The organism is Hamadaea sp. NPDC050747 (genome assembly GCF_040654195.1).
Taxonomy (GTDB): Bacteria; Actinomycetota; Actinomycetes; order Mycobacteriales; family Micromonosporaceae; genus Hamadaea.
This window is the reverse complement of sequence record NZ_JBFAHM010000003.1, coordinates 470,798-586,140: the sequence shown is the minus strand read 5'-3', so window position 1 is coordinate 586,140 and position 115,343 is coordinate 470,798. Positions and strand designations below refer to the sequence as shown.

104 protein-coding genes (2 of these 104 running past the window's edge) are annotated in these 115,343 nt (G+C 70.3%); 50 read left to right on the top strand and 54 right to left on the bottom strand.

From position 1 onward, the window contains the following. A protein-coding gene (locus AB0H43_RS09060; RefSeq protein WP_359998540.1) for a DUF4349 domain-containing protein crosses the window boundary here: on the bottom strand, positions 1 to 25 show its 5' portion. It extends 944 nt beyond the left edge of the window; 25 of the gene's 969 nt are visible here — the first part of the coding sequence; its start codon is at positions 23 to 25; the stop codon falls past the left edge of the window. 47 nt (positions 26 to 72) lie between these two features. Between AB0H43_RS09060 and AB0H43_RS09055 the strand changes: the two genes are divergently transcribed. Further along, on the top strand, positions 73 to 705 hold the full coding sequence (locus AB0H43_RS09055; RefSeq protein ID WP_359998538.1) for an MBL fold metallo-hydrolase: 633 nt from the start codon (positions 73 to 75) through the stop codon (positions 703 to 705). An 11-nt stretch (positions 706 to 716) separates the two neighbouring features. Beyond that, on the top strand, positions 717 to 1,493 hold the full coding sequence (locus AB0H43_RS09050) for a hypothetical protein (protein ID WP_359998536.1): 777 nt from the start codon (positions 717 to 719) through the stop codon (positions 1,491 to 1,493). A 147-nt stretch (positions 1,494 to 1,640) separates the two neighbouring features. Here AB0H43_RS09050 and AB0H43_RS09045 read toward each other — a convergent pair whose 3' ends face one another. Continuing rightward, positions 1,641 to 2,096 carry a gamma-glutamylcyclotransferase family protein gene (locus AB0H43_RS09045; protein WP_359998534.1) on the bottom strand — a complete coding sequence of 152 codons (456 nt, stop codon included), beginning with the start codon at positions 2,094 to 2,096 and terminating at the stop codon, positions 1,641 to 1,643. Between the two features lie 114 nt (positions 2,097 to 2,210). On the opposite strand from AB0H43_RS09045, the gene AB0H43_RS09040 reads away from it, so the two are divergent. Continuing rightward, a complete protein-coding gene (locus tag AB0H43_RS09040) occupies positions 2,211 to 3,614 on the top strand; it encodes an NAD(P)H-quinone dehydrogenase (protein ID WP_359998532.1) in 1,404 nt (467 codons plus the stop codon). A 136-nt stretch (positions 3,615 to 3,750) separates the two neighbouring features. Here the strand turns inward: AB0H43_RS09040 and AB0H43_RS09035 are convergent, their stop codons facing one another. Next, complete coding sequence (locus AB0H43_RS09035) at positions 3,751 to 4,140, bottom strand: hypothetical protein (RefSeq protein WP_359998530.1); 390 nt, start codon at positions 4,138 to 4,140, stop codon at positions 3,751 to 3,753. A gap of 127 nt (positions 4,141 to 4,267) precedes the next feature. Here AB0H43_RS09035 and AB0H43_RS09030 point away from each other — a divergent pair, with 127 nt between their 5' ends. Beyond that, positions 4,268 to 7,351 (top strand): BTAD domain-containing putative transcriptional regulator, encoded by a 3,084-nt coding sequence (locus AB0H43_RS09030; protein ID WP_359998528.1) that lies wholly within the window; start codon positions 4,268 to 4,270, stop codon positions 7,349 to 7,351. A gap of 167 nt (positions 7,352 to 7,518) precedes the next feature. On the opposite strand, the gene AB0H43_RS09025 is transcribed toward AB0H43_RS09030, so the two are convergent. The 6 genes from AB0H43_RS09025 to AB0H43_RS09000 all read right to left on the bottom strand — a co-directional run bounded on the left by AB0H43_RS09025 (position 7,519) and on the right by AB0H43_RS09000 (position 13,672). Continuing rightward, complete coding sequence (locus AB0H43_RS09025; RefSeq protein WP_359998526.1) at positions 7,519 to 8,466, bottom strand: class I SAM-dependent methyltransferase; 948 nt, start codon at positions 8,464 to 8,466, stop codon at positions 7,519 to 7,521. Between the two features lie 9 nt (positions 8,467 to 8,475). Further along, positions 8,476 to 9,324, bottom strand: a complete 849-nt coding sequence (locus AB0H43_RS09020) for a pyridoxal-phosphate dependent enzyme (protein WP_359998524.1) — start codon at positions 9,322 to 9,324, stop codon at positions 8,476 to 8,478. An 86-nt stretch (positions 9,325 to 9,410) separates the two neighbouring features. Next, complete coding sequence (locus AB0H43_RS09015) at positions 9,411 to 10,850, bottom strand: GuaB1 family IMP dehydrogenase-related protein (protein ID WP_359998522.1); 1,440 nt, start codon at positions 10,848 to 10,850, stop codon at positions 9,411 to 9,413. Positions 10,851 to 10,859: 9 nt separating this feature from the next. Next, the gene (locus tag AB0H43_RS09010) at positions 10,860 to 11,498 is read right to left on the bottom strand and encodes a hypothetical protein (RefSeq protein WP_359998520.1); all 639 of its coding nucleotides are present in this window, start codon (positions 11,496 to 11,498) and stop codon (positions 10,860 to 10,862) included. Beyond that, on the bottom strand, positions 11,495 to 11,863 hold the full coding sequence (locus tag AB0H43_RS09005; RefSeq protein WP_359998519.1) for a hypothetical protein: 369 nt from the start codon (positions 11,861 to 11,863) through the stop codon (positions 11,495 to 11,497). The genes AB0H43_RS09010 and AB0H43_RS09005 overlap by 4 nt, the downstream gene beginning before the upstream one ends. Positions 11,864 to 11,923: 60 nt before the next feature. Continuing rightward, positions 11,924 to 13,672, bottom strand: coding sequence for an acetyl/propionyl/methylcrotonyl-CoA carboxylase subunit alpha (locus AB0H43_RS09000; RefSeq protein ID WP_359998517.1), 1,749 nt, complete (start codon positions 13,670 to 13,672; stop codon positions 11,924 to 11,926). Between the two features lie 97 nt (positions 13,673 to 13,769). Here AB0H43_RS09000 and AB0H43_RS08995 point away from each other — a divergent pair, with 97 nt between their 5' ends. The 5 genes from AB0H43_RS08995 to AB0H43_RS08975 all read left to right on the top strand — a co-directional run bounded on the left by AB0H43_RS08995 (position 13,770) and on the right by AB0H43_RS08975 (position 19,493). Further along, positions 13,770 to 14,396, top strand: a complete 627-nt coding sequence (locus AB0H43_RS08995) for a PadR family transcriptional regulator (protein WP_359998515.1) — start codon at positions 13,770 to 13,772, stop codon at positions 14,394 to 14,396. 160 nt (positions 14,397 to 14,556) lie between these two features. Further along, a complete protein-coding gene (locus AB0H43_RS08990) occupies positions 14,557 to 15,507 on the top strand; it encodes an ATP-binding cassette domain-containing protein (RefSeq protein ID WP_359998647.1) in 951 nt (316 codons plus the stop codon). A 2-nt stretch (positions 15,508 to 15,509) separates the two neighbouring features. Continuing rightward, positions 15,510 to 16,265: an ABC transporter permease gene (locus AB0H43_RS08985; RefSeq protein ID WP_359998513.1), complete on the top strand. Its 756-nt coding sequence runs from the start codon at positions 15,510 to 15,512 to the stop codon at positions 16,263 to 16,265. Between the two features lie 152 nt (positions 16,266 to 16,417). Next, entirely contained in the window at positions 16,418 to 18,226 is a 1,809-nt protein-coding gene (locus AB0H43_RS08980; protein WP_359998511.1) for a S8 family serine peptidase, read from the top strand. 73 nt (positions 18,227 to 18,299) lie between these two features. Next, positions 18,300 to 19,493, top strand: coding sequence for an MFS transporter (locus AB0H43_RS08975; protein WP_359998510.1), 1,194 nt, complete (start codon positions 18,300 to 18,302; stop codon positions 19,491 to 19,493). A gap of 95 nt (positions 19,494 to 19,588) precedes the next feature. On the opposite strand, the gene AB0H43_RS08970 is transcribed toward AB0H43_RS08975, so the two are convergent. The 6 genes from AB0H43_RS08970 to AB0H43_RS08945 form a co-directional block, all read right to left on the bottom strand. Further along, the gene (locus AB0H43_RS08970) at positions 19,589 to 20,251 is read right to left on the bottom strand and encodes an O-methyltransferase (protein WP_359998508.1); all 663 of its coding nucleotides are present in this window, start codon (positions 20,249 to 20,251) and stop codon (positions 19,589 to 19,591) included. Continuing rightward, positions 20,248 to 20,871, bottom strand: a complete 624-nt coding sequence (locus AB0H43_RS08965) for a nucleoside triphosphate pyrophosphatase (RefSeq protein WP_359998506.1) — start codon at positions 20,869 to 20,871, stop codon at positions 20,248 to 20,250. Before AB0H43_RS08965 ends, AB0H43_RS08970 begins: the two co-directional genes overlap by 4 nt. Before the next feature lie 31 nt (positions 20,872 to 20,902). Further along, positions 20,903 to 21,106, bottom strand: coding sequence for an acyl-CoA carboxylase subunit epsilon (locus AB0H43_RS08960; protein WP_359998504.1), 204 nt, complete (start codon positions 21,104 to 21,106; stop codon positions 20,903 to 20,905). Between the two features lie 105 nt (positions 21,107 to 21,211). Continuing rightward, a complete protein-coding gene (locus tag AB0H43_RS08955; RefSeq protein WP_359998503.1) occupies positions 21,212 to 21,799 on the bottom strand; it encodes a hypothetical protein in 588 nt (195 codons plus the stop codon). Between the two features lie 28 nt (positions 21,800 to 21,827). Further along, complete coding sequence (gene mycP / locus AB0H43_RS08950; RefSeq protein WP_359998501.1) at positions 21,828 to 23,018, bottom strand: type VII secretion-associated serine protease mycosin; 1,191 nt, start codon at positions 23,016 to 23,018, stop codon at positions 21,828 to 21,830. Then, a complete protein-coding gene (locus AB0H43_RS08945; protein WP_359998499.1) occupies positions 23,015 to 24,409 on the bottom strand; it encodes a hypothetical protein in 1,395 nt (464 codons plus the stop codon). Before AB0H43_RS08945 ends, mycP begins: the two co-directional genes overlap by 4 nt. A gap of 167 nt (positions 24,410 to 24,576) precedes the next feature. On the opposite strand from AB0H43_RS08945, the gene AB0H43_RS08940 reads away from it, so the two are divergent. Beyond that, positions 24,577 to 25,185 (top strand): hypothetical protein, encoded by a 609-nt coding sequence (locus AB0H43_RS08940; protein WP_359998497.1) that lies wholly within the window; start codon positions 24,577 to 24,579, stop codon positions 25,183 to 25,185. Between the two features lie 9 nt (positions 25,186 to 25,194). On the opposite strand, the gene AB0H43_RS08935 is transcribed toward AB0H43_RS08940, so the two are convergent. The 3 genes from AB0H43_RS08935 to AB0H43_RS08925 form a co-directional block, all read right to left on the bottom strand. Continuing rightward, on the bottom strand, positions 25,195 to 26,772 hold the full coding sequence (locus tag AB0H43_RS08935; protein WP_359998495.1) for an acyl-CoA carboxylase subunit beta: 1,578 nt from the start codon (positions 26,770 to 26,772) through the stop codon (positions 25,195 to 25,197). 175 nt (positions 26,773 to 26,947) lie between these two features. Continuing rightward, complete coding sequence (locus AB0H43_RS08930; protein WP_359998494.1) at positions 26,948 to 27,634, bottom strand: hypothetical protein; 687 nt, start codon at positions 27,632 to 27,634, stop codon at positions 26,948 to 26,950. Further along, entirely contained in the window at positions 27,619 to 28,833 is a 1,215-nt protein-coding gene (locus AB0H43_RS08925) for a hypothetical protein (RefSeq protein ID WP_359998492.1), read from the bottom strand. The genes AB0H43_RS08930 and AB0H43_RS08925 overlap by 16 nt, the downstream gene beginning before the upstream one ends. Before the next feature lie 147 nt (positions 28,834 to 28,980). On the opposite strand from AB0H43_RS08925, the gene AB0H43_RS08920 reads away from it, so the two are divergent. After that, the gene (locus AB0H43_RS08920) at positions 28,981 to 29,748 is read left to right on the top strand and encodes a biotin--[acetyl-CoA-carboxylase] ligase (protein WP_359998490.1); all 768 of its coding nucleotides are present in this window, start codon (positions 28,981 to 28,983) and stop codon (positions 29,746 to 29,748) included. A gap of 68 nt (positions 29,749 to 29,816) precedes the next feature. Beyond that, the gene (locus AB0H43_RS08915; RefSeq protein ID WP_359998488.1) at positions 29,817 to 30,338 is read left to right on the top strand and encodes a PH domain-containing protein; all 522 of its coding nucleotides are present in this window, start codon (positions 29,817 to 29,819) and stop codon (positions 30,336 to 30,338) included. 201 nt (positions 30,339 to 30,539) lie between these two features. Here AB0H43_RS08915 and AB0H43_RS08910 read toward each other — a convergent pair whose 3' ends face one another. The 3 genes from AB0H43_RS08910 to AB0H43_RS08900 form a co-directional block, all read right to left on the bottom strand. After that, positions 30,540 to 31,148 (bottom strand): GtrA family protein, encoded by a 609-nt coding sequence (locus tag AB0H43_RS08910; protein WP_359998486.1) that lies wholly within the window; start codon positions 31,146 to 31,148, stop codon positions 30,540 to 30,542. 190 nt (positions 31,149 to 31,338) lie between these two features. Further along, entirely contained in the window at positions 31,339 to 31,782 is a 444-nt protein-coding gene (locus tag AB0H43_RS08905; protein ID WP_359998484.1) for a GtrA family protein, read from the bottom strand. Positions 31,783 to 31,791: 9 nt separating this feature from the next. Then, positions 31,792 to 34,293 carry a sigma-70 family RNA polymerase sigma factor gene (locus AB0H43_RS08900; RefSeq protein WP_359998482.1) on the bottom strand — a complete coding sequence of 834 codons (2,502 nt, stop codon included), beginning with the start codon at positions 34,291 to 34,293 and terminating at the stop codon, positions 31,792 to 31,794. Between the two features lie 368 nt (positions 34,294 to 34,661). Here AB0H43_RS08900 and AB0H43_RS08895 point away from each other — a divergent pair, with 368 nt between their 5' ends. The 10 genes from AB0H43_RS08895 (at position 34,662) to AB0H43_RS08850 (ending at position 47,698) form a co-directional block, all read left to right on the top strand. After that, positions 34,662 to 36,500, top strand: coding sequence for a phosphoenolpyruvate carboxykinase (GTP) (locus AB0H43_RS08895; protein ID WP_359998480.1), 1,839 nt, complete (start codon positions 34,662 to 34,664; stop codon positions 36,498 to 36,500). 68 nt (positions 36,501 to 36,568) lie between these two features. After that, positions 36,569 to 37,024 carry an Rrf2 family transcriptional regulator gene (locus AB0H43_RS08890; protein WP_359998478.1) on the top strand — a complete coding sequence of 152 codons (456 nt, stop codon included), beginning with the start codon at positions 36,569 to 36,571 and terminating at the stop codon, positions 37,022 to 37,024. 53 nt (positions 37,025 to 37,077) lie between these two features. Then, positions 37,078 to 37,851, top strand: a complete 774-nt coding sequence (locus tag AB0H43_RS08885; protein ID WP_359998477.1) for an isoprenyl transferase — start codon at positions 37,078 to 37,080, stop codon at positions 37,849 to 37,851. A 151-nt stretch (positions 37,852 to 38,002) separates the two neighbouring features. Further along, positions 38,003 to 38,611: a lytic transglycosylase domain-containing protein gene (locus AB0H43_RS08880; protein ID WP_359998475.1), complete on the top strand. Its 609-nt coding sequence runs from the start codon at positions 38,003 to 38,005 to the stop codon at positions 38,609 to 38,611. Between the two features lie 53 nt (positions 38,612 to 38,664). After that, complete coding sequence (locus AB0H43_RS08875; protein WP_359998473.1) at positions 38,665 to 39,984, top strand: PhoH family protein; 1,320 nt, start codon at positions 38,665 to 38,667, stop codon at positions 39,982 to 39,984. Between the two features lie 168 nt (positions 39,985 to 40,152). Beyond that, positions 40,153 to 40,797 carry a lytic transglycosylase domain-containing protein gene (locus AB0H43_RS08870; RefSeq protein WP_359998471.1) on the top strand — a complete coding sequence of 215 codons (645 nt, stop codon included), beginning with the start codon at positions 40,153 to 40,155 and terminating at the stop codon, positions 40,795 to 40,797. 100 nt (positions 40,798 to 40,897) lie between these two features. Next, a complete protein-coding gene (locus AB0H43_RS08865; protein WP_359998469.1) occupies positions 40,898 to 44,563 on the top strand; it encodes a S8 family serine peptidase in 3,666 nt (1,221 codons plus the stop codon). 114 nt (positions 44,564 to 44,677) lie between these two features. Beyond that, a complete protein-coding gene (locus AB0H43_RS08860) occupies positions 44,678 to 45,712 on the top strand; it encodes a LuxR C-terminal-related transcriptional regulator (RefSeq protein ID WP_359998467.1) in 1,035 nt (344 codons plus the stop codon). A gap of 215 nt (positions 45,713 to 45,927) precedes the next feature. Next, positions 45,928 to 46,716: a serine protease gene (locus AB0H43_RS08855; protein WP_359998465.1), complete on the top strand. Its 789-nt coding sequence runs from the start codon at positions 45,928 to 45,930 to the stop codon at positions 46,714 to 46,716. 10 nt (positions 46,717 to 46,726) lie between these two features. Beyond that, entirely contained in the window at positions 46,727 to 47,698 is a 972-nt protein-coding gene (locus AB0H43_RS08850) for an NAD(P)/FAD-dependent oxidoreductase (protein WP_359998464.1), read from the top strand. A 122-nt stretch (positions 47,699 to 47,820) separates the two neighbouring features. Here the strand turns inward: AB0H43_RS08850 and AB0H43_RS08845 are convergent, their stop codons facing one another. Genes AB0H43_RS08845 through glpX form a run of 3 tightly spaced genes read right to left on the bottom strand, consistent with a single transcriptional unit; the run spans position 47,821 to position 50,527 of the window. Next, the gene (locus AB0H43_RS08845) at positions 47,821 to 48,510 is read right to left on the bottom strand and encodes a WHG domain-containing protein (protein ID WP_359998462.1); all 690 of its coding nucleotides are present in this window, start codon (positions 48,508 to 48,510) and stop codon (positions 47,821 to 47,823) included. Positions 48,511 to 48,537: 27 nt separating this feature from the next. Then, positions 48,538 to 49,482, bottom strand: coding sequence for a DMT family transporter (locus tag AB0H43_RS08840; RefSeq protein ID WP_359998460.1), 945 nt, complete (start codon positions 49,480 to 49,482; stop codon positions 48,538 to 48,540). A gap of 7 nt (positions 49,483 to 49,489) precedes the next feature. Then, positions 49,490 to 50,527, bottom strand: a complete 1,038-nt coding sequence (gene glpX, locus AB0H43_RS08835; protein ID WP_359998458.1) for a class II fructose-bisphosphatase — start codon at positions 50,525 to 50,527, stop codon at positions 49,490 to 49,492. Positions 50,528 to 50,663: 136 nt separating this feature from the next. Between glpX and AB0H43_RS08830 the strand changes: the two genes are divergently transcribed. Continuing rightward, the gene (locus AB0H43_RS08830; protein ID WP_359998456.1) at positions 50,664 to 51,224 is read left to right on the top strand and encodes a DUF4245 domain-containing protein; all 561 of its coding nucleotides are present in this window, start codon (positions 50,664 to 50,666) and stop codon (positions 51,222 to 51,224) included. Positions 51,225 to 51,241: 17 nt separating this feature from the next. Here AB0H43_RS08830 and AB0H43_RS08825 read toward each other — a convergent pair whose 3' ends face one another. Together AB0H43_RS08825 and xseA are read right to left on the bottom strand one after the other, a co-directional pair. After that, positions 51,242 to 51,439 carry an exodeoxyribonuclease VII small subunit gene (locus tag AB0H43_RS08825; protein WP_359998454.1) on the bottom strand — a complete coding sequence of 66 codons (198 nt, stop codon included), beginning with the start codon at positions 51,437 to 51,439 and terminating at the stop codon, positions 51,242 to 51,244. Then, a complete protein-coding gene (xseA, locus tag AB0H43_RS08820) occupies positions 51,436 to 52,635 on the bottom strand; it encodes an exodeoxyribonuclease VII large subunit (RefSeq protein WP_359998452.1) in 1,200 nt (399 codons plus the stop codon). The genes AB0H43_RS08825 and xseA overlap by 4 nt, the downstream gene beginning before the upstream one ends. A gap of 16 nt (positions 52,636 to 52,651) precedes the next feature. Here xseA and AB0H43_RS08815 point away from each other — a divergent pair, with 16 nt between their 5' ends. Then, entirely contained in the window at positions 52,652 to 53,620 is a 969-nt protein-coding gene (locus tag AB0H43_RS08815; protein ID WP_359998450.1) for a 4-hydroxy-3-methylbut-2-enyl diphosphate reductase, read from the top strand. A 193-nt stretch (positions 53,621 to 53,813) separates the two neighbouring features. Here the strand turns inward: AB0H43_RS08815 and AB0H43_RS08810 are convergent, their stop codons facing one another. From AB0H43_RS08810 to AB0H43_RS08795, 4 genes are all read right to left on the bottom strand, one after another. Next, entirely contained in the window at positions 53,814 to 54,977 is a 1,164-nt protein-coding gene (locus AB0H43_RS08810) for a DNA recombination protein RmuC (RefSeq protein ID WP_359998645.1), read from the bottom strand. 134 nt (positions 54,978 to 55,111) lie between these two features. Continuing rightward, positions 55,112 to 55,456: a winged helix-turn-helix domain-containing protein gene (locus AB0H43_RS08805; RefSeq protein WP_359998448.1), complete on the bottom strand. Its 345-nt coding sequence runs from the start codon at positions 55,454 to 55,456 to the stop codon at positions 55,112 to 55,114. Between the two features lie 50 nt (positions 55,457 to 55,506). Continuing rightward, positions 55,507 to 55,965 (bottom strand): methylated-DNA--[protein]-cysteine S-methyltransferase, encoded by a 459-nt coding sequence (locus AB0H43_RS08800; protein WP_359998644.1) that lies wholly within the window; start codon positions 55,963 to 55,965, stop codon positions 55,507 to 55,509. Positions 55,966 to 55,987: 22 nt separating this feature from the next. Beyond that, on the bottom strand, positions 55,988 to 57,352 hold the full coding sequence (locus tag AB0H43_RS08795; RefSeq protein ID WP_359998446.1) for an AlkA N-terminal domain-containing protein: 1,365 nt from the start codon (positions 57,350 to 57,352) through the stop codon (positions 55,988 to 55,990). A gap of 201 nt (positions 57,353 to 57,553) precedes the next feature. Here AB0H43_RS08795 and ychF point away from each other — a divergent pair, with 201 nt between their 5' ends. Beyond that, a complete protein-coding gene (gene ychF / locus AB0H43_RS08790) occupies positions 57,554 to 58,639 on the top strand; it encodes a redox-regulated ATPase YchF (protein ID WP_359998444.1) in 1,086 nt (361 codons plus the stop codon). 19 nt (positions 58,640 to 58,658) lie between these two features. Beyond that, entirely contained in the window at positions 58,659 to 59,018 is a 360-nt protein-coding gene (locus tag AB0H43_RS08785) for a hypothetical protein (RefSeq protein WP_359998442.1), read from the top strand. Here the strand turns inward: AB0H43_RS08785 and AB0H43_RS08780 are convergent. Next, positions 59,005 to 59,310: a 4a-hydroxytetrahydrobiopterin dehydratase gene (locus tag AB0H43_RS08780; RefSeq protein WP_359998440.1), complete on the bottom strand. Its 306-nt coding sequence runs from the start codon at positions 59,308 to 59,310 to the stop codon at positions 59,005 to 59,007. The two genes, AB0H43_RS08785 and AB0H43_RS08780, sit on opposite strands and share 14 nt — an antisense overlap. Positions 59,311 to 59,512: 202 nt before the next feature. Between AB0H43_RS08780 and AB0H43_RS08775 the strand changes: the two genes are divergently transcribed. After that, the gene (locus AB0H43_RS08775) at positions 59,513 to 59,899 is read left to right on the top strand and encodes a (deoxy)nucleoside triphosphate pyrophosphohydrolase (protein ID WP_359998438.1); all 387 of its coding nucleotides are present in this window, start codon (positions 59,513 to 59,515) and stop codon (positions 59,897 to 59,899) included. A 158-nt stretch (positions 59,900 to 60,057) separates the two neighbouring features. On the opposite strand, the gene AB0H43_RS08770 is transcribed toward AB0H43_RS08775, so the two are convergent. From AB0H43_RS08770 to AB0H43_RS08740, 7 genes are all read right to left on the bottom strand, one after another. Then, positions 60,058 to 60,987: an iron-siderophore ABC transporter substrate-binding protein gene (locus AB0H43_RS08770; protein WP_359998436.1), complete on the bottom strand. Its 930-nt coding sequence runs from the start codon at positions 60,985 to 60,987 to the stop codon at positions 60,058 to 60,060. A 12-nt stretch (positions 60,988 to 60,999) separates the two neighbouring features. After that, entirely contained in the window at positions 61,000 to 61,746 is a 747-nt protein-coding gene (locus tag AB0H43_RS08765) for an ABC transporter ATP-binding protein (RefSeq protein ID WP_359998642.1), read from the bottom strand. A gap of 156 nt (positions 61,747 to 61,902) precedes the next feature. Continuing rightward, positions 61,903 to 62,835 (bottom strand): iron ABC transporter permease, encoded by a 933-nt coding sequence (locus tag AB0H43_RS08760; RefSeq protein ID WP_359998434.1) that lies wholly within the window; start codon positions 62,833 to 62,835, stop codon positions 61,903 to 61,905. Continuing rightward, entirely contained in the window at positions 62,832 to 63,842 is a 1,011-nt protein-coding gene (locus AB0H43_RS08755) for an iron ABC transporter permease (RefSeq protein WP_359998640.1), read from the bottom strand. Before AB0H43_RS08755 ends, AB0H43_RS08760 begins: the two co-directional genes overlap by 4 nt. A 101-nt stretch (positions 63,843 to 63,943) precedes the next feature. Further along, positions 63,944 to 64,948 (bottom strand): succinate dehydrogenase/fumarate reductase iron-sulfur subunit, encoded by a 1,005-nt coding sequence (locus tag AB0H43_RS08750; RefSeq protein ID WP_359998433.1) that lies wholly within the window; start codon positions 64,946 to 64,948, stop codon positions 63,944 to 63,946. Then, entirely contained in the window at positions 64,945 to 66,831 is a 1,887-nt protein-coding gene (locus tag AB0H43_RS08745) for a fumarate reductase/succinate dehydrogenase flavoprotein subunit (RefSeq protein WP_359998638.1), read from the bottom strand. Before AB0H43_RS08745 ends, AB0H43_RS08750 begins: the two co-directional genes overlap by 4 nt. 1 nt (position 66,832) lies before the next feature. Continuing rightward, entirely contained in the window at positions 66,833 to 67,642 is an 810-nt protein-coding gene (locus AB0H43_RS08740) for a hypothetical protein (protein ID WP_359998431.1), read from the bottom strand. 199 nt (positions 67,643 to 67,841) lie between these two features. On the opposite strand from AB0H43_RS08740, the gene dacB reads away from it, so the two are divergent. Next, positions 67,842 to 69,431, top strand: coding sequence for a D-alanyl-D-alanine carboxypeptidase/D-alanyl-D-alanine-endopeptidase (dacB, locus tag AB0H43_RS08735; RefSeq protein WP_359998429.1), 1,590 nt, complete (start codon positions 67,842 to 67,844; stop codon positions 69,429 to 69,431). Positions 69,432 to 69,522: 91 nt separating this feature from the next. Here the strand turns inward: dacB and AB0H43_RS08730 are convergent, their stop codons facing one another. Next, positions 69,523 to 70,860 carry a TldD/PmbA family protein gene (locus AB0H43_RS08730; RefSeq protein ID WP_359998427.1) on the bottom strand — a complete coding sequence of 446 codons (1,338 nt, stop codon included), beginning with the start codon at positions 70,858 to 70,860 and terminating at the stop codon, positions 69,523 to 69,525. Continuing rightward, positions 70,857 to 72,293, bottom strand: coding sequence for a TldD/PmbA family protein (locus tag AB0H43_RS08725; RefSeq protein ID WP_359998425.1), 1,437 nt, complete (start codon positions 72,291 to 72,293; stop codon positions 70,857 to 70,859). The genes AB0H43_RS08730 and AB0H43_RS08725 overlap by 4 nt, the downstream gene beginning before the upstream one ends. A gap of 292 nt (positions 72,294 to 72,585) precedes the next feature. Between AB0H43_RS08725 and AB0H43_RS08720 the strand changes: the two genes are divergently transcribed. The 5 genes from AB0H43_RS08720 (at position 72,586) to AB0H43_RS08700 (ending at position 78,827) form a co-directional block, all read left to right on the top strand. After that, complete coding sequence (locus AB0H43_RS08720; protein WP_359998423.1) at positions 72,586 to 73,653, top strand: ABC transporter permease; 1,068 nt, start codon at positions 72,586 to 72,588, stop codon at positions 73,651 to 73,653. A gap of 119 nt (positions 73,654 to 73,772) precedes the next feature. Next, positions 73,773 to 75,527, top strand: a complete 1,755-nt coding sequence (locus AB0H43_RS08715; protein ID WP_359998421.1) for an ABC transporter substrate-binding protein — start codon at positions 73,773 to 73,775, stop codon at positions 75,525 to 75,527. A gap of 161 nt (positions 75,528 to 75,688) precedes the next feature. After that, positions 75,689 to 76,693: an ABC transporter permease gene (locus AB0H43_RS08710; RefSeq protein WP_359998419.1), complete on the top strand. Its 1,005-nt coding sequence runs from the start codon at positions 75,689 to 75,691 to the stop codon at positions 76,691 to 76,693. A gap of 2 nt (positions 76,694 to 76,695) precedes the next feature. Then, positions 76,696 to 77,751, top strand: coding sequence for an ABC transporter ATP-binding protein (locus AB0H43_RS08705; protein ID WP_359998417.1), 1,056 nt, complete (start codon positions 76,696 to 76,698; stop codon positions 77,749 to 77,751). Beyond that, the gene (locus AB0H43_RS08700; protein WP_359998415.1) at positions 77,748 to 78,827 is read left to right on the top strand and encodes a dipeptide ABC transporter ATP-binding protein; all 1,080 of its coding nucleotides are present in this window, start codon (positions 77,748 to 77,750) and stop codon (positions 78,825 to 78,827) included. Before AB0H43_RS08705 ends, AB0H43_RS08700 begins: the two co-directional genes overlap by 4 nt. 70 nt (positions 78,828 to 78,897) lie before the next feature. Here the strand turns inward: AB0H43_RS08700 and AB0H43_RS08695 are convergent, their stop codons facing one another. Further along, the gene (locus AB0H43_RS08695; RefSeq protein ID WP_359998414.1) at positions 78,898 to 80,784 is read right to left on the bottom strand and encodes a prolyl oligopeptidase family serine peptidase; all 1,887 of its coding nucleotides are present in this window, start codon (positions 80,782 to 80,784) and stop codon (positions 78,898 to 78,900) included. Between the two features lie 118 nt (positions 80,785 to 80,902). Between AB0H43_RS08695 and mshB the strand changes: the two genes are divergently transcribed. Further along, positions 80,903 to 81,793, top strand: a complete 891-nt coding sequence (gene mshB, locus AB0H43_RS08690) for an N-acetyl-1-D-myo-inositol-2-amino-2-deoxy-alpha-D-glucopyranoside deacetylase (protein WP_359998413.1) — start codon at positions 80,903 to 80,905, stop codon at positions 81,791 to 81,793. Further along, complete coding sequence (locus AB0H43_RS08685; protein ID WP_359998411.1) at positions 81,790 to 82,161, top strand: hypothetical protein; 372 nt, start codon at positions 81,790 to 81,792, stop codon at positions 82,159 to 82,161. The genes mshB and AB0H43_RS08685 overlap by 4 nt, the downstream gene beginning before the upstream one ends. 114 nt (positions 82,162 to 82,275) lie before the next feature. Here AB0H43_RS08685 and AB0H43_RS08680 read toward each other — a convergent pair whose 3' ends face one another. After that, positions 82,276 to 83,598, bottom strand: a complete 1,323-nt coding sequence (locus AB0H43_RS08680) for a DUF2254 domain-containing protein (protein WP_359998409.1) — start codon at positions 83,596 to 83,598, stop codon at positions 82,276 to 82,278. A gap of 101 nt (positions 83,599 to 83,699) precedes the next feature. Between AB0H43_RS08680 and AB0H43_RS08675 the strand changes: the two genes are divergently transcribed. Beyond that, positions 83,700 to 84,155 carry a hypothetical protein gene (locus AB0H43_RS08675; protein WP_359998408.1) on the top strand — a complete coding sequence of 152 codons (456 nt, stop codon included), beginning with the start codon at positions 83,700 to 83,702 and terminating at the stop codon, positions 84,153 to 84,155. Between the two features lie 86 nt (positions 84,156 to 84,241). Here AB0H43_RS08675 and AB0H43_RS08670 read toward each other — a convergent pair whose 3' ends face one another. Further along, positions 84,242 to 85,273: a GNAT family N-acetyltransferase gene (locus tag AB0H43_RS08670; RefSeq protein WP_359998406.1), complete on the bottom strand. Its 1,032-nt coding sequence runs from the start codon at positions 85,271 to 85,273 to the stop codon at positions 84,242 to 84,244. Between the two features lie 69 nt (positions 85,274 to 85,342). On the opposite strand from AB0H43_RS08670, the gene fdxA reads away from it, so the two are divergent. Together fdxA and dapC are read left to right on the top strand one after the other, a co-directional pair. Next, positions 85,343 to 85,669 (top strand): ferredoxin, encoded by a 327-nt coding sequence (gene fdxA, locus AB0H43_RS08665; RefSeq protein WP_359998405.1) that lies wholly within the window; start codon positions 85,343 to 85,345, stop codon positions 85,667 to 85,669. 2 nt (positions 85,670 to 85,671) lie between these two features. Beyond that, on the top strand, positions 85,672 to 86,775 hold the full coding sequence (gene dapC / locus AB0H43_RS08660; RefSeq protein ID WP_359998404.1) for a succinyldiaminopimelate transaminase: 1,104 nt from the start codon (positions 85,672 to 85,674) through the stop codon (positions 86,773 to 86,775). Positions 86,776 to 86,795: 20 nt separating this feature from the next. On the opposite strand, the gene AB0H43_RS08655 is transcribed toward dapC, so the two are convergent. The 5 genes from AB0H43_RS08655 to dapD all read right to left on the bottom strand — a co-directional run bounded on the left by AB0H43_RS08655 (position 86,796) and on the right by dapD (position 93,621). Continuing rightward, on the bottom strand, positions 86,796 to 87,809 hold the full coding sequence (locus AB0H43_RS08655; RefSeq protein ID WP_359998402.1) for a prephenate dehydrogenase/arogenate dehydrogenase family protein: 1,014 nt from the start codon (positions 87,807 to 87,809) through the stop codon (positions 86,796 to 86,798). A gap of 174 nt (positions 87,810 to 87,983) precedes the next feature. Then, complete coding sequence (locus tag AB0H43_RS08650; protein ID WP_359998400.1) at positions 87,984 to 88,919, bottom strand: prephenate dehydratase domain-containing protein; 936 nt, start codon at positions 88,917 to 88,919, stop codon at positions 87,984 to 87,986. Between the two features lie 82 nt (positions 88,920 to 89,001). Further along, positions 89,002 to 90,291, bottom strand: coding sequence for an AAA family ATPase (locus tag AB0H43_RS08645; protein ID WP_359998398.1), 1,290 nt, complete (start codon positions 90,289 to 90,291; stop codon positions 89,002 to 89,004). Continuing rightward, positions 90,288 to 92,558 (bottom strand): hypothetical protein, encoded by a 2,271-nt coding sequence (locus AB0H43_RS08640; RefSeq protein ID WP_359998397.1) that lies wholly within the window; start codon positions 92,556 to 92,558, stop codon positions 90,288 to 90,290. Before AB0H43_RS08640 ends, AB0H43_RS08645 begins: the two co-directional genes overlap by 4 nt. 97 nt (positions 92,559 to 92,655) lie before the next feature. After that, complete coding sequence (dapD, locus tag AB0H43_RS08635; RefSeq protein ID WP_359998395.1) at positions 92,656 to 93,621, bottom strand: 2,3,4,5-tetrahydropyridine-2,6-dicarboxylate N-succinyltransferase; 966 nt, start codon at positions 93,619 to 93,621, stop codon at positions 92,656 to 92,658. Positions 93,622 to 93,641: 20 nt separating this feature from the next. Between dapD and dapE the strand changes: the two genes are divergently transcribed. Then, the gene (dapE, locus tag AB0H43_RS08630; RefSeq protein ID WP_359998394.1) at positions 93,642 to 94,733 is read left to right on the top strand and encodes a succinyl-diaminopimelate desuccinylase; all 1,092 of its coding nucleotides are present in this window, start codon (positions 93,642 to 93,644) and stop codon (positions 94,731 to 94,733) included. 158 nt (positions 94,734 to 94,891) lie between these two features. Next, complete coding sequence (locus tag AB0H43_RS08625) at positions 94,892 to 96,274, top strand: DUF4407 domain-containing protein (protein WP_359998392.1); 1,383 nt, start codon at positions 94,892 to 94,894, stop codon at positions 96,272 to 96,274. A gap of 100 nt (positions 96,275 to 96,374) precedes the next feature. On the opposite strand, the gene AB0H43_RS08620 is transcribed toward AB0H43_RS08625, so the two are convergent. Next, entirely contained in the window at positions 96,375 to 97,109 is a 735-nt protein-coding gene (locus tag AB0H43_RS08620) for a TIGR00730 family Rossman fold protein (protein WP_359998390.1), read from the bottom strand. Between the two features lie 97 nt (positions 97,110 to 97,206). On the opposite strand from AB0H43_RS08620, the gene AB0H43_RS08615 reads away from it, so the two are divergent. From AB0H43_RS08615 to nudC, 9 genes are all read left to right on the top strand, one after another. Then, on the top strand, positions 97,207 to 97,350 hold the full coding sequence (locus tag AB0H43_RS08615) for a hypothetical protein (protein ID WP_359998389.1): 144 nt from the start codon (positions 97,207 to 97,209) through the stop codon (positions 97,348 to 97,350). Continuing rightward, positions 97,343 to 98,056: a DUF3152 domain-containing protein gene (locus AB0H43_RS08610; protein ID WP_359998387.1), complete on the top strand. Its 714-nt coding sequence runs from the start codon at positions 97,343 to 97,345 to the stop codon at positions 98,054 to 98,056. Before AB0H43_RS08615 ends, AB0H43_RS08610 begins: the two co-directional genes overlap by 8 nt. 346 nt (positions 98,057 to 98,402) lie before the next feature. Next, complete coding sequence (locus tag AB0H43_RS08605) at positions 98,403 to 101,804, top strand: ATP-dependent DNA helicase (protein ID WP_359998386.1); 3,402 nt, start codon at positions 98,403 to 98,405, stop codon at positions 101,802 to 101,804. Then, positions 101,801 to 105,046: an ATP-dependent DNA helicase gene (locus AB0H43_RS08600; protein ID WP_359998384.1), complete on the top strand. Its 3,246-nt coding sequence runs from the start codon at positions 101,801 to 101,803 to the stop codon at positions 105,044 to 105,046. Before AB0H43_RS08605 ends, AB0H43_RS08600 begins: the two co-directional genes overlap by 4 nt. Before the next feature lie 57 nt (positions 105,047 to 105,103). After that, positions 105,104 to 105,250 (top strand): hypothetical protein, encoded by a 147-nt coding sequence (locus tag AB0H43_RS08595; protein ID WP_359998383.1) that lies wholly within the window; start codon positions 105,104 to 105,106, stop codon positions 105,248 to 105,250. Positions 105,251 to 105,326: 76 nt separating this feature from the next. Further along, positions 105,327 to 106,412 (top strand): S8 family serine peptidase, encoded by a 1,086-nt coding sequence (locus tag AB0H43_RS08590; protein ID WP_359998382.1) that lies wholly within the window; start codon positions 105,327 to 105,329, stop codon positions 106,410 to 106,412. Between the two features lie 29 nt (positions 106,413 to 106,441). Next, complete coding sequence (locus AB0H43_RS08585) at positions 106,442 to 107,782, top strand: pitrilysin family protein (RefSeq protein ID WP_359998380.1); 1,341 nt, start codon at positions 106,442 to 106,444, stop codon at positions 107,780 to 107,782. Next, the gene (locus AB0H43_RS08580) at positions 107,779 to 109,104 is read left to right on the top strand and encodes a pitrilysin family protein (RefSeq protein ID WP_359998378.1); all 1,326 of its coding nucleotides are present in this window, start codon (positions 107,779 to 107,781) and stop codon (positions 109,102 to 109,104) included. The genes AB0H43_RS08585 and AB0H43_RS08580 overlap by 4 nt, the downstream gene beginning before the upstream one ends. Before the next feature lie 5 nt (positions 109,105 to 109,109). Further along, positions 109,110 to 110,024 (top strand): NAD(+) diphosphatase, encoded by a 915-nt coding sequence (nudC, locus tag AB0H43_RS08575; protein ID WP_359998377.1) that lies wholly within the window; start codon positions 109,110 to 109,112, stop codon positions 110,022 to 110,024. Between the two features lie 42 nt (positions 110,025 to 110,066). Here the strand turns inward: nudC and AB0H43_RS08570 are convergent, their stop codons facing one another. The 5 genes from AB0H43_RS08570 to AB0H43_RS08550 all read right to left on the bottom strand — a co-directional run bounded on the left by AB0H43_RS08570 (position 110,067) and on the right by AB0H43_RS08550 (position 113,775). Beyond that, positions 110,067 to 111,332: an MFS transporter gene (locus tag AB0H43_RS08570; protein WP_359998375.1), complete on the bottom strand. Its 1,266-nt coding sequence runs from the start codon at positions 111,330 to 111,332 to the stop codon at positions 110,067 to 110,069. A 16-nt stretch (positions 111,333 to 111,348) separates the two neighbouring features. Beyond that, entirely contained in the window at positions 111,349 to 111,918 is a 570-nt protein-coding gene (locus tag AB0H43_RS08565) for a helix-turn-helix domain-containing protein (protein WP_359998373.1), read from the bottom strand. Positions 111,919 to 112,017: 99 nt separating this feature from the next. Further along, the gene (locus AB0H43_RS08560; protein ID WP_359998371.1) at positions 112,018 to 112,263 is read right to left on the bottom strand and encodes a hypothetical protein; all 246 of its coding nucleotides are present in this window, start codon (positions 112,261 to 112,263) and stop codon (positions 112,018 to 112,020) included. Positions 112,264 to 112,446: 183 nt separating this feature from the next. Further along, positions 112,447 to 113,340, bottom strand: coding sequence for a DUF5753 domain-containing protein (locus AB0H43_RS08555; RefSeq protein ID WP_359998369.1), 894 nt, complete (start codon positions 113,338 to 113,340; stop codon positions 112,447 to 112,449). Positions 113,341 to 113,541: 201 nt separating this feature from the next. Next, entirely contained in the window at positions 113,542 to 113,775 is a 234-nt protein-coding gene (locus tag AB0H43_RS08550; RefSeq protein ID WP_359998367.1) for a mycoredoxin, read from the bottom strand. A gap of 81 nt (positions 113,776 to 113,856) precedes the next feature. Between AB0H43_RS08550 and AB0H43_RS08545 the strand changes: the two genes are divergently transcribed. Beyond that, a protein-coding gene (locus AB0H43_RS08545) for an ATP-dependent DNA helicase UvrD2 (protein ID WP_359998366.1) crosses the window boundary here: on the top strand, positions 113,857 to 115,343 show its 5' portion. Its footprint extends 616 nt past the window's final position; only the first 1,487 of its 2,103 coding nucleotides appear in the window; the start codon lies at positions 113,857 to 113,859; the stop codon falls past the right edge of the window.

The window sequence follows — 115,343 nt, the reverse complement described above, 5'->3', positions numbered from 1 at the left end:
CTACGGTCTTTCGGCGTACCAACATGGGCCTATGACGCGCGCCCGGACCTCCGGGTTCCTAAGCTGATCCTCATGAGAGTGACCAAGTTCGAGCATTCCTGTGTCCGTGTGGAACGCGACGGCGCGGTCCTGGTCATCGACCCCGGGCCGTGGGCGGACCCGGCGGCGCTGGACGGCGTGGACGCGGTCCTGATCACCCACGAGCACTTCGATCACCTGGACGTGGACAAGCTGGCCGACACGCTGGCGAAGCGACCCTCGGTCACTGTGCACGCCCACGAGGCGGTCGTCGCCAAGCTCGCCGCACTGGACGGGGCGACCCGGACGGTGGCCTCGGGCGACGCCTTCGAGGCGGCCGGCTTCGGCGTCAAGGCCTACGGCGGCCTGCACGCGTTGCTGCATCCGGAGGTGACGCCGGTGCCGAATCTCGGCTTCCTCGTCGAGGACTCCGTGTACCACCCGGGCGATTCGTTCGACGTCCCCGAGGGCGCGACCGTCGAGACGTTGTTCGTGCCGGTGAGCGGGCCCTGGCTGAAGGCGTCGGAGTCGGTCGACTTCATCCGGGCCATTTCGCCGCGCCGGGTGTACGCCCTCCACGACGGACTGCTCAACGAGTTCGGCCACATGGTCGTCGACGGCAGCCTGGCCAAGCTCGCGCGATGCGAGTACGCCCGCCTCGAGCCGGGCACAACGGTTACCGCGTAATCTTCTCTGGCGTGACGCCGGAGCAGACCGCGGCCGCCAGCCGTCCAAGCATCGAGGCGTTGGGGAGCGCGTGGACGCGGTGCCCGCGTACGCTGCGGCATGCCCGCGAACTGGGGCTGTCCGCCTGGGTCTTCACCGTCGCCGGCCGGGCGGGCGCCCTCGGCGACGTCGACGCGCACGTCGCGGCCTCCGCCCTGGGACAGATCCACCCCGACGCCGTACGCGAGGCGTACGAGTCGGCCGCGGCGATCATGCCGGTCCCGATGATCGCCGCCGAACGGATGGCGCAGTGCTGCCGCTGGGGGCGCGACGAGTTGACCGGGCTCCCCGGCCTGCCCCGGTTCGTCGTGCTGACCCGCCGGATCCTGCGATCCGCCGACGCGACGGCGATGCCCCTGTACGCGGCCTGGCGGCGGATGCCCGTCCCGGACGACGCCCCGGCCGAACTCGCCGGCGTCTGCCTCTACCTGCTCACCGAGCTGCGGGCCGGGGCTGCCCTGGTGGCGCAGACGGCGGCCGGGCTCTCCCCGGTGCAGGCGCTGCTCTCCGGACCCGAAGGTGAGGCCGGCGCCGTGGCGTACGGGTGGCAGCCGCCCTATCCGGCCGTCGGCCACCTGGCCCGGCGGCGCGTCTGGGCGGACGCGGTGGCCGACCGGATCGTGGCCGGGGCGCTGGCCGCCCTGACCAGCCTGGAGCGCGACGAATGGCTGGAACTGGTCACCGGACTAGCCGAAGTCATCCATCCGGCCCCTGTCTCCCTCTCCGCGGCCCCTTCCCGCCGCCCCTGACCCGCCCTTTCCCGGCGCCCGCCCCGCCCAGCGCCCTCGCCCTTCCCGCCGATCATGAACCTATGGTCATGATCGACCGGCGTGTCGTGTCCACGGCAGCCTGATCGTTCCCCTGAGCAGGTGATCGACTGGCGTCCGGAGGGCCGGTCAGAGCGAGTTGTTGCGGGTGGGCCGGGAACGCAGGTCCGCGACGTAGTCGTCGGGCGCGCCCGCCTTCGCGGCCGCGTTCGCGATCTCGTTCAGGTACCAGACCGTCGGCAGCCCGCCCTCGTACCCGTTGAAGACGTAGACCCAGGCCGTCACGTCCCCGTCGAGCGTATGCACCCGGACGTGCAGTTTCCGGTAGGTGCCCGCGACGACGCCCTCGACTTCGTCGAGCTGCGACTCGTCCCAGGGATGCACGTCGTAGAGCGAAACGAAGACACGGTCGCCCGGCGACTCGACGATCGTCGTGACGGCGCCTTCCCACCCGATGACCTCTTCGCCGGCGAACGTGATCCGCCAGCCTTCCAGCCAGCCCACGCCGACCATCGGCGAGTGCGGGCAGTAGGCTCGCATTCGGGCAGGGTCGAGGTTGGAGCCGTACGCAGCGTAATGACGCACGGCGATGACGATAGTCCGCCTGGGGCGTACGAGAGAATATGGCGTGGCGTGTCGCATGTCGCGCGGGCTCGGAAGACGCTCAGACGACCGGGTGAACATATAGGGGAAATCGCCGTGAACCGGATTGTGATCATCGGTGGGGGACCGGCCGGCTATGAGGCGGCACTCGTCGCCGCACAACTCGACGCGGACGTCACCGTGGTCGAGGCCGACGGCGCCGGCGGCGCGTGCGTCCTGCACGACTGCGTGCCTTCGAAGACCTTCATCGCCAGCTCAGACGTGGTCACCGGGTATCGCGACACCGAGGGGTTCGGCATCCACTCGGACGGCTTGGAAGCCATCACGGTCGATGCGCCCGCCGTTCACGAACGGGTGAAGCGGCTCGCCGCCGCGCAGTCGACGGACATTCATACCAAGTTGATAAAGGCGGGCGTAACCGTCGTTCACGGACGGGCCCGGCTCGGTGAGGACTCCCTCGGGCATCAGCACAAGGTCAAGATCCAGCCCTCCGGCGGTCACCCTGAGTATTCGGTCGACGCCGGGACGGTCCTGATCGCGACCGGCGCGACGCCGCGCATCCTCGCCGACGCCGAACCCGACGGCGAGCGCATCCTGACCTGGCGTCAGGTCTACGACCTGCCGGACCTGCCCGAGCACCTGATCGTGGTGGGCTCCGGCGTCACCGGCGCCGAGTTCGCGTCGGCGTACCTGGCGATGGGAGTGCAGGTCACCCTGGTCTCCAGCCGCGACCGGGTGATGCCGCACGAGGACGCCGACGCCGCCATGGCGATCGAGCGCGTCTTCCGGGCCCGGGGCATGCAGATCATGAACAACTCCCGGGCGTCGGCCGTACGCCGAAACGGCGACACGGTCGAGGTGACGCTGGCCGACGGCCGCAGCGTGACCGGGTCGCACTGCCTCATGGCGGTCGGCTCGGTGCCCAACACGGCCGACCTGGGTCTCGTCGAGTACGGCGTCGCCGTCGCGCCGGGCGGCTACGTCACGGTCGACCGGGTGTCGCGGACGAACGTGCCGGGCATCTACGCGGCGGGCGACTGCACCGGCGTACTGCCGCTGGCCAGCGTCGCGGCGATGCAGGGCCGGATCGCGATGTGGCACGCGCTCGGCGAGGCAGTGGCTCCGCTGCGCCTCAAGACCGTCGCGGCCAACGTCTTCACCGACCCCGAGCTGGCCACCGTCGGGGTGAGCCAGGAAGCCGTGATCAGCGGCAAGGTGCCGGCCCGTGAGGTGATGCTGCCCCTGAGCGGCAACGCCCGCGCGAAGATGGCGGGCATCGAGGACGGCTTCATCAAGCTCTTCTGCCGGCCCGCCTCCGGGCAGGTCGTCGGCGGCGTCGTGGTGTCGCCCAAGGCCAGCGAGCTGATCATGCCGATCGCGTTGGCGGTGGAGAACCAGCTCACCGTCGACCAGGTCGCGCACACGATCACGATCTACCCGTCGCTGTCGGGCTCGATCGCCGAGGCCGCGCGGCAGCTGATGCAGCACCAGACCGACTGATCCGCCACCCGAGCCGATCCGCCGCGCGAACTGATCCGCCACGCGAGCCGATCCGCCACGCGAACTGATCCGCCGCGCGAGCTGCGAACGGCCGGGGAATCTCGCCCCGGCCGCCCGTTCCCCCCGGTTCGCCGGGTCAGGTGCGTTCGACGATCTTCCAGCTAGTGGAGATCCACTCGTCACCCTCCATCGTGATCGCGCGCAGCACGGCCCGGTCCCCGGCCGGGATGATCGAGCTGTAGTCGCACTCCACCATCGTGTTGTTGCCCTTGTAGTTCTGGCAGTAGGGCGTCTCCCAGTCGGCGTTGTAGTCCATCAGCTTGCCGGTGGCGTGATGACCGTCCGCCTTGATGTCCCACACCTTGAGGTGCTGCGAATTCGGGTAGTAGCAGACCTGGGTCCCCGTCGTGGTGACGCACGTCGACGGCTCGCTCGGCAGGTCGGCCGCGGCGGCGGTCGCGAAACTCGTCACCATTACGCCGACCGCCGCTGACAACGCGAACAGCCGCCTCGCGTGTTCTTTCACTGAGTCCTCCCCCTGATCGGTTGGTGGTACCAGGACAAGGTATGAATCGCGGCCATACGTCGGCTATACGGCGTCTTGCACGGGATCGCTACCGTATGGGGAGCGCGATCGTCAGGGGAGGCACGGCGTGCGATTCGGACTGCTGGGACCGCTGTCGCTGCGTACGCCGGAGGGGCGCGCGATTCGGCCGGCCCGTCGCAAGGAACGACAGCTACTGGCGATCCTGCTGATGCGGGCGAACCGGTTCGTCGGCGTCGACGACCTGCTCGGCCTGCTGTGGGACGCCGAGTGCGTACCGGTGTCGGCGCAGGCGAATCTCCAGACCTATGTGGCCCATTGCCGGCGTGCGATGGGGGACGACGGCGCCCGCATCGAGACCGGCGAGCGGTCCTATCGGCTGCGCGCAGACCCCGGCGACATCGATCACCTCGTCTTCGAGGATCTGGTGAGCCGAGGATTTCAGGCTTCAGCGGCGGGCGATCCCGCCCAGGCGGCTCGGCTGCTCGACGAGGCGCTCGGCCTTTGGCGGGGGGACACGGTGGCCGAGGGCCTCGTGCTGCCCGTCGATCTGCAGCCGGAGCTGAATCGGTTGACCGAGCTGCGGCTCTCCGCCCAGGCGGAGTCCTTGGCCGCCCGGCTCGACCTCGGCCAGGCCCGGGAGGTGGCGGCCGAGTTGGTGCCGTTGATCGGCCGAGAACCCTTGCGGGAACGGCTCTGGGAGGTGCTGATGCTGGCTCGCTACCGCGACGGACGTCAGGCTGACGCACTGGCCGCGTACGAGGAGGCGCGGGCCCGGCTGGACCAGGAGTTGGGCGTACTGCCGGGGGCCGGGCTGCGGGACCTGCATCAGCGCATCCTCCGGGCCGACCCGGCCCTCGCGGACTCGTCAGGTCCGATGAGGAACGCCAGTACTCCCGTGCCCCGTCAACTGCCCCGGGAGGCGACCGCCTTCACCGGCCGCCGGACCGAGGCCGACCAGGTGCTCGCCGCCTTGAGCCGACCGGGTTCGCCGGTCGTCGTGATCGACGGATTGGGCGGCGTGGGCAAGACCTCGCTCGCGGTGCACGCCGCGCATCGGATCGCCGACCGGTTCCCCCACGGGCAGCTCTACCTCGACCTGCACGGATACTCGGACGCCACGCCGATGCCGCCGATCGAGGCGCTGACCCGGCTGCTGCGGTCGCTCGGGGCCACCGGCGACCAGGTCCCGGACGACGCGGCCGAGGCGACCGGGCAGCTGCGTACGCGGTTGAGCGGCCAACGCGTCCTGTTGGTGCTGGACAACGCCGGATCAGCGGATCAGGTCGTCCCGCTGTTGCCGGTCAGCCCCGGCAGCGCCGCCGTGGTGACCAGCCGGGACCGGCTCGGGTCGGTGCTCGCCCGGCACGGGGGCGTACGCCTCCCGCTCGCCGAACTGAGTCCGGCGGCGGCGCAGACGCTGCTGACCGAGATCGCCGGAGCGGATCGCGTGGCCGCCGACCCCGCCGGTGCGGCCGAACTCGCCCGCTTGTGCGGGCACCTGCCGTTGGCATTGCGGGTGGCAGCGGCGAACCTGGCGCTGCATCCGACCTGGAGCGTCGAGCACTACCTCGGCCTGCTGCGCGAGGGCAGCCTGGCCGCGCTGGCAGTCGACGGTGACGCCGCCGTGCGGGCGACGCTCCACCTTTCCTACACCCGCCTCGACCCCGCCGCCGGGCGGCTGTTCCGGCTGCTGGGCGTGGTCATCGGGCCGGACGTCAGCGCCGACGCGGCGGCGGTGCTCGCCGAGTCCGGCACCCCGGGCGTACGCACCTTGCTCGATCGGCTGTGCGCCGCCAATCTGCTGCAGGAATCCTCGCCACACCGGTACTCGATGCACGACCTGGTCCGGGAGTACGCCCGCGAACTGGCGACCGAGGACCCCGAATCGGCGTACGCCCGGGACCGTCTGGCCGGGTGGTACGTGACCGTCTCGGCGGCGGCGGTGCGGACGGCGTACCCGATCACACAACGCCTGCCCGACGCGGGCGAGTGGGCGGACCGCTCACCGCTCGCCTTCGCGGACCTGCCGGCGGCCCAGACCTGGCTGGACGCGGAGCTGCCGAACCTCGTGGCGCTGGTCCACGACGCGGCCGAGCGTGGCCCGCGGCCGCTCGCCTGGCGCCTCGGCGACCTGCTGCGCTGCCATTTCCTGCCGCGCGCGCCGATGATCGAGTGGCGCGCCGTCGCCGTCGCCTCGCTCGCCGCCGCCGAGCAGGAGGCCGACCGCTGGGGTGAGGCGTCGGCCTGCCTCAGCCTGGCCGGGGTCGCCCGCCGCCAAGCCCGGTACGCCGAAGCCGTCGAGATTCTTCACCGCACGATCTCGGTCGCCGACGAGATCGGGTGGCTGCACTGCCAAGCGGCGGCCTACAACAACCTGGGCGTGGTGCATCTGGAGCTGACCCGGCCGCAAGAGGCCTCGGCGGCCCTCCGGACGGCGGCGGAGCTGTTCCGGCAACTCGGGGACGAGCCGGGGGAGGCGCTGGCCCTCGGCAACCTCGGCGGGCCCTACCAGGACCTCGGTCTCCTGCGCGAGTCCATCGAGTTGGCCCGGCGCGAACTGAGCTCGACCCCGAAAACCCCACATGTGGGCAACTCCCGCTCCAACATGGCGAGCAGCCACCGGATGCTGGGCGAGTACGAGGTCGCACTCGCCCAGGCCCAAGATGCGCTCGACCAGGCGTACGCGGGGGGCAACAACTGGTCCGTCCCGACGGTCCTGGAGGTGCTGGCCAGCATCCATCGGGACCGGGGCGACCTCGTGACCGCGCAGGAGCAGGCCCAGCAGGCGGTCACCCTCGCGACCGATCGCGGCTACGGGCGTACCGCGGCGGAGTCGCGCGTGACGCTGGGCACGATTCTGGCGATGCGCGGGGACTACGCCGCCGCGGCCGAAGAGCACGAGCGCGCGCTGACCCTCCTCAGCGGAGCGCACTCGGCCCGCGTACGCCTGCTCGCCCTGGTCGGGCTGGCGGAGGCATACCGAGGTCTCGGGCGGTACGCCGAGGCGCGGTCGCGGGCCGAAGAGGCGCTCGCCGACGCTCAACGGCACCAGTTACGCCTCGTGGAGGCGGATGCGGCCAGGGTCCTCGCGCGAATTCACGCCGATCTGGGGGAACCGGCGGCGGGCGAGTATCGGCGGTTGCAGGAGAAGATCTGCGCCGAGACCGGCTACCGCCTGCTGACCCGCTGAGCTGATCGTCGCCCGCCGTCCCACTGCGCTGGATGGGGCCGCGCTGGATCAGGGATCTAGGTCGAATCTTGGCGCAAGATTCGACCGGGAACCCTGATCCAGCGCCCGAAAGCGCCAGCGCCCGAAAGCGCCAGCGCCCGAAAGCGCGCACCAAAAAGCCAAGGGGGTTAGACGAAGTCCCAGAACGGGCCGGTCTTCGGGAAGCTCCGCGAACAGCCGGAGCAGCCCGCGGAATCGTCGCTGAAGATCAGGGCCGATCGGCATTCCGGGCAGGCCATGCGGTCGGTGAACGCCGCGGTCTCGTCGGTGAACGGGGACAGTGGCGCGGCCGTGCGAGTGGCGAGGACGAACTGGGACGGCCCGAGCCAGCCCTTGCCGAGGCCCTGGGTCGCCGCCTCCATGCCTTGGACGAGCGGGCGGGCGTATCGGGCGACCTGCTCGGGCACCCGGCTCTCCCAGCGGCGGAAGTTGTTGGCGCTGGCGCCCAGCCGGGTCTGGAACCCGAGCCCGGTCAGCCGTTCCCGGACGGCGTCGAGCTGGAAGTTGAAGTACTTCTCGTCGGTCGCGCCGGTGATCAGCGGCTCGGCCGACCAGATCTGCCGCAGGCGGCCGGTCGCGGCGCCCCGGACGAGGCCGAGCAGATGGTGTTTGATCGGCACGTCGACCAGCCAGGCGGCGCGGACGATCCGGCTCATCTCGCCGAGCGCGTGGTCGACGTCGGGCAGGTGGTGCAGGACGCGTACCACCATGGCGCTGTCGAAGGCCAGATCAGCGAAGGGGATGGCGTTGAGGTCGCAGCGGACCAGTCCGAGCCGGCCGGACGCGACCGCTTCGGGGTGCCGCCGGGCGGCGTTGGTCAGGTTCGTCGCGGAGTAGTCGAGGATCACCGCGCGCTCGGCCTGCGGGAGGTAGTAGCCCGCGTTGCGGCCGTACGCGCCGCCGAGGTCGACGAACCACCGGTACGCCCCGAGCCGGGGCACGAGTCGCCGCAGCGCGCGGTCCTCGGCCCACAGTTCGTATCCCCGGCCTTCCCAGTACTGCTGGTAGTCGTAGCCGTTGGCGTCGTAGTCGATGGTGGGGAAGCCGGTGGCGGAGGACGAGTCGGCCTGGGTCATGGCGCCATCCTATGCGGACAATGCGGACAATGGTGGTGAAACTGGAGCAGGAATCGTCGCCGGGGCGGTGTCGGCACTGCTCAGCACCACCGCGACCCGTTCGCCGGCGGCCGGGCGACCGGTGTCCAGGAGGTACGCGTACGCGCAAGCGGCCACGTCGTCCACGGCGATCCGGCGCTCGTGCCACAGATCGTGGCGGGCGACCGCGCAGAGTTCGGCCGGACTGACCGCCTCGACGACGCGTACATGGCCGGCCAGCGCGGCGCTGATCCCGGCGGCCAGCGCGGTGGCCCGTTCCGGAACGATGACGGTGTCGAGCTGCCCGAGCGTCTGCGTCCACAGTTCGAGGCCGATCGTGCCCGCCCCGGCCACCATCTGTGCCCAGCACTCCGGACCGAGGCCCGGGCAATGAAGAGCTCCGGTCGCCAGGGCGTGCCGCTCCGCCTCGAGCTGGGCGTCGGCGAGCGTACCGTCCACTGTGAACGTTGTCGACGCGTTCGCCGCCGGGCCGGGAGTGCCGTCAGACGAGGCTGGAGCGAACACCGTCACGGGCAGGTCGAGCCGCCGCGCGACGTGGACGACGGCCGCCGCCACCGCTGGGGTGTACGCCGCCACCAGCCCGGCGTCCGGATCGAACGCCCGCCGCTCCAGGCCGGCGATGACCTGATTGAAGACGCCCCGGACGGGATAGCCGCCGGCGTGCTGCAGCTGCTCCAGCTTCAGCATCACGGTGGCCGGGAAGATCCCCGGCTCCACCAGCGTCAGCGGCGTGTGCCGGACGACGTGGCGGGTACGCGCGGCCGCCGCCTCGACGTCGTTACGGGTGACCATGCCGGTTGCGATCACGGTGGCTACCATGCCCTTGCCTTCATGCCCTGCAGGACGCCGCCCACTCGACGGGAAGTTGTCGATGTCGTGCGGAGGCGGCACTGGCTACAACGCGACTACCAACTCGTCGGCAACGGCATTCCCTCGGCGTACCCGGCGGCCGACTGCACGCCGACGATCGCCCGCGCGTGCAGTTCGCCGAGCGTCCGGGCGCCGGCGTAGGTGCAGGCACTGCGTACGCCCGCGACGATCTCGTCCAGCAGGTCCTCGACACCCGGCCGCTGGGGATCGAGATACATCTTCGCGGTGGAGATGCCTTCCTCGAAGACCGCCTTGCGGGCCCGGTCGAACGCGGAGTCCTCGGCCGTCCGCGCGCTGACCGCCCGGGCCGACGCCATCCCGAAGCTCTCCTTGTACCGCCGTCCCTCGACGTCGGTGTAAAGATCGCCGGGCGACTCGTAGGTCCCGGCGAACCAGGAGCCGATCATCACGTTGGCCGCCCCGGCCGCCAGCGCGAGGGCCACGTCACGCGGATGGCGTACGCCGCCGTCGGCCCAGACCGTCTTGCCCAGGTCGCGGGCGGCGGCCGCGCAGTCGAGGACGGCCGAGAACTGCGGTCGCCCCACTCCAGTCATCATTCGGGTGGTGCACATCGCGCCCGGTCCCACCCCGACCTTGAGGATGTCCGCGCCGGCTTCGACCAGGTCGCGTACCCCTTCGGCGGTCACGACATTGCCCGCCACGACCGGAACGGCCGGATCGAGCGCGCGAACCGCGCGCAATGCGTTGATCATGCGTTCCTGATGCCCGTGTGCGGTGTCCACGACCAGGGTGTCCACGCCCGCGTCGAGCAACGCGCGGGCTTTGCCCGCGACGTCGCCGTTGATGCCGATCGCCGCCGCGATCCGCAGCCGCCCCTTCTCGTCCAGCGCGGGCCGGTACAGCGTCGCGCGCAACGCGCCCTGCCGGGTCACGATCCCGACCAGGCGTCCGTCGTGGTCGACTACCGGGGCCACCTTCCGGCGCGCGGCCGACAACGTGTCGAAGGCGGTACGCGGATCGGCGCGGACGTCGACGGTCAAGGGGTCGACGGACATGACATGGCGCAGTTGGGCGAACCGGTCGACGCCCACGGTGTCGGTCTCCGTGACGATACCGACCGGACGTCGATCGCCGTCGACCACGACGACCGCGCCGTGGGCGCGCTTCGGAAGCAGGTGGATGGCGTCGCCGACGGTGTCGGTCGGGCCGAGCGTGATCGCCGTGTCGTGCACGAGATGACGGTCTTTGACCCAGCCGATCACCTCGGTCACGACGTCGATCGGGATGTCCTGCGGGATGACGACCAGCCCGCCTCGTCGCGACACCGTCTCGGCCATCCGCCGCCCGGCCACCGCGGTCATGTTCGCCACCACGATCGGGATCGTGCAGCCGGTGCCGTCGCTGGTGGACAGGTCGACCTCCAGCCGCGAGCCCACATCGGACCGGCTCGGGGCCATGAAGACGTCGTTGTAGGTCAGGTCGTTGGCGGGCGTCGCACCGCTGAGGAACCGCATGCCCTCATGCTAGGGAGAGGCGCTCACCGCGTCCGGGTTTCCGACCTCGCGGGCGATCTTCTCCAGCGTGGCCTTGGCCGACGCGCAGACCTCGTCGAACCGCCGGTACGCCTGGAAGACGAGCGCCGCCCCGTTGACCGCGGCCGTCCGGGCCTGCTCGAAGAGCTGCTCGAACTGCACCCAGTCGCCGTATTGCCCGGCGGCCGAGGCGACCGCGGGGATCAGCTTGCCGGCGTCGACGAGGTGCTGGTTGCCCCGCCGGATGACCCCGTCGACCTCGGCGACCTGGCTGTCCAGCTTCTCCAACGCGGCGGTCGTCGCCACCGAGGCGGCCCGGATCCGGGCCAACCGGGCGCGCGCGGAGGTCAGGTCGACGCCCGCGCTGCCGCTCGCCGGACCGGCCCAGTGCCCGGTCAGCTCCCGTTGGGTGGCGGTGACGATCTGGTCCGCCTCGTCCATGGTTTCCGGGCTCTCCAGCAGGGCGGCGTACGCCTCGTCGAGTTCGGTCACCGAAACTCGGCTGGTGAGCGCGGCGGCCGCCGTGACCAGACGATGGAGGTGATCGATGGAATCGGGTTCGACCGGCAGCCGGTGCAGGTCCGAGCCCACGCCGTAGAGGCGTTTCATCGTCTCGCGCGGAATGATCACAGCTTCCACCTCGACGGGTCGGTGTTCGGAACCGGCGCCTCTGCGCGATCGTCCGCGATGTCGCGGGTCAGCCGTTTGGTCTCCCGATCGGTCTGCTCATAGTCCTGGGCCGAGCGCACGAGGGCGTCGCCGATCTCCTGCAACTCGACCGCCGACCGGCGCAGTTCCTCGGTGACTGCGGTGAGGCAGGCGGACATGCCGGCCGCCACATCGGAACCCTCGGCTCCCGCGGCGTTCGGATCGGCCGGGATGTCCAGCCGGCTCAAGGTGTCCCAGACCGGCAGGAGGACGGCCCGGGACTGGTCGCTCAGCTCGCGGCCGACCAGCCGCAGCCGCCCCGTATCGACAGTGATGGGTTCCGTCACACCGGCAGGCTAACCGGTGCCGAACCCCTGCCGACACCCCCTGTGGATAACCCCGGGCGGTCAGGAGATGGTGCAGATGACGGCGCCGGCCTGGACCACTTCGCCGACGGCCGCCGTCAGGCCGGAGATCGTGCCCGCCTTGTGCGCGGTCAACGGCTGCTCCATCTTCATGGCTTCGAGCACGACGACGGGATCACCCTCGGCGACCTCGTCGCCGTCGGCCACGACGATCTTCACGATGGTGCCCTGCATCGGCGCCGTCAGCGAGTCGCCACCGGCGGCCGCCGAATGCCCCTTCTTCGCGCCACCGCGCTTGGGTGCCTTGGCCCCACCCGCGGCGGGGGCGACCGAGCCCAGTCCGGCCGGCAGGCGTACCTCCAGGCGCTTGCCGTCCACCTCGACCACCACGGTCGTGCGCTCCTCCGCGGAGGCCTGGACGCCCGCCGCGGCGGTGAACGGTTCGACGGTGTTGGACCACTCCGTCTCGATCCATCGCGTGTGGACGGAGAACGGCTCGCCGGTGAAGGCCGGGTCGCGGACGATGAGCCGGTGGAACGGCAGCACGGTGGCCATGCCGTCGACCACCATCTCGTCGAGTACGCGACGCGACCGCTCCAGCGCCTCGGCCCGGCTGGCGCCGGTCACGATCACCTTGGCGAGCAGCGAGTCGAAGTTGCCGCCGATGACGCTGCCGGACTCGATCCCTGTGTCCACCCGTACGCCCGGCCCGGCGGGCAGGTGCAACGCGGTGACCGTGCCGGGGGCGGGGAGGAAGCCGCGACCCGGGTCCTCGCCGTTGATCCGGAACTCGATGCTGTGTCCCCGCGGCTGGGGGTCCTCGGTGAACCGCAGCGGCTCGCCGTCGGCGATCCGGAACTGCTCCCGGACCAGGTCGAGACCGGTGGTCTCCTCGCTGACCGGGTGCTCCACCTGCAGCCGGGTGTTGACCTCGAGGAACGAGATGGTGCCGTCCTGGCCGACGAGATACTCGACGGTGCCCGCGCCGTGGTAGTCCGCCTCGCGGCAGATCGCCTTGGCCGACTCGTGGATCGCCCGGCGCTGGTCGTCGGTGAGGAACGGGGCCGGCGCCTCCTCGACCAGCTTCTGGTGGCGGCGCTGGAGCGAGCAGTCCCGGGTGCCGACGACGATGACGTTGCCGTGCTGGTCGGCGAGCACCTGGGCCTCGACGTGGCGCGGCCGGTCGAGGTAGCGCTCGACGAAGCACTCGCCCCGGCCGAAGGCCGCGACCGCCTCGCGGGTGGCCGACTCGAACAGATGCGGAATCTCCTCCAGCGTTCGGGCCACCTTCAGGCCGCGACCGCCACCGCCGAAGGCCGCCTTGATCGCGACGGGCAGGCCGTACTGCTCGGCGAAGGTGATGATCTCGGCCGCGTCCTTGACGGGTTCGGGCGTACCGGGGACGAGGGGCGCGCCGGCGCGCTGAGCGATGTGCCGGGCGGTCACCTTGTCGCCGAGGTCGCGGATCGACTGCGGGGTCGGCCCGATCCAGGTCAGCCCGGCGTCGAGGACGGCCTGGGCGAAGTCGGCGTTCTCGGACAGGAACCCGTAGCCGGGATGGACGGCGTCGGCGCCCGCCTTCGCGGCGACCTCGATCAGCTTGTCGATCCGCAGATACGTGTCGGCCGCCGTCTCACCGCCCAGCGCGTACGCCTCGTCGGCGAGCTTGGCGTGCAGCGCGTCCCGGTCGGAGTCCGCGTAGACCGCCACGCTGCGCAGGCCCGCGTCCCGGCAGGCGCGGATGACGCGTACGGCGATCTCGCCCCGGTTGGCGATCAGCACTGTCCTCATGGGCCGCAGTCTAAACGGCCGTTCACTTCCGCGGTCTGTGCAATCGCTCACCGAAGCTACCGGCTGGTTGGACAACTTTGAGTATTACGCTTGCATCATGTCGACGACGCGGCTCATGATTCTCGGACTCGTCAACTGGATGGAACCGGTCCACGGCTACGACGTACGCCGTGAGCTGCTCAGTTGGAACGCGGACAAGTGGGCGAAGATCCAGCCGGGATCGATCTACCACGCCCTGAAGAAGATGACCGAGGAAGGCCTGCTCGAAGAGGTCAGCACCGAACAGGTCGGGGCGCGGCCGGAACGCACGACCTACAAGATCACCGTACGCGGCAAGGACGCCTTCGAGAACATGCTCCGGGAGCAGTGGTGGGAGATCCAGACCGGCAACGACCCGTTCACCGCCGCGTTCGCCTTCCTGCCCGCGTTGCCGCGCAAAGAGGCCGTCGCCGCGTTACGCCACCGCGGCCGCATGCTCTCGGTCACCACGCAGGGGCTGCGCGACATGATCGCGACCGGGCGGACGGACATCGCCAAACCGGTGCACGTCCAGTGGATGTTCGAGCTGTGGATCGCCCGCGCCGAAGGCGAGGTCGCCTGGTGCGAACGGGTCGCCGACCTCATCGAATCCGGCGTCTCCTACATGCCCGGCACCAGCCCCGAGGTCGACGAGGAGGCGGGGTGGAAGGCGTACCGGGACAAGATCGCGGAAGCCGAGGGGTGAGCGGCCCTCGCTTGATCATTGCGTCAGCCATGCTGCTTCGGGCAGCGAAATGTCCGTTGAAACCGCATGCCTGACGCAATGATCACGAGGCGAGTGTCGCGTTGTAGGCATTATTCAAACTTGACCGCTCGCGTCATAACGCGATACTGTTCGCGCCATGATGATCGAGACCCATGGGCTGAAGAAGTCCTTCCGGTCGCGCCAGGGTCGGGAGACGAAGACGGTCGAAGCCGTCCGGGGAGTCGACCTCGCGGTCGCGCCGGGCGAGATCTTCGGCTTCCTCGGTCCCAACGGCGCGGGCAAGACCACCACCCTGCGCATGCTCGCCACCCTGATCACGCCGGACGGCGGCTCGGCGGTCGTCGCCGGCGCCGACCTGCGGCGGGATCCCGGCGAGGTGCGCCGCCGCATCGGCTACGTGGCCCAGGGCGGCAGCACGTGGGACGAGTCGACCGGGCGCGAGGAGCTGATCCTGCACGCCCGGATGTACGGCGTCGGCAAGGCCGAGGCGAAACGCCGGGCCGCCGCCGTCCTCGACGCCTTCCAACTCTCCGAATACGCCGACCGCAAGTGCAAGACGTACTCGGGCGGCCAGCGCCGACGCGTCGACATCGCGCTCGGCATCATCCACCAGCCGAAGATCGTCTTCCTCGATGAGCCGACCACCGGCCTCGACCCCCAGAGCCGGGCGCACATGTGGGACGAGGTGCGCCGCCTCCGCGACGAGGGCATGACGGTCTTCCTGACGACGCACTACCTCGAGGAGGCCGACGCCCTCTGTGACCGCATCGCAATCATGGACAACGGCCAGGTCGTCGCGGAGGGCACGCCCGACGCGCTCAAGCAGGAGATCTCCGGCGACGTGGTGAACATCGGGTTGACCGACGTGACCCGGGGCGCGGAGCTGCTGGGCAGCGCCGAGTTCGTCCGCAAGCTCGAGACCACCGAGGACGCCCTGCGCCTCTATGTCGACGAGGCCGGCAGCGCCATCCCGCTGATCCTGCGGTCGCTCGACGGCGGCGGAGTTCCGATCGGGACGATCGAGCTGCACCGTCCGAGCCTCGACGACGTGTTCCTCACCAAGACCGGCCGTACTCTTCGGGAGAGCTGACGATGAAGATCCTCCGCGACACGTGGCTGGTCTTCAGCCGCCAGATCCAGCTCCTCCTGCGCAACCCGGTCTGGGTGATCGTCGGCGTCGTGCAGCCGCTGCTCTACCTGCTGCTGTTCGCGCCACTGCTCAAGCCCGCTCTGGGCGTACGCACCAACGCCGAGGCGTACCAGGTGTTCGTGCCTGGCCTGCTGGTCATGCTGGCCATCTTCGGGGCCCTCTTCTCCGGGTTCGGCCTCATCGCCGAGATGCGCGCCGGAGTCATCGAGCGCAGCCGCGTCACTCCGGTCAGCCGGCTGGCGCTGATGCTGGGCCGGTCGCTGCGAGACGTCGTCACGCTGCTCGTCCAGGGCGTCATGATCACCGTGATCGCGCTGCCCTTCGGGCTCTCCGTCGAGCTGCAGAACGTGCTGGTGGCGTACCTGATGCTGGGGCTCATCGCGATGTTGTGCTCGGCCGTCTCGGCGGCGGTCGCCCTCAAGGTACGCAGTGAGGACGCCCTCGCCCCCCTGCTCCAGACGGTCAGCCAGCCGATCCTGCTGACCGCCGGCATCCTGCTGCCGCTGGCGTTCGCGCCGCAGTGGCTGAAGAACGTCGCCAAGTGGAATCCGTTCTCGTGGGCGGTCGACGGCGTACGCGATCTGTTCAACGGTCATCCCGGCACCGATCACGTCTGGCAGGGTCTGACCATCGTCGTTCTCCTCACCGTGCTCGCCGTCGTCTGGGCGGCCCGGGAGTTCGCCAAGTCGGTCCGCTGATCCAGCGCCCGGCGGTGACCCCGCCGACCTCGGGGTTACCGCCGGGTTGGGTCGCGTACGGCACCGCATTTTGCGCCGCGGGGTAATGTGCCCTGCGGCGCTTCTGCGTCCACCGACACGGGCTCGACAGGGCCGCTCTGGGGAGGGTCAAGATGCGGTGGCATGCCAAAACTGTGCTGGTCACGGCGATCGTGGCGGCCTTGGTGCTGCCTGCCGCGCCGGCCGGGGCGGCGGACGCGACGCGGTCCGCGCAGTGGTGGCTGAGCACCTTGAAGGTGGCCACCGCGCACAAGATCACCCAGGGTCGCGGGGTCACCGTCGCCATCATCGACACCGGTGTCTTCGTCCATGAGGACTTGAAGGACCGCGTGCTGACGGGCATGGACTACACGTCCGCCGCGGGGGGCAACGGTCAGGTCGACACCGACGGCCACGGCACCTTCATCGCCGGGCTCATCTCCGGCCGGGGCCACGGCACCGGGCTGGGTCTGCTGGGCGTCTCACCGAGCGCGCGCATCCTGCCGCTGCGGGTCGCCGTCGACCGGTCGCACTGGCCGACCGACGACACGGTGGCCAAAGCCATCGCGTACGCCCGGAAGAAGGGCGCGAAGATCATCCACCTCCCGGCGTACCAGGGTGATCAGGCGACGATGGACGCGGTGGCGAAGGCGGTCGCGGCCGGGGTGATGGTGGTCGCCGCGACCGGGAACACCACGTACGACAAGCAGATCATCCCGCCCGCGTCCTGGCCGGGCGTCGTGGCGGTCACCGGGGTCGACAAATCCGGCAAGTTCGACCCGCTCTACGTCGCGGGCGCCAAAGTGGACTTCGCCGCTCCGGGCTCCGGGATGATCAGTGTGGACAAGGTCGCGGGCAAGTACGTCACCCCGGTGTCCACCGGGACCGCCAGCGCGATCACCGCCGCCGTGGCGGCGCTCGTCTGGGCGAAGTACCCCAAGATGAAGCTCGCCGAGGTGTTGCAGGCGATGCAGAAGGGCGCGACCGACAAGGGCGCGAAGGGCAAGGACAACCAGTACGGCTATGGCGTCGTGAACGCCGCGAACTCGCTGACGGCCGCCCAGGTGATCGCGTCGCCCTCGCCGTCGGCCAGCCCGTCGCCGAGTCTCAGCCCCAGTCCGTCCGAGGAGGCCGTCCCGACCGAGACGGCAGCCGCGGAACCGGTCGCCGACACCAAGGACACCGGCGGCTCGATGATGCCGGCCTTGGGCATCGGCGGCGGCCTCGTCTTCCTGCTCCTCCTCGCGGCCGGCGTGGTCCTGCTGCTCAAGCGCGGTCAGGGCGGCGGCCCACCCGCACTCGCGGGAGCGGGCGCACCGGCTCCGCCTCCCTCGCCGTGGGCACCGCAGCAGGTCCAGCTACCCGCGCCGGTGGCCGTCCAGCCGCCCACGCAGAGCTACCAGTCACCGGTCCAGTCGGGCTATCAGCAACCGGTCCCGGCGACCTTCCCGTCGGCTCAGCCGACTTATCAACAGGCCGGCCAACTGAGCTATCAGCCGGCTGAACCGGGCTATCACCAGCCGACCCAGCCGGTCTCGTCGCAGTACCCGCCGACGCAGAGTCCGCAAGCCGCCACCCCGCCGGTCTCGTCGCAATACTCGCCGACGCAGAGTCCGCAAGCCGCGACCCAGCCGGTCCCGCCGCAATACTCGCCGACGCCGAGTGCGCAAGCCGCGACCCAGCCGGTCCCACAGCAGCGAGCCGCCGACCAGACGCAGCAGCTTCCCGTGCAGCGCCCGCAGCAACCCGCTCCGCAGCAGGTTCCGGCCGACCCGCCGATGACGAACCGGTCGCCGGTGGACGCGGAGGCGCTGAATCAGCCGACGGTCACGATGCCGCGCCCGCGCTTCGCGTTCCCGGGCGACACGGCCGACGGCAGCCAGCCGAGCATCTACGACACCGCGTACTTCCCGGCGGTGGAGAAGCGGGACGAGCCGCACTGAGGTGGTCAAGGTCATAAGCGGCCTGGCCGTTCGACCCACTGAGGTTTGGATTTCCGCTGCGTAGCGTGGATTCGTGCCCCACCTGCTCCGCGATCGTGTCACCTGGCTCACCTACGCCCAACTCGGGGCATGGGGCTATTTCCTCTACGGATTCGGGCCGATCGTGCCGCTGCTGCGGGACGAGAACCACGTCTCCAGTGCGGTCGCCGGGTTGCACAGCACCGCGATGGCCGCCGGGTCCATGATCGGTGGCGCCGTCGCGCCATTCCTGTTGCGCCGGTTCGGCCGTGGGAACGCCATCTGGGCCTCGCTCGGCGGAGTCGTCGCCTGCGTCGTGGCCTTCGCCGCGCTGCACGGGCTCGCGTACACCCTGCCGTTGGCGGGCGTCATCACGATCTTCGGCATCGTGCTGGTCACGGGCGTGGTCGCCGCGCTCAACGAGCGGCACGGCGCCGCCGCCCCGGCCGCGATCACCGAGGCCAACGCGGCCGCCACCGGCGCGGGGCTCGTCGCCCCGTTCGTCATCGGGCTCACCGTCAGTGCGGGTGCGGGGTGGCGGCCCGGCCTGCTGTCCCTGGTCGCGGTGATCGGGGCGCTCGCGCTGGCCGCCTTCGCTTTCCGCGTACGCCTCCCGGCCGGTGAAGTCGTCGCCGGACCGGGCCGGGGACGGCGGCGGCCGCTCGGGCGGGCGTACCAGTTGGCCTGGATCATGATGGCGGTGACCGGATCGGTCGAGGCCGGCCTCTCGCTGTGGGCCGCCGACCTGCTGCGCGACCGGGACGGCATGAGCGCAGGCGCGGCCGCCCAGGCGATCTCGGCCATCGTCGCCGGGATGTTCCTCGGCCGGTTCATCGGCGCGCGGCTGTCTCTGCGGATCGCGCCGCTCCGGCTCTACTTCACCGCCCTGATCACCAGCGCGGCCGGCTTCGCCGTGTTCTGGACGACGACGACCCCGGCCGTCGCCGTGGCCGGGTTGCTGCTGCTCGGGCTGGGCAACGCCATGCACTATCCGATCGCCATCGCGTTGGCCCTCAAGATCGTCCCCGACCAGCCCGACCGGGCGGCGGCGGTCGCCTCCTACTCGATGGGGATCAGCTTCGGGGCCGGCCCGCTCGTGCTCGGCGCCGCGGCCGACCTCGTCGGCGTACGCCTCGCCTTCCTGATCGTGCCGCTCCTGCTGATCGCTGCCGGGGCCTTGGCGTGGCGGCTGGGCCACGTCATGCTGCGGCCCGCCGCCCCGGCCGTGCTCGAACCCCAACCGGCGTAGTTCGCCTCGGGCGCTGGATCAGGGTTCCGGGTCGAATCTTGGCCCAAGATTCGACCGAGAACCCTGATCCAGCGCGGAGAGCGGCCGCGGGGCGGTCAGCGCTTGCGGGCGAGCGTGAGGCCATCCCCGACGGGCAGCATCACCGGCTCGACGCGCTTGTCGGCGGCGACCATGTCGTTGAAGGCGACGATGGCGGCGGTCGCCGAGTTCTGCTCGGCGGGCGGGTCGATGACGGTGCCGCCGCGCAGCACGTTGTCCACCACGATGAGGCCACCGGGTCGCATGCGGGGGACGAGCGCCTCCCAGTAACCCGGGTAGCCCTCCTTGTCGGCGTCGATGAACGCCCAGTCCAGGTGCGGCTCGGTGGGCAGCTGGTTCAGCCCTTCCTGCGCCGGACCCAGCCGCAGCTCGATCCGGTCGTCCACGCCCGCCCGCTCCCAGTAGCGCTGGGCGATCGCGGTGTACTCGGCGGAGATGTCGAAGCAGATCAGGCTGGAGCCCGGCGGCATACCCCGGGCCACGGCGAGGCTGGACAGGCCGGTGAAGGTGCCGACCTCCACCGCCGTACGCACGTCGAGCAGCCGGGCGAGCAGCGTGAAGAACGACGCCTGCTCCGGCGAGATCTGCATTCCGGACAGCGAGCCGAGCGCGGCCTGCGTCTCCTCGATCAGCTCGGCGACCAGGTCGTCGGGCGGGGTTCCGTGTGCCACCAGATAGTCGTGCAGCTCGGCATCGAGCGTGATGGAACGCTTGCTCATGAACGCCTCCACAAGGACATGACTGTCAGGTCCAGCCGGCCCAGCAGATGCCGCAGCACCGGCAGGGACAGTCCGATGATCGTGCTGGGGTCGCCCTCGATCCGCTCCACGAAGGGGCCGCCGAGACCGTCCATCTTGAACGCTCCGGCCACCCCGAGCGGCTCGCCGCTGTCCACGTACGCGTCCAGCTCGGCGTCGCTGATGTCGGCGAAGTGCACCACGGTGGAGGCGACCTCCTCGACCGCGCGGCCCCCCGCCAGGTCGATCAAGCAGTGCCCGGTGTGCAGTACGCCGTTCCGCCCGCGCATCGCCTGCCAGCGCTTACGTGCCTCCTCGGGTCCGTCCGGCTTACCCAGGATCTCGTCGTCGAAGGCGAGGAGCGAGTCGCAGCCGAGAACCAACGTCTGGCCGGCGGGCAGCCCGTCGCCGAGTTCACCGGAGCGGATGCGGGCGGCGACCGCGTTGGCCTTGAGCCGGGCGAGCGTGGCGCACAGCGTCTCCGCGCTGGTCGCCTCCACGGCCTCCTCGTCGACCCCGCTGACCACGACGTACGGGTCCATTCCGGCGGCGGTCAGCAAAGTCAGGCGGGCCGGGCTGGCCGAGGCGAGGACGAGGTTCATGCGCTCAGGCTAACCGCCGGGCGGCCGCCGTTCAGCGGGGCAGGCCGGACTCGCGCCAGCCACGCGGACGGCCGGGCAGGCCGCTGGCCCACCAGGCGCTGCGGGGCGACCCGGCCGCCGGAGTGGCCGGCGAAGCCGTGCTCAGCAGAGCGCCGACGAGCGCCGCGACCTGCTCGGCCGTCGGATTTCCGCGAACCACGGTGATCACCGGGGATTCGGCGTACGCGCTCGTCATGTCCCTCATTCTGCCCGGACGCGCCCGGTCTGGTGACTGCGATCCCGATCACAGGCGAAGGGCGCGCTCCCCATGGGGAACGCGCCCTTCGAACGGCGTACGCGGTCAGCCGGAGACTTCGGTGCCGTCGTCCTCGGAGCCACCCGGCGTGGTCGTCGTGGTGGTGTCCTGCGGAACGGTGACCGTGGTGTCCGTGCCGGGCACGTAGACCTGCGGGTCCGTCCGGACCTGCGTGTTGGTGTCGATCGGCGTTTCCTGCGTGGTGGCCGGTGCCTGCGTCATCACGTTGTCGACGCTCTTCGCCGTCGCCGCCGAGTACGCGTCCGCCGAGCCGTAATTGGCGCTGATGATCGTGGCCGCCTCGGACAGCGTGCCGGTGCCGGTGCCGTGGTCGAACAACCGGTTGAGCGTCACCTGGCGGATCTCGGCGTGCCGCTGCAGCGCCTCGATGAACTCGGTGAAGCCCTGGTTGGTGTAGACGTCGCCGACGGCCAGTTCGGCGGCCACCTTGTCGCGGTGGGGCAGGTAGTTCTGCTCCAGTTCAGCCTGCAGCGACTTGGCGAACGAGTCCAGATCCTTGACGTTGATCTGGATGTCCTTGTAGTCGCTGATGAACTGCGACGGGCGGTCCTCCGGGGGCAGGTTGTGGTAGAGCCTCGGGTCGTACAGCAGCTTGTCGTTCGGATCCGTCATGGTCACACCTCCGTCGCTCGGATAGCAGTCATGGTCGTGGGCCGTTCGGCCCCGTGGGGGGCGGCGGACCGGCCGGCGGGCCGGTCGACCGCCGTGGGCGCAAGGCCAGGAACAGCACCAGCGCGATGATCGCCAGCAGGACGACGCCGCCGACGCCCAAGCCGACCAGCAAACCGACGTTGCCGGTCGAGGGCGGCTCGACCGCGGCCTCGGACGGCCGCGGGCTGAACGTGGGCAGCGGGCTCGCCTTGCTCGGGCTCGCCGACGGGGCCACCTCGGCGGTCAGCGCCTTGATCGGGTCGATCGCGCCGAAGCCGTACTCCGGGTCGCGGCCGGGCGCCCCTTTGTCGGTCGCGGTGGCCTCCAGCCGGTGCAGCACCTCGGCCGCGGTCAGCTGCGGAAACTTCGACCAGACCAGGGCGGCCACCCCGGACACGATCGCGGTCGCGTCACTCGTCCCGGTGCCGTAGCGCCAGATGCCGCCGCGGCTGTCGCTGTAGATGGTCTTCGCCGGCGCGGACAACTCCACCTCGTCGCCGGTGACCGACGTCGAAAGATGGTTGCCCTGCTGGTCCAGTCCGCCGACGGCGACCGCCCAGGGGTACCGGCCCGGCACCTGTACGCCGTTGTCGTGCGCGTCGGTGTTGCCGGCCGCGGCGAAGATCAGCACCCCTGCGGCCTGCGCCTCGTTGACCGCACGCAGGGTCTCGATGTCGCCCACCGACTGCGAAATGTTGATGATCTTCGCGCCGTGCTGGACGGCCCAGCGGATGCCTTCGGCGACCGGCACGTCACCACCCTCGACAGCGGCCGAGCCCTTGCCGACGCTCATCCGGATCGGCAGGATCTTCGCCTTGGGGGCGATCCCGAGCGCGCCGTCGCGGTTGTTGGTGCCGTGGCCGTGCGCGGCGATGATCCCGGCCATGCCGGTGCCGTGCCCGTCGTCGTCGGCGCGGCCGTTGCCGGTGCCGCCCTTGATGACGTCGACTCCATTGAGGACGTTACCGGTCAGGTCGGGATGATCGGCCACACCGGTGTCGATCACGGCCACGGTGATGCCCTGGCCCTGGGCGATCTGGTGGGCCTGGGCGATCTTCAGGAAGCCGAGGTGCCACTGCTTGGCGCGGATGGCTTCGCCGTGCGCCGCGGCCGGCGTGGCGGACGCGAGGACGGCCGAAGCCGCCAGCGCCGCCAGCGCCGACCGGTGCAGCAACCTCACCAGCGGCCGCCGATCGCGGGACCGGGGTCGATGGGACCGCTGTCGCCGGGGGCGTCGACGATCGGGTTCACACCCTCGGCGACCTCCCACGGGTTGTCCGGGTCCCACTCGTTGGCGTGCTCGTCGTCGCCGCGCTTGCCGCGGCCGCCGGCGCCCGCGCCGACCATGCCCGCGCCCCGGCTACCGGCGACACCGGCGCCGCCACGGCCTCCGGCGGCGCCAGGACCGCCGACGCCCGCTGCGCCACCTCGGCCGCCGCCGATCACACCACCGGCAGGGTTCACACCTCGGCCGGCCATGCCACCCGTCGTGGGACGAGCGCCGGGCTGGCCACCGATGATGCCCTGGGGGCCGACGAGCGGACGTCCGCCGGGCGGACCGGCCAACGGGTTCTTACCGCCCAAGACGTTGGGGCCGAGGGGGCCGGGACGAACCGTCGGCCCCGTCGGGCCGGGCGGCAGATTGGGCTTGATGATGCCCTGCGGGCCGACCGGAGGCACCACCGGCGGAGTGCCGATCGGGCCGGGCGGAGCACCCGGCAGAGTCGGCGCGGTCGGCATCGGCGTCGGCGCCGTGGGCGTCGGAACGTAGGTGGTGCCCGTCAGCGACGGCTGCGACGGCGGAACGTAGGCGGGCATCGGCACCATCGGGGGAACCGAACTCGAGCTGCCGCTGAAGGAGTTCGAGGATCCGGTGGACCCCGTCGAGCCGGTGCTGCCGCTGTCGCCGCCGCTGTCGTCTCGCGGCGTGCCCGCGAGCTTCGGCGGCGTGTAGGGCTGCGGCTCGACCATGTTGCCCTTGCTGACCACCAGATCGGTGCTCAGGTTCGACATCGCGGTCCGCGCCTGGTTGTCCAGCGCCTCCTGCTTGGAGGCCACGTTGGGATCCGGGTTCGACCGCTGCCACGCCGAGAGCGCGCTCTTGTAGCTGCTGGACCCCTCGGTGTACATGTCGGCGTACTGCGACTTCTTCGCCGCCAGGTTCTGGTCGTAGGTCGACTGCGTGCCGAGGTTCTCGAGCCACTGGTCGTACAACGGCTTGACCTTGTACTTCGCCTCGCCGATGGCAGAGGCGAGATTGGTCGCGCTGGTCTTGTTGGTGACCGCGCCGTCGTAGACGTCCTGCACGCTCTTGATGAGCTCGTCGAGCTTCGTGACATATGCCTGGGAGGCCTCGCTCTTCTCCGGCGGCCACGCCGTGACGAGCTGCTCCCGGAAGTCCTTCAATCGGTAAAGGTTGGTGGAGGCCAGGTCGATGGCCTTCTGCCAGCCACTGGCCTGCTTCCACATCGGCTCGGTGTCGATTTCGCTGATGTACGCCCACATCGTGGGCGTGTCCTTGTCCCACCAGCTGGTGCCGCCACCGCCGCCACCACCACCCGCGTCAAGCATCGCCAGACCCTCCCCAATGTTCGAGCGATCGATGCTGAGGATACTTTGCCATGGCAACGAGGTGCTACCCGATGCGCTGCCTGTGGATAACTTTGCGGATGGACGGGTGAGCGCTGATCGGTTCGGCATCGGCGTTGCCGGTCGCGGCACTGCGCGTTACCCCTACCGTGGCAGCACGCACCCTGGTCATCGCTCTGTTCGTCCTTGTCGCGACCGCCGGATGCGAGCCGCGTACCACGGGGACGTCCGCTCCGGACGTCAGCGCCGGCTCCACGCACGCGGCGAATCTGCTCACCCGGCGGGACATTCCCGGCGCCGGGTGGCGGTCGGTGGGCGTACCAGCTGAATTGGGCTGGTCCTTCGCGGTGCGTGGGTGCCCGGTCTACGCCGCCGCCGACTACCCCGCGCAGGACCACCGAACCGAGACGCGCGCCGCGGCCTTCAGCCAAGGGCACGGCCGCGAGGTGCGGCTCGTCCTGGAGCGGTACGCGGACAGCTGGGCGGATCAGGCGATGACCGACGTACGCCGGGTGATCGTGGCCTGCCCGCGCTACGACGACGGCGAAGTCCTGGCGAGCCACACGATCGAGGCGGAGCGGTTCGCCGGCGACGATTCGCTGCTGGTACGCAGCGACCACGTCAAGGGAGCGGAGCCGGCCCGCGAGTGGTGGACGGCGGTGGTACGCCAGGGCGCGACCGTCGCCACCGTCACCGGCACGCAACTCACCGAGACCGAGGTACGCCGAATCGCGCTCGCCCAGCTCGATCGGCTCTGACCGGTCGGGTCAGAGCGGGATGTTGCCGTGCTTCTTCGGCGGCAGCGTATCCCGCTTGGTACGCAACGTCCGCAGCGCCCGGGTCACGTGCGGCCGGGTCGTTGACGGCTGGATGACCGCGTCGACGTAGCCCCGTTCGGCGGCGACGTACGGGTTGGCCAGGGTGTCCTCGTACTCCGTGATCATCTTGGCGCGCTCGATCACCGGATCGGCGGCCTGGGCCAGTTCCTGGCGGTAGAGGATGTTGACCGCGCCCTGAGCGCCCATCACCGCGATCTGCGCGGTCGGCCAGGCGAAGTTCAAGTCCGCGCCGAGGTGCTTGGACCCCATGACGTCGTACGCGCCGCCGTAAGCCTTCCGGGTGATCACGGTGATCTTCGGGACCGTCGCCTCGGCGTACGCGTAGATGAGCTTGGCGCCGCGCCGGATGATCCCCTCCCACTCCTGGCCGGTGCCGGGCAGGAAACCGGGGACGTCGACGAAGGTGAGCACGGGGATGTTGAACGCGTCGCAGGTACGCACGAACCGCGCTGCCTTCTCGCTGGCGGCGATGTCGAGGCAGCCCGCGAAGTGCATCGGCTGGTTGGCGACCACGCCGACCGGACGGCCCTCGACCCGGCCGAAGCCGACCACGATGTTCTGCGCGTACAGCGGCTGGACCTCGAGGAATTCGCCGTCGTCGAGGACTGTCTCGATGACCTTGTGCATGTCGTAGGGCTGGTTGGCCGAGTCGGGAATGAGGACGTCCAGCGCCTCGTCTTCCGTGCTCGCGTCGAGCGAGGCCTCGGCCGGGAACGACGGCGGCTCGTCCATGTTGTTGGCCGGCAGGTACGCCAGTAGCGCCTTCACGTACTCGATCGCGTCGTCCTCGTCGGCGGCCAGATAGTGCGCGTTGCCCGACTTGGTGTTGTGCGTACGCGCCCCGCCCAGCTCCTCGAAGCCGACGTCCTCGCCGGTGACCGTCTTGATGACGTCGGGGCCGGTGATGAACATGTGCGAGGTCTGATCGACCATCACGGTGAAGTCGGTGACGGCGGGCGAGTAGACCGCCCCGCCGGCGCACGGCCCCATGACCAGGGAGATCTGCGGGATCACTCCGGACGCCCGGACGTTGCGGAAGAAGATCTCACCGTAGAGGCCCAGCGAGACGACGCCTTCCTGGATCCGCGCGCCGCCGGAGTCGTTGATCCCCACGACCGGGCAGCCGATCTTCATGGCCAGGTCCATGACCTTGACGATCTTCTCGCCGAAGACCTCGCCGAGGGAGCCGCCGAAGACCGTGAAGTCCTGGGCGAACACGCAGACCTGCCGGCCGTCGACGGTGCCATAGCCGGTGACCACGCCGTCGCCGTAAGGCCGCGTCTTCTCCAGCCCGAAGTTGGTGGACCGGTGCCTCGCCAGCTCGTCCAGCTCGACGAAGGAGCCCTCGTCGAGGAGCATCGCGATCCGCTCTCGCGCCGTCTTCTTGCCACGCGAGTGCTGTTTCTCCACCGCGCGGGCCGACCCGGCGTGCACTGCCTCGTCGATGCGGGCGGTCAGCTCGGCCAGCTTGCCGGCGGTGGTATGCGGATCCGGAGCCTCGGTCATGCCGAGATCCTAACGATCGTTCGGCCCCCGGTCGCTGTGATGCGGGCCATCGACCCGGCCGGGTCCTCCCGGACGCTTCGGGAAGATCATCGCGTCAGGCATGCTGTTTGAACGGGCATTTCGCGCCGCGAAGCAGCATGGCTGACGCAATGATCACGCCCCGTCGAAGGGGAGGTCAGCTGGTGAGGATGACGCCGGGGTGGAGGGCGATCGCGGCCGCGCCGCGCAGCTGCACCAGGCCCTTCTGCCCGGCGGCGAGCGTCTCGGCCGGCCCGTCCTTCAGCCGGATCCCGGCGACCGCGAGCGGCGCCGGCGAACCGGGCACGGTGACGGTGGCGCCGACGGGGAGGTCACCGGCGAGCACGTCGGCCGCCACGGTGGCCACCATGTCCGCGCCCGCGCCCGCCACCTCCTTGACCAGCAGGATGGATACGCGTACGGCATCGGCCGGCAGTGCGGGCTCGGGCCGGGGCGACAGCATGCCCGCGTGCTCGTGGAAGAGCCGGCTCAACTGCTCCCGATCCGGCGACGCCGGGTCGAAGCCCTGGGCGCGCATGTGCTCGACGAATTCGTCCGGCACCGGCAGGTCGTAGCGCTCGACCAGGTACGCCGTGATGTGCGGCCAGGCCCAGACCCCGTCGGTGTAGACGCTGGCCCCGCCCGGCAGTTCGACGTCGCCGCGCGGATCGCGCTGGAACCCGGGCACGACGGTGAGCGGCTCACCACCGTGGAGGTACGCGACGATCCGCGGCTTCTCGGCGGCCACCCGCGGCTCGGCCAGCAGGTCCTCGGCGCCGACGGCGGTCCCGGCGACGTATCCGAGGTCTGCGTAGAAGCCGAAGAACTTCAGTCGAGCATCCACCCGTCCTGCTCCCAGTCGAAGGTCTGCCACTGACCGCCGGAGACGAAACTGCCGTCGGGGTTGACGATGAGCGTCTGATTGTAGCCGTGCACGGTGGCCTTCAACTCGCGCGCCACCGCCATGTTCATGTTGCCGCCGTAGCAGGTCACAAGGCGTACGGGGGTGCCCGGGACGTAGTCCGGATTGGCCTTGATGATCGCCGCGACCTCGGCCGGGGACATGTCGTGCGGGAAGCCGGACGGGCGGCCGTGGATCACCACCTGGTGTACGCCGTCCTCCGTCTTGATGTACGAGTACGCCTTCAGCGTGTTCGGGTCGTTGCCGATCGCGGTGGCGCCCGGTCGATGCTGGACGGTCGGCTCCCAGGTGGCCGGGTCGAAGTCCTCGTTGGCCAGCCGAGCCGGGCGGTTGCCTCCCGGCAGGTCGTCGGCCTTGCCCAGGAGCTTGCGCAGCAGGCCCTTGAGCTGCTCGAGCAGCTCGCCGAGCTTCTTCGCCATCGGGATGAGCTTCTTGAGGCTGGACAGCAGCGCCCGGACGAACTTCTGGATCTTGTTCACCCAGGTCGTCACCAGCGACACCACCTGGCCGATGACGACCGGCGTCGCCAGGCCCAGGGTCAGTCCCGCCTCGGCCAGCCACTGCGGCAGGCGAGCGGCCAGCGTGCCGATGAACTGGGCGATCAGGTCCCGGACGATGCCCCGGACCAGACCGACGATCAGCCCGGCGCCCATCACGGCGTAGTGAATGCCGTGAGCCGCCTTGCCGATGCCCTCCAACACGGTCACCTGCGTGCCCGCATGCTGCCGGTACGCGTCCCCGGACGGGCCGATCCACGACGCCGTCTCCACCTTGATCGCGTCCGCGTAGTACTTCTGGGCGTCCAACGTGTACTTCGACACGTTCTCCCAGGTCTGCGCGTGCGCCGAGATCTCGTCCGGATTACCGGCCAGCCAGTCGAGCGCGTCCTTGAGCGGCTTGACGTGCTCCATCAACCAGGAGACACCCCACGCCACCAGGGACCCGATCGGGTCCAAGGCCAGACCCACCAGGTCGAGGGTGCCGCCGACGGTGCCGAGCGTGCCGTCGACCCAACTGTCGTTCTTGATGCCCTCGGAGACCTGGGCGACATCCTCGACCAGGCCCAGGCCCGTGTACCACGTCGTGGACGATTGAGCCTGCGCCACCAGCGGATTGCCCACTCGCGAAACCTCCCCGTGCGCACCGGTAGCGCCTCCCCAGGACTCCGGTGCGCCGCCGACGCTACGGAAATCCGGCACCGTGCCGCAAGACACCTTCGATCGCCCTGTGGATAACCTGATCAACCATCCGTCTGAGACCCTGATCGGGTGAAGTTCCGCGTACGCGAGGTGCAGGAAACCGGGTCGACCAACGCCGACGTGCTGGCGGCGGCCCTGGCCGGCGAGCCCGAAGGGCTCGTGGTGGCGGCCGGGACGCAGACGGCCGGGCGGGGGCGGCTGGGGCGTACGTGGCAGTCGCCGCCGGGCGGGGGACTGTGGTTCAGCGTTCTGCTGCGTCCCGCCATACCCCCGGCGCGGCTCGGCTGGCTGCCGCTGCTCGCCGGAGTGACCCTGGCGCACTGCGTACGCGACGTCGCCGGGGTCGCCGCCGCGCTCAAATGGCCCAACGACCTGCTCGTCGGCGGGAAGAAGTGCGCCGGGATCCTCGCCGAGGCGACCGGCACCGGAGCGATCGCGCTCGGCATCGGACTCAACACCCGGCTGACCGAGGAACAGCTGCCGCCCCCGCCGCCGTCCGGTCTGCCGCCGACGTCGCTGGCCCTGGCTGGCGCGTCCGACGTGGACAACGACGCGATGCTCACCGCTCTGCTCGACCGGCTGGCCTCGGCGTACTCCGCTTGGCGCGAGGCCGGCGGCGACCCCGAGGAGTCCGGGCTGCGATCGGCGTACCTGGGCGTCTGCGCCACGATCGGCCTCGACGTACGCGCGATCCTGCCCGGTGGCGCGGAGATCCGCGGCCGAGCGACCACAGTGGATGGCGAGGGCCGGCTGGTCGTGGCGGGCCGGTCGATCGCGGCCGGCGACATCGTCCATCTTCGGGCGGATGACCAGGCAATGCCGCGAACCGACCGATAGCGCGACTGGACTACGGGGACTAACCTCAGCGCGTCGACTGCGAGAGCAGCACCATCAGGAGGTTAGTCGTGGCATTCCCCGAGGACGTGCTCAGCGGAGACGAGCGCGTCGTCATGCATTTGCACCCGCACTGGAAAGCGCTGATCCGGCCGGTCTTCGTGACCCTCGTGGCCATCGCCGCGACCATCCTGGCCGGGATCTTCATCAACCAGATCGGGCTCATCGTGGTCGGCGCCCTGGCGCTGGTCGCCATCGTGTGGCTGGCCCTGTGGCCGTACCTCGTCTGGAAGACGACGCACTACGTCTTCACCAACGAGCGCGTGCTCCTGCAGACCGGCGTCTTCTCGCGCAACCGGCGCGACATCCCGGTCAACCGGATCAACGACCACTCCATGGGGCAGACCTTCATCGAGCGGCTGCTCGGCTGCGGCACGCTCACCATCGAGTCGGCCGGCGAGCGGGGACAGTCGGTGCTCAGCGACATCCCGCACGTCGAGCGGGTCCAGACGGCGCTCTACGAGATCGTCGAGGCGGACCGGGACTCGCACAGCTTCGACGACGACGAGCGGCCCGCCGCTCCGGCGAAGTAGCCCGCGGGCGAAGTAGCCCGCACCCAAGATCGCTCCAACAAGATCAGGGTCATTTCCATGTCGCCATAACGACGCGGAAATGACCCTGATCTTGCGTATAGCCTGCGCAGCTAGCCCGCGCAGCGGACCCAGGCGTGTAGCCCGCGCAGCGGACCCAGGCGTATAGCCCGCGCAGCGGACCCAGGCGGACCGGCGCGAAAGCTAGCGCCGCGAGGCGGACGCGGTCAGCTCGGTGAACTGCTCCTCGGTGAGCAGCCCATCGGAGTACGCCGCCTCGATCTCCTCGAGGGTGGCCTCGACGCCCAGCGTGCCGGTGGTGGCCACGGCCGCCGCCAGCGCCTCGCTCTCGGCGACGTCGTCGGAGGAGACGGTCGAGGCGCCCCGGAAGACGAACGTCCGGTATGCCCAGAACCGGAAGACGGTTCCGATTCCCAGGCCGAGCACCTTGGCGATGTTGACCGCGAGGATGCTGTTCGTGCCCAGGATGTAGACGGTGGCCCCGATGAGCGCCGACTCGATGCCGAGCCCGATCACGTTGAAGATCACGAAGAGCGCGAACTCGCGGGACGTGGAGTGATCGCTGGGCCGGTCACGGAAGGTCCAATACCGGCTCATCAGGTACGCGAAGACCGTGGCGACCGCGGTCGCCACGAAGTTGGCCTTGACCCGCCCGACGTCGTGGATGCCGACCAGGAGGGCGTTGAAGACGGCGAGATTGATCAGCGTGTTGAGGATGCCGACCAGGCCGAACTTCAGGGCCTCATGGGCGAGCTGCTGGAATCGTTCAGGCAGGAAGCGGACAAGACGCACCCACCCACATTAGGGGATGGCTGCTCGAACCGACGACCGATCGGCCGAGTGTGGGGGGCAAATCACCGGGATCGTTACACAACACACAGCGGAAACACAGCCAACATCATCGATCCGTCACCCGCCCCGCACGGAACCCGCGGAGCCCGGCGAATCCGCGGAACCCGGCGAATCCGCGGAACCCGCGGAACTAGCTGGAGGGGGCGAAGACGAACCGGCGGTACGTCCAGAACCGGAAGATCGTGGCCAGGGCGTTGCCGACGATCTGCGCGGAGATCACATCGGCGAAGTCGGTCTGGAAGGCCGGCCAGATCGAGCCCAGCACATAGTGGCTGAAGCCCAGCACCGCGAGGGTGATGCCCAGCCCGATCAGGTTGAACGTGAAGTAGAGGACGTATTCCCGGTGCAGGGCCGAGCGCGGGCGGTCCCGCCAGGTCCAGAACCGGTTGCCGATGAAGGCGCAGGTCGCCGAGATCACGGTGGCGATGATCTTCGCGACGGTGGTCTCGACGTCGGCCGCCAGCAGCGCGCTGTAGACCGCCGTGTCGATGACGAACGCCGTACCGCCGACCACCCCGAACTTGCCCAGTTCGTGGATCAGGTGGCGGAAGCGGTTGTAGAGCGATCGGAACACGGGCTCAGACTACCGGGAGTCGATCTGCTGGGCGTACACGAGGAGTCCGAGGACGAAGGGGTCTCCGCCGGAGCGCAGAGTGATCGAGCCGCCGTCGGCGCGTCCTTCGAACCGCAGGACGTCCACGCCCGGCGTACGCCAGACGCAGGTTCCGCCGGTCGCGCAGACGACCGCGCGGGCGCTGGCGCTCTCCCCTCGGGCCAGGTTGCCGGCCTCGCCCACCGGACGACGGCCGATCAGCAAGGTGTCGCCGGTCAGTCCGCGGTCGCCTTCCCACAACGCGAGGCCGACCTCCACCTTCGCCCCGTCGAGCACTCGGACGGTTACGTGGGAATCAGGCTGGTTCAGGTTCGCCGGTCCGAGCTGGACCGCCACCTCGGTCAGCGGCGCCTTCGCCTGCTCGTAGACGACGGCGATGCTCCAGCCCGCGTACGCCCCCGCTCCGGCGGGCAGACCGGCGGCGGCCGCGGCCACCCACCACGAGCCGCCGCCGTCGCCCTGGAGCAGCCGGGTCACGTCCGCGTACCCCTGGCCGGCGGACCGCGCCAGCTTCACCGGGTGCCAGCCGGCGTTCGGCCCGTGCAGCGCCACCAGGTCCGGCACCGCCGTCGACCCGCCCACGACCAGCGCGGCCCAGCGCACGCGGGCGCCCCGGGGCACGTCCACCAGCGCACCGCTGGCGACCTTGTCCCCGGCCAGCTCGGCGAGCTGCCCGTCCGGAGTGGTCGGGCCGCCCGGCGCGAACAGGCCGTAGGGCGGCCCGGGTTCGGTCGCCGACGGCAGCAGCGGGACCATGGTCAGCGCATTGTTGTCCGAGGCCAGGCAGGCCGGTCGGGGCAGGCAGCTGAGCAGCGCGTTCCCGCCGAGGGTCGTGCGGAGCCGGCCGGTCCCGGCGAAGGCGGTCACCGTGCCGGCCGGCGCGATCGGCAGCCGGAATCGCATGGATCGCCCAGCGAAGCGCAGCGCGACCGGCTGGAATCCCGTCACCTGCGGTCCGATGGCGATCGGCACCTTGGCCACCGTCCGCGCGCCGGGCTCGGCCCGCGTACAGGTCACGGTCGAGCCGCCGCGGCAGGTCCAGCCGTCGCCCGCGTCACGGCCCGCGAGCGTCACCCCGGTAGGCAAGGCCAGGATGAATATCCAGCTCCTTTTATTGATACGCGCAGCGGAGCGGCCGGTCAGCGTCAAGGCTTCGAGGCGCGAACCGGATTCCGTGCGGCTGAACACCAACGGCAGTGCTGTCTTTCCCCCGGCGACATACGTAGAGCCGGCCGGATCTGGAGTGATCGAGACGTTTTCGGGTGCCGTTATCGGAGTCGTCCGTGGTTCGGCTGTTCCGCTGATGGCCGGCGGGGAGATCGCGGGAAGTCGTGTCGGACTGGTGTCCAGGGTCGGCTGGGGTGCCGTGGTCGCGAGGAGCGGAGGCTCCGCCGGAGCCGGGACGGGCAGTTCGGCGGCCGTGGACCCCCGCGACGACTGCGGCGGGCCCGGATGTGCGACGACGCTGACGACGAAGACGGCCACCCCGAGGATCGCCGCGAGGATCAGCCCGCTCGCGGCCGCCACGTTCGGCCCGCCGTACCGCCGGGCCAGCCGTTTCGGCAGGGTGGTCAACCACCACCAGGCGTCGGTCGCGATCCGGACGAGGCCGCCGGTGAGCCCGTGCCACCACGCCGCCACCGCACCGGTCAGCGACGCCCACACTCCGGCGAGTCCGGCTTTCGCCGCCGTCGAGGCGAGGTAGCCCGGCCCGGCCGCGCCCAGCAGCAACGGCGCGAGCACCACCCGTAAGCTCACGTTCGCCTCGGTCAGCTCGCGGTGCAGGCGGCGGCATTCGGCGCATTCGGCGAGGTGATCCTCGACCTTGGTGCGTTCCCGCCCGGCCAGTCCGGCGCGGACGTAACCGGGTAGGTGCTCGCCGGTCCAGTGGCATCGGGGCGACCCGGTCAGCGTGATGTGCTCGGCCAGATATCCCTGGCGAAGGCGTTCCCGAGCCCGGAAGGCGAGCACGGCCACGGCGTTCGCGGTCAACCCGAACAGCGGCGCGATCTGCGTCGGCGTCTCACCCTCGACCTCCGTATGCCACAGCACCGCGCGCCAGCGTTCGGGCAGCCGGGCGAAGGCACGGGCGGCGTACGACCGCTCGAGCGCGGCGATCGAGGGGTCCTCGTACGGCTCGGGCCGCTCGTACTCCTCGATCACGTCGGTCGGCTCGACCTTCTGATTGCGCCGCACGCGGTCGTAGAACGCGTTGCGTACGACGGTGAGCAGGTAGGGCCGGAACGCCGTCTGTGGTCCGCCGCCCGCCCGCAGCGTGCCCAGGACCCGGGCGAACGCCTCGGCGGCGAGGTCTTCGGCCTCCCCGCGATCACGGGCAAGCACGACGGCGAGGCGCTTCGCCGCGTCCGCGTGGCGGCGATACAACTCGCCGTACGCGTCGGTGTCGCCATCGCGAACGCGGGTCAGCAACTCCGCGTCCGAACTCAGGGCAGAGTCGATCTGAACGGTCACCGCTGCCTCCGGGGGGAGCTTTGTGCAGGCTGTCCGATATGCCCCAAAACCCTAACCTTCGTCCCCCATCCAGGGGAACCCCCAATTCCGCCGTAACCTCGGCCGATCCCGGTCGCCTCGCCAAGATCAACAATGGCGGGTCGGCAAGGTTTGCGCGCGGACGCGCGCGGGGATGGAGAAACGAACGTCCGCGCGCACAAACGCCGCAGCTTGTGCAGTTCTTCACAAGACGGCAAGGGCTCAGGAGGCGTAGCAGGGCTTACGCTGAGGGCACGTTCAGGTGAACGCGCCATCCCGTCGCACCCGCCGGGACCGGCGCCGCCCTACGACTTCCTTCCCGGTCAGTGTCGACCACATAGGAGAGAGCCATGACCGCTGCGACCGTCAGCTTGGGGCTGGAGAACGCCCCGACCACCCATCCGAAGCTGCTCGCCTGGGTACGCGAGGTCGCCGAGCTGACCACCCCCGACCGAATCGTCTGGTGCGACGGCTCGGACGCGGAGTGGACACGGCTCACCGACGACCTCGTCGAGGCGGGCACCCTGGTCCGGCTCAACCCCGAGATCAAGCCCAACTCGTTCTGGGCGCGTACCGATCCGACGGACGTCGCCCGGGTCGAGGAGCGCACCTTCATCTGCTCCGTCGACGAGGCGGACGCCGGTCCCACCAACAACTGGATGGCGCCGGCCGAGATGAAGCAGATCATGACCGACCTCTACCGGGGTTGCATGACCGGCCGCACGCTCTACGTCATCCCGTTCTGCATGGGCCCGCTGACCGCCGAGAAGCCGATGTTCGGCGTCGAGATCACCGACTCGGCGTACGTCGTCGCCTCGATGCGGGTGATGACCCGGATGGGCGCGCACGTCCTGGAGGCGATGGGCGACGACGCCGAGTTCGTGCACGCGCTGCACTCGGTCGGCGCGCCGTTGCAGCCCGGTGAGGCCGACGTCGAGTGGCCGTGCAGCCAGACGAAGTACATCACCCACTTCCCCGAGGAGCGGCTGATCTGGAGCTACGGCTCCGGCTACGGCGGCAACTCGCTGCTGGGCAAGAAGTGCTACTCGCTGCGGATCGGCTCGGTCATGGGCCGGGACGAGGGCTGGCTCGCCGAGCACATGCTGATCCTGCGGCTGACCAGCCCGGAGGGGAAGGTCTACCACGTCACGGGTGCGTTCCCCAGCGCCTGCGGCAAGACCAACCTGGCCATGCTGGAGCCGACGATCCCCGGCTGGAAGGTCGAGACGCTCGGCGACGACATCGCCTGGATGCGCTTCGGCGACGACGGCCGCCTGTACGCCGTCAACCCCGAGTACGGCCTGTTCGGCGTCGCCCCGGGCACGGACTACAAGACCAACCCGAACGCGATGCGCACCATCGCCAAGGGCAACTCGCTGTTCACCAACGTCGCGCTGACCGACGAGGGCGACATCTGGTGGGAAGGCATGGGTGAGCCGCCGGCGCACCTGATCGACTGGCACGGCAACGACTGGACGCCGGACTCCGGCGAGCTGTCGAGCCACCCGAACTCCCGCTTCTGCACGCCGATCAAGCAGTGCCCGATCCTGGCGGAGTCCTATGAGGACCCGGCTGGGGTGCCGATCGACGCCATCCTGTTCGGCGGCCGCCGCAAGACCACGATTCCGCTGGTCAGCGAGGCTCGTGACTGGGTGCACGGCGTGTTCCAGGGCGCGACGCTGTCGTCCGAGACGACGGCGGCCGCGGTGGGCCAGGTCGGCGTCGTCCGCCGCGACCCGATGGCGATGCTGCCGTTCATCGGCTACAACGCCGCCGACTACTTCGCCCACTGGATCGCGATGGGCAAGGGCGGCGGCCAGACCCCGGACGCGGCCATGCTGCCGAAGATCTTCTACGTGAACTGGTTCCGGCGGGGCGACGAGGGCCAGTTCCTGTGGCCCGGATACGGCGAGAACTCCCGCGTCCTGAAGTGGGTCGTCGAGCGGCTGGAGGGCCGCGCCGACGCCGTCGAGACGCCGGTCGGCTACGTCCCCACGCCGGAGGCGCTCGACGTCTCGGGTCTGGACCTCGACCCGGCCGACCTCATCGCCGCCCTGAAGGTGGACCCGGAGGAGTGGAAGGCGGAGATTCCGCAGATCACCGAATGGTTCGCCAAGTTCGGCGACAAGCTGCCGGGCGTACTCTGGGCCGAGCTCGACGCGCTCAAGGCCCGCCTCGGCGTCGAGTAGCAGCGAGGCGTCTCAGTCGCACGGCCGCCTCGTCCACCGCGGGGCGGCCGTTCACATAGGGTGTAACCGTGCAGATTTCCGCACGCGGCGAATACGCCGTCCGGGCCGCTCTGGAGCTGGCCGCCGCCTACCCCGCGACCATCTCCGCCCAGGCGTTGGCGGACGCCCAGGCGCTGCCTCGGAAGTTCCTCGAGGCGATCCTCGCCGACCTGCGTCGCGGCGGCATCGTGATCTCGATCCGGGGCGCCGAGGGCGGCTACAGCCTCACCCGGCCGCCGGGCGAGACGACGGTGGGTGCGGTGCTGCGCGCGGTCGACGGACCCCTCGCCGGCGTACGCGGTCATCGGCCCGAGCAGACGAGCTATTCCGGGACGGCCGAGCACCTGCCGACGCTCTGGGTCGCCGTGCGTGCCGCCGTACGCAACGTCGTCGATGAGGTGAACCTCAGCGACATCGTCAGCGGTCAGTTGCCCGATCCCGTGGTGGCGCTCACCAAGGCGCCGGATGCCTGGCAGTCCCGGTGAGGGACGGTCGCGATGAGGGATAGGCTGCCGCGATGAGGGATAGGCTGCCAGGCGTGAAGCCCGTTCGCGACCTGGTGTACTCGTTGTACGAGCGGCGCCTCGAGGGCAAGCTGATCAACAAGATCCGGCCCCGGCACGTCGGCGTGATGTGCGACGGCAACCGCCGCTGGGCCAAGGAGATGGGCTACGTCGATCCCAACGACGGGCACCGGGTGGGCGCCCGCCGGATCATCGATCTGCTGCGCTGGTGCGACGAGGCCGGCATCCCGCATGTGACCCTCTACCTGCTCGCCACCGACAACCTGCGCCGCCCGCCGGCCGAGCTGGACCCGCTGCTCCAGATCATCTCCGACCTGGCGACCGAGCTGGCCGAGGACGGCAACCCCTGGCGGCTGAAGATGGCCGGCGCGATGGACCTGCTGCCCGCCGGAAACGCGCTGACCCTCAAGGCGGCCGAGGGGAAGACGGCCGACCGGGTCGGCGGCGCGGTCGTGAACATGGCGGTCGGCTACGGCGGCCGCCGGGAGATCGCCGACGCCGTCCGGTCCCTGCTCCAGGAGCACGCCAAGGCCGGCGGCACCCTGGAGGAGCTGGCCGAGGTCCTGGACGTCGAGCACATCGCCGAGCACCTCTACACCAAGGGCCAGCCCGACCCGGACCTGATCATCCGGACGAGTGGCGAGCAGCGGCTGTCCGGCTTCCTGCTCTGGCAGTCCGCGCACTCCGAGTTCTACTTCTGCGACATGAACTGGCCGGACTTCCGGCACATCGACTTCCTCCGCGCGCTGCGGGCGTACGCCCATCGGCAGCGGCGCTTCGGCGCCTGAGCGAGCGATCGGAACCGGCTGGGTCCGAATCGCGAGGTACCGCACCGTGCGGTCGTGGCGCATTCCACAAAATTCGATGGTTCCTTGCCCCTGAGCTGCTCAGCGGCGAACGTCGTGCCGACCCCTGCACGACGAAAGGAAGGCATCCCCCATGCCTTACCCCCGCAAGATCATGGTCGGGCTGCTCGGTGCGGCGTTGTTCGCAGCCGGCGGGCTCGGCCTGGCGTTGACTCAGGATTCGGCCGACGACGAGGCCGTCGCGTCGATGCAAGCGGATCGCGCCGCCGGTGAGGCCGCCGATCGAAGTCTCGACCGGCTCACCGAGAGTCCCAGCGCGAGCCCGAGTCTGAGTCCCAGCACGAGCCCGACTCCGGCGGCGAAGCCGAGTCCGACCAGGACGGCCACGAGGACGGCGACTCCGAAGAAGACCGCGACGATCCCGGCGGCCTGCACTGCGTACTCCGGCAACAAGCTGATCGCCTGCAAGCTGCTGCCCGCGTACGGGTTCGCCTACAGCCAGATGACGCCCCTGGTGAAGCTGTGGAACCGGGAGAGCGGCTGGGACGAGACGGCGGAGAACTCCTCCTCTGGGGCGTACGGCATTCCGCAGGCGTTGCCTGGGAACAAGATGGCCACGGCCGGATCGGACTGGCGGACCAATCCGGCCACGCAGATCAAGTGGGGCCTCGGCTACATCAAGTCGGTCTATGGCTCGCCGTCGGCGGCCTGGGCTCACTCACAGTCCACTGGCTGGTACTAACTGTTACGGCGTGGGGTCTGGCGGAGGTGGCGGAAATGCCGCTAACGTGAGTCATGGTCGCCCCATCACAAGGCATCACCAGTGAGGGAACCAGGCACACATATGTGCTGGACACCTCCGTCCTCCTCGCCGATCCCGCGGCCGTCTTCCGATTCGCCGAGCATGACGTCGTGCTTCCACTCGTCGTCATCAGCGAACTGGAGGCGAAGCGCCATCACCCCGAACTCGGCTGGTTCGCCCGCGAGGCGTTGCGGCGCCTCGACGAGCTCCGGGTCCGGCACGGCCGCCTCGACCAGCCCCTGCCCATCACCGACGTGGGCGGGACTCTGCGGGTCGAGCTGAATCACGCCGATCCCATGCTGCTGCCCTCGGGTTTCCGGACCGGGACGAACGACGCGCGGATCCTGTCCGTGGCGCTCGGCCTGGCCGCCGAAGGCCGGCCGGTGACGCTGGTCAGCAAGGACATGCCGCTGCGGGTGAAGGCGGCCGCGGTCGGCCTGCCCGCCGACGAGTACCGGCACGGCCAGGCCGCCGACCCGACCTGGTCGGGCCTCGTGGAACTGGACGTCTCGTCGGAGGCGGTGGCGCGCCTCTACGAGGGGCACCCGATCGACGTCGACATCGAGCTGCCGGTCCACACCGGACTGGTGCTGCACAGCTCGAACGGCAGCGCCCTCGGGCGGATGCACGCCGACAAGACGGTGCGGCTCGTCCGCGGAGACCGGGAGGTCTTCGGCGTACGCGGTCGGTCGGCCGAGCAGCGGATCGCGATCGATCTGCTGCTGGACGACTCGATCGGGATCGTCTCGCTGGGCGGCCGGGCCGGAACCGGCAAGTCCGCCCTGGCCTTGTGCGCCGGGCTGGAACAGGCGATGGAGCGCCGCAAGCACAAGAAGGTGATCGTCTTCCGTCCCTTGTACGCCGTCGGCGGCCAGGAACTGGGTTACCTGCCCGGCAGTGAGTCGGAGAAGATGTCGCCCTGGGCGCAGGCCGTCTTCGACACGCTGGGCGCGGTCGTCCACGAGAACGTGATGGAAGAGGTGGAGGCGCGCGGGCTGGTCGAGGTCCTGCCGTTGACCCACATCCGCGGGCGGAGCCTGCACGACGCGTTCGTCATCGTCGACGAGGCGCAGTCGCTGGAGCGGGGCGTCCTGCTGACCGTCCTGTCCCGCATCGGGCAGGGCTCCCGGGTCGTGCTCACCCACGATGTCGCTCAGCGTGACAATCTGCGCGTCGGCCGGCACGACGGCGTGACGGCGGTGATCGAGGCGATGAAGGGCCATCCGCTCTTCGCCCACGTCACCCTGACGAGGTCCGAACGGTCCCCGATCGCCGAGATGGTCACCGATCTATTGGAGGATCTGCCCAACTAGGTCCATATTTGCGGCGTGACGCGGGCCACACTCGGTGGCCCGCGGGTCGCGTACGCGGGCTGACTTCGCCAGGGTGGGAGGTCGAGCCACGGCGGAACCCCCATAGAAACCCCCCGCTGAAGCATTCCCGCCGTGGTGGTCCTGTCGCCCCACGAAAGGGACTGCCCAGTGACGGTCAGTCGCATCGGTGTCCGCGTCGCAGCCCTCGCCCTCCTCGCCGTCGGTGTCACCGGTGGCATCTACCTGAACTCCGATTCGGACAGCCGGACCGGGAACGGTGGTTCGGAGGTCAGCGCGAACGCCGCCGAGAACGACATCCTCAAGCAGGACCTCGCCGAGTGGGCCAGCCTCACCGCCGAACAGAAGGCCAAGCAGGCCGAGGCGGCCGCGAAGGCCGCCGCCGAGGCGAAGGCCGCGGCCGAGCGGGCCAAGGCCGCCGAGGCCGAGGCGAGCCGCCGCACGGCCAACCGCACTCCGTACTACGGGCCGATTCCGAGCTCGTGCAAGTCGTACACGGGAGCGAAGGCGATCGGCTGTGCCGAGTTGCTGAAGGCGGGCTTCGGTCTCGACCAGATGCCGTGCCTGGACAAGTTGTGGACGCGCGAGAGCCACTGGAACTACAAGTCCTACAACTCCTCGTCCGGGGCGTACGGCATCCCGCAGGCGGTGCCCGGCAGCAAGATGGCCACCGTCGCCGACGACTGGAAGACCAACCCGGCCACGCAGATCATCTGGGGCCTGGGGTACATCAAGAACCGGTACAAGACGCCGTGCGGCGCCTGGCAGCACTCCGAGGACAAGGGCTGGTACTAGCCCGCCGAACCACCGCGACGGTGGCGACTTTGCGTCAAGACGCTTTGTCGCCACCGTCGATGCGTTGTCCGGAAGGTTGACCGGCCGGTAGACCTTCCGCATGTCATCCCCCTCGTCCTCGCGCCGATGGCGCGGACTCGTCGCGGCGGGCGCCACCCTCGCGATCGTCGCGACCGGGCTCACCGGACCGGGCAGTCCGGCGGCGGCCGACAAGCCCCGCCCAGCCGCCCAGCCGGTAGCGGCCAAGACGACCAAAGTCACCCTGGTGACCGGTGACGTGGTCACCGTCCGAACGCTGGCCGACGGCACCCAGACCGCCACCGTCGACCGCCCCGATTCCGCCACCGGCGGCGTACGCGTCATCACCGCCCACGGTGACCTCTTCGTCCTCCCGGACGAGGTCCTGCCGCTGATCGCCGCGAACAAAGTGGACAAGCGCCTGTTCGACGTCAGTGACCTCATCGAAATGGGGTACGACGACGCGCATTCGTCGGGCGTACCAGTGATCGCAAGCTATTCGAAGGGCCGAGCCGTCCCGGCCGCGCCGCGCGGCAGCAAGCTGACGCGCCGCCTGGCCGCGGTGAACGGCGCCGCGCTGACCGCGGAGAAGAAGCAGGCGCGGGCCTTCTGGGAGTCGGTGGCCCCGACGACCGGCAAGCTCACCGCGGGTGTCACGAAGCTGTGGCTGGACGGCAAGGTCAAGGTGCAGCTGGCCGAGAGCGTTCCGCAGATCGGCGCGCCGCAGGCGTGGGCGGCCGGGTACGACGGGCACGGCGTCAAGGTCGCGGTGCTCGACACCGGTGTCGACGCGACGCACCCGGACCTCGCGACGCAGGTCGACGAGAAGGTCAGCTTCGTGCCGGGCGAGGACACCTCCGACCTCAACGGCCACGGTACGCACGTCGCCTCGACCATCGTCGGCACCGGCGCGGCGTCGAGCGGCAAGTACAAGGGCGTGGCGCCGGGCGCCGACCTGATCGTCGGGAAGGTGCTCAACAACTCCGGCGAGGGCGCCGACTCCTGGATCATCGCCGGGATGGAGTGGGCCGCGCAGTCCGGCGCGACCGTGATCAGCATGAGCCTGGGCAGCACCGAGGTCTCCGACGGCACCGACCCGATGGCGGTCGCCGTGGACCAGTTGTCGGCGCAGTACGGCTCGCTGTTCGTGATCGCCGCCGGCAACTACGGCCCGCAGACGATCGGCTCGCCTGGCTCGGCCGCGTCGGCGCTGACCGTCGGGGCAGTCGACAAGAGCGACACGCTGGCGTACTTCAGCTCGACCGGTCCACTGTGGAAGACGGGCGGCCTCAAGCCGGACCTCACCGGTCCTGGGGTGGATATCACCGCGGCGCGGTCGCAGCAGCAGTCGCCGGCCGAGGGCGACGGGATGTACTGGACGATCTCGGGCACGTCGATGGCCACCCCGCACGTCGCGGGCGCGGCCGCGATCCTGAAGCAGCGGCACAAGGACTGGTCCGGCCCCCGCCTCAAGGACGCGCTGATGAGCAGCGCGAAGGGCCTGGCCGACTGGTACACGCCGTTCGAGGTGGGCACCGGCCGGGTGGACGTCGCGAACGCGATCACCACGACCGTGGACGCCACCGGCTCGCTCTCCTACGGCATGTACGCCTGGCCGCACGACTCGTCGCAGCAGCCCACGGCCAAGTCGGTGACCTTCCGGAACAGCGGAGCAGCCGCCGTTACCCTCAACCTGGCGATCACGGGGGGCGGCCCGTTCAGCGTCGCGCAGAGCAGCGTGACAGTGCCGGCGCAGGGCGAGGCGACGGTGCAGGTCACCGGCGACCCGACGGCGGACGGCGCGGGCACGTTCTCGGGTCTGCTGCTCGGAACCGACGCCGCCACGGGCACCGTCGTCACGCGTACGGGGTTGGGCATGGTCAAGGAGGACGAGCGGTACGACCTCACGATTCGGCTCCGCGACCGGTCGGGCAATCCGGCCGCCGGGTACGTGGTGCTCAACAAGGCCGGCGACTGGTGGCCCGGAGTGGCGTACGTCGACGGGGACATGACGTTCCGGATGGAACCCGGCACGTACACCGTCGAGACGGCGATCGACGTCGCCGGGGACCACGCCGACGAGCAGGGCATCGCGCTGATGGTCGCGCCGCAGGTCGACCTGACCGCCAGCCGGGAGGTCGTCCTCGACGCGAGCAAGGCCCGCAAGGTCGACATCGAGGCGCCGCAGCGGGCCGAGGACCGGCAGCGTCTGCTCGACTACCAGGTCGAGTACGGCGACGGCACCTCGTTCCGGGACGCCGTCCTGATGCCTGTCATGTACGACGACGCGTACGCGTTGCCGACGGAGCCGGTGGCGAAGGGGTCCTTCACCCTCGACACCTCCTACCGCCAGGGCGAGCCCATGCTGGGCCTGACCGGACTGGGCGGCCTGCTCCGGTTCGACACCGTCGTGCAGCCGGGCAGCCCGCTGACGGCCGGCAGCGCCACGCTCGGCGTGGTCTACGCGGGAAAGGGGTCCGCCGAGGACTTCGCGAAGGTCACCGCGCGCGGCAAGATCGCCGTGGTGCAGCGCTCCGACGACGTCGCACCGGCCGACCGGGCCGCGAACGCGTCGGCGGACGGCGCGAAGCTGCTCGTCGTGGTGAACGACGGCGCCGGCCGGCTCAACGAGTACTACGAGGGCGCCACCATCCCGGTCGCGACCGTGCACCGGGATCTCGGCCAGGTGCTCACCGCGCTGGCCAAGTCGGGCCTCGCCCGGCTGACCGCCAAGCAGGTCCCGTATGCCACCTACATCTACGACCTCGCGAAGGTCTACACCGGGCAGATCCCGGACGCCGAGCTGGCGTACCGCCCGACGTCGGCGCAGCTGGCCAAGATCGAGGCCCGCTACCACGCGACCGAGGACGTCGAGGGCGGCGGCTTCCGGTACAACCTGACCTTCAGCACCGCGGTCGGGTTCTTCGAACGGGAGTGGTACCCCGGCGTCCGGACCGAGTGGGTCAGCCCGGGCATCCGCTATCACGAGTCCCACGGTCAGGGCGAATGGGAGGACCGCGGTTACGTCAACACCTACCGCGCGGGCACCACGACCACGCTGAACTGGTTCGCGCCCGTCGTGCATCCGTCGTTCGGCGAGGGCTACTCCGTCCGCAATGCCCGGTGGCAGGACTACCTGACGCTCAACGTGCAGGCCTGGACCGCCTCGGGCGAGGTGATCGACCACGGTGGCTCGATCGGCTGGGCGGTCGTGCCCGAACACCTGTGGCTCTACCAGGGCGACACGCTCATCAAGGAGAACACCCAGAGTTCCGACATCCAGTGGCAGGAGGTGCCGGCCGGGAACAAGCCGTACAAGCTGATCCTGGACGCGTCCCGGGACTCGGTGTTGTCGACCCGCACCCACACCGAGTGGGAGTTCTTCTCCGACACTGTGGACAGCGACGACTTCGAGCCGCTCGCCTTGCTGGAGCTGAACTACCTCGCCCAGACCGATCTCCGGGGCAACCTGCCGGCCGGGGCGCGGCAGCCGATCACCCTCACCGCCGGTCCCCAGGCCGGTGGCGGCGGTGACGCGGTCGGCAAGGTCACCTCGGTCACCCTGGAGGTCTCCTACGACGACGGTGCGACCTGGCAGAAGGTGAGCCTGCGCAACGAGTCCGGGAAGTGGACCGGTGACCTGCGCCTGCCGCGCCAGGCCGGGTTCGCCTCGGTCCGCGCCACGGCGGTCACCGACGCCGGATACACCATCAAGCAAGAGGTCATCCGGGCCTACGGAATCCGCTGACCCGGCTCGACGGCGGGGTGGGGCCGATCGGTCCCACCCCGCCCGTGATCACAGCATCATCACAGCTCGCCCAGGGGGTTCCGCGTGGTGCTCGCGGTTCGTATCGTGCGGTCCATGCTCACCGCGCTGGGCCTCGCCGAGGACGAGGAGCGGCTCTACCGCACCCTGGTCACCCTGCCCGGCCCGGTCACCGCCGCGGAACTGCAGGCCGGAGCCGGTCTCCCGGCCGCCGTCGTGCTCGGTCTCCTCGGCTCGCTCACCGCCCGGGGGCTCGTCCTCTGCGAAGCCGAGGGGTCCCCCGTCGAACCGGCGGAGCCGGGCGATGAAGGCCGTCACGAGCCTTCAGGACGGGACCGGTACGCCGTCGCACCGCCCGCCGTCGCGTTGGGCGCGTTGCTGCGCCAGCAGCGGGACGACCTGCGCTCGGCCGAGACCGAACTCGTGGCGCTGGCCGAGGCGCACCGGCTCGCCACGATCGGGCGTACGGCGGGAGACGTGATCGAGGTGATCACCGGAACCGACGCCGTCCGCCACCGATTCGCCCAGGTGCAGCACGCCGCCCGAATCGAGGTCCGGTCGATGGTGGTGCCCAACTCGACCGTGGTGCCGCCGGGGGAGAACGCGGCCGAACCGGTGTCGATGGCGCGCGGCGTCCGCTACCGGGTCATCGTCGACCGCGCCTTCTTGGAGATGCCGGGCGGGCACCAGATCATCGCCGAGGCGATCGAGGAGGGGGAAGAGGTCCGGTTCGTCGACAAGGTGCCGATCAAGATGATCATCGCCGACCGGGAACTGGGCATGCTGCCCCTGCTGCAGGATCAGAACACCGCGCCCGCCTCCGTCTTGGTGCAGGCCAGCGGCGTACTGGACGCCATGATCGCGCTCTACGAAGAGGTCTGGCAGCGAGCCCGGCCGGTACGCGTGCACGCCGACGCCACGGTCGGCATCGAGGCCGGTGACGACCTCGAAGACGTCGATCGCCAGATCCTCATGCTGCTCCTGGCCGGGCTCACCGACCACGCCATCGCGGGAAGCCTGGCGCTGTCGGCCCGGACGGTGCAACGGCGGATCCGGCACCTCATGGATCTGGCCGGCGTGACCACCCGAGTCCAGCTCGGCTTCCACGCCGCTCGCAAGGACTGGGCCTGACCCCACCCTGGCCCCCTGCACCCCACCTTTCCGGCCGATACCTTTTCCGGCCGATCATGAACCTTCGGCCATGATCGACTGGCGTGTCGTGTCCCCGGCATCCTGATCGATTCCCGGCGATCATGATCAACGGGGGTGGAGGCGGTGACCCCGGCGGCTCGGCGGCGTTATGCCGAGTGAGGCCGATCTTGCGTACGGGGGTTGCGATGCGGCGGTTGACGATCTGGGTCCTGGCCGCGGCACTGCTCGGGCTGTACGCGCCGAGTCTGGCCTACGCGACGCCCGATCGGCGGAATCGGACCGAGGTCGTCGGCGGAACCCTCGCCCGGGGCGGCGACTTCCCCTGGGTCGTCCACCTGTCGGTCTCGTGTGCCGGTGCGCTGGTCCGGCCCCGGTTCGTCCTCACCGCGGCGCACTGCGCCGGGGCGACCGGGAAGAACACGAAGATCCGGGTGTCCGCCGGTACGCCCGACCTCAGGGACCCGCGCGCGAAGGTGGTGAACAGCGTTTACGTGCACCGGGCGCCCGGATTCAGCGGAGTCACGGGTGGCCGCGACTGGGCCGTCATCAAACTGCGGGACCCGCTGAACCTGCCGACGCTCCGGCTCAGCGGGGGCGGAGACGACTACGGCACCTTCACGATCATGGGCTGGGGGACCACCAGCGAGAACTCCTTCACCGCCGAGCGGCGGCTGCGGACGGCGAAGGTGCCGATGGTCGCCGACGGGGCCTGCTCCGACGCGTACGCCGAAGCCGGGTACGACTTCCACCCGGACGAGATGATCTGCGCGGGCGACATACGCCGTGGCGGCGTCGACACCTGTCAGGGCGACTCCGGCGGCCCGATGGTGAAACGTGCCCATGACGGCCAGTTCGTCGAGATCGGCATCGTCAGCTGGGGAGTCGGCTGCGCTCGCAAGGCGTACCCAGGGGTCTACACCGAGGTCTCGCATTTCGCCGATGCCATCCGGAAGGCCATGGACGACCTCGATCGAGTGCCCTAGCGTCTGGGGTATGAGCGACATCGATGTGGCGATCATCGGGGCCGGTCCGACCGGGCTCTTCGCCGCGTACTACGCGGGCTTCCGCGGCCTGTCGACGGTCGTGGTCGACGCGCTGCCCGAGCCGGGCGGGCAGATCACGGCGATGTACCCCGAGAAGCTCATCTTCGACGTCGCCGGCTTCCCCGCCGTCCGGGGCCGGGAGCTGGTCGCCAACCTGGTCGAGCAGGCCGCTCAGTACTCGCCGGTGTACCGTCTCGGCGTCCAGGCCGGCACCCTGACCTACGCCGGGGACCAGCCGGTCCTCAGCCTCAATGACGGCGAATCCTTCACGTGTGGCGCGGTGATCATCACGGGCGGACTCGGTTCTTTCAAGCCAAGGCCGTTGCCCGCCGCCGACGTGTTCACCGGCGAGGGCCTCGTCTACTTCGTCCCGCACCTGGCCGACCTGGCCGGGCACGACGTCGTCATCGTCGGCGGCGGCGACTCCGCGTTCGACTGGGCGCTCGCGCTCCACGACGTGGCCGCGAGCGTGACCTTGGTCCACCGCCGGGACAAGTTCCGCGCGCATGCCGCCACTGTGGACCGCGTACGCGAACTGCCGGTGAGCATCCTGGTCAACTCGCAGGTGACGAAGATCGTCGGCAACGGCGTCGTCGAGGCGGTCGAGATCAGCGGGCCCGACGGTACGCGTACGCACAAGGCGACGGTGATCGTCGCGGCGCTCGGCTTCACCGCGGACCTCGGGCCGATCGGGACCTGGGGGTTGGCCCTGGAGAAGCGGCACATCACGGTCGACTCCACGATGGCCACGAACCTGCCGCGAGTCTTCGCGGCGGGCGACATCGTGGAGTACCCGGGCAAGGTCCGGCTGATCGCGACGGGGTTCGGCGAGGCCGCGACCGCGGTGAACAACGCCGCGGTCGTTATCAACCCCGACGCGCACCTGTTCCCGGGCCACTCGTCCGGCGGCTCCGCCGACTAGTTCGTGCGGCGTGCCTTCTCGGCCGCTGGATCAGGGTTCTCGGTCGAATCTTGGGCCAAGATTCGACCCGGATCCCTGATCCAGCGCCAAGCGGGGCCGAGCGAGCCCGACGCGCCGAGCGGCTAGCGGAGGCCCATGTAGTCGGCCATCTCGGTGAGCTGGTGCTCCAGGATGGCGGCCGGGTCGAGCAGAGGTGGCCCGGAGCGCCCGAACAGCTCGAAGCCGATCGAGCCGAACACCGTCGCCCACGCGGTGAGCAGGCGGAAGACGACCGGTTCGGGCAGCTCGGCGAAGAAGGTCTCGCGCAGCCGGGCGACTTCCTCGCGAGTCGAGCGGGACAGCCGCTCGCCCGGCGTCGGGCGCAGGACGCCGGCTGCGACGGCGTCGGCGAGGATCCGGCCGGCCACCCGGATCGGGCGCATCGACGGCTCGACGGTCTCCTCGGGCGCCTTGTAGCCGGGCGCGGGCGGGCCGTAGAGCAGCGCCCATTCCGGCTGGTGCGCGTCGGCCCAGGTACGCAGTTCCCGCCCGACGGCGATCCAGCGTCCCCTGTGGTCGTTCGCGGGGACCGAGCCGTCGGCGGAGTCGATCGCGTCGCCCAGCGCGTTGTACGCGTCGATCTGGAGCGCGGTCAGCAGTTCGTCGCGGCTGGCGAAGTAGCGGTAGACGGCCGACGAGACCATGCCCAGTTCCCGGGTGACCGCCCGGAGCGAGAGGTTCGTCCCGTCGGACGCGAGGTGGCGCTGGGCGATCGCCTTGATCTCGGCGATCATCTCGGCGCGTGCGCGAGTACGGACGGAGGCGGCTGTCATGGTCCACAACCTAGCAGAGCACTGCTCTCACGCATCTCGAGGAGCCCGGGGAATCGCCGCGATTCCCACTGCGACCAGCGTCAATACCGCGCCTGCGAGGGTCGCGGTGTCGAGGTGCTCGGTGCCGGCCGGGGCGACCACATCGAGCAGGACCGCTCCGCCGATCTGCCCGGCGATCATGCCCAATCCGAGCAGCAGTACGCCGATGTGCCGCACCAGCGCGGCGGCGATCGCGATGAAGATGATGCCGAGGGTGCCGCCGACGTAGTACCAAGGTTCACCGGGCAACGACCCGGTCGGGCGACCCTGGACGGCGGTCCAGACGCCGAAGGTGATGAGCAACGCGGTCGTGCCGACGATGAAGTTGATGAAGGTGGTCGCGACGACGCCGTCGGACACCTGGCGTACGCGCCCGTTCATGGCCTGCTGCCAGGCCGACCCGGCCCCGGCGAGCACCGGCAGGATGGCGAGGCCGAGGGCGCCCGGCGTACTGATGCGACCGGAGACGGCGAGCACGACGGCGGCCACCGTCAACGCGGTGCCGATCGCCCGGGTGAGCGTGATCGGGCGCGGCCCGCCCGGCGCCAGTCCGGCCCGGTCGACGAGCAGGCTGCTCACCGACTGCCCGGCGACGATGGCGACGGTGAACAGGGCGACGCCCAGCGAACCGACGGTGAGCCCCTGTGAGGCCACGAGAAACGCCCCGCACGCTCCACCGGCACACTCCCACCAGCGCAGATCACCCTTGCGGAGCAGCGTGCGCACGCGGGCCAGGCCGGTCCGGGCCGGCTTGAAGAACAGCAGCGCGACCGTCAGGATGATGAGCCCGGAGCCGAACGACACGACCGCGGCGGCGACTCCACTGTGGAGCCGACCGGCGAGCGCGCCGTTGACCCGGGACTGAGCGGCGACACCGGCCCCGCCCGCGACGGCGAGAGCGACCCCGCCGAGTCGCGCGTACTTGTTGATCACAGGAGAGTCATAGCGCACCGGGCTCCGCGTCGCCCAGCGGGCGTCCGTCGAAGTCGACCACGGAGTACAAGCTGATCTTCTCCAGCCGGTGGTAGGAGTCGATGACCCGGATGGTGCCCGACTTCGACCGCATCACCAGCGACTGCGTGTACGCCGTCCCGGCACGGTAGCGGACGCCCCGGACGAGGTCGCCGGAGGTGACGCCGGTCGCCACGAAGAAGATGTTCTCCCCGCGGACGAGGTCGTCGGTGGTCAGCACCCGATCCAGGTCGTGCCCGGCGGCCAGGGCCTTCTCCCGTTCGGCGTCGTCGCGAGGCCACAGCTTCGCCTGGATCGCGCCGCCCATGCACTTGAGCGCGCACGCGGCGGTGATGCCTTCCGGCGTACCGCCGATGCCCATCAGAACGTCCACATCGGACTGATCCCGGGCCGCGCTGATCGCCCCGGCGATGTCGCCGTCGGAGATGAACCGGATGCGCGCTCCGGTCTGGCGTACCTCCTCGACGAGCTGCGCGTGCCGCGGCCGGTCGAGGATGCAGACGGTGACATCGGACAGGCCGGCCTTCTTGACCTGGGCGATCCGGCGCAGGTTCTCCTTCACGCCCGCGTTGATGTCGATGACGTCGGCGCAGTCCGGGCCGACCGCGAGCTTCTCCATGTAGAAGACGGCGCTCGGGTCGAACATCGCGCCCCGCTCGGCCACCGCCAGCACGGCCAGCGCGTTCGGCATGCCCTTGCTCATCAGCGTGGTTCCGTCGATGGGATCGACCGCCACGTCGACCTCGGGGCCGGTGCCGTCGCCGACCTGCTCGCCGTTGAACAGCATCGGGGCGTTGTCCTTCTCGCCCTCACCGATCACCACGACACCGCGCATGGGGAGCGAGTTGATCAGCTTCCGCATGGCGTCGACGGCGGCTCCGTCGCCACCCTCCTTGTCGCCTCGGCCCACCCAGCGACCGGCCGACATGGCGGCCGCCTCGGTGACGCGCACGAGATCCAGCGCGAGGTTCCGGTCAAGATCTTGGGGAGTACGCGTACCGGCCATGATTCGCCCTTCCTCGCCACACTGCGGGGTTGTTGGGAATGCTGCCATCCTCACATGTCAACGGCGTGAACGCTCGTTCGGGCCGGACTTTGCCCGTCCGCGTACGCCGGTCGGCGGCGCTGTCATACTGGCCAGCGTGACTACCAGCGCCGCCACCGACAGCAGCCAGGACGAGGTCGCCCGGACGGCCGCCGAGGCCGCCAAGCGCGTACGCCGTCCCCGGGACATGGCGCTGTCGCTGGCTGTGCTGTTCGTCCCGATCCTGCTGGTTCTCGGCGTCGGGCGCTTCCTTTACGGCGATTCCACGACCGCCACGGTCGACCCGGCCGTCGCCCTGTCCGGTGCGGCCCGTACCAGCATGTCCCCGCTTCCGCAGGGCCAGGTCCCGCCGGACTGGAAGGTGGTCAGCGCGGCTTACCGCGACGGTGTGCTGCGGCTCGGCTACCTGACGGACGCCGACAAAGGCGTACAGCTCGTGCAGGGGCGAGGCGACGCCGCAGCCTTCATCCGGGCGGAGTTGACCGCATCGGCGAAGCAGCAGGGCGCGATGGAGGTCGCCGGGGCCGACTGGCAGCGCTGGACCGGGCGGCCCGGAGAGTCGGCCCTGGTCCGCACGACCGGCGACGTCACGATGATCGTCGTCGGCCCGGTCGGCGAATCGGATCTCGTGAAGCTCGTCACAGCCGTCCAGGGTTAGCGAGCTGGCCTAGCGAGCTACTCGGCCGCCGCGCGGGCGGCGTCGAGCCGGGCCCGGGCGCCGTCGAGCCACTTCTGGCAGACCGACGCCAGCTGCTCACCGCGTTCCCAGAGCGACAGCGACTCCTCCAGGGTGATGCCGCCGGTCTCCAGCTTCTCGACGACGGTGGCCAGTTCGGCGCGGGCCTGCTCGTAGGAGAGGGACTCCTCAGTCATCCGCTCACCGTAACGTCCAGCGTCCCGTCGGCGAGCCGCACCCGCAGCGGGTCGCCGGCCGAAGCCTCCTGGGCAGCCCGGACGACATGCCCGTCGGGGGTCTGCACGATGGCGTAGCCCCGGGCCAGGGTGGCCGACGGCGACAGCGCCCGCAGACGCGCCAAGGTGTGGCCCAGCTCGGCATCCGCCCTGGTCAGACGATGATCGACAGTACGCCGCGCGCGCTCCACAGCGGTGGTGACCTCCCCGGCGAGGCGGTCGAGCAGCGCGGTCGGCCGGGCCAGGCTGGGCCGCGACCGCAGGGCGTCCAGCCGATGCTGCTCCCGGTCGATCCGGTTGCGCACCGCCCGGTCGAGCCGCCCGCGTGTGACGTTGAGCCCGCGCTGCTCCTCCGACAGATCCGGGACGACGCGCTTGGCGGCGTCGGTCGGCGTCGACGCCCGGACGTCGGCGACGTAGTCCACGAGCGGCGTGTCGGGCTCGTGGCCGATCGCCGAGATCACCGGCGTGCGGCAGGCGAACACCGCCCGGCACAACGCCTCGTCGGAGAAGGGCAGCAGATCCTCGAACGAGCCACCGCCGCGGGCCAGGATGATCACGTCAACCGAGTCGTCTCGGTCGAGTGCCTGCAACGCGCCCACGATGTCGGTGACCGCGTTGACGCCCTGGACCGCCACGCTGACCACGCGGAAGTCGATCGCGGGCCAGCGGCGCTGGGCGTTGGTCAGCACGTCGCGCTCGGCGGCGCTGCCCCGGCCGGTGATCAGGCCGATCCGTTGGGGAAGGAACGGCGGGCGGCGTTTGCGCCGGGGGTCGAACAGTCCTTCGGCCTCCAGCAGTTTGCGCAGCCGCTCGATCCGGGCCTTCAACTCACCCTCGCCGACCTGGCGGATCTCGTCGGCTCGCAGCGACAGGGTGCCGCGAGTCGCGTACCACTCGGGCTTGGCGTGGACGACCACCCGCGCGCCGTCGGTGAGCGCGGGGTCGACCACCTCGCGTGGGGCTGTCACCGTAAGGCTGATATCTGCGGACGAATCGCGGAGCGTGAGAAAGACGGTGCTCATTCCCGGACGCCGCCCGATCTGGGCGATTTGTCCGTCAATCCAGAGCCAGCCAAGGCGTCCGATCCACTGGCCGATGTTGTGGCTCACCTTACGCACCGGCCACGGTTCCTCAGGGCTGCTCGTCACCGGCACAGCCTAAGATGGTCGGGTGACAACTCCTCGCAAGCGCGTCCTTCTGGCCAAGCCCCGCGGCTACTGCGCGGGGGTCGACCGCGCGGTCCAGACCGTCGAGCGCGCGCTGGAGACCTATGGGGCCCCGATCTACGTCCGCAAACAGATCGTGCACAACAAGCACGTCGTGAGCGAGCTCGAGAAGCGCGGCGCGATCTTCGTCGAGGAGAACGAGGAGGTCCCCGAGGGGGCGACCGTGATCTTCTCGGCCCACGGCGTCGCGCCGGTGGTCTACGAGGAGGCCAAGGAGCGCAACCTGCGGGCGATCGATGCGACCTGCCCGCTGGTCACCAAGGTGCACCACGAGGCCCGCCGGTTCGCCGCCGACGACTACGACATCCTGCTCATCGGCCACGAGGGGCACGAGGAGGTCATCGGCACCTCCGGCGAGGCGCCCGAGCACATCCAGCTGGTCGACGGCCCGGACGGCGTCGACAAGGTGACCGTCCGCGACCCCTCGAAGGTCGTGTGGCTGTCCCAGACCACCCTCAGCGTGGACGAGACGCTGGAGACGGTCGCCCGGCTCAAGCAGCGGCTGCCGCTGCTGCAGTCGCCGCCCAGCGACGACATCTGCTACGCCACGCAGAACCGGCAGCAGGTCGTGAAGCAGATCGCGCCCGAGTGCGACGTCGTGATCGTCGTCGGGTCGCGCAACTCCTCCAATTCCGTACGCCTCGTCGAGGTGGCGGTGGACGCGGGCGCCCGCGCCGGCTACCTTGTCGACTTCGCGCACGAGATTCAGGACGAGTGGCTGGACGGCGCGACGACGGTGGGCCTCTCGTCGGGGGCGAGCGTGCCGGAGGACCTCGTCACCGATGTGCTCCACCACCTGGCCGCGCGCGGATTCGGGGAGGTCGAGGAGATCCTCGCCGCCGAGGAGCGCCTGGTCTTCTCGCTGCCGCAGGAACTCAAGCGCGACATGAAGGCCGCCGCCGCTCAGCGCTGATCGCGCCCGGCGCGTCACTGACGCGCTGCGGTCGGCCGATGATCCACATCCCGTTTCGTGTCGCCTACGGGCCCGCTTCCGACGCAGACCGGGATGTGGATCTTCCCTCGATCTTCCCGCCGACGCGGGCGAACCGCCGACGCGCCACCGCGCTGAGCGGCCGACGCGCGGAGCCGCCGACGGGCACGCGACGTCATTCCAGCGAGCGAGTCCCCGGGTCGACGAGTTCGGGGGCCTGGAGCTGCCGGGGAGCGAGTTCGACGACGGCGATCTCCGGCAGCGGCGTGTCGGCGACGCCCAGCTCGGCGAGCTGCCGGGCGGTCACGAGCGTCTGCCGTTCCAGGGAGCCGACGGTCGCGTTGTAGGCGTCCACGGACCCCTTGAGCGAGTTGCCCAGCCGGGTCAGGTGGCCGCCGAGCGTACCGAGCCGGTTGTAGAGGCGTTTGGCGAGTTCCTGCACCTTCACGGCGTCCCGGGCCAGCGCCTCAGACCGCCACGAATAGGCGATCGTCCGCAGCATCGCGACGAGGGTCGCCGGGGTGGCGAGCACGATGTCGCGGCTGAACGCGTACTCCAGCAGGGTCGGGTCGCGCTGCAGCGCGGCGTCGAGGAACGGGTCGGCCGGGACGAACAGCACGACGAACTCGGGGGTCTGCGGGAACGCCTTCCAGTACCCCTTGGCCGACAAGGCGTCCACATGGGACCGCAGCGCTCGGGCGTGCGCGTCGAGGTAGGTGTCGCGCTGCCGGGCGTCGCGCGCCTCCATCGCCGTGAGGTACGAGTCGAACGGAGCCTTCGAGTCGACGACCACTGACCGTCCACCGTGGAGGCTGACCACGAGGTCCGGCCGCACGACGCCCTCGTCCGTGGTGCTCGTGACCTGCTCGGCGAAGTCGCAGTGCTCCAGCATCCCGGCCGCCTCGACGATGCGGCGCAGCTGATGCTCGCCCCAGCGACCGCGTACCTGCGGCGCCCGCAGGGCCGCCACCAGCTGCGACGTCTCCGAGCGAAGCTTGGTCGACACGTCGGAGACCAGCTGCAACTCCGTCCGCAGCGAGGCGTAGGCGTCGACCCGGTCCTTCTCCAGCAGCGTGACCTGCTCCTCGTACCGGCGCAAGGTTTCGTGCAACGGCGCGACCGCGCGGGAGACGGCTTCGTGCGACTGCAAGGTCGCCTCGTAGGTCAGCGCCTTCAGCGACTGCTCCAGCCGCGCCTCGCCGGCCTGGGTCGCCTCCAGCGTGGCGCGCAGGGTCGCGATCTCGGCCACGGCCCGGCTCTTGGCGGCCAGCCAGCCCAGGGCACCCCCGGCCAGAAGACAGATCAGGGCGAGCGCGACGGTGTCCACGCTCGGCAGGATAGTCCCGGCATGCGCGCGGCCCGCGCAATTGTGGCGGGCCGCGCGATTCTCGTGCTGGTGTCCGCAAGCGAGGCGTCAGCCCTCGCCAAGGTCCGGCCACTGTCGGCCGGCGGTACGCCGAGAGCGGCGCCCGGTCAGCGGATGTGGGTGATGCGGACCCGCTCGGTGTCGTCGAGCCGGTAGCCGAAGCCGTGCACGGTGGCGATCGTCGGGCCGAACCCGGCCAGCTTCACGCGTACGCGTCGGACGTGCACGTCGACCGTGCGCTCGCCGCTGAACTCGTGGCCCCAGACCGACCGGAGCAGTTGCAGCCGCGTGAAGCAGATCCCGGCGTGCTCGGTCAGGAACAGCAACAGGTCGAACTCGCGGCGGGTGAACCGGATCGGCACGCCCAGCAGGGTGGCGGTGCGAGCGTCGACGTTGAGCTCGAGTTCGGTCGTGGTGGCGGTGGCCTCCGGAGGGGCGACGAGTGTGCTCATGCGGCTCAGACTAACCCTATTATTCCTACCTGTCTAGTAGGACATCTCTCTCACTTCTGTTCGTGACGCAGCAGCTCTCGCTTCACATCGAGGCCCCAGAGATAGCCGCCGAGACTGCCGTCGGTCCGGAGGATCCGGTGGCAGGGCACGAACAGCGCGGCCGCGTTACGGGCACAGGCGCTGGCCGCCGCTCGGACGGCGGTGGGGTTACCGGCCAGCTCGGCGAACCGCGTATAGGTGATCGGGTCGTGTACTTCCCGCAGCACCTTCCAGGCGTGACTGCGAAACGGCGAACCGAGTTGGCGTACCTGGATCTCGTCGATCGCCGTCACCTCGCCGGCGAAGTACGCCTCGACCGCCGCCCGGATCGGGCCGGGGTCCGGGGCGTACATGCCGTGCAGTGACGGGTGCACGTTGCGGCGCAGGGCGCCGACGTCGGTGGTGAAGCCCGAGGCCAGCACGACCGGACCGTCGGCGAGCACCGAGAACGGGCCGAACGGAGTGTCCATTGTGAGCACTTGCAGAACCTTTCTAGGCAGCGGCGCGCCAGAGACGCAGTTGGGCATAGGAGCGCCAGGGCCGCCAACGCTCTGCCCAGGCGGTCAAGGCCTCCGGAGCGGTCGGCAGCCCGAGCGCGGCAGCGCCATGCCGGGTGCCGAGATCGGTCGAGAGCAGCACATCCGGATCGCCGAGCGCCCGCATCAAGACGTAGTCGGCGGTCCACGGACCGATCCCGGGCAGGGCCAGCAGAGCCTCCCGAGCCTCGTCCCGGTCGGCGCCGGGGGAGAGGTCGATCTCGGCCCGGGCGAGCGCTCGCAACGTCTCCCGGCGGCGTACCGGCATGGCGAACGTCTCGTCCGGCAGGGCGGCCAGCTCGGCCGGGCTGGGGAACAGCCCGTCCGGGCACAGTCTGCCGAGCACCGTCCGCGCCCCGGCGACGCTGATCTGCTGCCCGACGACGGCGCGGACCGCCGCCTCGAAGCCGTCCACCGCCCGCGGGACGCGTATGCCGGGGAAAGCCTCGATCTGCGGTGCGAGAACGGGGTCGGCGGCGAGCGCGGTGTCGATGGCGTCGGGGTCGGCGTCGAGGTCGAGCAGCCGGCGCAACCGGGCCACCGCGGGGGCCAGATCGCGGGCGTCCGCGAGGCGCAGCGTCGCCGCGATGTGCCCGTCGGCGGGCTGGACCGCGACCTCGGCCCGACCGTGGGGGAGCCGGAGGTTGCGCTGGTAGGAGGTCCCGTCGTAGGTCTCGACCCCGGACACCGCCCGGTCGCCCAGGAACCGCAGGAGCCCGGCGACGTCCATCGGCGGCCGGTACGCCAGCTTCAGGCGGATCTCGCCGGACGACGTCCGGGACGGGCGGCGCAACTCCGACGGCGGGCAGCCGTAGACCTCGTGCATCGTCTCGTTGAACTGGCGTACGCTGCCGAACCCGGCGGCGAAGGCGATCTCGGCCAGCCCGAGCGTGGTCGACTCGATCAGGGTTCGCGCCGTCTGCGCCCGCTGTGTGCGGGCCAACGCGAGCGGACCCGCGCCGAGTTCCCCGGTCAGCAGCCGGTGCAGTTGCCGCTCGGAATAGCCCAACCGGGACGCCAACCCCGGTACGCCCTCCCGGTCCACCACGCCGTCGGCGATCAGCCGCATGCTGCGCGCCGTGACGTCCGCCCGCACGTCCCAGCGAGCCGACCCCGGAACGGCGTCGGGCAGGCACCGGCGGCAGGCCCGGAAACCGGCCTTGGTCGCCGCGGCCGGACTCGGGAAGAAGCGCACGTTCTGCGGTTTAGGCGTACGCGCGGGGCAGCTCGGACGGCAGAAGATGCCGGTCGAGGTGACCCCGAACCAGAAGTCTCCGTCGAACCGGCGATCCCGTCCGGCGATGACGCGATAGAGGTCCACGCGTCGAGTCTGCCCCGGGCGTACGACACTCGGCTGGCGGAAATCGGACGCCGTTGAGGGGAGCGGCCGGGCCGCGTCGCTTTCCCCGCGATCATGAACTAACGGTCGTGATCGACCGGCGTGGCGTGTCCGCCGCACCCTGATCGACTCCGTGGCGGCATGATCGACTTCTGCTCGTCGGGGTGCCCGTACACTTGCCGGGTGAGTCTCACCATCGGCATCGTCGGCCTGCCCAACGTCGGCAAGAGCACCCTTTTCAACGCCCTCACCAGCAACGACGTGCTCGCTGCGAACTACCCGTTCGCGACCATCGAGCCCAACGTCGGCGTGGTCGGCCTGCCCGACGCCCGGCTGGACCGGCTGTCGGAGATCTTCGACTCACAGCGCATCGTCCCCGCCCCGGTCTCCTTCGTCGACATCGCCGGCCTCGTCCGCGGTGCGTCCAAGGGCCAGGGCCGCGGCAACGCGTTCCTCGCGAACATCCGCGACGCGAGCGCGATCTGCCAGGTCGTCCGGGCTTTCAGCGACCCGAACGTCGTCCACGTCGACGGCAAGGTCTCCCCGCGCGACGACATCGAGACGATCAACACCGAGCTGATCCTCGCCGACCTGGGCACTGTCGAGAAGGCGCTGCCGCGGCTCGAGAAGGAAGCCAAGACCCGCAAGGAGCGGGCCGGGGCACACGCCGCCGCCAAGGCCGCCCACGAGCTGCTCAATGGTGGCACCACGATCTTCGAAGGCGCCGCCGCGGCCGGGATCGACGTCGACGAGCTGCAGGAGCTGCACCTGCTCACGGCCAAGCCGTTCCTCTACGTCTTCAACGTCGACGAGGCCGAACTGGCGAACGAGGCCTTCCTCGACGAACTGCGAGCGCTGGTCGCACCGGCCGAGGCGGTCTTCATGGACGCCAAGATCGAGTCGGAGCTGATCGGCCTCGACGAGGCGGAGAAGCGGGAGCTGCTCACCGCGATCGGCCAGGACGAGCCGGGCCTCAACCAGCTCATCCGGGTCGGCTTCCGCACGCTCGGCCTGCAGACCTACCTCACCGCGGGACCGAAGGAATCCCGGGCGTGGACCGTCCCGATCGGCGCCACCGCCCCTGAGGCGGCCGGTGTGATCCACACCGACTTCCAGCGCGGCTTCATCAAGGCCGAAGTCGTCTCCTTCACCGACCTCGACGCGGCGGGCTCCATGGCCGCGGCTAAGGCGGCCGGCAAGGTCCGCATCGAGGGCAAGGAGTACGTCATGGCCGACGGCGACGTCGTGGAGTTCCGCTTCAACGTCTGAGTGGCTCACACTTGACCGCATGGCGGGCTCCTGGGCCGAGGCCCTAGAACGAGCACGGGAGAGCGACGCGTACGCGGACGGCCGCTGGGCCGGCTGTGTGGACCTCGTGCGGGCCGCCGAGGCGACGACGCTGGCCCGGTTCCACCCGTTTTGGAGCATGCTGCGGTTGTGCTTGTCGACGGAGCCGCTTCCCGACGGCGAGATCGTGCCGGTCTCGCTCGGCTGCGTCGGCGGGCCGCCGCAGTATCTGACCTGGTGGGGCCATCCCTACGTCGGCCGGGCCGAGAGGGCGCTGCTGACCGAGGACGCCCAGGAGGCTGCCGAGTTGGCCGCGCTCCTGGCGGGCGTCTGGGCAGACCGCGGATCTAGCGGTTCGTGATCTCGCCGTACGCGGCTTCGATCCGGGCCGCCAGGGACACTTCGCTCGGGGTGAGGGTGCCGCCGTCGGGCGTACACAACTGGATCTGGGTGTGCCCGTCGAGGCGCCTGACCTGTGCGCGGACTTCGGCCGCGTCCGCGTAGACCGTGATGTGCTCAGCGAGCTCGCGGTGTTGCGAGTCGTCGAGGGTGAGCGTGCGACGCAACCCGCGCAGGTCTCGTGTCCAGCCCGTAAGCTGCGACAAGGCATCTGTCAGGTAGTCCGTCTGGTCCCGCCGCCAGACTGCTCCCATGGGCCCCCACCTCCAGGCGTCGTTGCCGGCTTGTGGCCATACCGTCGCCCCGTTGTAATGATTCGTCACCGACAGTCTTTCCAGAAACGCGGTGCTGTGTCCACGGCCACATTTCCGACTTCCGGCCTGCTAAGGGACAAGATGAGTACCCCGAACGGCCATTTCTTCTGGCACTCTGTCCGCCGTGGCAGTGGATCACCCCATGAGGATCATCGTCGGAGCCGCGATCATCGAGGACGGGCGGGTGCTCGCATGCGAGCGTTCGGACCCGCCGGAGACGGCCGGCCGATGGGAGTTTCCGGGCGGCAAGGTCGAGCCGGGCGAGGCTGAGATCGACGCGCTGGTCCGGGAGTGCGAGGAGGAACTCGGCGTACGCGTCGAGGTCGGTGAGCGGGTCGGCGGGGACGTGCCGATGGCCAACGGCCGTTCAGTGTTACGCGTCTACACCGCGGTGCTGCTGGACGGTGACCGGCCGCAGGCGCTGGAGCACGCGCAGTTGCGCTGGCTGGCCGTCGACGAGCTGGGCGAGGTGCCCTGGCTGCCCGCCGACGCCCCGATCGTCGCCGCCCTGCCGGCCTTCCTCGCATAGGCGGCGCCTCGGCTCGGGTGATCGGCTTCGGCGGGAGACACCGAAGTCGATCACCCGTCCGGGGGAACGATCATGGCGAAACCAGATCGGCGACCTGCGAAAACGTGATCGATCATGGCCTGTGGTTCATGATCGCGCGGAAAGGGCCGGGTAGGGGGCTAGGCGGAGAGGTGGGTGGCGAGGTCGTCGAGGATCTTGTTCGCGGCGGTCACGCCGATGCCCGTCATCCAGACCTCGTCCTTGACCACGTACGCCTTGCCGGCCTTCACCGCCGACAGCCCCTGCCACAGGGGTCCGGCGCTGACTGTGGCCTGCTGCTGGGCGGCCTTCTGGCCGTACGCCGCGACGAAGATGACGTCGCCGTCGAGGAGGTTCAGCTTCTCCGGGCTGACGGCGGCGAAGCGCTTGTCTTCCTTGTCGGCCAGCAGCTGGAATTCGGGGCGGCCCAGGCCGGCGTCGCCGACGACGATGCCGGAGAACGAGGTCGGGCCGTAGGCGCGGATGGAGTCGGCCAGGAAGCGCGCGATCGACACCTTGATCTTCGCTGGGTCGCCGAGCTTGGCGCCGACCTCCTTGGCCCGCTTCTCGTAGGCGGCCAGCGCCGCGGTCGCCTCGGTCTTGTGGCCCAGGGCGTCGCCGTCGAGGAGGAAGTTCTCCTTCCAGGTCGACCCGACCTGAGCGGTGAACACCGTAGGCGCGATCTTGGCCAGCTCGTCGTAGTACTTCTCCTGGCGGAACTTGGAGCCCAGGATCAGGTCGGGCTTCAGCGACGCGATCTTCTCGAGGTTCGGCTCCTGCAGGGTGCCGACCTCGGTGATCCCGGCGAGCTTGTCCTCGCCGAAGTACGTCGGCCAGGACTTGGCCTCACCCGCGACGGCCGCGCCGACCGGGGTCACGCCCAAGGTGAGCGCCGTGTCGATCTTGTCGGTGTCGAGGACGACCACGCGCTTCGGGGCGACCGGGATCTTCGTGGTGCCCATCGCGTGGGTGATCTCGCGCGTGGCGTCGCCCGAGGAGGACGGCGAGGACGAGCAACCCGCGACGGCGAGCCCGGCTACGAGCGCCAACATGATCAAACGGCGGTGCATGACGAGACCTTTCTAGAGGGGGACGACCAGCGGAGCGCCGCTGACCGGACAGGGCACGACCACACAGTCCATGCCGAAGACTCGGGAGACCAGGTCGGCGTCGATCACGTCGCGGGGCGTACCCGCCTCGATGATCTGGCCGTCGCGCATCGCGATGACGTGGTCGGCGTACCGGGCGGCCTGGTTGAGGTCGTGGAGGACGGCCACGACCGTCTTCCCCTCGTCGCGCAGGCGGCCCAGAAGCGTGAGGATCTCCAGCTGGTGGGCCGGGTCCAGGTAGGTGGTGGGCTCGTCCAGCAGCAGGATCGGGGTCTGCTGGGCCAGCGTCATCGCGATCCACACCCGCTGCCGCTGCCCGCCGGACAGCGCGGCCACCGGGCGGTCGGCCAGTTCCGCGACGTCCGCGCTGCGCATGGCCGCGGCGACGGCCTCGGTGTCCGCGACCGTCCACTGGCGATACCAGCGCTGGTACGGCGAGCGCCCGCGCCCGACCAGCTCCGCCACTGTCACGCCCTCGGGCACCAACGGCGTCTGTGGCAGCACGGCCATGCGGGTCGCGACCTGCCGCGGGGCCTGCTCATCAATGGGTACGCCGTCCAGCAGGACCTTCCCAGCGCGCGGCTTGAGCAGGCGCGCCAGCGATCGCAGCAGAGTCGACTTGCCGCAGGCGTTCGGCCCGATGATCACCGTGAACCTGCCCTCGGGGACGGCCACGTCGAGGCCGGTGAGCACGTCGCGGGCCTCGTACCCGACAGTCAGGCCATCAGCGGAGAGCACGCCGCCTCCTTCCAGTTCAAGATCAGCGCTGGATCAGGGATCCGCGTCGAATCTTGGTCCAAGATTCGACCGGGATCCCTGATCCAGCGCCAAAAGAGGGCCGCGGGACGCGGCGGTGGGGCGCTGGGGCGACGGAGATCAGGCACGGCGGGCTCGCAGGAGCAGGAAGATCAGGAACGGGCCGCCGATCGCCGCTGTGACCACGCCGACGGGCAGCTGCGTCGGCGCCAGGACCCGGCGGGCGACCACGTCGGCCACGACCACCAGGGCCGCCCCGATCACGGCGGCCAGCGCGATCGGCGGCCGCTCGGTGCGGGCGATCCGCTGGGCCGTCTGCGGGGCGACTAGCGCCACGAAGTCGACCGCGCCGACGGTCGCCGTCGCCAAGGCCGCCAGAACCGCGCCGAGCGCACCGACGGCGGCGCGTACGCCGACCGGCCGGGCGCCCAGACCACGGGCGGTGTCGTCGTCGAGCGCCGACGTACGCAGGGCCCAGGCGGCCATCGCGAGCAGGGGCAGCGCCACGAGGAGGGTAACCGCCAGCGGAGTGGCCTCGGCCCAGCCGAGCCCGTTCACCGAGCCGAGCAGCCAGATCTGCGCCCGTTGGGCGTCGATGGCGTCCGCCGTGGTGAGCGTGATCTCGATGCCGGCCCGTAGCGCGAACGCGATCGCGACGCCGCCGAGGACGAAGCGGTTCGCGGTGAACCCGCTGCGGGCGCCCAGCAGGAACGCGACGGCGGCGGCGAGGAGACCGCCCGCGAGGGCGGTCGGCGCGACCAAGGCGTACGGGAGACCCGCGGTCACGGCGATCACCGCGGCGAGGCCCGCTCCCTGCGTCACGCCGATGACGTCCGGGCTGGCCAGCGCGTTCCGGGTGACCGACTGCAGGAGGGCGCCGCCGATCGCGAAGAGCGCTCCGGAGACGGCCGCCAACGCCGTCCGCGGCAGCCGTAGGTCCAGCGCCAGCGGCCAGGGCAGGTCCGCCTCCCCGACAGAGATGCTGAGCGCCATCGCACCGGCGAGGACGAGGGCGGCGACGAGCAGCCAGCCGGCGTACCTGAGCCGTTTCATGCGCTGACCAGCCGGGGCCGCCGGGTCAACGCCACCAGCAGGGGCGCGCCGACCAACGCCGTCAGGACGCCCGCCGGCACCTCACCGGGCGGGGCGATGACCCGTCCGACCGTGTCGGCCACGAGCACCAGCACGCCGCCCATGAGCGCCGACAGCGGCAACAGCAGGGCATGGGAGGTGCCCACGCGGAACCGGGCGGCGAGCGCGCGTGCGGCGTGGGGAACGGCCAAACCGACGAACGCGATCGGTCCCGCCAGGGCGACGGCGGCACCGGTGAGCGTCACCGCGGCGATCGCGGCCGCTGTGCGTACAAGTGCTATTCGATGACCGAGACCCACCGCGACCTCGTCACCGAGCGCGAGCCCGTCGAGCCCGCGGGCCGCGGCGACGGCGCAGACCAGTCCGAGCAGCAGGAAGGGCGCGGCCTGGACCACCAGGTCGAGCCCGCGGCCGGACAGCGAGCCGACCGCCCAGAAGCGGAACTGGTCGAAGGTACGCGTCGACGTGCTGAGCAGCGTGTAGATGATCGCGCCGAGACAGGCGTCGACGGCGGCGCCGGTCAGCGCGAGGGTGATCGGGCTGCTGGAGCCGGTGCCCAGCCGGAGTCCGAGGGTGAAGACGATCGCGCCCGCGGCCAGCGCGCCGAGCAGCGCGAACCAGATCCATCCGGCGAGGGTGGCGATGCCGAAGACCGCGATGGCCAGGACGACGCCGGTGGACGCGCCGGCCGAAATGCCGAGGATGCGTGGTTCGGCGAGGGGATTGCGGGTGAGCGCCTGCATGACGAGCCCGGCGACGGCGAGCGCCGGTCCGACCGCGAGCCCGACCACCGTACGCGGAATACGCAGGTCGTGGACGATGATGGCGGTCTCGGAACCGTCCGGATGCCACAGTGCCCGCAGAACGTCGCCGAGCGGGATCGGGCGGGCGCCGATCGCCAGGCTGGCCGCGATCGCGAGCACCAGTAGCGCCGCCGCGCCGAGCAGCAGCCCGATCCGCCTCCCCATCACGAGGGGCGAGCCTAACTAAGGCAAGCCTTACCTCGCAAATCGCTGGGACGGTTGTGACAACCGTCCCAGCGATGGGTCAATGCGAGAACCGAGGCAGATCAGTGCTTCTGCTCGGGGTTGTAGTAGTTGAGCTTGGTCGGGTCGACCGGGAACTGCACGTCGTCACCGAACGGCGAGTTGGCGCCGACCCGGTCCGAGAGCAGCTCGTTGAGGGGCAGATGGCCCTTCTCGTCCACGTCCGCGCCCATCGGCGGCGTCAGCTCCCGGTGCCAGTTGATCGGGGCCGCCCCGTCGGGCTGGGGCGTCGAGCTCGCCTGGTGCAAGGTTGTCACCGCTACTGCCTCCTGCTCTAGCTGATCTCTCCGCAGGATCTTTCGACCCAGGCGGACCAGCGGATCGTACCGCCGGTCGACCACGCGCTCCTTCATGGGGATGATCGCGTTGTCAGTGATCTTGATGTGCTCCGGGCATACCTCGGTGCAGCACTTGGTGATGTTGCAGTAGCCCAGGCCCTGCTCCTTCTGGGCGTACTCCTTGCGGTCCGTGCGCGCGTCGAGCGGGTGCATGTCCAGCTCGGCGGCCCGGATGAAGAACCGCGGCCCGCTGAACGCCGTCTTGTTCTCCTCGTGGTCGCGTACCACGTGGCAGGTGTTCTGGCAGAGGAAGCACTCGATGCACTTGCGGAACTCCTGCGAGCGGTCGACGTCGACCTGCTGCATCCGGTAGTCGCCGGGGGCCACGTCCTTCGGCGGGGCGAACGCGGGGGTCTCGCGAGCCTTGACGTAGTTGAAGGTGACGTCGGTGACCAGGTCGCGGATGACCGGGAAGGTCCGCAGCGGCGTGATCGTGACCGTCTCGTCCTCCTCGAACGTCGACATCCGCGTCATGCAGGCGAGCCGCGGCATGCCGTCGATCTCCATCGAGCAGGAGCCGCACTTGCCCGCCTTGCAGTTCCACCGGCAGGCCAGGTCCGGTTCCTGGGTGGCCTGCAGCCGGTGGATGACGTCGAGGACGACCTCGCCCTCGTTCACGTCGACGTCGTAGTTGACGAGCTGGCCGCCGGCCGAGTCGCCACGCCACACCTTGAACTGCCTGACAGTCATGCGAGCTCTTCCTCCGTCATGTACTTGGCCAGCTCGGACTGCTCGAAGAGGGCGAGCAGCTCCGGGCGCATCGTCGGGACGGGCTGGTGGACCAGGTCGACGTCGCCGGACGCCGAGACGGAGCAGACCAGGTTGATCTGCCGCCACTTCGGGTCCATCTTCGGGAAGTCCTCCCGGGTGTGCCCGCCGCGCGACTCCTCGCGCTCCAGCGCCGCCTTCGCGGTGCACTCCGAGACGAGCAGCATGTTGCGCAGGTCGAGGGCGAGGTGCCAGCCCGGGTTGTACTTGCGGCCGCCGGTCGCGCCGACCTTGGCCACCCGCTCGCGCAGCTCGGCGAGCCGGCCCAGGGACTCCTGCAGCTCGCCCTGCCGCCGGATGATGCCGACCAGGTCGCCCATCACCTGCTGCAGCTCGTGGTGCAGCGAATAGGGGTTCTCGCCACCCTCGCGCTGCAAGGGCGCCAGGGCCGTGTCCACGGCGGCTTCGAGGGCGCCCGGCTGGACCGCGGGGCGCTTGCCCAGCTCATCCGTGTACGCGGCCGCGAACTCGCCGGCGCGCTTGCCGAAGACGAGGAGGTCGGACAGGGAGTTGCCGCCGAGCCGGTTCGAGCCGTGCATCCCGCCGGACACCTCGCCCGCGGCGTACAGGCCGGCGACCCTGGTGGCCTGCGTGTCCGGGTCGACCTCGACGCCGCCCATCACGTAGTGGCAGGTCGGGCCGACCTCCATGGGCTCCTTGGTGATGTCGACGTCGGCCAGCTCCTTGAACTGGTGGTACATCGACGGCAGCTTCTTGAGGATCGCCGCCGCCGGGAGCCGGGAGGCGATGTCCAGGTAGACGCCGCCCGCCTTCGTGCCGCGGCCGGCCTTCACCTCGGAGTTGATCGCCCGGGCCACCTCGTCGCGGGGCAGCAGCTCCGGCGGGCGCCGGTTGTTGTCCGGGTCGGTGTACCAGCGGTCGGCCTCCTCGGGCGTCTCCGCGTACTGCTTGCGGAAGACGTCGGGGACGTAGTCGAACATGAACCGCTTGCCGTCGCTGTTCTTCAGGATGCCGCCGTCGCCGCGGACCGACTCGGTGACCAGGATGCCCTTGACGGAGGGCGGCCACACCATGCCGGTCGGGTGGAACTGGAGGAACTCCATGTTGATCAGCGTCGCGCCGGTCCGCAGAGCCAGCGCGTGCCCGTCGCCGGTGTACTCCCACGAGTTGCTGGTGACCTTGTAGGACTTGCCCACACCACCGGTCGCGAGCACGATCGCGGGCGCCTCGAAGAGGATGAAGCCGCCGCTCTCGCGGTAGTAGCCGAACGCGCCGGCCACCCGGGAGGTGCCGTCGGAGTCGTCGAGCAGCAGCTCGGTGATGGTGGTCTCGGCGAAGACCCGGATGCGGGCCTCGTAGTCGCCGAACTCCTTCTTGTCCTCCTGCTGGAGCGACACGATCTTCTGCTGCAGCGTCCGGATCAGCTCCAGGCCGGTGCGGTCGCCGACGTGGGCCAGCCGCGGGTACTCGTGGCCGCCGAAGTTGCGCTGGCTGATCTTGCCGTCCTTGGTGCGGTCGAACAGCGCGCCGTAGGTCTCCAGCTCCCAGATCCGGTCCGGCGCCTCCTTGGCGTGGAGCTCGGCCATCCGGAAGTTGTTGAGGAACTTGCCGCCCCGCATCGTGTCGCGGAAGTGGACCATCCAGTTGTCGTTGCTGTTCACATTGCCCATGGCGGCGGCCGCGCCGCCCTCGGCCATGACCGTGTGCGCCTTGCCGAACAGCGACTTGGAGATGATCGCGGTCTTCTTGCCCGCCAGGCGGGCCTCGATCGCGGCGCGCAGACCGGCGCCCCCGGCGCCGATCACGACGACGTCGTACTGGTGCTTTTCGATGTTTTCCACGATGTCACCCAATGAATCGCAGGTCGTTGAACCAGCCGGCGGAGACGGCCATGACGTAGAAGTCGGTGATCGCCAGCGTGGCGAGGGTCGTCCAGGCCAGACCCATGTGGCGGGTGTTCAGCTTCGAGACGAAGGTCCAGAAGCGATACCGGACCGGGTGCTGCGAGAAGTGCTTGAGCCGGCCGCCGACGATGTGGCGGCAGGAGTGGCACGACAGCGTGTACGCCCACAGGAACAGCACGTTGATCCACAGGATGATGTTGCCCAGCCCCAGGCCGAAGCCGCCCGGCGAGTGCATCGCCTTGATCGCGTCCCAGGTGTTGATGAGCGAGATCAGCCCGGCGGCGTAGAAGGCGTAGCGGTGGGCGTTCTGGAAGATCAGCGGGAAGCGGGTCTCACCGGAGTAGGTCTTGTGACCGTCCGGGACCGCGCACGCCGGCGGCGACATCCAGAAGCTGCGGTAGTACGCCTTGCGGTAGTAGTAGCAGGTCAACCGGAACAGCAGCAGGAAGGGCAGGCTGAACGCGGCGTCCGGGATGATCCACCAGCTGGGCAGGATCGCGCCGAACTCGGCGGCTCCGGCGTCGGCACACCGCTCGGTGACGCAGGGCGAGTAGAACGGGGTGAGGTAGTGGTAGTCCTCGACCCAGAAGTACTTGTGCATGAAGACACGCACGGTCGCGTAGGCCACCCATGCGGTCAGGCCGATCACGGTCAACAGTGGTGCGATCCACCACTTGTCCGTACGCAACGTCTTGGCGTCGATCGCCGCGCGCGGACGCGCACCGATCGGCCTCGTTGCCGTCGTTGTCATTTGTCGCTCCAGCGCTCTTCCCGGATGTACTGACGGAACTTCTGGCGGCTCGCCCGAGAGGCTCCCCGGCGACGCAGCTCTAGTGAACGTGGCTTAGGTTACGCCCGAGAAGTGGATATTGGTGGGAGAGGCACGGGTCCAGATCGCACGCCTTCTCGGGGCCTTGTGTGAAAAGAAGTTTCACGTCAGCATGAGCCGCATGTTACGACGTCACATTGCCACCCCTCTCGCCGTGGTGCTGCTGGCGGGCGTGCTCGCCGGTGGAGCCGCAACCGCCGAGCCCACCACCGATCCGGCACTGTCGCAATTGGTGCAGCGGCTCGACTCGATCCTCGCCGACGCGCGGCTCAACGGCAGTTTCGCCGCCACTGTCGTGCGGGACGCGCAGACCGGGGAAACGCTGTACAACCGCATGGGCGACAAGCGGTTGCTGCCCGCTTCGAATACCAAGTTGCTGACGTCGACCGCCGCGATGGAGATCCTCGGCCCGGACTACCGGTTCACCACCGACGTCCTCTCGCCGGGCACGCGCGCCGGCTCGGTTCTGCTCGGCGACGTCTACCTCCGCGGCAACGGCGACCCGACCTCGCTGGCGGCCGACTACGACAAGCTCGCGGCGGACATCGCGGCCAGCGGCGTCAAGGTCGTCACCGGTGACCTGGTCGCCGACGACACCTACTTCGACGACGTACGCCTCGGCACCGGCTGGGCCGCCGACGACGAGTACTCCTATTACTCTCAGCAGGCTTCCGCGCTGACGATCGCGCCCGACACCGACTACGACAACGGCAACGTCGTCGTCACGGTCTCACCCGGCGCGGCCGCGGGCGACAAGCCGGTCGTGACGGTGACGCCGCCGACGGACTACGTGCGGATCGTCAACAACGGGACCACTGTGGCCTCCGGCGGCACCGACACGCTCGGCGTATCGCGGGAGCACGGGAACAACGACATCGTCATCGACGGAAACATCCCGGTGGGCGGCTCGGACACCGTGGAGTGGATCGCCGTCTGGGAGCCGACCGGGCTCGCCGCGTCGGTCTTCCGGTCCGCGCTCAAGGCGCACGGGATCACCGTCCTCGGGCGTACGCGGCTGGGGGTCGCGACCCCGGCGTCGGCGTCGGTGCTGGCGGCGCACCAGTCGATGACGCTGGCCGAGCTGATGGTGCCGTTCCTGAAGCTGTCCAACAACGGGCACGCCGAGGCGCTGACCAAGGCGATCGGGCAGAAGGTCGCCGGGAAGGGAACCTGGTCGGCCGGGCTCGCCGCGATCAAGTCCTTTGTGGTCTCGCAGGGGATGGACGGCGCCACCTTCCGGCAGTCCGACGGTTCGGGCCTCACGCGGTGGGACATGATCCCGGCGTACGAGCTGACCGACCTGCTCATCGCGGTCCGGTCGAAGCCCTGGTACACGGCCTGGTACAACGCGTTGCCGATCGCCGGCAACGCCGACCGCTTCACCGGCGGCACCCTCCGCAGCCGGATGCGGAACACTGCGGCGGCGAACAACGTGCACGCCAAGACGGGCAGCCTCACCGGCGTCAGCGCGCTCTCCGGCTACGTGACCACGGCCGACGGCCGTCAGCTCGTCTTCTCCGTGATCGAGAACAACTACCTCGCCTCGACGGTGAAGCCGATCGAGGACTCGATCGCGGTCGCGCTGGCGTCCTGGAACAGCACGGCCACAGCCGCCGCTCGCTTGGCTCCGTCGACCGTCGCGCCGTCCTCCTCGGACGACGACGCCCCGGCCGACCTCGAGTGCTCCTGGCTGAAGCCGGTGCTCTGCTGATTCCCGCCTGATCATTGCGCCAGCCATGCTGTTTCGGGCGCCGAAATGCCCGAGTATCCAGCATGGCTGGCGCAATGATCACAACGAAGGGTCAGCCCGAGGCGGTGCCGGTGAAGTTCCACGAGGCGAGCCGTAGTGCGGGGCCGGTCCACGAGCCCAGGCCCCATCGCGAGGGCTGGGCGACCGCGACGTCGCCCACGCCCAGCACCCGGCCGGGGGCCAGCGCCTGCGGGTACGCCTGGGTGAACCGGAAGTTCTGCACCGGCGTACCGATCTCGCCGTCCTCGATCAGCCACACCCCGTTGCGAGTGAGCCCGGTCAGCGTCATCTGCCGTGGGTCCAGCACCCGGGTGTACCAGAAGTCGGTGACCAGCAGCCCCCGGCGTACGCCCCGGATCAGGTCCGGCAGCGACGTCGAACCGGGGGAGAGGACGAGGTTCTCCGTCATCGGCCCCCAGCCGCCTTCGCTGTAGTGCCCGGTGCTGGCGGCGCCCGCCTTCACCGCGGTACGCCGATCGTGCGCGACCGCCGCCGTGGTGCCCCCGTCCACCAGCGTCAGTACGCGGCGCGGAGTGCCTTCGCCGTCGTAGGGCTGGCCGATGTTGCCGGGCGTGACGGGGTCGTCGGCGAGCGTGATCGCCGGGTCGAACTGCGCCTCGCCGAGCCGGGCGAAGGACCGGCCCTCGTTGTGCTGCTTGCCGTTGAACCCGTAGAACGCGAAGTTCGTCAGGATGTCGGCGACCGCCTCCGGCATCAGCACGACCTCGTACTCCCCGGCCGGGAGCTCGATCGCCGAGGCGAGGGCGAGGGCGTTGCGGCCGACCCGGTCGCCGAGCGCCGCCCCGTCCAGATCGGACAGCCGAGTCGACGCGATGCGCGCGGCCGAGTCGGCGCCGTTGTTCCGGGCGATCCCGTCGAAGTCCGCCGAGGTGGCCGCGCCCTCGACGAGCTGCCCGGCCGAGTTCGCGTACGCCCCTGTCCAGTGCTTGGTGCGGCAGTATCCGGCGGTCTCCAGACCACCCGCCGCCTGGACGAACGCCTGCACGATCGCGGCCCGGTCGGCCGGCGTGGCGGCGAGCACGGACGGGTCGACCGTGCCCGTTCCAGCCACCGGCGTCGCGGGAACGAGACCGGGCCAGGCCGCGTCGAGCGGGGCGAGCCGGGTCGCGCCGACCGTCCGCTCGACCAGCGACTTCAGACCCTCGTCGCCGGTGAGCGTCGTCGACGCGACGGTGGTACGCCCGTCGACGTGCACGGTCAGCGTCACCGAGGTGGTCTCGTCGGCGACGTTCTGGTGGATGAAGGAGGTCGCGAACCGGGTCAGCCACTGTTCGGTGCGGTCCACCGAGACGGCCGCCTCGGCGGTCGGCGCCGCTGTGCGTACCAAGTCGAGAGCCTGGTGTGCGAGATCAGCGAGAGATGCGCTCATGCCGTGACCCCCACGCGGACGTTCTGGAACCGGGCCGGCGCCGCCGGATGCCCGGTGTGGCCGATCTGGCCGGGTTGTCCCTTGCCGCAGTTGGGCGTGCCCCAGGCGACGATCTCGTTGGAAAGCATGTCCATGGACTGCCAGAACCGCGGGCCGATGCCGGTGTAGGTCGGGTTGCGCAGCATCCTGCCGAGCTTGCCGTTCTTCACCTCGTAGCCGATCTCGCAGCCGAACTGGAAGTTGAGCCGCTTGTCGTCGATCGACCACGACCGGTTGAAGTCCATGAAGATCCCGTCGTCGGTGGCGGCGATGATCTCCTCCAGCGTGTGCGGGCCGGGTTCGAGGCCGACGTTGGTCATCCGGACCATCGGCAGGCGCGCCCAGCCGTCGGATCGGACGCTGCCGCCGTAGTCGAGACCTGCCACCGCGGCAGAGTCGCGACCGGCGAGAACGCCCACCCACGTGCCGTTCCGGACGGCGTCGCGGGCCTGCGCCGGGGTGCCCTCGTCGTCGAAGCCGAACGAACCGAGCGCGCCCGGGATGGTGGGGTCGATCGTGATGTTCATCAGCTCGGACCCGTACCGCAACGAGCCGAGCTTGCTCAGGTCCAGCCAGGAGGTGCCCGCGAAGGCGGCCTCCCAGCCCAGGATGCGGTCCAGCTCGATGGCGTGCCCGACCGACTCGTGGATCTGCAGGCACATCTGCTCGCCGCCGAGGATCAGCGTCGTCTCGCCGGCCGGGCAGGCCGGTGCGGTGAGCAGCGCTCGCGCCTCCTCCGCGATCCGGGCCGCGTGGGCGGTCAGATCCAGCTCCCGGACCAGCTCCCAGCCACGGGTCCCGTACTGGCCGCGATAGGAGGGGTAGGACCGGCGCTGGGTCTCGTGCTCGCCCACGACCGTGGCGGAGATGCCTCCGCCACACTCGCGGATGTGCTGGTCGATCCGGTGGCCCTCGCTCGACACGAACCACTTGCGGGTGTCCCACACCTGGTAGATGCCCTCCGCCAGGTCCGCGCCGTGCTCGGTCATCAGGCGAGTCGCCGTGGTCAGCAGCTCGCCCTTCTCCCCCAGGGGTACGCCCAACGGATCGACTTCGCAGGCGGACGCCCACGATGCGGTGGTGGCCGGCGACCGGACGAGGTCGAGCGGCGGCCCGGGAACCTGGGCGCTCGCCGCGGCGATGCGAGCGGCGGTCTGCCCGGCCAGCCGGGCGCCCGCGGTACTCAAGTCGGGCACCGCGTAGAAGCCCCAACCGCTGCCGACCAGGGCGCGTACCCCGATGCCGGCGTCTTCTGCCTGCGTGAGATCCTCTATCTCGCCGTTGCGCGCGTTCATGGATTCCGTGCGTCGGTGCATCACACGGGCGTCCGCGTATCGGGCACCGGCGTCGAGGGCGGCTTGCACTGCCGCGGTGGCGACGTCGAAATGCGACATGTGCCGACCCTACAAGCCCGTTTCCCCGCTTTTGCGCACTCCCTGATCTTGGACGCAAGTCTTCCGGTGTTTCACACGAGTAACAGGAGAAACAACTGTCCCAAGGCGGCTTGGCCGGGCAGCTTACAGCACGTCAGAAGGTTGCGGCGGTGGGCCCTTCCGTGACGGGGTTGTTATCGAACTGATGTTGAGCAGCCTTCACGACGGCGTTTCTTGCTACTACCGTCCCCTCAGACACCTGGGGCAGCACATCCCCTGGTGCGCTGCAACCTACGTATGAGGAGATGGGCGCATGAGCGAGCCGAACCCGCGTGGCACCGAGCCCGCGGCCCCCGCGGCCGACTCCAGCGCCGTGGGCGTGCTCGACGTCGCGGCCACGGAAGAGAGTGCGAAGACCCCGAAAGCGATCATCGGCCGGTCGCCCGGCCAGCTCGCCTGGTCGCGGCTGCGTCGTGACCGGACCGCCCGGGGCAGCATCTGGGTGCTGGGCTTCTTCATCCTCATCGCCATCCTGGCCCCGCTGATCGAGAAGATCTATGGTCTCGGCCCGACGGTGAACAGCCCCGACCTGCTGGACAACAACGGCGTACCGCTGGGCTACTTCGGCGGCATCGACTTCACGTCGAACAACCCGTCCGGCCACGCCCACATCCTGGGCGTCATGCCGCAGACCGGCTGGGACCTGTTCATGCAGTTCGTCTACGGCGCGCGGACCTCGCTGATCGTCGCCTCGCTCGCGGCCGTCCTGTCGGTCGCGATCGGCGTCGTCCTCGGCATCGTCGCCGGCTACCTCGGCGGCTGGGTCGACCAGGTCCTCAACTGGTTCTTCGACTACATGCTGGCCTTCCCGTTCGTGCTGATGGCGATCGCGATCATCCCGATCGTCAACACCCACCTCGCCGACTCGAGCGGCTACGTCTCGGCTCCCGAGCGCATGATCACGATCATCGTCGTCTTCTCGCTCTTCGGCTGGATGAGCACCGCCCGCCTGGTTCGCGGTCAGGTGATCTCGCTGCGTGAGCGCGAGTACGTCGAGGCCGCCCGGGCGGCCGGCGCCGGCCGCGGCCACATCATGTTCAAGCAGATCCTGCCGAACCTCTGGGCGCCGATCCTGGTGACCTTCTCGCTGGCCCTGCCGGCGACGGTCACCGCCGAGGCCGCGCTGTCCTTCCTCGGCATCGGTGTGGAGCAGCCGACTCCCGACTGGGGCCGGATGATCAACCACAGCATCGGCTTCATGCAGTCCGGCGACCTCGCCTACCTGATCATCCCGGGTGTCTCGATCTGGGCCCTGGTGCTCGCGTTCAACCTCTTCGGCGACTCCATGCGAGACGCCCTCGACCCGAAGTCCAACCGCTGATCGATTCGCTCATCGCATCGGAAGAGTTCTCGGCGGAGAACTTCGGTCCACAGTCGTCCCGGCCACCGACGGATACCCCTCCACGTGCCCGGGCGTAAAAATGGGAAGGAGAAACCCTAGTGCGAAACACCCTCAAGGCAGTCGCCGTTGGCGCGCTCGCCATGGGCGTGGCGTTGAGCGCTGCCTGCACGAAGAACACCGGGGGCGGTACCCAGAACGAGACGGCGACGAAGCAGGCTTTCGTCGTCGACTTCAAGGGTGAGGCCGTCACGCCGGCGCCGGACGTCGAGGGCCACACCACGGGTGGCAAGATCACCGTCATTCAGGACGGCGACTTCGAGCACCTCGACCCGCAGATGATCTACGTGTCGAACGCGCTCTCCTACAGCCAGCTGTTCCACCGCACCCTGACCGGCTACATCGAGTCGCCCAAGGAGGGCGAGCCGCTGAAGCTGGTCGGTGACCTGGCGACCAATGCCGGTGAGACCACCGACAACGGTAAGACCTGGAAGTACACCCTGCGTGACGGCGTCAAGTTCGACGACGGCACCGCGATCACCTCCAAGGACATCGCGTACTCGATCTCGCGTTCCTTCGGTCCGCGTGGTTCGCAGGGTCCGCAGTACCTCCAGGCCGCCCTGGACAAGAGCTACGGCAAGGACGGCGGCTACGCCGGCCCGACCGCCGACAAGCCCTACGCCCCGGGCATCAGCACGCCGGACGACAAGACCATCATCTTCACGTTCGACGCGCCGCACACCGAGCTGCCCTTCCTCCTGGCGTTCCCGACCTCCACGCCGGTTCCGGCCGCGAAGGACACCAAGGAGAAGTACGAGACCCAGTTCGTTTCGTCGGGTCCGTACAAGACGAAGGAGTACGTCCCGGGCACCAAGCTGGTTCTCGAGAAGAACCCGAACTGGGACCCGAAGTCGGACCCGATCCGTCACCAGTACGTCGACCAGTTCGTGATCGACATGACCGGTGACGCGAAGGCGCAGACCGACCGGCTCACCGCCGCGGCGGGCGACGATGCCGCCTCCGTGATGATCGACAACGTTCCGCCGGAGCTGATCCCGTCGGTGAAGGGCAACGCCGAGCTGATGAAGCGCGTTGCGACCGGCCCGAACCAGTACGTCTACTACATCAACATCAACACCACTCGGGTGACCGACGTTGACGTGCGGCGTGCGCTGAACTACGCCTTCGACCGGGACGCCTACCTCAAGGCCGTCGGTGGCTACGACATCGCCGACCCGGCGTCGACGATCATGTCGCCGGTCGTGCCCGGTTACAAGAAGTTCGACGTCTACCCGTCGCTGCCGGACAACCACGGCGACGTCGAGAAGGCGAAGAAGCTCCTCGAGGGCAAGACCGTGCCGAAGCTGACCTTCTGCACCTCGAACACCACGGTGAACCAGACGGTCGCCGCGGTCATCACCGAGGGTCTCAAGCGGGCCGGTTTCGACATCACCACCAAGTTCATCGAGCGCGCCAACTACTACACCACCATCGGTGTCAAGGGCGTTGACTGCGACCTGATGACCTCGGCGTGGGGCCAGGACTGGTCCGACGGTGAGTCGACCCTGGGTGTTCTGATGGACGGTTCGAAGATCGTTCCCGAGGGCAACAACAACTACTCCTACTTCAACGAGCCGACCATCGTGGCCAAGCTCAAGGAGCTTCGTGAGATGACCGACCGCGGTGCCGCTGCCGAGCAGTACGGCGCCCTGGACGAGCAGATCATGAAGGACTACGCCCCGGTGATCCCGCTGCGCTACGGCCGTAACTTCTCGATCTACGGCCCGAAGATCGGCGGCACCTTCGTCAACCAGTTCAGCCAGTTCGACGTCCTCGGCGCCTACGTCAAGTCCTGACCTCGGTCAGGTTGATCCAGGCGCTCCGGTGACGAGCTGAACGGCTCGTCACCGGGGACCGAGAATCACCACGCACCACCCGTGGCGGGCGGTCAACGGCCGCCCGCCACGGTCCAGCCGCGATCCGGCTGCACGGTGACTCCTCCGGAAGGCCCATCCCCATGTTTCGCTTCTTCGTCAAACGGGCACTCCTGGCCGTCCTAACGCTCTTCGCGATCTCAGTGACGGTCTTCGGCCTGTTCTTCCTCGGCCCCGCCGACCCGGCGGCGACGATGTGCGGCACCAAGGCATGCACCCAGGCGCAGCACGACAAGATCGAGCAGTCGCTCGAGCTCGATAAAAGCCCGGTGACGCAGTACGCCAACTACATGAAAGGCGTGTTCGTCGGCCGCGACATCGGCAGCGGGCCGGACAAGATCGAGTGCCCCGCGCCCTGCCTGGGCATCAACTTCCGGACGTATGAGAAAGTCTCCGACATCCTCGGGCGTACGCTGCCGGTCACGTTCAGCGTCGTCCTCGGCGCGGCGGTCGTCTATGTGCTGTTCGGTACAGCGCTCGGCATGACCTCGGCGATCAAACGTGGATCCCTGCTGGACCGCATCGCCGCCGGCACCGCCCTGACGTTCGCGTCGACCCAGATCTTCTTCCTCGGCTCGCTGATCCTGGCGATCTTCGTCTACCAGCTCGGCTGGCTGCCTCGGGCGCAGTACATCAGCCCGTTCGAGGACCCGCTCGGCTGGATCGGCGGCATGATCACGCCGTGGATCGCGCTGGGGCTGATCAACTCGGCGAGCTACTCGCGATTCTCGCGGGCGCAGATGATCGAGACCCTGAGCGAGGACTACATCCGCACCGCCCGGGCCAAGGGCCTCAAGATGAAGGTGGTGTACCTGCGGCACGCGCTGCGGGCCGCGATCACCCCGATCGTCACCATCGCCGGCATCGACATCGGCGGCCAGCTGGGCGGCGTCGCGATCACCGAAACCACCTTCAGCCTCCCCGGCACGGGCAAGACGGCGGTGGCCGCGGTCTTCGCGCAGAACCTGCCGGTCGTCATGGCGACGGTGCTCTTCGGCGCGGTCTTCATCGTGCTGTCCAACGTGATCGTCGACATGCTCTACGCCGTTATCGACCCGCGGGTCAAGCTCGGCTCTTCCGGGAGATGACAATGACTGCGAACGAGTCCCCCTACCTCGAGGTCGAAGACCTGCAGGTCCGCTTCCGTACCGAGGACGGCCTGGTCCAGGCGGTCAACGGCGTCAGCTTCTCGGTCGAGCGCGGCAAGACCCTCGGCATCGTGGGCGAGTCCGGCTCCGGCAAGAGCGTCACCAGCCTGTCCATCATGGGTCTGCACAACACCAAGTCGACCACCATGAAGGGCAGCATCAAGCTGGGCGGGCAGGAGCTGATCGGGCTCACCCAGGACCAGCTGCGCAAGCTGCGTGGCCGCGACGTCGCCATGATCTTCCAGGACCCGCTGACCGCGCTGCACCCCTTCTACACGATCGGGCGGCAGATCGTTGAGGCGTACCGGATCCACCATCCGGACGCCTCCAAGGCGGTCGCCAAGAAGCGCGCGATCGAGATGCTCGACCGGGTCGGCATCCCGCAGCCCGACCGGCGGTTCAAGCAGTACCCGCACGAGTTCTCCGGCGGTATGCGGCAGCGCGCCATGATCGCGATGTCGCTGGTCAACGACCCCACCCTGCTCATCGCGGACGAGCCCACCACGGCTCTCGACGTGACCGTGCAGGCGCAGATCCTCGACCTGCTGGAAGACCTCCAGCGCGAGTTCAACTCCGCGGTCATCCTGATCACGCACGACCTCGGCGTCGTGAGCCAGGTCGCCGACGAGGTCCTCGTGATGTACGGCGGCCGCGTAGCCGAGTACGGCACGGTCGAGCAGATCATGCGGTCGGCGCAGCACCCCTACACCTGGGGTCTGCTGGCCAGCATGCCGTCGCTGCACGGTGACCCCGACGCGGACCTGCTGCCCATCAAGGGCAACCCGCCGAGCCTGCTCAACATCCCGTCCGGCTGCGTGTTCCACCCGCGGTGCGCGTACGCGATGTTGAAGGGCGGCCCGTGCGATGTCGACGTGCCGCGGCTGCTGCCGCTGGCGCTGGCCGACGAGCCGGGCCACACGGTCGCGTGCCACCTGCCCGAGCGGGAGCGCAACCGGACGTACCAGGAAGAAATCGCGTCGGTGGGAGTCGCCCAGTGAGCACCCAGGTGATTGAGCAGCGTGGCCCGCAGGGCCAGAACTCCGCCGAGCCGCTGCTGAAGGTGGAGAACCTGACCAAGCACTTCCCGGTGCGTGGCGGTGGACTGATCGGCGCCAAGCAGGTCGTCCGCGCGGTCGACGGAGTCTCCTTCGAGGTCCGTCCCGGTGAGACGCTCGGCCTGGTGGGCGAGTCCGGCTGTGGCAAGACCACGACCGGCCGGATGCTGGTCCGGCTGCTGGACTCGACCGAAGGCAAGATCACCTTCGAGGGTCAGGACATCACCCGGGCCCGGGGTTCGAAGCTGCAGCGGCTCCGTCAGGACATGCAGATCATCTTCCAGGACCCGTACTCGTCGCTGAACCCGCGGCACACGGTCGGCAAGATCGTCGCGATGCCGTTGCAGGTCAACGGAATCAACCCGCCCGGCGGCGTGAAGAAGCGGGTCCAGGAGCTGCTGGAGCTGGTCGGTCTCAACCCCGAGCACTACAACCGCTTCCCGCACGAGTTCTCCGGCGGTCAGCGGCAGCGTATCGGCATCGCCCGGTCGCTGGCGCTCAACCCGAAGATCATCGTCGCCGACGAGCCGGTCTCCGCGCTGGACGTGTCCATCCAGGCGCAGGTCATCAACCTCCTGCGGGATCTGCAGCGGGAGATGGACCTGGCCTTCGTGTTCATCGCCCACGACCTGTCCGTCGTCCGGCACTTCTGCCAGCGCGTCGGCGTCATGTACCTGGGTAAGCTGGTCGAGATCGGCTCCCGTGAGCAGATCTACGAGCGGCCGTCCCACCCGTACACGAAGGCCCTGCTCTCGGCGGTGCCGGACCCGGCGAAGATCGGCGAGTCGGCGGGCCGCATCCGGCTGGTGGGCGACGTGCCCACCCCGATCAACCCGCCGTCCGGCTGCCGTTTCCGTACGCGCTGCTGGAAGGCCCAGGAAATCTGCGCCCAGCAGGAGCCGCCGCTGACGATCAAGTCGAGCGGTTCGCTGGCGGCCTGCCACTTCCCGGAGGAGGGCATCCTGATCGAGCAGGAAGTCCACGCCGACGAGGTCGCCGCGGGAGCGGACGAGCACTGAAGCACCACCAAATAGATGGAGGGCGGGCATCCCTTGGGGGCCCGCCCTCACCCTTTCCCGGTGCTGACTCTCAGGAGTTCAGGAGGGCGTCCAGCGCGGACACCTCCACCTCGATCGGGGCGTCGGCAGGAATCTCGCGTACGCCCGCCGGCAGGTCCCGTAGTTCGTGATGCAGCCAGACCTCGGAGTTGTCGTCGGGGTTGCCCAGATAGCGTTCCGCCAGCACGGGCGGCAGGTCGGTCCAGGCGCGTACGGGGTCGCGGACGACCGCGCCGTGGAAGGTGTCCGGCCGGTCGGCGACCGCCCGGGCGGCCAGCCAGCCGCCGACCCCGGTGCCGCGGAGCAGCACGTGTTCCAGGTCGAGGTCGGGATCCTTCGCCCCCAGTTCGTGCACCGTCTCGGCGAGGTCGGCGACGACGAGGTCGACCAGCCGCCGATGCACCACCTTCTCGAAGCTCGGCGCGATGCCGGCGCTGCCCCGGGTGTCGACGGCGACGACGGCATATCCGGCTTCGGCCCAGCGTTGCCGGTGCGCCCACCCGTCGGATCGGGCCAGCACGGTCTGTCCACCGAGGCCGGTCGCCAGGTCGAGCAGGATCGGCAGCCGTCGCCCGACCAGGTGACGGGCGGGATAGAGGACGCCTACCGGCAACCGGCGGTCGGTCACGCGGTCGAGGACCGGGCGGGGCAGGTCCGGGCCGGGTGCGGCTGCCCGCTCGCCGATCCGGTCGACGGCGGGATCGCCCAGCACCCCGACAGGATGCCCCCGGCGGAGCACGGTCCACCGTGTGCCGGAGTGGTCCAGCCCGGCCGAACCGATCACCATCGTCTCGCCGCCGCATTCGCCGGTGTGCCAGCCGGGTTCGTGGGTCAGCCGTTGGGCCGCCATGCCGCCACCTCGGCCCAGCGCTCCGCGTACGCGGTAAAGGTGCTGCTCGGCAGGGTCGGTGCTCGCCTCGATGAGCAGGTCACCGAGTTCGTTGTCCAGGGCTGAACGCACTCCCGGCGGCTCGTGCAAGCGCTCCCCGGCACCGGCCCGCGGCTCCGACGGGTGCATCCCGGCGAAGGCCGGCAGCCCGGGTCCGAGGCACATCGGCCCGATCCGGCCGACGACTCGGCGTACGTAGAGGTTGGGCGGGGTGAGCAGGGTTCCGTCGGCGAACAGGCACCGGGAGTCGTAGCTCTCGTGGGCGATCTCGCTGCCGACCAGCACGCGGCCGTCCGGCAGGTGCAACGGCGTCCCGTCGACCGTCCGCACGAACCGTGGATCCGAGAGCTCCGCGTGCACCTGGGTCTCCCCGGTCCGCGGGTCCACGGCGAGGACGAGCCCGTGGTTCTGCCCCCGGCGTAGGACGGTCACCAGAGGCGGCCCGTCGAACCACCCGGCGCCCGCGACGTAGGGGTAGACCCAGCGGTCCCAGTGGACGTCGACCCAGCCACCGTCGAGCTCCAGCAGATGCAGCGAGGTGCTGCGCGGCCCGTCGGTACGCGTGGCGAGGACCGCCGAGCCGTCCGGCGCCCACCACCAGCCGCGCTTCCGGCCGAACCCGGCCGCGTCGTCGTCGACGTCGCCCCACCGCACCGCCGGGCTCTCCTCCCCGGCCAGCAGCACCGGCGTCGCGGAGTCGTCGTGGACGCCGTCCAGGAGCACGTGCAGCGCCCGGTCACGCCGGTACGCGATGTGCCGCCCGGTCGGGTCGGGCTGCGGTTGCTCGCCCTCGACGCCGAGGTCCACGACCTCGGGCTCGCCGGTCAGGCGTACGCGGTGCAGGCGGCCCGCGCGGGCGAAGACGGCAACGGTGGCGTGCAGGTCGCAGGCGTACGCCCCGACCTCGCCGGCGACCGGGCGGACCGCACCGGTGGCCGTGTCGAGGACGCAGAGGCGCTCGCCGAGCAGGTACGCCACCCGCTCGCCGTCCCGCCCGACGACGATGCGCCGGGGTTCAAGGTCCGTCACACCATGAAGCGTATTCATCTGACTGTTCGATTCGTGGTGGTTTGGCGGTTTGCCTAGACAGAATGCACCACGCCTCGGCACGAGCGGGGCGTACACGGCCGGGCGTTAGAGTGGCTCGGTGGATCGCAGCATTCTGTTCGTGCACGCTCACCCCGACGACGAGTCGATCGGCACCGGGGCGACGATGGCCCACTACGCCGCCCAGGGCGCGCGGGTGACCCTCGTGACCTGCACCCTCGGCGAAGAGGGCGAGATCCACGTCCCCGCGCTCGCCCAGCTGGAGGCGGCTCAGGCCGACCAGCTCGGCGGCTACCGAGTGGTGGAGCTGGAACGGGCGTGCGCCGCCCTCGGCGTGACTGATCACCGGTTCCTCGGCGGGGCGGGACGATATCGGGACTCCGGGATGATGGGCACGCCGGCGAACGAGCACCCGCGCTGCTTCTGGCGGGCCGACCTCGACGAGGCGGCCGGGCACCTGGTGGAGATCATGCGGGAGACGCGGCCGCAGGTGCTGGTCACCTACGACGAGAACGGCTTCTACGGCCACCCCGATCACATCCAGTCGCACCGGGTCGCCATGCGGGCCGCCGAGCTCGCCCGGGCGGAGGGCTTCGGCCCCGCCAAGATCTACTGGGGTGCGATGCCGAAGAGCGTGCTCGAAGCGGGGCTCGACGCGTTCAAGGACTCCTCGGACAACCCGTTCGGCGAGGCCACCAGCGTCGACGACATCCCGTTCGGCACCCCCGACGACGAGATCGCCGCCTGCATCGACGGCACGGATCAGCATGAAAGGAAGGTCGCCTCGCTGCACGCGCACGCGACCCAGATTCCCGATACCTCGTGGCTCTATTCGATCGCCGGCAACTTCGGTGACGAATTCATGGGAGTGGAGTACTACACGCTGGCGTACGGCGAGCGCGGGCCGGGCGAGGGCGCGCACGGCTGGGAGGCGGACTTGTTCTCCGGCTTGCCGGAGAAACAGCGGCACGGCGCAGGGCTGGACGCATGATCGCGCTGCTCGTCCGGATCTACGGCGGCATCGTCGCGTTCCTGCTCGGCGCGCTGACCGCCGTCTTCGAGGTCTTCTACAGCAACCTGCGGATCGGCTCGATTCTGGTGCCCGCGACGATGTTCGTCGCGTTCGCGGCGAACTTCGGGCTGACCTGGTTCGCGTGGTACACCGTGGACAAAACCTGGGCGCCGGTCTTCGCCATCGTGCCGTGGTGCGTCGTCATGGTGGCCGCGGTGACCGAGCGGTCCGAGGGGGACTGGCTGATCCTGCCCGACAACTGGGCGGGCGCGCTGGCGGTCGTCGCGGGGATGGCCGGGTTCGCCACGCCGTTCCTGCGCCTCGTCAAACCCCGCCGGATCGCCTGACCTCATCGCCACTCGCCGCCACTGCGGTCGGCTGGATCAGGGTTCCGGGTCGAATCTTGGGGCAAGATTCGACCGAGATCCCTGATCCAGCGCTGGAAAGCGGGACGCGTGGGGTCAGGGGTGGGTCGCGAGCTGCAGGAGTTCGGCGTCGACCGAGACGAGCAGCCGATCGATCTCGGTCACCGCGCCCGCGTCGTCGTCGACGATCGGCCGGCCGCTGGGCGTCACGCACGCCTCGCGAAGCATCCGCAGCGTACGCGAAATCGCCGTGAGCACGGCGGGATGCCCGACGGCGTAGTGCCGCAACTGCTCGAAGGCGTGCTTGACGAATTCGCCCTTGTCGAGGTCGTTCGGGGTGAGCAGCACCCGGCCCGAGCTGTCGCGTACGCATTGTGGAGTCTGGTGGGCGACCAGCAGTGGGCGCATCACCGAACCGAGGTTGAGGATGACCTCGACGGCGGTGGTCGGGTCGTTGACGGCGGGCGACAGCGCCCGCAGTCCGATGTCGTTCAGCTGCCGCAGGCCGAAGTCGATGTCCTGCTGCATCGTGCGGGCCGGGCCGACGATGAGCGCGTCGTCGACCACCCGGCTGACGGCGGTCGCGTTCGCCGGGGCCGGCCAGATGCGGATGATCGGCGTACCGGCGGTCACCCAGGCGCCCACCCGGGTCTCCAGGCGGATCACGGAGTCCGGCGGCGCCGCGTTGACGATCGCGCGGCGGCTCAGCTGTTGCACCCAGCCGTCCGCCGGGCTGAGGACGACCAGCGGCGATCCCAGCGAGCTCAGGTCGGGCCGGGGGCAGGTCTCGCCGACCTTCATGCCCAGGTTCTTGCCATAGGGCAGTTGGGTGATCAGCTTCCGGGTCTCCCCGGAGACCCGCTGCATGATCCGGCCGACGTATTGCTGGCGGCTGATCCGGTCGAGGTAGACCACGATGGCGAGCACCGACAGCAGCGCCAGGATCAGCGCGAAGTTGATGGTGAGCGTGGGCGCGGACGGTTGGTCGGAGTCGATCCGGGCCAGTGTGAGCACGCAGAAGACGAAGGTGGACATCAGCAGGCCGACGAGGACCTGCCCGCCGCGGTCGCGCCAGAAGCCTCGCAGGACGCGCGGCGAGAATTGGCCGCTGGCCAGTTGCAGCGAGACCACGAGGAGGGAGAACACCACGCCGGCGGTCGTGATCACCGCACCGGCGATGGTGCCGAGCAGCGTGATCGCCACGTCGGGGGAGAAGGAGAAGACTCCGTTGACGGCGATGTCGTGCCGGGCGTCCAGATCGGCCAGCAGGAAGGCGATCACGACCGCGCAGGCCACCATCACCAGCGGCAGGAACAACAGGCTTTCGCGTACGCGTTCCCGGAAGGCGCGTAGCCGGAGCCGGCGGATGTGCGGCGCCACCCGGGCTTCGATGAGCTCGTCCGGTTCGGAGTTCTCCACGCGCACACCTTATTCGCGTCCAGCGACCCTGGAGACCTCTGGTGTATCTTCCGGCGACGGCGTATAAGGATCACGTCGGAACATGCGCGCGGGAGGCGGTAATGGCGCTGAGGTGGAAGCGGATCGGCATCCTGGCCGGTGTGCTCTTCGCGATCAATGTGGCTGGACGGCTCGTCTCGAAGTTCGTCCTGGACGAGAACTCCAGTAAACAGGATCTCGTGCCCGTCGTCGGGTTGACTGCGATCGCCCTGGTCTTCGCTGTCCTGGCCTTCGTCTGGGGCCGTCAGCGGCCGATGCCGACGGTCGCTTTCGACCTGGCCATGGCGGCGGTCGTGTCCTGTGCCCTCATCGTGCTGGTCGGCCCGCTCATCGTGGGCGAGGGACCGTTCAAGATGGGCGCGGGGGACTTCTTCGAGCAGATCTGGCAGTACGCCGCGATCACGGTCGGCGCTTCGCTGCTCGGTGGGCTGATCCTCGTCGCGACCGGGCAGGACGTCCGGACCAAGCAGCTGCGCCAGTTCGCGCGGACGGCGAAGGCGAAGCCCAAGCGCGTCTAGCCACCCGAAGTCGATCACCCGGTTGGGGAGTCGATCAGGATGCCACGCACACGACACGCCGGTTGATCACGACCGCAAGTTCATGATCAACCGGAAAGGGCGCGGGGGTGAGGGCGCAGGCGGTAGCGGAGGTAGCTGTGGTGCGTCGTGAAGCCCAGCTTCGCGTACAACGCCTGCGCGGCCTCGTTCGTCGACTCGACCTGGAGGAAGGCGTGGGTCGCGCCGTGCTCGCGCCCCCAGCGGGCCAGCTGCCCGACGATGCGTTGGGCGAGCCCGCGACGGCGAGCCGCGGGCACGGTCTCGATCGCGAACAGGCCGAGCCACCGCGCCCCCTCCCCGTCGGCGTGACCGGCGGTGGTGACACTGCCGCGACCCATCGCGAGCAGGTCGCCGCTGACTGCACTCCCGGCGGCTCGCCCATGCGGCTCCCCGGCGTCGGCGTACTCGCAGAAGGCGAGCGTGGGCACCGCGGTCAGGACGTGGCGAGCGGCCTCGGGCAGGGGCCCGCGCCGGCCTTCGATCAGGGCGAGTGCGGCCGGTGAGGGCTGCGCGGAGAGCGAGCCGACGGCGTCGGTGACCGCGATGAGCTGGTCGAGGTCGACGGTCTGGACCCGCACGGCGCACTCCTCGTGCCAGCCGGCCCTGAGCAGCTCGCGCTGGACGGCGCTCGCGAGCGGCAGCGGCACGTCGACCTGCGGGGGCAGGTCGCGCTCGGTGTAGAACGCCACGACCTGCTCGATCGCCTCGGGGAGCGGCCGGCCGGGGTCGCCCACCGGCAGCGCGGAATTGGCCCGGCCGGTGTAGCCGCCGGCCGCGCGCAGCCGCCAGTCGCCCAGCCACGCCAGCTCCGCGGGCGGCCAGGCCCGCGCGGCGGCTCTTTCGACCTCCGCGATCTCGCGGGCGGTCGGTCCCCGGCGCGCCGGCACCGGCTTCGCGCGATGGATCTCATCCACTGGTACGCGCACGGCACCGGCGGAGGTGAGAATCACGACTTCCGCAGGGGTGATTTCGAGCAGCTCGCCCAGCAAATCGGTATAAAGCGGGCGTTCGCCGGTCTGGACCCGCCGCCGGACGACCACCCGGCATCCGATGTCTTGCGCACTGAGGGCCAGCACCATCGACCACCTCCCGGGCGCGATACTAAGCTGTCGGTGGCTGCCCGCCATTGCCAGCTGGAAGGACGACCCGTGACCTACATCATCGCCGAGCCCTGCGTCGACGTCCTCGACAAGGCGTGCATCGAGGAGTGCCCGGTGGACTGCATCTACGAGGGCAACCGGATGCTGTACATCCACCCCGATGAGTGTGTCGACTGCGGTGCCTGCGAGCCGGTCTGCCCCGTCGAGGCCATCTTCTACGAGGACGACGTTCCCGAGCAGTGGCGCGACTACACCCCGGCGAACTACGAGTTCTTCAACGACCTCGGTTCGCCCGGCGGTGCCTCGAAGATCGGCAAGATCAACGCCGACGCCGCGTTCGTCGCCGGTCTCCCGCCGCGGGGCGAGGGACACTGAGCGTGAGCCGGGCGAGCGCCGGCCGCCGCCGAGTGGCGGCCGGACTTCCCGACGTGCCGTGGGACCGCCTGGAGCCGCTCAAGGCGGTTGCCGCCGCGCATCCGGGCGGGCTCGTCGACTTGTCGATGGGGACCCCGGTGGACTCGGTGGACCCGCTGCTCCAGGCGGCTCTCGGCAACGCGGCCGACTCGCCCGGTTATCCGCTCACCGCCGGCAGCCCGGCGCTGCGGGACGCGATGCTCGCCTACGTCCGGCGTTACTGCCGGGCCGAGGGCGAGCTCGGGGTCCTGCCGACCATCGGCTCGAAGGAGCTGGTCGCCTGGCTGCCGCGCTTCCTGGGGCTCGGCCCGGGGGACACCGTCGTCATCCCCGAGGTCTGTTACCCCACCTATGAGGTCGGCGCGTTGCTCGCCGGGGCCACCGTCGTCCGGGCCGACACGCCGCCGGTGGAGCCTGCGGCTCTGGTGTGGTTGAACTCGCCGGGCAACCCGCACGGCCGGGTCGCCACCGCCGCCGAGATGCGGGCGTGGGTGGCCTGGGCGCGCGACTGCGGTGCCGTCATCGCCTCCGACGAGTGCTACCTCAGCCTGCCGTGGGAGGAGACCCCGGTCTCGGTCCTCGACCCGGCCGTCTGCAACGGTTCGTCAACCGGGCTGCTCGCGATCCACTCGCTGTCGAAACGGTCGAACCTGGCCGGGTACCGGGCCGGACTGGTCGCAGGCGACCCCGACCTGGTCGCTGATCTGCTGTTGCTGCGCAAGCACGCGGGGATGATCGTGCCCGCCCCGGTACAGGCCGCCATGGTCGCGGCCCTGGGCGACGAGGTGCACGCCGACCGGCAACGGGAGGTCTACCGAGGTCGTCGTGTCGCGCTGCGGCAGGCGCTGGAGAAGACCGGATTCCGCATCGAGCACTCGACCGCCGGTCTGTACCTGTGGGCCACCCGTGACGAGCCCGGTCTGCGAACGGTGGAGTGGCTGGCCAACCGCGGCATCCTGGCGGTGCCGGGCGAGTTCTACGGCCCGGCCGGGGAACCGTTCGTCCGGCTCGCGCTCACCGCGTCCGACGAACGCATCGCCTCCGCGGCGGAGCGCCTGCTCAGCTGAGAGTTCGCATGATCACGTGATCATGGGTTCGGTTTCAGCACGTCGTACTCGACGCGATCGCCGTCGACGCGGCAACCGGTGACACAGCCACCGGACGCGCCCAACTCCAGCAGGAAGGCCGACTCCTCGGCGTCTTCCCCGGCGGCGAACGCGTACGAGGCGGGCTGCGTATGCCGAGCGAGCAGGTCCAGCCGGGCGTGCCGTCCTTCGCTCAGCCCGCTCAAGAGCCGGTCGGCGTCGCCGGTGACGACGGCCGCCACGAGGTCGTCGAGGGCGTCTCGGACCAGACCGATCCGGCGTGCGATCGCGGCCCGGTTGTTGAGCAGCATGTCCGTCGTGCGGGCGCTCGGCGTACCGGCGACTCGGGTGCCGTCGGAGAAGCTGCCCGCCGCGAGACTGAGCACCGCCGCCCGGACATCCGACCGGTCGGTGGCGGTCGCCAGCGCGCCCGCGAGGATGTGCGGGATATGCGAGGCGAGGGCCACGATGTCGTCGTGAACGGTGGCGTCCAGGGGGACGACCCGAGCGTCGAAGGACTCCAGGACGAGCCGCGTCAGCAGCCGGAACGCCGGAAGCCCCGGTACGCCGAGCGGCGTCAGCACCCAGGGCGCGCCGACGTAGAGCTCCGGAGTCGCGGCGGCGAGCCCTGCCCGCTCCGAACCGGCCATCGGGTGCCCGCCGACGAAGCGACCGGCGAGACCAGCCCGATCGGCGGCCTCCACCACGGCCATCTTGGTGCTGCCCACGTCGGTGATCACACACCGATCCCCGGTCGCGGCGACCACCTCGGTCAACGCGGCCGGAAGCGAGGACAGCGGCCCGCAGAGGAAGACGACGTCCCGGCCGTCGAGCGCGACATCCAGCCGATCGGCGAACGGCAGGCCCAACGCGGCGGCGGTCTCGCGCGTACCGGGGTCGGGATCCCAGCCCACCACCTCGTGCTGGGTCTGGGCCAGGCGGCGCAGGACGGATCCGCCGATCAACCCGGTCCCGACGACGGCGATCCGGAGCGCCGGCAGCCCGTCACGTGCCATCGTGCTCCCTTGTCCCGTCCGGTCGGCTGAGTTCTTCACGAGTATGCCAGCGCGTCGTCAGCGTTCGCGTTATCCGGGATATCGTCCCCATCCGCGCGGAAATAGCGACGTTATCCCGGGATCCTGCGCGTGGATCGCGCGGAGCGCCCGCGACGCCCGCCCGCGACCAGCGCGCTACCGGCCCGGAAACACCGAGCCGACCTCGGGCAGGTCGGTGAGCCCGAAGCTGCCCGTCGGCGCCGACAGCGGCCGGTCCGGGCGGGCCGGCCGCAGCAGGTGGTCGGAGAGGAAGCTGCCCAGGAACTTGACGCGTACGCCGGTGTAGAGGAGCCCGTTGACCGCCCGGGCCACCCCCGCCGAGGTACGCGAGTCGGCGAGCGCGAGGACGAAGACGTACGCCCCGGCGAAGCCGGGCAAGGGTCGCGACGTCAGCGACAGGATGTTCACGCCTTGGTCGGAGAACTGCACGCAGACGTCGGCCAGAGAGCCCGGCCGGGTAGCCGGGGTGAGGGCGAGCAACGTCTTCCAGCTCAGCTCCTCGGCGGCCGGGGGAACGTCCGCCTGCCGTCGACGCGAACCGAGGCAGGCGAACCGCGTGAACACCCCGGGATGGTCCTCGACTCCGCTGTCGACCAGGCTCACGGCGTACCGGCCGGCCAACTCCGGCGCGGCGATCGCCAGCAGCCCCGGGTCGGCCGCGGCGGCCTCGACCGCGGCGGCGGTGGACGCGAAGACGCGCGACGGCAGCCCGGAGGCGTTGACGTAGCGGGTGCACTGGGCGAGCCCGTGCGGGTGGCTGGCGATGCCGGTGGGCGGACCGGACGCGCCGGCGGCGCGATAAACGTCGAACGTGGTCCGCACCGAGATCTCGCGGAGGACGACGACATCGCCGGTCCCGAAGACCAGTTGATCGAGGCTGGCGGTCACGATCCCCTCGACCGTGTTCTCCACCGGCACGACGCCGAAGTCGCAGTCGCCCCACCGGACGCGGTCGACGATCTCGGGCACGGTGGTGCTGGGCAGCAGGTCCTCGGACTGATTCCAGATCTGCCCGGCGGCCTGAAAAGTGAACGTGCCCGGCGGCCCGAGGTATGCGATGCGCAAGGTCACTTGGACGGCCTCCCCGTGCTCCGGCCGATCTGGACGGTGCGGCTGTACGGTATCGCAAGCGTCTATATGCCGCTAGACCTGGTCAGGAGCGGAACTTCGCCAGGTGTTCCAGGAACGACAGGTTCGCCGCCCAGCCGTCGATCGGCGGTGGGTCCGAACCCAGCCAGACCGGCTCGTCGGCGGGGAATTCGTGCAGTTGGGCGGCGATCCCGGCGCGGGTGACGACGATGCAGGCCTGCCGGTGCCGGGAGGCGAGCACGCACAGCCGCCCGGTCTCCAGGTGGAAGGCGGTCGCGTCGCGCCGCCCCGACAGGGGATGCCAGACGAGGGTGATCTCGAACTGCCGCCCCTGCAGGCGGTTGGCGGTGTCCACGGTGACCTGCGGCAACGCCGCCCGGTCCAGCGCCGCTCGCACATGGTCGCGCTGGTCGGTGTGGGCCACCCCGATCGCGATGTCGCGCGACTTCAACCCGCGAGTGCGGCGCTCGTCGGTGGTCACGGCCGCCCCGGCGCACAGGCCGCGGGCCAGCTCCACCAGGTGCGCCACCAGCTCCGGATCAGTTCTCGGCTGGTACGCCGAGGGCAGCTCCAGGATTCCCCAGCCGTGGTCGGCAGCGCTCCGGACGGCTGGATGCGCCGAGGCCGGCACGTCGAGGCGGCGTACGCCCGGGGCCACCCCGGCGCGGAACGGCCGGACGTAGAAGGCGTCGGAGACCACCGGCGCGGTATGCGGAGCCAACCGCCAGCTCACCGGCAACGGGACGACCGGCGTACCGGGGTGGTGGCGCAGCACGACCCCGGCGGCGGTGGACAGCGGCCAGGCCGACAGCGACCGCACGGTGTGCTCGTCGGCGACGGTGAACGGGGAGAGCTGACCGGGGTCGCCGACCAGCAGCAGCCGGTCGAACAGATCCCCGACGCGCACCAGGGCGGCCGCCGACATCTGGTACGCCTCGTCGATGATCCCCAGCTCGAAGGTCTCCCCGGGGCTGAACGCCCACTTCGCGGCGGTCGCGACGACGATCGGGCAGCCGGACAGCTCGGCGAGCTTCGCGCTGGTGCGTACGCCCCGGCGGGGGAAACCGGCCGGCGGTTCCCAGCCGCTGGCGTGTAGCCGGCCGACCTCGGCGGGCAGCCCGGCTTCGGCCAGCTCCCGGACCAGCCCGCCGACGAGGTCGTCGGCCTGGTCGTTGGTCTGCACCACGACCGGCACGCGTACGCCGTCCGCCACGAGCCGCCGGGTCAGCTCCCGGACCAGCGTCGACTTGCCCGCACCCGGCGGCGAGTCCACCACGATCGTGCGTTCGCCCGAGGTGAGCAGCCGCCAGATCTGTTCGACCGCGCCCTCGTGAGCCGCCCTCGCCTCACTCACCGCCGCCCCCCGCCGCTCCCGTCGCTCCCGCCGCCCTCCGTCGCGCCCGCTACCGAGTCGGCGCTTGGCGCTGGATCAGGGATCTCGGTCGAATCTTGCTCCATGATTCGACCGAGATCCCTGATCTGCTGCGGATCATTGGAGGCGGCAGCGGCAGCGGCATCGTCGGCGGGGTCGGGCGCGGGTACGCCGAACTGCCACGGGAGCTTGTCGGGCAGCCGGCTGGGGAAGGCGTCCTCCCCGCCGAACGGCGCGAAGACGACCTCCTCGCCGATCTGCGGCAGCCGCCCGAGGGCGTTGCGCTGCACCGCGCCCTTCTGGACGAGGAGTTCCACGCCGTCCGGTTCGACGGCGGTGACCGTCACCATGACGCGGGGATCGGTGGCGAGCCAGAGCTGCGTACCGAGGGGGCGTCCGAACTCGCTGTCGCAGTGCAGCCAGATGCGCGGCCGCAGCAGCTCGCGCCCGGTCGGCGAGGCGAGCGTATGCTCGCGGTCCACCTTGGACACCGTGCCACTGAGAGCGTCCCCGCTGATCAGGTACCCCGTCATGACGAGCGGATCGTCGAGCGCCATCTGCCGTTCGAGGGCCACCGTGCGGGTCTCCAGCTCGTGCAGGAACCGGAAGGCCGGTACGCCGGACAGCCGGGCGGCGACGGAGGCGGTCCCCTCGGCGACCCGTTCCCGGTGCCGGGTGTAGGACCAGCGGTCGCGTTCCCAGCGGTCGCCGACGTGCGCTCCGATCTCGGGCAGCTCCGCGCCGACGAACTCGAGCGAACGCCACGTGGCGGACCAGGCCGCGCCCAGCGGGCCCGAGACGGCCGCCGTGACCAGGCCGGGCGCGCCGAGCGCCGAGGCGAGGACGCCGGAGTCCCAGTGCGGATCGGGGATCGGTCCCATCGGGACGTCCTCGGCGGTGACCCCGAGCCAGGAGAGCAACGACGGCAGGTGGACGTCTTCGGCGGGCAGTTGACCGGTCGCCCAGTGCGTCGTGAGCACGTCGGTCATCGCCGTGGTCACCGACGACCCCGGCAGTACGCGTCGCGACCCGAACCAGCTCAGGTGCTGGGCGGCGAGGTCTTCGGAGCCACGCAGGTAGCGCGCGAGCAGGTCGGTCAGCCACTGTGCGGTCGCCCCGTTGGGCGTGATCAGTTGCGGCGCGTCGACCGCGCACTCCACGACCGTCATGTCGCGCCGGACGATCGGTTCGACGGCCCCGAATTCCTCCACATAGGAGCACAGGTCGGCGGCGAACTCGTGCAGCAGAGCCATCCGCTGTTCGCGATCCCGGGGCTCAGCGGCGACGAGGAGCTTGGCGTCGTCCGGCGATGTTCCATAGCGGAGAGCCAACACGGCGGCGGGCTCGCCGGCCAGGTGGTAGCCGACGACGACCAGTGGCCGGTCGTGCAGGTGAACGTGCCGGCGGGTGGTGCGGCGTACCGCGCGACCGTCGCGCATGGCCTGCAACCGTTGCCGCACGGCGAGATCCGGTGGGGGATCGAGGAGCGCCTCGTCCACGGTGCCGCCGACCACGTTGGCGACCGCGCTGCCCAGCCGGGCCACGCGCCGCTGCTCGACGAGTTCGCCCGCGCACGCCCCCATCAGTGGACACTGTGGACATCCGTCGCCGAACTTCGGGGTCAGCGCGCTCCAGGTGGGCTGCTCGCCGCCCCACTCCAGCCCCGCCGACAGCGCGCGCACCCGGGCCACCTGCGGCGTCACGTCGAGTACGGCGGCGGTCGGGCTCAGGCCGAAATTCCTGGGCAGCACCAGGAGAGTACGCGTAGAGCAGCGCTCTTCATCCTGCAGTCGCGACCGCAGCGCCACGATCTCGACGGCCAACTCTCGCGAGGTCGCGGCGACCTTGGCCGGATCGGCGACCTCCCCGACCATCGCATAGGTGCGTACGCCGACCAGGTGCAAGGTCTCGCCGGAGACGATCAGCAGATCGTCGGTCTCCAGGTGACCACCGGGCCAGGCGAGTTTCTGCGGCCCCAGGACGTGCAACCGCGGCGTCCGGTCGGCGAGACAGGTCGCCAGATCCGAGGGCACTGCTTCGGCCACCTCGATGCCGAGATGTCTGCCGACCAGCTCGCGGAGATCGGCGTATCCCTGGCTCTTGAGACGAGCCTCGAACTGCGCGGACCGGGCGAGGGCGAACGGCGATTGACCGACCTCCTCGCCGCCGAGGGAGACGGCGAGTGAGTCGAGGTCGACGCCGGTGGCGACGAGCCGAGAGCGGCGCTCACACCCGGGGGTGGCCAGCAAGCCGGCCACTTTTCTGGGGGTGAGGGGATTGGTCGGTCCAGCTCGAAGCGCAGCGGTGAGGTCTGGGCTCGACCGGAACAATTGGCTCAGCCTCCAGCTAGTTGCTGTGGAGCGCCGAGTTGAGCGTGATGCCGTGGCCTTCGCGCGGCGTGGCCTCCAGCGCACCCGTGACCGAGTTTCGCCAGTAGCGGATGCCGCTCGCGCCGGACAGGTCGCGCGCCTTGACCACGCGGCCGTCGGGCAGGGTGACCTTCGACCCGGCCGTGATGTAGCAGCCCGCCTCGACCACGCAGTCGTCGCCGAGCGAGATGCCGATGCCGCCGTTCGCGCCGAGCAGGCAGCGCTTGCCGATGGAGATGACCTCCTTGCCGCCGCCGGAGAGGGTGCCCATGATCGACGAGCCCGCGCCGATGTCGGAGCCGTCGCCGACGACCACCCCCGCGACGATGCGCCCCTCGACCATGCTGGTCCCGAGCGTGCCCGCGTTGAAGTTGACGAAGCCCTCGTGCATCACCGTGGTGCCCTCGGCGAGGTGAGCGCCCAGGCGAACGCGGTCGGCGTCGGCGATGCGGACGCCACTCGGCACGACGTAGTCGGTCATCCGGGGGAACTTGTCGACCCCGTAGACGGCGAGGTGCCCGCCGGCCGCCCGGACCTCGAAGCGCAGCTCGTCGACCCGGTCGGCCGGGCACGGCCCGAGGCTCGTCCAGGCGACGTTGGGCAGCGCGCCGAAGACGCCGTCGAGGTTGGCCTGATGCGGCTTGATGATCCGGTGCGAGAGCAGATGCAGCCGCAGGTACGCGTCGGCGGTGTCGGCCGGCGGCTCGGCCAGACTGCCGACGACCGTCGCGACCTGCTCGACCTTCAGATCCAGCGGCTTGCTGACAGCCGTCGCATAGGCCGGGGCGGGGCCGGGCGTGCCGAGGCCCAACTGGCCGGCCGGGTACCAGACGTCGAGAACCTGACCGTCGGCGGTGACGGTGGCCAGTCCATGACCCCAAGCCGGGGAGGGCTTGCCCGAGCCGCCAGGAGTTCGGTCAGCTGCGTCGTTGAGTGCGCTCACGGTCACCTAGGCTACCGGTCATGGCTGACGTTCTGACCCCAGAGGTGCTCGCCGACCCCGTGGCGTTGACCCGTGCGATGGTCGACATCGAGTCCGTCTCCGGGAACGAGCAGGAGATCGCCGACGCGGTCGAGGCAGCCCTGCGGTCCTGCGCCCACCTGACCGTCGAACGGATCGGGCACACCGTCGTCGCGCGTACGCACCTGGGCCGGTCGTCGCGCGTCGTGCTGGCCGGGCACCTCGACACCGTGCCGATCGCGGGCAATTTCCCGTCGCGCGCGTCGCTGACCGAGGACGGCGTCGAGCTGATGTGGGGCTGCGGCACCTCCGACATGAAGAGCGGCGCCGCGATCGCCCTGCACCTCGCGACGACCGTCGTCGAGCCGAAGTTCGACGTCACCTACTTCTTCTACGAGGCCGAAGAGGTGGAAGCCGCCCGGAACGGCCTGTTCATCGTCTCGCAGCAACGCCCCGAGCTGCTGGCCGCCGACTTCGCCATCCTCCTCGAACCCACCTACGGCGTGGTCGAGGCGGGCTGCCAGGGCACCATGCGGGCGCTCGTCACGGCCCGGGGCAAGCGGGCGCACTCGGCCCGGTCCTGGCTCGGCGTCAACGCCATCCACGCCGCCGGGGAGATCCTCTCGCGGCTGGCCGACTATCGCGCCCGGGAAGTCGAGATCGACGGGTGCCTCTACCGGGAGGGCCTGAACGCGGTCTTCGTGACCGGCGGCGTCGCCGGAAACGTCATCCCGGACCTCTGCGAGATCGAGGTCAACTACCGATTCGCGCCGTCCCGATCGGTCGCCGAGGCGCTTGACCACCTCGTCGAACTCTTCCAAGGCTTCGACGTGAAGCTGACCGACGCCGCCCCCGGCGCGCTACCCGGCCTGACGCTGCCGCCCGCGGCCGAGTTCATCGCCGCGACCGGCACCATCCCGGCGGCCAAACTCGGGTGGACCGACGTTTCCCGGTTCTCCGCGCTCGGCGTACCGGCGTTGAACTTCGGACCGGGCGACCCGAACCTGGCCCACAAAGTGGACGAACACGTCGAGGTCGCGAAGATCGTCGAGGGCGCCGCCGTCCTCCGCACCTGGCTCTCTTCTTCCGCGTGATCATGAACTAATGGTCGTGATCGACCGGTGTGTCGTGTCCCTGCGACCCTGATCGACTCCGTAAGCCGATGATCGACCACGGTGGTGCCAACCGATCGACCGTCGTTGAGCGTCTCCTTCGATGCGGCCCGCGCCGGGCCGCCCAACGAGGGGGAGTCATGGCGGACAGCGCGGAGAACCCGGAGACCACGGCCGACTCGGAGCCCGCGGCCAACCCGGAGCCCGCGGAGAAGCCGGAGCGCGCGGCCAACCCGGAAAACCCGGTGAATCCGGCGCCGAGGCGTCGCGTACCGGTGCCGCCGCCGCTCAACCTGGGCCGCCGCCTGCGTGCTCTGGCCGGGGTGGACGAGAGGCTCCTCGCGTACGCACCGCAGGAGCGCGCCTGGTACACCTCGCTCGGCGGGGTCGTGCTCGGGACGGCGACGATCGCCGCGTTCTCGATGTGGTTCGCCATCACCCAGGCGGTGGGCGTGACCAGTGGCTGGGCGATCATCCCGGTGCTCGTCTGGTTCTTCTTCATCCTGAGCGTCGACCGCTGGCTCGTCTCCAGCCGCATCGGCGGGGAGGGCCGTAAACGGCTGCCGGTGCTGTTCATGCGGATCGGCATGGCGGTCCTGTTCGGCATCATCATCGCCGAGCCGCTGGTGCTGCGGGTCTTCCAGACCGCCGTCGAACAGCACATCCGCGACGAGCGGGCGGCGCAGCTCGCCGAGCTGGCCGGGCGGCTGAAGAAGTGCAATCCGGCTCCCACCGCGCCGGACGCCCCGCCGCCGGCCGGGTGCACGGCGACGGATGTGCTGTCGTTCGGCACGACGCCGGTCGCGACGAGTCAGCAGCTCGCCGCGGTACGCGCCGATGCGACCGACCTCAAGGCGCAGGTGGCCGCCGACGCGAAGAAGTATGCCGAGCTGAACGAGCTGGCCCGCCGCGAGTGCAACGGCACGAGGGGCGCCGGGCTCACCGGCCGGGTCGGCGAGGGGCCGAACTGCCATCGGCTGCGTGCCGAAGCCGACGCGTACGCCAAGACGCACCGCATCGCGGCGAACACGGCCCGGCTCGGCGCCCTCGATCAGCAGATCTCCACATTGGAGGCGGCTGCTCAGCAGAACCAGGCGGCGTTCGAGCGGGAACGGGATCGACAGATCACCGCCCGAGTGGACCAGGCCCGCAGCCATCAAGGCCCGATCGGGCTCCTGGAACGGCTGGGCGCCCTGCACGAGCTGGCCGGTCTGAACATCACCCTGGCGCTGGGCATCTGGGCGGTCCGGCTGTTCTTCATCCTCGTGGACTGCATGCCGATCCTCGTGAAGTACGTGGGCGGCACCACGACCTACGACCGGCTCGTCGACCAGCGACTCCGGTACGCCGAAGCCACCCTCGAGCACGATCTCGCGCATGAGATGGACGAGCGCGCCGCCGTCCTGCGGAAACGCCGGGCCGAGATCGACCTCGAAGTGCTGGAGCACAAGGCGATCCTGGGCGACCGGCTGAGCGCTGCGGCCGACCGGCTCGACGGCACCCGCCGTGGATCAGGGTTGTAAGGGAACGATCAGGGTCGCCTGGACACGACACGCCGGTCGATCACGACGATAGGTTCATGATCGCGCGGAAAGGCGAAAGAGCGAAAGGCGGAAAACCGGGTCAGGTGGCGGCTTCGCTGGTGTTGACGATGTGACTGACCGCCTCGTCGACGTCGTCGGTCAGCATCAGGAGGTCGAGATCCTCCTTGCTGATCTTTCCCTCGCCGAGCATCGTCGTGCGGAGCCAGTCGATCAGGCCGCCCCAGTACGCCGTCCCGATCAGCACGACGGGGAACTGCGTCACCTTCCGGGTCTGGACCAGGGTGAGCGCCTCGAACAGCTCGTCCATCGTCCCGTATCCGCCGGGGAGGACGACGAAGGCTTGGGCGTACTTCACGAACATGGTCTTCCGCACGAAGAAGTAGCGGAAGTCGATGCCCAGCTCGACCCAGTCGTTGAGGCCGTGCTCGAAGGGCAGCTCGATGCCGAGCCCGACGGACAGGCCGCCGGCCTCGGCCGCGCCCTTGTTGGCGGCCTCCATCACACCGGGTCCACCGCCGGTGATCACGGCGAATCCGGCGCGGGCGAGCGCCGCGCCGACGTCGTAGCCCAGCTGGCATTCGGCGCTGTCCTCGGGGCTCCGGGCGGAACCGAAGACGCTGACCGACGGGGGCAGGTCGGCCATCGTCTCGAAACCCTCGACGAATTCGCTGAGGATGCGCAGCGTCCGCCACGCGTCCTTGGTCTTCCAGTCCGGCCGGCCGCGCGAGTCGAGCAGCGCCTGGTCGGCGGTGCTCGACCGGGTCACCGAGCCGCGGAGGGTCACTGCTCCGGAGTGGCGCTCTCGGTTACTCATGCCATGAACTTATCCCGCTCGGTGTCGGCTAACCGCATCCGGCGCGTCGGGCAACCAAAACCGGTTGCCGACCGCTTTAAATGGGTACAGCCTGGCGGTGGAGGGGACGAAGGTGCTGAGCCGGATCGAAATGCTGAAGCGGCGCGCGGCCATGCGGCAGCGCATCCGCGTCGTCGTCGCGCAGCGTCGCATCCCGGCCGTCCCGGTCGAAACCCCCACCGAGCCCGAGCCGCGTGACTGACCAGGTCCGCGCGTTCGGTCTCGCCCTGTCCGCGCTGGTCCTTCTCGCATTCCTCGGGTACGCCGCCGGCCGCGCCCGGAATCCGGAAAGTGCGTCTGGCGTACCCGTGGTGGAAACGACCCGGTCCGCGACGACGCCGGTGGTGACCGCGGCCGCCCGGAAACCCCCGGGCGGGCCGAAGAGCGGGACCGGGAAGTTCGTGATCGCGCCCGGCGACGGCCCGGTGGTGGGCCGGGGCCTGATCCACTCCTATCAGGTCGCGGTCGAGACCGGCACGGGGCTGGCCGCGGCCGACTTCGCGACCGCGGTCGACGCGACGCTCGCCGATCCCCGCAGCTGGACAGCCCGCGGCCGGTGGGGTTTCCACCGGGTCGGCCCGGGCGAGCCGCACGATTTCGTGGTGAAGCTGGCCACCCCCGCGACGGTCGACAAGATCTGCGGGGCGGCCGGCATCCAGACGAGCGGCGAGGTCTCCTGCCGAGCGGGCGGCAACGTGGTGATCAACCTGCGCCGCTGGCTGCTCGCCATCCCGCCGTACGCCGGCCGTCTGCGCGACTACCAGCACCTCGTCGTCAACCACGAGGTCGGCCACTTCCTCGGGTTCGGTCACGCCGGCTGTCCCGGCCGAGGCCGACCGGCGCCCGCGATGATGCCGCAATACTTCGGCCTCGACGGCTGTACGCCGAACGCCTGGCCCTACCCGTGACCGCTGTCGTGACGGCCGTCCCGGCGATGCGGGTTTAGCTGATTCTTGCTGCGGCGATGGAAACAGTTGTCCCGAAGGTCTTGTAACCGATTCCGTAGTGCTATTGGATGTCATAGGTCCGATCGGCCCGGTCTCCGCCATGCCTGGGCCGATCGGCCTTTTGCGCGATTCCTCCTTTGCCCCTTTCGCCCGCCTTGTCGGTGCACTCCGTCAGCTGCAGATCACGGTCACGGAGGTGACCTCGGGCGGCTGAGGCCTGCGTAACCGTGATCTGCGGGGATCCGGGGCTGGGGTCCTCGGCCGCGTCGCACGGGCGTGGTTGCATATAGCGGTGACCCGGCGAGCCATGAGTACGTTTCGGCTGGTGCGGCCCGCGGCCGTCACCGCCGGCGCACCCGTGCTCGACGAGGCGCAGGCTCGGGTGGTGCGCCACCGGGACGGTCCGCTGCTCGTCCTGGGCGGCCCCGGCACCGGGAAGACGACTGTGCTGGTCGAATCGGTCGCCACGCGGATCGCCGAGGGCGACGACCCGGAAGGCGTACTGATTCTGACGTTCGGCCGCCGGGCCGCCATGTCGCTGCGGCGGCGGATCGAGGCCCGGGTCAGCGCGGTCGCCGAGCGCCGCGTGATCCGGGAACCCGTGGTCCGCACCTTCCACGGATACGCCTTCGGCCTGCTGCGAGCCGCGGCCGCGACACGGGGCGAACCCGCGCCCCGCCTGCTCACCGGGCCGGAGCAGGACCTCGTCATCCGGGAGCTGCTGGCCGACGGAGAGATCACCTGGCCCGACGACGTACGCCCCGCGCTGCGTACGCGGGCCTTCGCCGAACAGCTCCGGGACCTGATGCAACGGGCGGCCGAACGTGGGCTCGGGCCGAACGGGCTGCGGGAGCGCGGCGTACGCCACGGCCGGGCCGACTGGCTGGCCGCCGCCGAGTTCCTCGGCGAATACGAGCAGGTTCTGGCCCTGCGCGAGATGACGACCCGGAGTTCGGCGGCGTACGACCCGGCCGAGTTGGTGCGGGCGGCCGCCGCGATGTTGCGAGAGGACCCGGCGCGGTTGGCGGCCGAACGCAGACGCCTGCGCGCGGTCTACGTCGACGAGTACGCCGACACCGACCCGGCCCAGGTCGAGTTGCTCGAACTCGTGGCCGGGGGCGGGGCGACCGTCGTGGCGCTGGCCGATCCCGACTCGTCGACCTTCGCCTTCCGGGGTTCCGACCCGGCCCTCGTCGGCCGGTTCCCCGCGACCTTCCCCCGAGCGGACGGATCGGACGCGCCGGTGCAGCTGCTCAGCGTGAATCATCGGGCGCCGGAGGAGCTGATCGGGGCCGCCGCCCGCATCTCCGTACGCCTCCGCGCCTCGGCCGGGGTGGGGGTGTCGCACCGCCGGGTCACCCCCGCTCCAGCCGCCGCCGCTCCAGCCGCCGCCGATGATCAGCACCAGATCACGGATCCGGGTCGAATCTTGCCCCAAGATTCGACCGATATCCCTGATCCAGCGTCCGAGCAGGCGCCGCCCGAGCAGGTGCCGCCCAAGCAGGCGGGGCGGAGGCTTGAGCAGGCGGGGTCGGCGGTGGAGGTGGTTAGCCTCCGCAGCGTGGCGAGCGAGGCGGCGTACATCGCGCATCGCCTCCGCGAGGCGCACCTCGTCGAGGGCGTGCCCTGGTCCCGGATGGCGGTGATTCAGCGGTCCACCGCGATCCAGCTTGTCAGCCTCCATCGGGGGCTGCGGCAGGCCGGGGTGCCGACGGTGGTGCTCGCCGAGGATCTGCCGTTGCATGAGCAGCCCGCCGTACGCCCCCTGCTCACCTTGCTCCGATGTGCGCTCAAGCCGGAGGAGCTGACCGAGGAGACGGCGGTCGCGCTGTTGCACTCGCCGTTGGGCGGGGCCGATCCGTTCGGCGAACGCAGGCTGCGTCAGGGGCTGCGGGCGTTGGCCCATGCCGCCGGTGATCCCCGGCCGAGCGGGGAACTGCTGGTGGAGGCGCTGCGCGATCCGACCGAGTTGGCCGTGCTCGACAAGCGGTGGGCCGCCCCGGCCAGCCGGGTCGCCCAGCTGCTCGCGACCGGCCGGGAGACCGCGGCCCGCCCCGGCGCGACCGCCGAGGACGTGCTCTGGAACGTGTGGCGGGCCAGTGGCCTGGCCGAGCGGTGGGCCGCTGTGGCCACCGCCCCGCCGAGCGGGCCGGATCAGCAGCGCCGCGCCGAGGCGGCCGACCGGGATCTCGACGCCGTCGTGGTGCTGTTCGACGCGGCGGCCCGGTTCACCGACCGGCTGCCGGGCGCGAAGCTGGACACCTTCCTCGAACACGTGCTGAGTCAGCAGCTTCCGGCGGACAGCCTCGCGCCCAACGCCGACCGGGGTGAGGCCGTACGCCTCCTCACCGCGCACGCCGCGAAGGGGCTCGAGTGGGATGTCGTCGTGGTCGCCGGAGTGCAGGAGGGCATCTGGCCCGACCTGCGGCTGCGCGGCAGTCTGCTCGGCTCCGAACAGCTCGTCGACGTCCTGGCCGAGCGAGCGGGGGAGACCGATCGGGAGGTGGTGACCGCGCAGTCGGCGGCGCTGCTGGACGAGGAGCGCCGGCTGTTCCACGTGGCCGTCTCCCGCGCCCGAAAGAAGCTGCTGGTGACGGCGGTCGACACCGGCGCGGTCGGCGGCGACAGCGGTGAGGAGCGCCCGAGCCGGTTCCTCTACGAGCTGGCCGGCGAGGACGTCACGCCGGCCGACGACCGGGAGCCGGAGGAGGCCGAGGACCTCCCGGTGCAGCGGCCGCCCCGGGCGCTCACGCTGCCTGCCCTGGTGGCGGAGTTGCGTATCGCCGTCACGAGCCCTCGGACGAGCCCGGCGAAGCGGGAGGCGGCCGCGGTGCAGCTGGCCCGGCTGGCGGCGGCGGGCGTACCGGGGGCGGATCCCGACCACTGGTGGGGACTGCCGCCGTTGTCGGACGACCGGCCGCTGGCCGACGACGGCGATCCCGTCGTGGTCACACCGTCCACGATGGAGTCAGCCCTGCGGTGCAGCCTGCGGTGGCTGCTCGAACGGCACGGTGGCAAGGCGCCGGACAGCTTCGCCCAGGGTGTCGGCAACCTCGTGCACGCGGCGGCGATGCTGGCCGACGACGTCAGCGTCGACCGCGCCGCGCTCATGGAGTACGTCAACGAACGGTTCGACGTCATCGAGCTGGCCGCCAAGTGGCTCGCCCCCCGGGAGCAGGGCAAGGCCGAGCAGATGATCGACAAGTTGGTCCGGTGGATCGCGGTCAACCCGCGCCGGCTCCTCGCGATCGAACGGGACTTCCTCGTCCGGGTCACCGACGACGAGGCCCGCCCGATCGACCTCAAGGGCCGGGTGGACCGGCTGGAGGTCGACGACCAGGGCCGGCTCGTCGTCATCGACCTGAAGACCGGGGCCAGCACCATCGCCACCGCGCAGGAGCTGCCGGAGCATCCGCAGCTGGGGGCGTACCAGGTGGCGGTGGAGGCCGGCGCGTTCGAGGAGGGCTCGGAGTCCGGCGGTGCCGCCCTCGTCCAGCTCGGCGGCGACCGTCGCGACGCGCGGGAGCAGATTCAGGAGGCGCTCGGCGTGGTCGAGAACCCCGACTGGGCGTCCGAGATGGTCCGCAAGACCGGGGCGACCATGGCGGCCTCGACCTTCGTGGCGAAGGCGAACGACAAGTGCCGGGTGTGCCCGGTCCGGCCGAGCTGCCCGGTCTCCGGCAAGGGACGGCAGGTGGTGGAACCGTGAGCCGCTTCGACTCCGGTCCCCGGTTCACTCCGCACGAGCTGGCGACCCGGCTCGGGCTCACCCGGCCGACCGACGAGCAGGCCCGGGTCATCTCGGCCCCGGTCGCGCCGCTGCTCGTGGTGGCGGGTGCGGGATCGGGCAAGACCGAGACCATGGCGGCGCGCGTACTGTGGCTGGTCGCCAACTCACACGTCCGGCCGGAGCAGATCCTCGGCCTGACCTTCACCCGCAAGGCCGCCGGTGAGCTGGCCCATCGGGTCCGGCTGCGGCTGGGGCAGCTTCGCCGGCGCATGCCGGAACCGGGTCCGCACCGCAGTGCCGGAGAGCCCACGATCTCGACATACCACTCGTTCGCGGCGCGTGTCGTCGCCGAGCACGGGCTGCGCGCGGGGTTCGAGCCCAGTGCGCGGCTGCTGTCCCAGGCCGCGGCGTGGCAGCTCGCGGACGAGGTGGTCGCGGCGTACGACGGCGACATGTCCGCCGTGGACAAGGCCAAGTCGACGGTCACCAAGGCCGTCCTCGACCTGGCCGCGGAGATGGCCGAGCATCTGGTCGGCCCGGACGAGCTGTCCGCGTGGACCGGCCGATTCTCGGCCGAGCTCACCGGCCTGCCCGGCCGCGTCTACGCCCCGGTCCAAGCTCTGCTCGGGACCCAGCGGGCGCGTCTGGCGCTGATGCCGATGATCCGCTTGTACGCACAACGCAAAGCGGCGCTGGAGGCGATGGACTTCGGCGACCAGCTCTCGAGAGCGGCCCGGGTGGCTCGGGACCATCCCGAGGTCGGCGCGATCGAGCGGCAGCGGTTCACCGTGGTGCTCCTGGACGAGTACCAGGACACGAGTCACGCCCAGGTGGTGTTGCTGCGCTCGTTGTTCGGCGGCGGCCATCCGGTGACCGCCGTCGGCGACCCCGGCCAGTCCATCTACGGCTGGCGAGGGGCGAGCGCGGGGACGCTGGACCGCTTCCCGGACGACTTCCGGGGTGCCGACGGCGCTCCGGCGAGCGTGATGGCGCTCAGCCGCTCGTTCCGCAACCGGCAGCAGATCCTGCACGTCGCCAACGCGGTCTCGGAGCCACTGCGCCAGCGGGGAGCCCGGGTGACCGCGCTGCGCGGCGACGGGCGCACCGGCTTCGTCCACTGTGCACTCACGCAGACGACGCAGGACGAGGCGGAGTGGATCGCCCGCCGGATCGACGAGGTCTGGCAGGAGGTCGCCGACGAAGCCGAACGGGCCGGAGTGACGGCGCCGCCGCCGACGACGGCCGTCCTGGTCCGCGTACGCGCCCAGATCGAGCCGATCGAGCAGGCGCTCCGGGCGAGAGGGCTGCCCGTCGAGGTGGTCGGCCTCGGCGGCCTGCTCGACACGCCCGAGGTACGCGATGTGGTCTGTACTTTGCGCGTACTGGCCGATCCGGCCGACGGGGCGTCGCTGCTGCGGATGCTGACCGGGCCCCGCTGGCGGATCGGCCCCCGGGATCTGGTGGCGCTGCACCGGCGTTCCCGGAAGATCGCGGCCGACCGGAGAGGCGACCCCGAACCGGTCGTCACCGATCGGCTGGACGAGGCCGCGCTCAGCGAGGCGCTCGACGACCTCGGCGATCCGGCGGCCTACTCGACGCACGGCTACATCCGCTTCCGCCGGTACGCCAAAGAGCTGGCCGAGTTGCGCCGGCATCTCGACCAGCCGCTGCCGGACCTGATCTCGGAGATCGAACGGGTCAGCGGGCTGGAGGTCGAAGTCCTCCTCCGTGGGGGCGAGTCGGCGCTGAGCCGGGCGCACCTCGACGCCTTCGGCGACGTCGCGGCCCGGTTCGCCAGCGAGACCGAGGGCGCCACCCTGTCGGCGTTCCTGGCCTATCTGCGGGCCGCCGAGGAGGAGGAGCGCGGCCTCGCCCCGGGCGAGGTCGAGGTCGTCGAGGGCGCCGTCCAGCTCCTGACCGCGCATGCGGCGAAGGGGCTCGAATGGGACCTTGTGGCGGTCGCCGGGCTGACTCAGGGCGTGTGGCCGGGCAAGACGAAGAACAGCGACCACTACCTCGACGGGCTCGGCGTGCTGCCGTTTCCGTTGCGTGGCGACCACGACGGCCTGCCCTCGCTGAAGGTCCCCACCGGGCCCGACGGCGACCAGAAGGCGCTGCGGGACGCGGTCGACAAGTTCCGCGAGGAGTGGGGCGAGCACGACGAACGCGAGGAACGGCGACTCGCGTACGTGGCGGTGACCCGGCCCCGGCGCTGGTTGCTGGCCAGCGGCGCGTGGTGGGGCGACGGCGTACGCCCGCGGGGACCGTCGCCGTTCCTGGAGGAGATCGCCGACCTGTGCCGGCAGGGAGACGGGATCGTCGAGGTGTGGGCGCCCCCGCCCGGGCCGGAGGACACCAATCCGGCGCTGGGGTCGGTCGCCGCGATCGAATGGCCGCAGGATCCCCTGGGACGCCGCCGTCCGGTGGTCGCCGCCGCCGGCGACCTCGTCCGGTCCTACCTGGACGTCACCGGGGACGGGCTGTCGCGTACGGGGCGGCAGGCCGAGCGGAAGGTGGCCGGGCTCGCCGACGAGCAGGCCCAGCGGTGGGCGCGGGAAGTCGAGCTGCTCCTCGCCGAGCGGGCGCTGCAACGGCGTACGGGCAACGTCATCGAGGTGCCCGTGCCGCGCCAACTATCGGTCTCCCAGCTGGTCACCCTGCGCCGCGATCCCCGGGATCTGGCCCGGTCGCTCCGGCGTCCGCTGCCGCACCGGCCCAACCCGTACGCCCGCCGGGGCACCGCCTTCCACCTCTGGCTGGAGCAGCGGTTCGGGGCGGACCGGCTGCTCGACGTCGACGAGTTGCCGGGGTCGGCCGACGCCGACGCGGCCGACGACGAACGGCTGGCCGCCCTGCAGGAGGCCTTCCTCGCCGGTGAGTGGGCCGAGCGTACGCCGGTCGAGGTCGAGGTGCCGTTCGCGACCGTCCTCGGCGGAGTCGTGGTCCGGGGCCGGATGGACGCCGTGTTCGCCGAACCGGACGGGACCTACGACGTGGTCGACTGGAAGACCGGGGGACGCCCGGCCGGCACCGCTGCCACGGCGGCGGCGGTGCAGCTGGCCGCGTACCGGCTCGCCTGGGCCGCGCTGGCGGGGGTGCCGGTCGCGAAGGTGCGGGCCGCGTTCTACTACGTCGCGGACAAGGTGACTGTGCGCCCGGTCGACCTGCTGGACGAGGCCGGACTCACCGAGCTGATCGCCGGGTTGCCGGAAGCCGGATAACCGACGGCGTCCGGTTCCTGACTGATCGGGCCACCGGCGCGCGGCACGCTGGATCTTGTGAAAGGGGCGGCTCGGGAACTGTTGGTGGTGCTGGTCGTGGCGACGGCCGGCGTGGCCGTCGCGGGCGCGATCGTCCTCATGCCCTGGCATCCGCACCTGCCCGCCACGAACGCGGTCGTCGAGGTGTACGCCCCCCACCGTTGATCACCCGGGCGGGGTAGCCTGTCCTCTCTCCACACCCTCGTTCTCACCCCTGGTCCCGCCGGGAGGGCGGTCGTTGATGTCAGCCAAGCGTGGCACCTTCGTCTTGGTCGCCGCCGGCCTGATCGGCCTGGTCACGACGGCTCCGGCGTACGCCGACGGGGTGCGCTCCCAGCAGTGGTACCTGTCCTCCCTGGACCTTCCGGCGGCGCACGCCGTCACGAAGGGGACCGGGGTCGTCGTCGCGGTGGTGGACTCCGGAGTGGACGCCACCCATCCCGATCTGCAGGGCTCGGTCCTGCCCGGGACGGAGACTGCCGGGACGAAGGACTTCGACGGGCGCGGGACCGCGCTCGCCTCGCTGGTGGCCGGGCACGGCCACGGCGCGGGCGGGGCCGACGGCGTCCTCGGCGTAGCGCCGGGCGCGCAGATCCTGCCGGTCGCCTTCGCGCCCAGGGCCGGTGAGGCGGGCGACCCCGCAGCCCTGGCCGCCGGCATCGACCTGGCCGTCTCGAAGGGCGCCAAGGTGGTCTGCGTCGGCCGTGGTGTCGCGCCGAACCCGCGGCTGCGGGAGGCCGTCGAGAACGCCCTGGCCGCCGACGTCCTCGTCGTGGCGGCCGACGGCGACGTGGCCAACAGCGCGTTCTCGCCGTGGCCGTCGTCCGTCCTCGGGGTGCTGACCGCCGTCCCGCTCGACCGGGCGGGCAATGTCGCCGTCAGCCCGGCCAGCCGTCAGACCAGCGGCATCGGCGTACCGGGGGTCGACTTGATCTCCGCCACCTCCGGCGGCGGCTACCGGCTGCAGACCGGGGCCACCGGAGCCGGGCTCCTCTGCGGCGCGGCCGCGCTCGTGCGGTCGGCGTACCCGGGGCTGTCGGCTGAGCAGGTCGCCGATCGGCTGCGCGAGACCGCCACCGACAAGGGCGCGGTCGGCCCGGACAGCCAGTACGGCGCGGGCGTGCTGAACCTGAAGGCGGCGCTGGCCGGGGCGACCGCCGCCCCGAGCGCGTCGCCGAGCGCCTCGCACGTCGTGGTCGCGCCGGCGCAGCGCCCGGTCGGGGTCGCCCTGACGGACAGCCGCGATTGGCGCAGATGGCTCGTCGTCGTGCCACTCGTGATCTTCCTCGCGGGGCTCGTCGCGTACGCCTTCCGCCGCAAGGCTTGACGGGGAGAACTCTGCGCTAGGGTCGGGGGGTGGCTTTGGCGATCGAGATCCCGCGCACCCGCTATCCCGTCGAACAGTTCACTCTTCCCAACGGCCTGCGGGTGGTGCTCGCCCCGGACGCCAGCGCCCCGGTGATCGGCGTGGCCGTCGTCTACGACGTCGGCATCCGCTCCGAACCGGAGGGCCGGACGGGCTTCGCGCACCTCTTCGAGCACCTCATGTTCCAGGGCAGCGCCAATTTGGAGAAGCTCGCCCACTTCCGGCACGTGCAGGGAGCGGGCGGCACCTTCAACGGCTCCACCCACCTGGACTACACCGACTACTTCGAGACGTTGCCGAGCAACGCGCTCGAGCGGGCCCTCTTCCTGGAGGCCGACCGCATGCGCGGGCCGCGCCTGACCGAGGAGAACCTGCGGAATCAGGTCGACGTGGTCAAGGAGGAGATCCGGGTCAACGTGCTGAACCGGCCCTACGGCGGTTTCCCCTGGCTGAAGCTGCCGCCGGTCATGTTCGACACGTTCCCGAACGCGCACGACGGCTACGGGTCCTTCGTCGACCTGGAGTCGGCGACCGTCGAGGACGCGGCCGACTTCTTCCAGCGCTTCTACGCCTGTGGCAACGCGGTGCTCTCCGTCGCCGGCGACCTCGACGTGGACGAGACGCGCAAGCTCATCGAGAAGCACTTCGGCGACGTCGAGGCCCGCCCCGCCCCGGTACGCCCCGACTTCAGCGAGCCCGATCTCACCAGTGAGCGGCGGGAGTCCTACACCGACCGGCTGGCCCCGTTGCCGGCGGTCGCCTCGGCTTGGCGGGTGCCAGACCCGGCCACCGACCTGCAGGGCTACCTGACCCATGTGGTGCTCGCCGAGGTGCTGACCGACGGCGACGCCTCCCGCCTGGTCGAGCGGCTCGTCCTCAAGGACCGGACCGTCACCAGCGTCGGCGGCTACATCGGCTTCATGGGCGAGCCCTTCGAGGTGCGCGATCCCACCGCGCTGCTGCTCCAGTCGCACCTGCCTCCGGGCGGGAACATCGACCGCGTCCTCGCGACCGTCGACGAGGAGCTGGACCGGCTCGCCACCGACGGCCTGGTCGCCGGGGAGCTGGCCCGGACGCAGGCTCGGATGGCGACGCACCTGCTGCGGGACAACGACGCCGCGCTCAACCGCGCCCTGCGGATGGCGGTCCTGGAGCAGCAGCGGGGCGACGCGAACCTGCTCAACGAGCTGCCGCAGCTGATCGCCGCGGTGACCGACGAGCAGATCGTCACCGCCGCGGCGGCGCTGCGCCCGAACCGGCGCGCGTCCGTCGAGGTCATCCCCGGTGCCGGCAATGGCGCCAACGGTGCAGCCCAAGGAGACGAGCAGTGACCCACACGCTTCCCGACCTCGGCCCCAACCGGCCGCTGACGCTCCCGCCGCAGGCGGAGAAGACGCTGGCCAACGGGCTGACCGTGATCGCGATCCGGCGTGCGGCCGTCCCGCTCGTGGAGGTCCGGCTGCGCGTCCCGTTCGCCGGGGCCGACCTGGCGAGGTCCGCGCTGCTGGCCAACACGCTCTTCTCCGGCACGGCGGAGCTGACGACCGTGCAGATCGCGGCCGAACTGCAGGCGGTCGGCGGCGCGCTCGGCGCGGGCGTCGACCCCGACCGGGCGATGATCTCGGGCAACTCGCTCGCCTCCGGGCTGGACCGGCTGATGGAGATCCTCGCCCAGGTCCTGACCGGGGCGACCTATCCGGACTCCGAAGTGGAGACCGAGCGGGCCCGGCTGGTCGACCGGATCCAGATCGCCCAGTCCCAGCCGTCGCACCTGGCCCGGGTCGCGCTCCTGAAGCGCATGTACGGCGACCACCCGTACGCCGTCCAGACGCCCTCGGTCGCGCAGGCCCAGGCGGTCGACCGTGACCAGTTGCTCGGCCTGCACGGTGCTCGGCTGCACCCGTTCGGCGCCCACCTCATCCTCGTCGGCGATCTGGACCCGGAGAAGGTCATCGAGGTGGCCGAGCGCCGTCTCGGCGACTGGACCGGCAACGGAGACCCGGTCGAGCTGCCGCCCACGCCCGCCCTGGTGCCGGGTCCGCTGCTGCTCGCCGATCGGCCTGACTCGGTCCAGTCGTCGCTGCGTATCGCGCTGCCGGCGGTTCCTCGCAAACACCCCGACCACGCCGCGCTGCAGCTGGCCAACCTGGTCTTCGGTGGATACTTCTCGAGCCGCTGGGTGGAGAACATCCGGGAGGACAAGGGCTACACCTACGGCCCGCACTCGCTGATCGACCACTCGATCGCCGGATCGGCTCTGCTGGTCAGCGCCGAGGTGGCCACCGAGGTGACCGCGCCGGCGCTGGTGGAGACGCTCTACGAGCTGGGCCGGATCGCGACCACCCCGGTCGAGGCGGCCGAGCTGGAGCAGGCCCGGCAGTACGCGCTCGGCACGCTGCAGCTGGGCATGTCGACGCAGAGCGGTCTGGCCGGCCTGGCCAGCACCTACGCCGGTTACGGATTGCGGCTGGACTTCCTCGCCGAGCACTCCGCCCGCCTGGCCGAGGCGTCCGTCGCCGACGTCGCGTCCGCGGCCGAGAAGTATCTCGGCCCGGCCAAGGGCGTCGTGGTCGTGCTGGGTGACGCGAAGGTCGTCCAGGAGTCGGTGTCGGCGATCGCGCCGGTGACGGTTCAGGCCGCCGCGCCGGAATGAGTTCGATGCCAGACCTTCCTCCGCTGTCCCGGTCGGCGATCGACCGGGCGGCACACCTCCGGCGGGACCCCGAGGCGCTGGCCGATGCGTGGGAACGCGCGTGGGTGCTGGTCGTCGGGCCCGATGACAAGGCGTTGGTCCGCGACGGGCGGCTGGTCTTCCTGCCGTCCGCCCAGGCGCCCCAGGGTGAGCGGCTGTTCCTCGGCCTGGCCGGGGAGCAGCCCTACTTCGCCGTCGACGGGGACCTCGTCCCAGAGGCGGTCACCGGCGAGGCGCCGGAGCTGCTCGGCGAGCCGCAGCACCTGTGGCAGATCGGCGACACGTTGTCGGATTTCGACTCCGGCCTGTTCACCGAGGCGGTCGCGTTGATCAAGTGGCATCGCGACCACCTCTACTCCCCGACGACCGGCGAGAAGACCGAGATCAGCGACGGGGGGTGGGTCCGGCGGGAGTCGGACGGAACCCAGCACTTCCCGCGTACGGACGTCGCGTCGATCGTGCTCGTCCACGATGGACATTCCGGTCCCGAGGGCCGGGCGCTGCTCGGCAGCAACGCGATGTGGGCGAAGGCGGCCCGGAAGCGGTACTCGACGCTGGCCGGGTTCGTGGAGCCGGGCGAGTCCGGCGAGGCGGCCATCGCCCGGGAGGTACGCGAAGAGGTCGGCGTCGACATCTTCGACATCACCTACATCTGCAGCCAGCCGTGGCCCTTCCCGCGTTCGCTCATGCTGGGCTACCTCGCCCAGGCCGATCCGGCGGCGACGATCACGACCGATCCCAGCGAGATCGTGCACGCCCGGTGGTTCACCCGGACCGAGATCGAGGCCGCCATGGCCGACCCGGAGCGGGCCGAGATCGCGTTGCCGATGAAGGCGGCGATCTCGACCTTCCTCATCCAGCGCTGGCTCGATCTCGCCTAGCTCCAGCTCGATTCTCGCGCTGGATCAGGGATCTCGGTCGAATCATGGGGCAAGATTCGACCCGGATCCCTGATCCAGCGCTATGAGGGAGGGCTCGTCGACCGCGGGGGAGGGGGTGGCGGCGGCCGGTGGGGTGAGCCGCCGCCCCGCCCAGACCCAGATGCCGGCGATCGAGACGACCAGCGCCATGACGCCGAGCAGGATGCGGTAGTCGACGATCCCGACGAGGATCGCCCCGGCCCCGATCGAGAGCGCCTGCGGGCCGCTGATCAGGGCGTCCATCGCTGCCGACGTCCGCCCCATCAGCTCGGCGGGCGTCGTGCGCTGCAACAGCGTCTGCAAGCCCACGATGAGGTAGGGCAGGCCGAAGCCGCAGAGCACCATCGCCGGGAAGGCGGCCCAGACGTTCTGGTAGACCGCGCCGATGAAGTACATCGGGACGAACAACATGAGCCCGGCGGCGACGGTGCCGACCTCGCCGAAGCGGCGCATCACCGCGGCGGCGGTCAGCCCGCCGAGCAGCCCGCCGACGCCTTGGACGCTGATCAGTACGCCCAGGAACGCCGCCGGCTTGTGCAGACCCTGGTCGTTGAAGGCGAAGAAGACCGACTCGCCGAGGCCGAAGACCAGAATGGCCAGGGTCGTGCCGAGCACCGCCAGCCGTAGGCCCGGCTGTCCGAACAGCTGGCGCACCCCGGCGGTGACTTCGGACATCCAGCGCTGCTCTGTGCGTACCGGCTGATCCTCCTGAACGCGCAGCGCGGTGATGACGCCCGCCGCGATGAGGAACCCGAGGATGCCGAGGGTGGCCAGCGCCCAGCCGCCGAAGGCGGTGTAGAGCCCGGCGCCGAGCAGCGGAGCGAACAGCCGGAGGCCTTGTTTGACGGTCTGGAGCGCGCCGTTCGCCTCGCCGAGCTGCTCGACGGGGATGACTTCCTTGATGAGCCCGTTGAGCGCCGCGCCGACCGCGATGAAGGAGAGCCCGTACGCGGCCGCGACCGAGTAGATGATCCAGAGTTCGCCTCGATCGTGGACGAGGTACAGCGGGGCCAGGATCACCGCGGAGAAGAGGTTCGTCGCGATGAGGAAGGGCCGGCGCTTGAAGCGGTCGGCGAAGAAGCCGACGAACGGCGCGAGCACGATCGGGGCGACCAGGGCGAAGAAGGTGGCTCCGGCCAGGCTGTCCGAGCCGGTCATGTCCTTGACCCAGATGCCCAGGGCGAGGAGCAGCACGGACTCGGCGGTCATGCTGAAGAAGAGACCGGCGAACAGCAGCCGGAAGGCGGGTCGGCGCAGCACCGTGCGCATGCGGGCGTCGCTCCTCTCAGTGCTCGGCGGGGATGCCCCAGGCGAGCATCCGGACCGGTCGGGCGTTGTCGGGGCGCAGTGCGGGATCGGCGAGCCGATCGAGGTGGCGCAGCAGGAGGTCGGAGATCTTCGACCCGATCTCGTCGAGTTCCTCCGGGGTCAGCCAGGTGATGCTCTGGTTGAGAAAGGCGGCTTCCCGCCACTCGGCGTCGTGCTTGCTCCGCCTTTCCTGCCACGAGTGCAGCTCGGACAGCTCGTACTGGAGCATGACCTCGGAGACCGCGTCGCCGGCCGCGGTGATCTCCGGCGCCTCATCGGGAGCGCCCCAGCGGTTGCCGGCGGGCACGAAGCGCCACGGTCGTTGGCGGCCTTGGCCGCCCGGGGCGTCTTCGACGTAGCCGTACTTGGCGAGCTGACGCAGGTGCCAGGAGCAGTTCGGCGCGGTGTCGCCGACCCGCTCGGCCAGCTCGGTGGCGGTCGCCGGGCCGCGTAGCGCCAGCTCCTGCAGCAGTTTCATGCGCAGGGGATGAGCCAGCGCTCGTAGCGCCTGTGGATCGGTGTGTTCGCGCATCCGGAACTCGGCCATGCCCTCAGCGTACGCGATTAAAGGGTTCTTTCAAAAGAGGTGTTTAAAAAGCCCCTCCGGTACGCGGGAGGGGCGTCACATCGAAGGGAGCGTCTGTTGTCAGATGAGGCGGGGCTGGCCAAGTTTGAGAACTTTGACCCGTTGACGGCCGGCCCGTACGGCTCCTACGGAGGCGAGCGCGCGGGCCAGGCGCAGGGCTGCCTCGAGGGAATCGGCCTCGGCGGTCTGCCGTCGGGGCTCGGGTGACTCGGTCTCGTCCCGCAGCGGTGCGTCCTCCGACCAGAGCGCGTCGATGTCGTTAAGGTCGACCGGCCTGACTTCGGTCCGGATTATGAGGTACCGCATGTGACGTCTCTCCGTGTATCTGCCCAGGGCGGCGGAGGGTGCTCGAGGAGATCCATCGGTGGAACTTCCACGAGTGGTGAGGACTATGGTGCGGTAAACCACGGAGCGTTAACAAGGACTTCACCCCGATCGGGCTTCAGGCCCGCCCGTTCGGGTGATCTCCTCAGGATCGTTCAGCGGATGTCAGCGCGTCGCGTTGACATGTCGGCTCAGCCAGTCCACAGTCGCCTCCGGGTCCAGCGCGGCCGACCGCAACCACTCGTAAACCTTGGCATATCTGCTGGCCGCAGTCCTGTCGGTGAGGGTCAGATCACTCGCAAGCGCCTCCACCGCGACGGTCGGCAGATCGCCCGGGTCGGCGAAGGTGTAGATCGAGAAACCGTGCTGTGGCTGGAAGAAATCGCCCACTTGAGACTCGCGTGGCAGCACCCGCAAAGTTACGTTCGGTAACGATGCCACCGCGCGAAGGTGGTGGATCTGTCCAGAAAGGACTTCGAGCGGGGCGCTGCGGCCGGCCAGCGCCGCCTCGTCCAGGACGGCCTCGTACGCGGGCGGATCGGCCTCCCGCGTCAGGATGCTCTGCCGGGCCATCCGCGCCTCCACCTCGGCCTGCGGATCGTGCCGTTCGTCGTCCTCCCGCTGGCTCGGCAGGGTCTGGAGGGGGCGCGAGGACATGATGCGGATTCGGGCGTACTCCGGGGTCTGGAGCAGGCCCGGGATGGTGGCGGCGGCGTACTCCCGGATCTGGGTGGCGCCGCCCTCCAGCTCGGCGTAGCCCCGCTGGCGAGCCGTCATCACGGCGTACGCCCGGATCCAGCGGGTGTTGCCCGCCTCCCGGGCGATGGCCACCAACTCGTCGCGACTGTCCCCGCGGACCTGGTAGAGGTCGAGCAGATCGAGGATGTCGGCCAGGTCGGGCCGGCTCTTGCCGTTCTCCAGCCGGGACAGCTTCGACTTGGCCGCCCAGCCGACCTGTTCGACCACCTGATCGCCGGTGAGCCCGGCCGCGATGCGCAGACGCCGCAGCTCGAGACCGAGGCGGCGCCGGCGCATGACCGGGCTCGGCGTTCGCTGCATCGGGGCGGGACCTCCTCACGTGCGCCGCGCTGACCTCGGCCGGCGCGGGCTTCCCGCTCCGCCGCCGGGCGGCCTTCGCGGGACTGCGATGGTCCGGGCACGCACAGTGACCGAGGACAGAGCATAGGCCGAGAATGCGGTTACCGCTCAGTACGCCGCGCGTACCGAGGCGGGCCGGGAACCCGACAGCAGCCCGCGGCGCTACACGCCGAGGTGGTCCTTGACTTGACCGAGGCTCGGATTCGTCATCGTCGTCCCGTCGGCGAACCGCACTGTGGGGACGGTCTGGTTGCCGCCGTTGACGCTCATCACGAACTCGGCCGCCGTGGGGTCCTGCTCGATGTCGACCACGGTGTAGCCGATGCCCTCCCGGTCCAGCTGGGACTTGAGCCGGTGGCAGTAACCGCACCATGTGGTGGAGTACATCGTCAGCATGCTCTCGGCCTTTCACGCTTTCCGAACAGGGGAGGTGTCTGACGGTGGCAACGTCAGAGCCGCCTGGAATGATTGCACGCTGTGGCAGGTGACTCAGGACGGCATGATCCACTGCGGGGTCTCGATCCGGAGCAGCTGGCGGCGGTGACCGCGCCGGCCGGTCCGGTCTGCATCCTCGCCGGGGCCGGCACCGGCAAGACCCGGGCCATCACCCATCGCATCGCCTACCGCGTGGTCGACGATCAGGTGCAGGCCCGCCATGTGCTCGCGGTCACGTTCACCGCTCGGGCGGCGGCCCAACTCCGGGAACGGCTCGCCGCTCTGGGCGCGACCGGCGTCTCGGCCCGCACCTTCCACGCCGCCGCGCTCCGGCAACTGCGCTACTTCGCCCCCCGCCTGTTGCGAGGCCGGGAGATGCCGGAGCTGATCGACAGCAAGGCCCGGCTGGTGACCCTGGCGGCCGCCCGCGCCGGCGTACGCGCCGACCGCACCACCGCACGCGACCTCGCGGCCGAGATCGAGTGGGCGAAGTCCAGTCTGGTCGAGCCGAGCGAATACGAGGTCGCTGCGGCCAAGGCCCAGCGCGAGACGCCGTTGCCCGCCGCCGAGACCGCGCAGGTGTTCACGGCGTACGAGCAGGTCAAGCGGACCGCCGGGGCGATGGACTTCGAAGATCTGCTGCGCGCGATCGTCTGGGGGATCGAGGAGCACTCCGACGTCGCCGAGCAGATCAGGGCGCAGTACCGGCACTTCGTGGTGGACGAGTATCAGGACGTCAACCCGCTGCAGCAGCGCCTGCTCGACGCGTGGCTCGGCGGCCGCCGGGATCTGACCGTCGTCGGCGACGCCGCCCAGACCATCTACTCCTTCACCGGCGCGACCTCCGGCTACCTCATCGACTTCCCGCGTCAATTCCGCGAGGCGACAGTGGTCCGGCTCGTCCGCGACTACCGGTCCACTCCGCAGGTGGTGGGCCTGGCCAACGCGGTCATCCGCCAGGCCGGCGGAGTCGAGGCCAAGCTGCGGCTCGACCTCGTCGGCCAGCGCCCGGACGGTCCCGTGCCGGACGTGCGGCAGTTCACCGACGAGCCGACCGAGGCGGCCGCGGTCGCGGCCCGCTGCGCGGAGCTGATCGCCTCAGGCGTCCCGGCGGCCGAGATCGCCGTGCTCTTCCGGGCCAACGCCCAGTCGGAGGCCTATGAGGAGGCGCTGGCCGAGGCCGCGGTGCCCTATGTCGTACGCGGTGGTGAGCGGTTCTTCGACCGCGCCGAGGTACGCCAGGCGATGATCGCGTTGCGGTCGGCCTCCCGCGGTGAGCTGGAGGGCAGCGTCCCGGACGCGGTCGCGGCGGTGCTCCGCGGTCTGGGCTGGGAGCCGTCGCAGCCGCCGTCCGGCGGAGCCGCCCGGGAGCGCTGGGAGGCGCTGGCCGCCCTGCATCGGCTCGCCCAGGAGATCGGCTCGCCGACGCTCACCGAGTTCACCGAGGAGCTGGGCCGGCGCGCTGACGCCCAGCACGCCCCGACCGTCGACGGCGTGACGCTGGCGAGCCTGCACTCCGCCAAGGGACT

Excerpts from the sequence above, each read along its gene's own strand:
- AB0H43_RS09055 (WP_359998538.1), top strand. The coding sequence starts at position 73 with ATGAGAGTGACCAAGTTCGAGCATTCCTGTGTCCGTGTGGAACGCGAC.
- AB0H43_RS09025 (WP_359998526.1), bottom strand. The coding sequence starts at position 8,466 with ATGACCCAGGCCGACTCGTCCTCCGCCACCGGCTTCCCCACCATCGAC.
- AB0H43_RS09020 (WP_359998524.1), bottom strand. The coding sequence starts at position 9,324 with ATGGTAGCCACCGTGATCGCAACCGGCATGGTCACCCGTAACGACGTC.
- AB0H43_RS09015 (WP_359998522.1), bottom strand. The coding sequence starts at position 10,850 with ATGCGGTTCCTCAGCGGTGCGACGCCCGCCAACGACCTGACCTACAAC.
- AB0H43_RS09000 (WP_359998517.1), bottom strand. The coding sequence starts at position 13,672 with ATGAGGACAGTGCTGATCGCCAACCGGGGCGAGATCGCCGTACGCGTC.
- AB0H43_RS08995 (WP_359998515.1), top strand. The coding sequence starts at position 13,770 with ATGTCGACGACGCGGCTCATGATTCTCGGACTCGTCAACTGGATGGAA.
- AB0H43_RS08990 (WP_359998647.1), top strand. The coding sequence starts at position 14,557 with ATGATCGAGACCCATGGGCTGAAGAAGTCCTTCCGGTCGCGCCAGGGT.
- AB0H43_RS08985 (WP_359998513.1), top strand. The coding sequence starts at position 15,510 with ATGAAGATCCTCCGCGACACGTGGCTGGTCTTCAGCCGCCAGATCCAG.
- AB0H43_RS08980 (WP_359998511.1), top strand. The coding sequence starts at position 16,418 with ATGCGGTGGCATGCCAAAACTGTGCTGGTCACGGCGATCGTGGCGGCC.
- AB0H43_RS08970 (WP_359998508.1), bottom strand. The coding sequence starts at position 20,251 with ATGAGCAAGCGTTCCATCACGCTCGATGCCGAGCTGCACGACTATCTG.
- AB0H43_RS08965 (WP_359998506.1), bottom strand. The coding sequence starts at position 20,871 with ATGAACCTCGTCCTCGCCTCGGCCAGCCCGGCCCGCCTGACTTTGCTG.
- AB0H43_RS08960 (WP_359998504.1), bottom strand. The coding sequence starts at position 21,106 with ATGACGAGCGCGTACGCCGAATCCCCGGTGATCACCGTGGTTCGCGGA.
- AB0H43_RS08955 (WP_359998503.1), bottom strand. The coding sequence starts at position 21,799 with ATGACGGATCCGAACGACAAGCTGCTGTACGACCCGAGGCTCTACCAC.
- AB0H43_RS08945 (WP_359998499.1), bottom strand. The coding sequence starts at position 24,409 with ATGCTTGACGCGGGTGGTGGTGGCGGCGGTGGCGGCACCAGCTGGTGG.
- AB0H43_RS08935 (WP_359998495.1), bottom strand. The coding sequence starts at position 26,772 with ATGACCGAGGCTCCGGATCCGCATACCACCGCCGGCAAGCTGGCCGAG.
- AB0H43_RS08895 (WP_359998480.1), top strand. The coding sequence starts at position 34,662 with ATGACCGCTGCGACCGTCAGCTTGGGGCTGGAGAACGCCCCGACCACC.
- AB0H43_RS08880 (WP_359998475.1), top strand. The coding sequence starts at position 38,003 with ATGCCTTACCCCCGCAAGATCATGGTCGGGCTGCTCGGTGCGGCGTTG.
- AB0H43_RS08875 (WP_359998473.1), top strand. The coding sequence starts at position 38,665 with ATGGTCGCCCCATCACAAGGCATCACCAGTGAGGGAACCAGGCACACA.
- AB0H43_RS08865 (WP_359998469.1), top strand. The coding sequence starts at position 40,898 with ATGTCATCCCCCTCGTCCTCGCGCCGATGGCGCGGACTCGTCGCGGCG.
- AB0H43_RS08860 (WP_359998467.1), top strand. The coding sequence starts at position 44,678 with ATGCTCACCGCGCTGGGCCTCGCCGAGGACGAGGAGCGGCTCTACCGC.
- AB0H43_RS08850 (WP_359998464.1), top strand. The coding sequence starts at position 46,727 with ATGAGCGACATCGATGTGGCGATCATCGGGGCCGGTCCGACCGGGCTC.
- AB0H43_RS08845 (WP_359998462.1), bottom strand. The coding sequence starts at position 48,510 with ATGACAGCCGCCTCCGTCCGTACTCGCGCACGCGCCGAGATGATCGCC.
- glpX (WP_359998458.1), bottom strand. The coding sequence starts at position 50,527 with ATGGCCGGTACGCGTACTCCCCAAGATCTTGACCGGAACCTCGCGCTG.
- AB0H43_RS08825 (WP_359998454.1), bottom strand. The coding sequence starts at position 51,439 with ATGACTGAGGAGTCCCTCTCCTACGAGCAGGCCCGCGCCGAACTGGCC.
- AB0H43_RS08805 (WP_359998448.1), bottom strand. The coding sequence starts at position 55,456 with ATGAGCACACTCGTCGCCCCTCCGGAGGCCACCGCCACCACGACCGAA.
- AB0H43_RS08800 (WP_359998644.1), bottom strand. The coding sequence starts at position 55,965 with ATGGACACTCCGTTCGGCCCGTTCTCGGTGCTCGCCGACGGTCCGGTC.
- AB0H43_RS08785 (WP_359998442.1), top strand. The coding sequence starts at position 58,659 with ATGGCGGGCTCCTGGGCCGAGGCCCTAGAACGAGCACGGGAGAGCGAC.
- AB0H43_RS08780 (WP_359998440.1), bottom strand. The coding sequence starts at position 59,310 with ATGGGAGCAGTCTGGCGGCGGGACCAGACGGACTACCTGACAGATGCC.
- AB0H43_RS08775 (WP_359998438.1), top strand. The coding sequence starts at position 59,513 with ATGAGGATCATCGTCGGAGCCGCGATCATCGAGGACGGGCGGGTGCTC.
- AB0H43_RS08770 (WP_359998436.1), bottom strand. The coding sequence starts at position 60,987 with ATGCACCGCCGTTTGATCATGTTGGCGCTCGTAGCCGGGCTCGCCGTC.
- AB0H43_RS08760 (WP_359998434.1), bottom strand. The coding sequence starts at position 62,835 with ATGAAACGGCTCAGGTACGCCGGCTGGCTGCTCGTCGCCGCCCTCGTC.
- AB0H43_RS08755 (WP_359998640.1), bottom strand. The coding sequence starts at position 63,842 with ATGGGGAGGCGGATCGGGCTGCTGCTCGGCGCGGCGGCGCTACTGGTG.
- AB0H43_RS08750 (WP_359998433.1), bottom strand. The coding sequence starts at position 64,948 with ATGACTGTCAGGCAGTTCAAGGTGTGGCGTGGCGACTCGGCCGGCGGC.
- AB0H43_RS08740 (WP_359998431.1), bottom strand. The coding sequence starts at position 67,642 with ATGACAACGACGGCAACGAGGCCGATCGGTGCGCGTCCGCGCGCGGCG.
- dacB (WP_359998429.1), top strand. The coding sequence starts at position 67,842 with ATGTTACGACGTCACATTGCCACCCCTCTCGCCGTGGTGCTGCTGGCG.
- AB0H43_RS08730 (WP_359998427.1), bottom strand. The coding sequence starts at position 70,860 with ATGAGCGCATCTCTCGCTGATCTCGCACACCAGGCTCTCGACTTGGTA.
- AB0H43_RS08725 (WP_359998425.1), bottom strand. The coding sequence starts at position 72,293 with ATGTCGCATTTCGACGTCGCCACCGCGGCAGTGCAAGCCGCCCTCGAC.
- AB0H43_RS08720 (WP_359998423.1), top strand. The coding sequence starts at position 72,586 with ATGAGCGAGCCGAACCCGCGTGGCACCGAGCCCGCGGCCCCCGCGGCC.
- AB0H43_RS08710 (WP_359998419.1), top strand. The coding sequence starts at position 75,689 with ATGTTTCGCTTCTTCGTCAAACGGGCACTCCTGGCCGTCCTAACGCTC.
- AB0H43_RS08705 (WP_359998417.1), top strand. The coding sequence starts at position 76,696 with ATGACTGCGAACGAGTCCCCCTACCTCGAGGTCGAAGACCTGCAGGTC.
- AB0H43_RS08685 (WP_359998411.1), top strand. The coding sequence starts at position 81,790 with ATGATCGCGCTGCTCGTCCGGATCTACGGCGGCATCGTCGCGTTCCTG.
- AB0H43_RS08675 (WP_359998408.1), top strand. The coding sequence starts at position 83,700 with ATGGCGCTGAGGTGGAAGCGGATCGGCATCCTGGCCGGTGTGCTCTTC.
- AB0H43_RS08670 (WP_359998406.1), bottom strand. The coding sequence starts at position 85,273 with ATGGTGCTGGCCCTCAGTGCGCAAGACATCGGATGCCGGGTGGTCGTC.
- AB0H43_RS08655 (WP_359998402.1), bottom strand. The coding sequence starts at position 87,809 with ATGGCACGTGACGGGCTGCCGGCGCTCCGGATCGCCGTCGTCGGGACC.
- dapE (WP_359998394.1), top strand. The coding sequence starts at position 93,642 with ATGGCTGACGTTCTGACCCCAGAGGTGCTCGCCGACCCCGTGGCGTTG.
- AB0H43_RS08625 (WP_359998392.1), top strand. The coding sequence starts at position 94,892 with ATGGCGGACAGCGCGGAGAACCCGGAGACCACGGCCGACTCGGAGCCC.
- AB0H43_RS08620 (WP_359998390.1), bottom strand. The coding sequence starts at position 97,109 with ATGAGTAACCGAGAGCGCCACTCCGGAGCAGTGACCCTCCGCGGCTCG.
- AB0H43_RS08605 (WP_359998386.1), top strand. The coding sequence starts at position 98,403 with ATGAGTACGTTTCGGCTGGTGCGGCCCGCGGCCGTCACCGCCGGCGCA.
- AB0H43_RS08590 (WP_359998382.1), top strand. The coding sequence starts at position 105,327 with ATGTCAGCCAAGCGTGGCACCTTCGTCTTGGTCGCCGCCGGCCTGATC.
- nudC (WP_359998377.1), top strand. The coding sequence starts at position 109,110 with ATGCCAGACCTTCCTCCGCTGTCCCGGTCGGCGATCGACCGGGCGGCA.
- AB0H43_RS08570 (WP_359998375.1), bottom strand. The coding sequence starts at position 111,332 with ATGCGCACGGTGCTGCGCCGACCCGCCTTCCGGCTGCTGTTCGCCGGT.
- AB0H43_RS08565 (WP_359998373.1), bottom strand. The coding sequence starts at position 111,918 with ATGGCCGAGTTCCGGATGCGCGAACACACCGATCCACAGGCGCTACGA.
- AB0H43_RS08560 (WP_359998371.1), bottom strand. The coding sequence starts at position 112,263 with ATGCGGTACCTCATAATCCGGACCGAAGTCAGGCCGGTCGACCTTAAC.
- AB0H43_RS08555 (WP_359998369.1), bottom strand. The coding sequence starts at position 113,340 with ATGCAGCGAACGCCGAGCCCGGTCATGCGCCGGCGCCGCCTCGGTCTC.
- AB0H43_RS08550 (WP_359998367.1), bottom strand. The coding sequence starts at position 113,775 with ATGCTGACGATGTACTCCACCACATGGTGCGGTTACTGCCACCGGCTC.